We start from the raw sequence: 115,343 nt of genomic DNA on the forward strand, positions 1-115,343 counted from the left end.
ACTCGTAACGCAACGCTTCAATCGGATCCAGGTTCGCCGCGCGAATCGCAGGAATCATCCCGCTGACCAGCCCCGTGAGCACCAGGATGATCGTCGCGACGACGACCGATATGGGCGAGATGATGAGCTGGATATCGGCGTCCTGAGCGTGCAGCGCAATCTCGCTGTAGAAGGGAATGCGGCCCACCAGCACCGAGATCAGGTAAGCCAGCCCCACCCCGCAGAATCCCCCGACACCGGTGATTACCATCGCTTCCGATAGAAACTGCGTAAGAATGTGTTTGCGCTGGGCGCCCAGGGCCTTCTCGATGCCGATCTCCCGCGTGCGCTGCTGCACCGCCACCAGCATGATGTTCATCAACCCAATGCCCGCAATGCCCAGCGTGAGCGTCCCCACAAACGCCAGCAGAATCTGCAGCGCCATCGACAAAATGCTGAACTGATGCAGTTGCGTAAGCAGGTTGGCGACGTAGATGGCGTTGTGATCAGACGGGCGGAAGTGATGCGCCGAAGCAAGCGTGGCCCGCACATTCTGCTCGATGAGTTGATAGTTCCCCTGGTAGTTGAACCACAGCCCGCCCAGGTACTTGGTGTCCGTCAGATCGCTCATCGTGGAGAACGGAATATAGATCTGGCGGTTGCGGTCGCTGTCTTCGCCTTCCTGCATCTTGGGAGTGAGCACGCCGACGATGATGAAGTGAACCCCGTTCAGCCGGATGGTCTGGCCGATCGCCCATTGCCCCGAGAACAGCTTGGTCTTGGCCTCAGAGCCGATGACACATACATGGGCGCGCTGCTGCTCCTCAGTGGCGTTGAAGAAGCGGCCCGAATCCGTGTCGAGTTTCCAGATGTCCTGGAACACTGCGCGGGTGCCGTTCACCGTCCATGTGTAGGAGTGCAGGTCATTCTGGACCGTGACGTCTTTAAATGCCATGGGCGAAATGTGGTTGATCCCCGGAACCGCCGCAACAATGCGATCAATGTCTTCCTGCGTGAGTCGCACCTGCACACCGGCCTTGTCACCACCGGCCTGTTCGCTGGTGCGGCCCGGGAAGACTCCAATGATGTTCGTGCCCCACTGCGAGAAGATGGCCTCAATGGCGCGCGTAAAGCCGGCGCCATAAGCGAGCAGCAGCACGACGGTAGCAATGCCCCACGCCATGCCGACCATCGTGATCGTGGTACGGCGGCGGTTGTAGAGCATCGCCTCCCAAGCCTGGCCGAAGATGTCTTTGAGCATGGCAGCTAGCTCCTGGCTTACAGCTCTTCGTATCCGTTGTTTGGTGCTGACTTCGTCATCCGATGCCAAATCCGCTAAGCCTTCAATTCTCCCGCCGCAGCGCTTCCACCGGATCAAGCTGGGCCGCTTTGCTAGCCGGGTAAAGGCCTGCGGCCACTCCGCTAATCACAAGGGCAAGCATCGCGACGGCTGCCGACCACGGCACCAGCCGCGGCGGGTCCCAGCCGGGCATCTTGCCCATCAGCAGAGCCTGCAGCGCTCCCATGAAAAGCGCCGAGCCACCAATACCTATGGCTCCGCTGACGCCGGTCAGCAAAAGTCCTTCCCAGAAGAACTGTGTCAGGATACTGCGTTTCGTCGCGCCCAGCGCCTTCCGCAGGCCGATCTCCGAGGTGCGCTCAGTGACCGAGACCAGCATGATGTTGATAATTCCTACAGCGCCCAAGCCCAGCGTGACAATCCCCACGCCGCCCAGAAAGACGTCCATAGCTGTGAAGATGGCGCCCACCATCTTCATCTCCGTCACGGTATCCCACTCCTGGTACGCGTCTTTCATCGATGCATCGAAGCCATGGTTCTTCGCGACCACGCGATGGACCGCCGCCTTGGCGGGAATCACTTCGCCCTTCAGTGCCGGCTGATACTGGATCGAAGTCAGCGCGTCTTCAGGAACGTTGTCTCCCTTGAGCGGAAACAACTGCATCATCGTCGTAATGGGGATATAGATTTTGCGGTCGTCGTAGTCGAAATCACCGCGGGATATCTTGTCGACCGCACCTACAACCGTGAAAGCCGTGCCGTTAATCGTAATCGTCTCGCCCATCCTCGGGTGCCCGGGGAACAGGAGATTGGCGGTCTTGAATCCCAGAACGCACACCCGGCGGCGCTCGTTCACGTCGTTCTGGTCCAGAAAGCGGCCTTCCGTGACGGGTATATTGCGGACCACGGGATAAGTGGTGTCAGTTCCCATCACGTGGCTGGACGTATTCGCCCACTGGCTCACTTCGTAAAGGTCGGAGCGGCTGAGCTCCGGCGTCGCCGCGCGGACGTCGGCGAGCTGCCGCATGTCGGCGAGGTCGCGCATGGTGAGCTGGTAGGGACGCATCCCCGTGTGCTGGTTGGCGACGGCAGGGATGGTCCCGTTGAACATCAGCACCACATCGTTGCCGAAACGGGCCAGGTTGCGCTTCTGCCCGGAACGGAAGCCTTCACCGAGACCGACAAGGACCAGTAGAGAGCCAACGCCCCAGGCGATGCCGAACATGGTTAAAAAGCTGCGCAGCTTGTTGGCTGCGATGGCCTTGAACACCTGCCCGAGTGTGTCGGCAAAGCTCTGCATAACCGTTCGACTGGGCTCCCCTCGTTTAGGTCCGCGAAAGCGCGGAACCGGAGAGGTAAGCCGGTTACAACAAGATACGAACGGGACGGGGTGGCGGTTCCCTGGCCGCTTTACTAGCTATTTCTCATACGTATAGAACCCTTTTCCCGACTTCCTCCCCAGCCAGCCAGCATCGACCATCCGTACCAGCAACGGGCACGGATTGTATTTGGGGTTGCCGAGTCCGTCATAAAGCACCCGCATGATGTCCACGCAGACGTCCAGGCCGATGAAATCCGCCAGCGTAAGCGGACCCATGGGGTGCGCCATCCCCAACTTGAATACCTCGTCAACGGCCTGCGGCGTCGCGACGCCTTCCATCACCGCGTAGGCGGCTTCGTTGATGAGCGGCATCAGCACGCGGTTCGACACAAAGCCCGGGGCATCATTCACCTCGACCGGCGTCTTCCCCAGCTTGACGGAAAGATCGCGGACAGTGGAGAAGGTGGCGTCGCTGGTAGCCATCCCTCGGATGACTTCAACCAGCTGCATCACAGGAACAGGGTTGAAGAAATGCATCCCGATCACTTGCGCCGGACGCGTGGTCTGCGCCGCAAGCTTTGTAATCGAGATCGACGAAGTATTGGTGGCCAAAATTGCATCCGCCGGCAGAATTCGGTCCAGCGCGCGGAAAATATCCGTCTTAATATCGAAGCGCTCGGAAGCAGCCTCGACGGCAAAGCCGGCAGCGGAGAGCGACTCACGGTCTGTTGTGGTCGTGATCCGCGCGAGCGCCGCTTCGACGTCGGATTCCGCCAGCTTGCCCTTCGCGGCTTCGCGGCCCAGGTTGGTGCGAATCTTCGTCAGCGCGCTCTCCACAAGGCGCTGGTCAATGTCACAGAGCAGGACGTTGAACCCGCTGCGGGCGAAGACGTGGGCAATACCGGAACCCATGGTTCCGGCACCTAGAACAGCAACAGTCTTAATATCGGACATAGGAGCGCCTCAGTGACCATCCGGGAGTGTACCACCAGCCGCGCGCGCACGCCGTGACTACCCGCTATTTCGTCGCGTAGTCCCACTCCTGCTCACCGCGCTCCAGCACGGCGGGACGGTCCTCGGGCAGAATCCAGCGGTCCTTGATCAATTGATCCAGCGCGTTCGAATAGCGCCGCAGGTACGCATCCTTGCTCTTGTATCTCTCCTCAATCGACTTGCGCGGGTCGCCTGTCCGCTGCCGGTCCGCTGCTGTCTTGGGGAACGGAATCCACGAAGCCTCAAAAGAAACGCGCTGGTCAGGCGCGCCAATCGACGGATCGCGCAGGTTCCACGGGGCGTACGTGGCCAGAGGCGCAGCAAACTCAGGCAGGCGAACGCCGTCGCGCTCATTGCCGTCAGCATCCACTTGCGGAACGAGCACGGGGAATGGCTGGCCCAGCATCGGCGGCTGCCGCGTCAGGATGTGGATCTTCTGCCAGTCCGGCCCAAAATCAATGCGCCACGCCTCGTTCGCCTCCTGCGGTACCTGGACGCCCGGAATCTTCGGGAATGCATACTTGTCCAGCGGCGTCAGGTTCTGGTCCGCAACCAACGGATAGCTGCTGGGCGGCGGCTCCGTCCCATTGCGCACCCAGGCATCCATGTTCGCAATCATCGCCCGCCAGAGATACTTGATCGGCAGTGGCGACTGCGGCTGCTGGCCCAGAAGGTCGCCCTTCCCCTCCTCCGGCGGGAACGGCCCGGAGAAGTGCTGAAGCCCCGTGAAGTGATAGATGCGCACGCTCGGCGAGATTTCGGCATCCACCATGCCACCCGCGGACACGTGGCCGAATGCCGATCCTCGATCCGGATCGGGAACCGTGTGAATGAGCGCGGCAGCGCGTCCCCAGTACTCATAGGAAGTATTCGAGAAGAAGATCTTCGGCACATTCCGCTCGCCGATCACGCGATCGAGCAAACCGGCCTTCACCTTGCTCCTTGAAACCGCCGTGTCGGTCTCGGGCAGATCGGTGAACGGGAAGATATCCGTTGGAAAGAACACCGAAGACGTGGGCTGGGCATCGCGGGAGGGTTGCGCGAACCGATAATTGAAACTGCCGCGGCCCGCGCCGGCCACGTGGGCGAGCACGCCATCCAGCGCCATATGCCCTTCTTCGTCGCCATTGAAGGCCTGGTAAAGATAGTCGCGCAGGAAACGCCCATTCTGCGAAATGCCCTCGGCGTAGACGCGCTTCACTGGCGCAATGGCGTCCGGCGCAAGCTTCGACCAGGAAGCAAAGTCGCGAATCGCCGCAAACCCGGCGCCTGCAACGACGGGATCCTGCACCACGTAAACGTACTCATAGATCTTGCCCGGCTGAAATCCGCCATCGAGATGGATGAAGCGGTCGCTTGGCGTAAGCTTGCCATCCAGAGTATGCGCAAACTTCCACTGTGCCCGCGGAATCGTGGCGCGCACAGCATTCCGCGAGTCACGAACCGTAAGCGTATTCCGCGGGTCATCCGGATTAGCAACCGGATATTCCGACCCGCCGATGTTGCCCAGGATGAGGTGCCCGAGCGGAATCTCATCGACGCTCTTCGAGAGCATCAGGTCGCCGCGAAGAAGCCCGGTGATGGTCTTGCCGTGGTCCTTGGCGATCGGCGCAATCAACCGCAGCGCGCCATCGCCGGCAGCATCCCATTGCCAACCTAACGATGCGACGGTGAAGCCGTTGCGCAGCAACCAGCCGTCCCCGGCGCTGTGCGCTAAGTCCCAATCGCCGCCGTCCACCAGCGAGAGGATGCGGCTGTGCCCGCGATTCGGCACCTCCAGTAGCATGGAGCCATTTGCTTTGGCTATATCTTTAGGACGGACAACTATGAAGTCCGACGCAAACTCCACTTCGCTGTTCTTGAGGTTCACCGCGTTGGCCAGATCCACAATGGCGGTGTTGTGCCAGTTGTCTACCTTCAACGCGTAGTAGATTCGGCCGGTGATGCGCTCATACGGCCCAACGTCGCCGAACGACTGGCCGTTCAGAACGTCCGCACGCGACGTGATCTCAACGCGTGTGACACGCGCATGAAGTTGGAGCGCGCAGACCAAGATCAGCAGACAAGCAGCAACACGAAGCAGGGAGCGCATGAGCCGAAGGATAGCAGCATTGCATGCTGCAGAGACATCAACCGTTTGAGGCCGGTGAAGTCTCGCGGAAAATGTGCCAGAACTCGATGAATCCTTTCAGCCGGACGACATGGAAATAGTCGCTGGCCACAAAGTAGAACACCGACACAAACAGCCACTCAACGTGGAGAGTCCCCGCTCCAACCTGATCGGCAAAAGGTATCAGCACCGATGAGAACACCATCGCCAGCACCAAGAGCGCCAGCTTCACGATGCCCATCACCAGGTTTACTTCAACCAGCTTGCTTGTGAAAGGCTTGCCCAGCTTAAAACTGCGCGCGAGCGCCTCAGTGGTCGAGCAATCCTCAAGCAGGAGAATCATGGGCGCGATGGCAACCACCCAGTTGATCAGCGCCCAGAGTGTAAAGAATCCCAGCGTGAGGAAGATCGCCCACATGGTGTAGCCCACAAGATCAGGCTCAGCGCCGGTGCCGATGTGGCTATTCGCCGCCCATCCAATGGATGCCCACCATGCCCATCCCGTAATCGCGAACACCGCTACCCACGCAGCCTGCAGCACGATCATGGCGACGGGCCGGAACGTGATCCGCGGCTCCATGCGCCTGAGAACGATGTTGCGCCCGATGCCCGAGACGACGATCCACGCGATTGCGGCAGCCGGTACAAGCCAGCGCAGCACCATCACCAAATGCGGCCGATACATGTCCCATGCCACGGCAAGCTTGAGAGCCGAAACCCATGGGTTGGTGATGTCGAGCGCATTCAGTCCCGTGGTCTCTGGCGGCAACTCGGCAACAATCTTCTGCAATTGCACCCAGCAGACGAACAGGATCGGCGCACCGACGAGCCATCGCCACACAACTTCGATCACTGTGAGAGAAGGACGCGCGAACACCCAGCCCATCTGGCCAACAATGGACTGGGTGCCGCGAACGGGCGAGCGCGTCATGCTACTTAACGACAAGGTTAACCGTCTTGTTGGGAACGACAATGACTTTCGCAATGCTCTTGCCGGCGATGCGAGCCTGCACCTTCTCGTCAGCGAGCGCAACGGCCTGCACCACATCGTTCGTCGAACCGGCTGGCACGCGAATTACATTGACCATTTTCCCGTTCACTCCGATGGGAATCTCCAGCTCATCTTCCTTCGCCAGTTCGGGATTGCTCTCCGGCCAGGGCGCGCGAAGCACGGCGCCTTCGCCGCCAAGCTCCTCCCACAATTCCGCGGCGGTGTAAGGCGCGAACGGCGCAATCAGCAGCACCAGCGAGGTGAGCAGCTCCCGAATCACCGGCGAAGGAACTTCCCCCGACGCAAGCTGCGCATCAGCTGCCGTCAGCTCGTTCACCAGTTCCATGATCGCGGCAACACACGTATTAAAGTGCCAGCGGCCTTCGAAGTCCTGCGTGATCTTGGCAATCGTCTGATGCAGCTTGCGCAGCAGCTTCAGACTGGTGCCAGCAGGCTCCGTCGCTGCCGCGCCATTGGCGGACTTCGCAGCACCTGCGTGCTTCATCACCAGGCGATACACGCGCCCGAGGAAGCGGCTCACACCGGCCACACCGTCTTCCTGCCAGTCGAGGTCGCGATCGGGCGGCGCTGCGAACAGCGCATACATACGCGTCGCATCGGCGCCATAGCGCGCCACCATATCGTCGGGAGAGACAACATTGCCCTTCGACTTCGACATCTTCGCGCCATCCTTGATCACCATTCCCTGCGTGAACAGGCGCGTCGCCGGCTCGTCATTCTTGATCAGCCCCAGATCCCGCATAACCTTCGTCCAGAAGCGCGAGTAAATCAGGTGCAGGATCGCGTGCTCCACGCCGCCAATGTACTGGTCGATCGGAAACCAGTGTTGCGCGGTCTCCGGATCAAAGGGCCCTGTCGAGTTCTTCGCATCCGTGTAGCGATAGAAGTACCAGCTCGAGTCGACAAACGTATCCATCGTGTCGGTCTCGCGCCGCGCCGGCTGGCCGCACCTGGGGCAGGTCACGTTCACGAATTCCGGCACGCGGCCCAGTGGCGACCCGCCCTGCTGCGTGATGGCGATCTGCTCTGGCAGAATTACTGGTAACTGCTCGTCCGGCACAGGCACAATGCCATCCGTCTCGCAGTGGATCATCGGGATCGGCGTACCCCAGTAGCGTTGCCGGCTCACGCCCCAATCCTTCAGGCGGAACGTAACCGTCGGCTCGCCAATTCCCTTCTCTTTCGCAATCTGCCCCAGCCGCTCCTGCGCCTGCGCGCACGTCAGCCCGCTGAACTCGCCGGAATTCACCAGCACGCCGTCTTCGCTGCAGAACGGCAGTTCCGGCTCTTCAGCCGCGCCGCCCGCAGGCGCAATCACACGCCGAATTGGAATCGCATACTTCTGCGCAAATTCGAAGTCGCGCTCGTCGTGCCCCGGCACGCTCATGATCGCGCCCGTGCCGTAGTCCGACAAAATGTAGTTCGCCACCCAGATCGGCACACGCTCGCCGTTATACGGATTCACCGCGAAGTGTCCCGTCGGCACGCCGTGCTTTTCAATGGCGCCTACATCGCCGGCCTCGCGCGCCTTCTTCTGCTCATCCAGAAGCTGCGCGACCTGCTTGGCCAGGCCCGCGTCGTTCGCGGCCATGTCTTTCACCAGCGCGTGCTCCGGCGTAAGCTGAATGCTCGTCGCGCCAAAGATCGTGTCGATGCGCGTCGTGAAAACACGAATACGCCGCCCCGCCGGAATCGCCTTCAGCGAGCCATCTTCGTTCTGTGCATTCACTGCATCTTCAGCTAGAAAGAAGTCGACCTCGGTGCCTTCGCTGCGGCCGATCCAGTTGCGCTGCATGGTGCGCACCTTCTCGGGCCAGCCCTCCAACTTGTCCAGCCCGTCGAGCAGTTCCTGCGCATACGCAGTGATACGGAAGAACCACTGCTCCAGGTCGCGCTGCTCCACGATGGTGTCTTCGTGCCGCCAGCAGCGCCCGTCGATCACCTGCTCATTCGCCAGCACCGTGGCGCACTCAGGGCACCAGTTCACCTTGCTCTTCTTGCGGTACACAAGGCCGCGCTCGTACATGCGCAAAAAGAACCACTGGTTCCACTTGTAGTAGTCGGGCAGGCACGTCGTCACTTCCGTTGCCCAGTCGTATCCGAGCCCCAAGCGCTGCATTTGGCGCTTCATCGCGGCGATGTTCGACAGCGTCCACTCCCGCGGCGGAGTGTTGTTCTTCAGTGCCGCGTTCTCTGCCGGAAGCCCGAACGCATCCCACCCCATCGGATGAAGCACGTTGTAGCCGCGCATCCACATATGGCGCGCCAGCGCGTCGCCAATCGAGTAATTCCGCACGTGGCCCATGTGGAGCTGGCCGCTGGGATACGGCAACATCTCCAGCACGTAGTACTTAGGTTTGCCACCGTCGGTAGGGTGAGCCGCGTACAACGCGGGGTCCGCGGCCCAGCGCTCCTGCCATTTCGGCTCAATCGCCGCCGGGTCGTATCTCAGTTCTTTCTCATCCGCCATAACCTCCTATTTTAAATGGGGAGATTCTGGCGGCTTCGGACCTTCGAGATCCTTGCAGGAAACCTGCCGCATCATTTCCATGGTGACGGGATAGGTGGATGGTGGCTGAAACATGTAAGTTTCTGGCTCAGAGTCATTGATGCTGACCAGTTCGCGCGACCACCGCACCGTCCAGTTCGCCTTGCGCGGATACTCAACCTCCTGGCTCACCCACAGGTTTAGCGAAGGCACCACCCAGTGCTCCTCATTTAGATACGGCGGCTCGCCTTGGCCGTCACCGAACGCCCGCCAGGACGAGTAATAGCCCTTCGCCTCAAGCCCCTGAATTTGCGTCGTCCCCAACTCCTCCGTCACCACGCTCGGAGACTCGGGCTCACTCGCTACAACGGGATCCGAGTCGCCCGGATTCGGTCCGCCAACCGGATGCGATGAAGTCTCGAAGTTCAGCGTGAACACTCCGTCATCCGACTTCCAGCAACCAAGGCGTTCTGCTCGCGCCGGTAAGTGCAGCACAATTGTGCGCTTGTCCCACGAGCTCCACATCGTCTGGGTTGCCGCCTCCGGATCGCAAATGTGCCCCGAAACCAGCACCGGCAAACTCTGCGCTCGCGGCCCGCTCGGCGGGAAATCGCTCCCGTGGAAGAACCGTCCTCGCGAATCCAGCGCCTGAAACTCCTTCACCATATGCTTGGTCAAATCGCCGGTAGGAAGCAGTTGGACCGAGGTCAGCAGGAACTCCGCGCTGTACGGATGCCCTTGCGACGGCTCATGGAAGCATCGATCCGCGCGCGGCCAACGAGGCGAAGGCTGCGCCGGGACCGGCACAACAACAACCAGAAACGAAACCGCCAGAAAGAAGCAACGGAAGTTCATGAGCATGCTCTCCGTCATCCATTTGCTGAGCGGCTCCATTGTCACGCCACTTGAGCAACGGCGCAAGTGCCCGCCGCGGCAGGCACCGGCGCACGAGCTGGGATTGAGTCCATGCCACGGCTACTTCTTCGGCCGCGACTCAGGCGGCACCAGTCCCGCCACGCGATAGTAGACGACCAGCTGCCCATAGTGTTCGCCAGAATGCTCAATGAAGTCATAGGCAAAGTCGCTGAACCGCGCCTGGTTCTTCGAGAATGGATCGATCAACAGGTCGTTCATGCCGGAGTCGCCTTTGCTCTGAATCAGCGCCGTACCCTCGCCAAACGCCTTCTTCACAAACTCGACGATCTGAGCCTTCGTCTTCAATTCGCCCAGTTTCGATGCGTCCTTCGGCACTTCCATGCCCTTGGCCGGATTGATGAAGTAGTAATTGGCGCCGGCTGCGTGGATCAACTGCGCCGAAAAGGTACGCTCCGCCGGATTCGGCTTGAAGTCGTACTTGTCTTCGGGCATGTCCTCGGCCATCTCGATCAGCTTATTGCCGACGGCGTTCCAGCGATCGAGCAGCACCTTCGACGGGCTGTCCGGTGGCTTCGGCGCCGCAGGCTTGTCCATGTTGTCCATGCTCTGCGCGCCGGCAACACCAAGCAGCAAAGCTCCTGCCATGACCAAAGTTGAAAGTTTGAATAGACTCCGCATGAATGATCTCCTTTCAGGGAAAACCTCTCCATGAAAGTGGCACGCCGCCCTCGCCCTCATTCAGCAAATTGTTGCGGTGCGGATTGATTTCCCACTGAAGCGGGAGCGAAGGCACTCGGTTCACCGCAAGAGCGGCACCCGTCTATTTCGATTTGCGTACCAGGCGCTTCAGCGCCTGCACATTGCTGGCCTCATCGCCGTCTTCATCCACCGGCGTCTCCGCGATGAACGCCGAGTGCGCAAACCGCGGATCATTCAGCAGACGCCTGAAAGCCTCTTTGCCAATCGTCCCTCGCCCGATGTGCTGATGCCGGTCGAGCTTCGATCCGCGCGCAGCCTTGGCATCATTGCAGTGCCACACCCGAACCGCGTCGAACCCCACCGTCGCCTCGATCTGGATCATCGTCTCTTCGTAGCCCTCGGCGCTGACAATGTCATACCCGGCAACATGCGTATGACACGTATCCAGACACACAGCCACGGGCGCATGGTTCCGCAGTAGCATCACCAACTCCGCTACCTGGTCGAAGCTCCCGCCCAGCGAGCACTCCGAGCCGGCCGTGTTCTCAATCAAAACGCTGAACTGCGTTCCCTGCCACGGCAGCCCGTCAATGGCGCGCTCAATCGACTCGGCCGCAAGCTTCAGACCCTCGTGCCGCGTCATCCCCTTCCACGAACCCGGATGCAGGACAAGGTACTCAGCGCCCAGCGTCAGCGCCCGCTCCATCTCGCCGCGAAACGCCTCCACGCTCTTCCGCCGCACCTCTTCCGTCACAGAGCAGAGGTTCACCAGGTAGCTTGTGTGGATAACCAGCGGCCCCACGTCATACTGCCTCCGCAACTCGCGCAGTCGCTCGGCTTGTTCCGGATCGACAGCAGACGCACGCCACATACGCGGGCTCGACGAAAAAATCTGAAACGTGTTTGCGCCAATCTCCTTCGCGCGCAAAACCGTGTTGGACACGCCCCCCGATGTGCCCAAATGAACGCCGATACGCCTGGTCATTTAGACATTTTAGAAGAGCTCGTCACGAATATCCGGACCGACGGCGGCGAGGCCACAATGGCCCCGCCGCAGGTGGTCACACCAGCCTCATCGCATCCGGGTCCCAGTGCACAACCTGCCCCTTCTCAGCGCTCAGATTCGACAACAACGCAGCCCCGGCCGCGCGATATCCAAACACCGCATCCTCTACCGGCTGCTTGCGCGTCCGCACCGAGTCGAAGAAATTCCTGAAGTGGTCGTAACTGTCGGAGTATCCCTTCGGCGCAGCGTACTTCTCGCTGCCGCCCAGCGAGCTGTCATCGGAGTGCGGCGGATACTTCTTGTCGTACTCAGCAACGGTCGCTTTCCTGATGTCTTCCGGAAACGTCCCCACCGTATATCCCGGCGCCTTCGCACGTGGCACCCGCGTTACGGTAAGCCCGCTCCAGCCAATCTCGATCGTGCCTTCGTCGCCCGTGAACAGCAGCACCTCACTCTCCTCGCCGCCACTCACAAAGTTCACGCGCAGGCTCAGATTGAACCCTTCGCGATAATCGAACAGCCCCAGCATCACATCATCCACATCGCGGCCGTCCCTCCAGTAACGCAGGCCACCGGTCGCAATGGCGCGCACCGGCCCGTTCGAACCCGTGATGAAGTGCGTTCCGCTGAATAGATGCACAAACAAATCGCCCGCAACGCCGCTGCCGTATGCCTTCCATTTCCGCCACTGGAAGAAGTGCTCCGCGTTCCACGCAATCTTCGGCGCGGTACCCAGAAAGCGTGGCCAGTCGCACGTCTCCGGCGATGCATCCGAGGGAACCGTGTAGTCCCACGCACCCAGCGCAGAGTTGCGATCCCAGTACGCCGTCACCATGTTCAGCTTGCCAATCGCCCCGGCCTGCAGCAGTTCCTTCGCCTTCGCATAAATCACCGAGCTCACGCGCTGGCTGCCAATCTGCAGAATCCGTTTCGTCGACTTCGCCGTTTCGATCATCTCCGGCCCATCCGAATAGAGATGGATCATCGGCTTTTCGCAATACACATCCTTGCCGGCCTTCATCGCGTCCACCGACGCCTGCTTGTGCCAGTGGTCCGGCGTGCCGATGATCACGGCGTCAATGTCCTTGCGCGCAAGAATCTCGTTATAGTCGCGCGTGGTGAAGACGTCGTCGCCCCAGATCTCCTTCGATCGCGCCAGTCGGCCGTTGTAGCAATCCGCCACTGCAACCAGCTTCACGCCCGGCACCTGCACAGCCTCCTTCGTGTCGCCCATGCCCTGCCCGCCCGCGCCAATCAACGCGATCTGAATATGGTCGTTGGCGGCAACCGGCTTTGTGGATTCCGATTCCTGCGCGGCAAGTAGATGCATGCCGGGAATCATTGTCCCGGCGGAAACCGCGCTGGCAGCGCGCAGAAAGCTTCTGCGATTCCAAACCATCATGACGTTGCTCCGTGAGTGATTGCGACAACATACAACGATAACGCAGCAGCACGGTCCCCTGCGGCACGAGCACGCGCAAAGCCAGTTCCATAACTGCTGCTTATGCGCACCGAACAAAAACGAATTTGCTTTCTGAACCCGCGAGCCGCGAGACTGCAAATCAGGAGGGCAACTCTTGGCTCAGAATTGGGACCCGCAGGCATACGGACGTGAAGGCGCATTCGTTCACAAACTCGCCGGAGGCGTCGTCGAATGGCTCGACGCGAAACCGGGCGAGCGCATCCTCGACCTCGGCTGCGGAGACGGACAGCTAACCGCGCAGCTTGCCGCCATCGGCACAAACATCACCGGGGTCGATTCATCCGCTGCAATGGTCGAAGCAGCGAAGTCTCGCGGCATTGCCGCGGAACAAGGCAGCGCAGAGCAGCTCCCTTTCCCCGCGAACCAATTCGATGCAGTCTTCTCTAACGCCGCACTGCATTGGGTCCGCGGACAAGACGAGATGATGGCCGAGGTGCATCGCGTACTCAAGCGCGGCGGCCGCTTCGTTGTAGAGATGGGCGGCCACGGAAACATTGCGGCCATTCGAGTAGCACTGATGGCCGTACTCGCGCGTCACGGATACGCCTACCGCGAAGACGGCGTCAATTACTACCCGACTCCGGCCGGCTATCGTGCGCGCCTGGAGCGGCACGGCTTTTCAATCGAGCGCATCGAACTGATCCCGCGTCCCACTCCGCTCCCAGAGGGCGGCATGGCCGGATGGCTCAACACATTCCGCCGCGGAGTGCTCGACGGCTTGCCACAGGAACTTCGCCCTGCCATCGTGAATGAAACCTGCGCTCTGCTCGAACCCGCTCTGAAAGACGAAGACGGCGGCTGGGTCGCCGACTATGTTCGCCTCCGCTTCATCGCACATGCATGCAGCTGAAGGCATTTGCTGTGTCTCTCCTTCACTACTTCACTATTGCGCTGGCACTAACAATATTCCCAAACTATCTTCAACAACTAACTTGCTTTCTGCCATAACTTATGGCAGAGTAGTTTGAGCGTAGGAGAAACGCCCGATGAGAAATACAACGCAAATCTCGATGCGTAGGCTGGGACGGCTCGATAAGAGCTGCGTCGGCCGCCGGGCGTGGTTTCCATACTCCACATAGCCCACTGGCATTGCCCTCCTACGCAAAGCGCATGCACATTGGATTCGTTTAAACGGAGCATTCCGTAACGGCTGACGCCCTTGTCGTCTCCGCGGACTTGCGCCCGGGTGGCGAAGAAGTCAGGTTCATCGATTGAAACTCGATGCTCATTCGGAGCCCTGCCTTTGTCTGTTCCCTCGGGTACTAAGCTACCGCGAAGCGGCTAAGGCCGCCATGCTATTCCGTCGCGCAACTTACTAAGTTGCGGGGTCACAGAATACCTCCGTCTGCTAACAACTTAAGTAAGGCGCCGGTGGCGAAAGACAAGAGTTACTTCTCTCACTGAACAGAGCAGGTTGAGAATCCTGCCGGAGTTAGTCACTTCACGGGGCGGGGGCGTAGTCCCGAGGCACAAGGCACCGTGATAGCAGAGCCTCCGAACTCTCGTCGCTCATTCCCCGGCGTGAATTTGCAGTGCATGCAACAACAGATCAGTTTTGGCCGGTGGCGCAGGTTACGGATACTTCGCCTACAACGCGGCAGGTCGCGGGTTCGAATCCCGCCTGGAACGCAAGTTCCGGTAGCTCAGTGGCAGAGCAGCAATGCCGTAGCCGTCTTTTCCCCGGCCATAACTCGCTGCCAAACGCAGCCTAGCCTTCCGGCGCGGCCGGATTAGAAAGCAATGCCATGGGCAAGCTGAATGTGAAGAACGGAACGCCGATGGGCAACGACCACCTGTGCCGCCGCTGCGGCTGGGGCCAGTGCATGACCGGATACCGCGAATCGGACTTCGTCGTAATTTGCACAAACACGAATCCGAATTTCAAGGTGCCCTTCACCATGCTCGACTGCTCCGAGTTCAGCGACAGAAACCGTCCGGACTGGGAGCAGATGCAGAAGCTGGCAATCGAAGTCGCTCCCAGGCGCGTTGCGACGCGCACCCCCGGTTTCAGCACGATGACCACGGTCCAGCCGATCCGGCGCGTAGCCGACAACGAGGATGAGGGCGAAGTCGCCCGCATCCGCTAACAAGAACTGAATCAGAACTACCGGTGGCGCAGGGCACGGATACTTCAGTGGTAGAGCACGGCCATCAGGCCGAGGCGCAGGTTCGAATCCTGCCTTCGGGCTTCGGCCCGATGTAGCTAACCGCGTCCGCCTATTCCCCGGCAGTCTGTTCCCTGTTCCCTACTTTTAGAAAGGAGGCGATGTTATGCGCCTGAATGTATTGAAGCTCAGCCATCTTGTAACGCCGCGCACGCACGAGGGCGCGCCGGCCGCGGTCATCTCGGCCGAGCAGGCTCTGCGCCGCTCCGTCCTCTCCTGCATGCTGTGGGAGCGTGAGTTCTACGAGGATGGTGTCGAGATCGCAAACCGCATCCGCGAGCTTGTGCCGCGTGTCGAGCCTGAAAAGGTCGCGGCTCTCGCGGTCGAAGCGCGTGAGCAGATGAAGCTGCGTCACGCACCGCTGTTCCTGGTCCGCGAGATGGCTCGTCACGCAACGCATCGCGGCCTCGTGGCCGAAACGCTGCAGCGCGTGATCCAGCGTGCCGACGAGCTCGCCGAGTTCGTCGCCATCTACTGGGCGGGCGGAAAGCAGCCGCTCTCCGCGCAGGCCAAGAAGGGACTCGCAAGCGCCTTCGTCAAGTTCGACGAGTACGCGCTCGCGAAGTACGATCGTGCCGGCGTTGTCCGCCTGCGTGACGTGCTGTTCCTTTCGCACGCCAAGCCCCTGATCGCGGCGCAAGCCGAGCTCTGGAAGCGCCTCGCGCAGAACGAGCTCGCCACGCCCGATACGTGGGAGGTTGCGCTGTCTGCAACCGGCCGCGAGGCCAACGAGCAGGCTCCGTCCAAGCGCGAGACCTGGGAGCGGCTCCTGGTCGAGTGCAAGCTCGGCGCGCTGGCGCTTCTGCGTAACCTGCGCAACTTTCAGGGGGCTGGCGTGAGTGAAACTCTCGTGCTCACCGCGCTAGCAGCCATGAAGACGGATCGGGTACTTCCCTTCCGCTTTCTGGCCGCTGCACGTCACGCGCCCCAGTGGGAGGACTCGCTCGAGCAGGCAATGTTCCGCTCGCTTGAGGGCCGAGCATCTCGGCTGGCAGGCCACACCGTCGTGCTTGTCGACGTCTCCGGCTCCATGGAGTCGCCGCTGTCGCACAAGTCCGAGATGCGCCGTGCTGACGCCGCCTACGGATTGGCAATCCTGCTGCGCGAGATCGCAGAGAAGGTCACGGTTTACACCTTCTCTGAGCACGCGCGGCTGGTTCCCTCGCGCCGCGGTATGGCGCTGCGTGATGCCCTGGAGAAGAGCCAGGCCCACGCGGGAACGTACCTCGGAGCGGCCGTGCGCCACGTCGAAGAGAACCACCGTGACGGTTACGACCGCCTGGTGGTCATCACTGACGAGCAGTCGCACGACCACGTGCAGGCGCCCAGCGGCAAGGGCTACGTGATCAACGTAGCCTCCAACCGCAACGGCGTGGGCTATGGCGAGTGGACGCACATCGATGGCTGGAGCGAGGCTGTGGTCGATTACATCGCCGAGTTCGAGTCGCTCGGAGATGCACTCGCTTGATTACATCCACCCATGAACAAAGGGGGCCTCAGGCGCCAACGATCTGGCGGCCCCCTTTCACCTCGGTGGCTTCAGTCACTTCCAGAACCTTGCTGCGGAACAACCATCCCGCCACCAGAGCTCCTACGCATGGCACTACGAGGAATAGCCAGACCTGCGACAGCGCCGTGCCGCCCACCAGCAAGGCCGGCCCAAAACTCCGCGCAGGATTCACGCTGGTGCCCGTGATCCGGATTCCCAACAGATGAATCGCGACCAGCGCGATGCCGATCACCAGCCCTGCAAATCCAGCCGGCGCTGCTTTGTGCGTGGCGCCAAGAATCACGACAAGAAAGATTAATGTCGCCGTGAATTCGAAAACAATCGCGGCGCCCATTCCATACTCGCCTTGGTACCCCGGCCCCCAGCCGTTCTGTCCCAGGCCATGGCTCACACCGCCGGCCAGCACCAGCAGCACACTGGCACCAGCGAATCCTCCTACGAATTGCCCAACCCAGTAGCCCAACATATCCTTCAACGACATGCGACCCGCAGCCCACACACCCAGGCTCACGGCCGGATTGATGTGACATCCGGAGACAGGGCCAATCCCATAAGCTGCGGCGATCAGAGCGAATCCGAATGCGAATGCGATCCCGACGACTCCAACCTTGTCGCCGGCTATCACGGCAGTCCCGCAGCCAAACAGCACCAGGATGAACGTGCCAACCGCTTCTGCAATGTACTTCTTCATGAACTCCTCCTGATTCCAGTAGGTGCGCCATTCGACGCTTGGTTCAGAAACATCTTCGCCGCGCCCGGGACCAGTGGGAGAGTCCTGAAGGGGAAGGCTGCCTTTTCGACTGCCTTCTATGCGCGGCCGGATATGCGCTCCGGAGTTTCGCAGAGCCGGAAAGGCCCGTCAAGCGAATTTCCTGAGCGCGTTTCCCTGCATCTGAAACAAATTGGCGACAATTCACAGCCCCGCCCCTATCTGCGCCCGCCCGAGCTCATCTAACCCTGCAGGGGGAATCTCGTTTCCGCGATGCCTCTCGCAGAGATAGTCGAAATGCCGATAGCCAAACACCTTCATCTACCCAAGCTCGAACGCCGGCCGGAGCTCGATGCGCTCCGCGGCCTCTTCCTGGTGTGGATGACAATCACGCACCTGCCCACGCGATTCAGCGACTTCGTGAACCAGCCGCTGGGCTTCGTCTCGTCGGCGGAAGGCTTCGTCTTCATCTCGGCTCTGCTCATCGGCCGCCTCTACATCCGCGAGCTGGTGCAAAATCCGCGCAACGCCCGCGCCAAGCTCTGGAAGCGCTCGCTCAAGATCTATAGCTACCACCTCGTCATGCTGGCTTTGGCATTCACAGTGCTCGCCGAAATCGCCATCCACACCCACAAGGCTGCGCTCAATAACCTGCTCAACTTCTACTTCGCGCACCCCCTTGTAGCCATCGCCGGGTCGGTTTTGCTCATCTACTGTCCGCCGCTACTCGACATTCTTCCCATGTACGTCACCTTCCTCTTCTTCACACCCGTTGTTCTGAGCGCAGCAGTGCGCTGGGGCTGGAGGTGGATTCTCGCAGCCAGCGGGCTGGTCTGGCTGCTCGCGCAGTTCGGCCTCCGCGACATCATCCACAACGCCATCGTGCACGTCACCCATCTGCCCATTCCGCTGCAGGAGAGTGGCGCCTTCAATCTGTTCGCGTGGCAGATGATCTGGACCGTCGGCATGTGGCTCGGTGCAAAATCCGCCATGGAAGGTGTGCCGCTCAACAAGATTCCCGGCTGGCTGGCTGCCGTTTCCGCCGCGGTCTGCGTCTTCTTCATCGGCGTGCGCTTCGGTTGGTTCGGCCCGCACCTCACGCCGCAGAGCCTCGGAGTCAAGCTCGATAAGTGGCAGATCGGCCCGCTCCGCGTCATCAACCTCGCCGCGTTCATGGTCTGCGCCTACTGGTCCCGAAAATACGTACTCAAGCTCATTCACCGCGAACCGTTCATCACCCTCGGCATGGCTTCCCTGCGCGTCTTCTGCGCGCACATCGTCTTCGTGTTCGCTGGCCTGACCATGCTCTATGGCGACTTCAACTCCGACGGCCTCGACCAGCTCCACGGAATCCCCGCCATCGCGTTGCTGGCCTGCACCTTCGCGTCGCTCATCTGGCTCGCCTCGCTCGAAGTGCGCAACAAGCGCCGCCAGAAGCAACTTCGCGCCGCCGCAGTCACGCCGATCAGGGACTCTGAAACCAAGCCCGAACTCGCCAAAACCGGTACCTAAACTGACCTCGACCGCGAGCACCGCAACAACCCTGTAATTCTGAGCCGACGGCGAAGAACCCGCTTTTTCGCTCCAATCGAGCAACGCTGCTCCATGCGACATTTCCTCGCCACTACTGTTCCCCCAAAACCAAATCAGGGATACCCTGTAATAGTCCCTTAACAATCGCAACAGCCTTCGTATCGCGATCTGCAATCCACCCCTGGAAGGTAAGAGGATGTCAGGAATCTCCCCCGCGGCCCGATTCTTCTGCCGGGTCGTCTTATTTGCGCTTTGTTGCCTTGCGTCACTCACAGCGCACGCGCAGTCCACATTCGGCTCCATCCTCGGTACAGTGCGTGATTCCTCCGGCGCCGTGATCCCCGGAGCCGCCGTCACTCTCATCAACGCCGGCACCGCCGCGCTGCGCACTGCGCAGACTGACCAGGACGGTAACTACGCCTTCAACAACATCGATGCAGGCGTCTACGAACTCAAACTGAGCGCGGCCTCCTTTGCCCCTGTTGCAGTGCCACTGATTCAGCTCACTGCTCGCGAGGTCCGCCGCGTTGACGCTGTCCTGCAGCCCGCCTCCACCACCCAGACCATCGAAATCATCGATCCGCCCCTCGTCATCAACACTGAAACCTCCGGCATCACGCAGACCAAAATAGGCGAAGAACTCGTTCGGCTCCCCGTCGCTGTTTTTGCGCGCTCCACCGGTTCCACCAGCCCCATCTCCACGCTCACCACTGAAGCAGGCGTGCAGGTCGATGACACCGGCAACCTCGCCGTGATGGGAACCACTCCCGCCCTGCTCAGCCTCACCATCGACGGCATCTCCAGCGTGGGCGTCGAATACTCCGGCCCCGTGAACGAGATGTTCCCTTCGTTCAACTCCATCGAAGAAATCCAGATCAGCGCCTTGAACAACAACGCCGAGTTCTCCGGCGTCGCCGACATCACCACCGTCTCCAAGGCCGGCACAATCAAGTATCACGGCGGTGTCTTTGAGAATCACCAGAACACCGTCTTCAACGCCGGCAACCCCTTCGCGCTCTCCAAGCCGAAAATCATCATGAATGACTTCGGCGGCACCCTCGGCGGCCCGCTGCGCTTCAGGCGCGGCGGCGCCAGCCCCAGCACCTTCTTCTTCATCAGCTATGAAGGCCTGCGCCTGCCCCGCGAAACGCCAATCGTCCTCAGTGTTCCATCAATGGACATGCGCAACGGAAACCTGGTCAACTACATCGCCGGCCAGGGCGTCGATGCAATCTACCAGCCCGACGGCACGCCCATCGATCCCGCCAACGTCCCCGTCTCCTCCAACTCCGCGGCCATACTCGAGCATTTGTTCCCCACCCCGAACATCGGCGCCGCAGACTCCTACGCCAACAACTACCAGATCAACTTCCCTTCGCCCATCTCCACCAATCAGGGCGACATCCGCCTCGACCACAACTTCTCTGACAAGCAGCGGGTCTTCGCACGCTTCTCCTACAAGAACCGTCAGGTCATCACCGCGCCCTCAGCCGACTGCGTCTATACCTACTGCGCTGAAGCCGGCAGCCCTCTCCAGGGGGGATACAACACGCCCGAGATCGACGAAGGCCTGACCTTCGCGCATACCTACGTCTTCACCCCTGCGTTGCTCAACGAGTTCCGCGGCGGCTACAACGCGCAGCACACGTCGGAAACCCAGAGCTACTCCACCACCGAACTCCTCGACAAAGTCGGACTCACCGTTCCGCAGCCCAGCATGCAGTACTCTGAAGCTCCGCAGGTCCTCATCAACGGATTCATGTCCACCGGCGCAGGCAATCCCGGCGTGCAGCGCGGCCAGATCATCCAGCTTCTCGACAACGTCACCTGGATTCATCACACCCACACCTTCAAGTTCGGAGCCGACCTCAAGCGCATCAGCGACCACGACGACAACGTCTTCGGCAACTATCGCTCCGGTTGGTATGTCTTCGACGGCAGCTCTCCTGTCGGCACCAACATCGGCGATCCCTACGCCGCATTCCTGCTCGGCTATCCCGATTGGACCGAAGTCAGCACCACCAACCGCCCCACCATGGATGGCCTTGGCTACTCCTACGCCTTCTTCGCACAGGACGACTGGAAGGTAACGCCCTCCCTCACGCTAAACCTCGGCCTTCGCTACGAGCTGCATCCGCCCATCAAGGAGCAGCACGGAAACACCGCCTTTTTCCAGCCCGACTTCAACGGCGCCGGCACCGACGGCACCACCGTCCATGGCACAGTCGTCGTCCCCAGCGAGTCCGCCCTCCAATACACGTCCGCCGACTTCGCCGGCGCGATCGCTCCCACGCCCATCACGACCGCAAACCAGGCAGGAATTCCCACTGGCCTCCACTTCACCGATCACCAGGACTGGGGCCCGCGCATCGGCTTTGCCTGGCGTCCCTTCCACAACGAAAAGACTGTCCTGCGCGGCGGCTGGGGACGTTTCATCGAAACACCCCTCGGCTTCTCGCTCGTCGCCGGCTGGGCCGTACACTCCAGCTACGTCGGCACCTACAACCAGGCCTTCGCCGATGACGGCGTCACCCCGCTGCTGTCCTTCCAGGATCCCTTCAACTCGTCCGCCGGCAGCTACACCGGAACCGCGGGCTTCTACTACGCCTATCCGATCCACTATCAGGACCCATCCGTCCAGCAGTGGAACCTGACCTTCGAGCGCGACCTCGGCCGCGGCACCGGCATGCGCCTCTCCTACGCCGGCAGCCACGGACACAACCTCGACGCCATGGTCGACCTCAACCAAGTCCCCGCCAATCCTTACGGCTACTACAACACTGACCCCGCACCCGCCGCCACTGGCTCCTGCATCACCAACGCGGGATCAGATGGTACGCTCGTCGCCGACCACCGCCCATACCCCTGCTGGAGCGTCATCCAGAGCGTCGTCAACGCAGCCGAGAGCAACTACAACTCCGCCACTGCCGAAGTCTCGCGAAGAGCCGGCTCGGATCTCACCTTCGACGCCAGCTACACCTGGACCCGCGATCTCTCCAACGCCGGCGGTTCAGTCCCCAACGCCTTCGCCATTTCCGGTGGAACCTTCCTCACCGACCGCTTCCATCCCGGACGCGACTACGGCAACGTCATGTTCGATCGCCGCCATCGATTCCTCGCCACCTATCTGTATGAATTGCCCTTCGGCCGCGGAAAACAGTGGCTCAATTCGGGCGGAGCATTGAACCAGGTCATCGGCGGCTGGCAGCTTGGCGGAGTCACCATCTGGCAATCCGGTGCATTCCTGACTCCTTACCAGCAATCCATCGACCCGGCCAACACCAACATCCTCACCACCGTCGGCCAGGCGCGCACCGATCAACTCCCGCACGTGCCCCTCTACGCCCAGCACCGCACTACCGCGCAGTGGCTCAACCCTGACGCCTTCCCTTACCAGAACCTCGCCACTCCCGACGGCAATGGCATCGGCCGCTTCGGCAACGCTCCAGTCGGCGCAGTCGTCGGCCCCGGCACCGTCAACTTCTCGGTTTCAACCAGCAAGGGCTTCTCGCTCACCGAGGGCGCCCGCCTGCTGTTCACCGTCGAAGCCGCCAACCTCTTCAATCATCGCAATTACGAAACGCCCAACATGCAGGTCGACTCCAGCGGCTTCGGCGCCATCACCGGCCTATCAGACGAAGAAGGCGCCGGCCCCAGAAGCCTCGAACTAGCCGCCCGCATCACGTTTTGAACCAGCCTGTAGCCGGTAGCCTGTAGCTTTGAGCAGCCACCGGCTACTGGCTATCGGCTCCAGGCTGACCCCTGCCTTTTAACACAACGTTTGCAATTTATTTGCCTCGTTGCATTAATCTGAACTCGATTCCGTGCGGCCTCCGCAACTGAAACCCAAATACGGCCGCCGGCGAGGGCAGACCGGTTTTGAGCCAATCCGTATTTGTGCTGGAAGACGACGCCGATATCTCGCGGCTTGTGCAGCATCACCTTGAAGCGGCAGGATTTTCCGTCAAGCCGTACCTCACCCCCACCAATCTCATTCCCGACGCCGAACGGCAGCCGCCTGCGCTGTTCCTACTCGACATCATGGTTCCTGGAGGCGACGGCCTCGATGTCTGCCGCCGTCTGCGTTCCAATTCTTCGCTCTCCACCATTCCGATCATCTTTCTCACCGCCCGCGCCGGCGAAAACGACCGCGTGCTTGGCCTTGAGCTTGGCGCAGACGACTACATCACCAAGCCCTTTGCTCCGCGCGAGCTCATCGCCCGCGTCAAGGCTGTGCTCCGCCGTTTTGAGCGGCCCACGTCGCCTTCCGTCATCCGTTTCGAAGAGGTCGTCATCGACCAGGGGGCCATGCAGCTCAGCGTGCGCGGCGAGCTCACCACTACCACCGCAACCGAGTTCCGGCTGCTCGACTATCTCGCGCGCCATCCCGGCCGCGTCTACAGCCGCGATCACCTCCTCGACGCCGTGTGGGGCGATGCACGCTTCGTCACCCCTCGTTCCGTCGATGTCTACGTGCGCCGTATTCGCGAGAAGATCGAAATAGATCCCGAGAACCCGAGGTACTTGAAGACCGTGCGCGGGGCCGGTTACCGTTTCGAAATGCCAAAAGGCGAGTAGCCCCGCACCTGCCGGTACATCGATAATCCAATCATTGATTCCCCCGCCCTGATCGGAGTCGTGCGCCTTTGACACGCAAAGTATTTGTCAAACTGCTGGGCCTCTTCGTGCTGCTGCTCGCGTTTCACGCGGTCGTCATGGAGCTCGTGTTCCGTGCGCTGATGGAACGCCGCGTCGGAGAGGTCCTGACTCGTCTCGGTTGGGAAGCGCTCTGGTCGGGCCTCATCGCCCTTGTCGTCGCACTCCCGCTCGCGGCGTGGGTCGCAGGCCGCATCATGGACCGCCTGCAGCGCGTCGTCGATTTCGCACGTCGCATCGCCTCCGGGGATCTCGCCGCTCGCCTGCCTGCATCCGGCGGCGACGAGCTCTCCGAGATGGAAGCTGCGCTCAACCAGACCGCCGAGCGCCTCGGCCAGACCCTCAGCGAATCCGAGAGCCGCCGCCAGGAGCTCGCGGTCATGCTCGATTCCATGCAGGAAGCCGTGGTCGCCATCACCCCCGAAGGCCAGGTGCGCTGGTCCAACTCCGTCATGCAGCACATGGCCGGCACGCAGATCCGTGTCGGCCGCCCTCTCGCTCACTCCGTCCGCGATCCCGACCTGCTCGCCTGCGTCAAAAGCGCGCTCGAGCACAAGGATGTCTGCACCGGGCGCGCCAGCTCCCTCTCGCCCGGCCGCGTCTTTGAAATCAGCGCCGTCCCTCTTCCCTCGGGCGGAGCCCTCGCCGTGCTCCACGACGTCACCCGGATCGAAGCGGCCGAGCGCACCCGCCGCGACTTCATCGCCAACGTCAGCCACGAGCTCCGCACTCCCCTCACGTCCATTCAGGGCTACGTCGAAACCCTCATGGACGACCCCATGCCCGACCCCGAAACCACCCGCGAATTCCTGCACATCATCCAGCGCAGCGCCCGCCGCATGAACCGTCTCACCGAAGATCTGCTTACGCTCGCCGGAGTCGAGAGCCCCGACTACAAGCTCTTCCGCCAGTCCATCCCCGCCAGCGCCCTGGTCGATGACGCCGTGGCCTCCATGGGCGGCCTCGTCTCCGACGCCGGCCTCCGCCTCGACCTCGACGGCGCGCCCGACGACAAGGTCATGGCCGACCCGGACGCCATGAACCAGGTCTTCGGCAACCTGATCGAGAACGCGATGAAGTACGGCGGCTCCGGCGGCCGTCTCAGCATCGGCGCGCGCCTGCTCGAAAACGCCGTCGAATTCTGGGTGCGCGACTACGGCCCCGGAATCGCCTCCGAGCACCTCAACCGCATCTTCGAGCGCTTCTATCGCGTCGACAAAGCCCGCTCCCGCGAGTCCGGCGGAACCGGCCTCGGCCTCGCCATCGTGCGCCACATCGTCCAGGCCCACGGGGGGGACGCCCGCGCCGAAAGCGAACTAGGCTCCGGCGCCGCCTTCTATTTCACGCTGCCGCTGGCCGAACCTCCCACCGCGCTCTAGAGCTGGCTGGGCTCACGAGGCGGCCACACCTTGAGTTAACCAATATCTAACAATGGGAGTGAACCGCCTGCAACGACAAGGTTGCGGGAGGGCTGGGTTATTGAATTTGGACCGAGGAAGTCTGATTGTTATTTATCAATATCTTAGATATCGGGTGGGGGGAGGGGGTGGGGGTGCTATTTCGCCTGGAACTGGCTTTGACGGGGAGGGGGGTGGTTAACCCTCCAGTACACTTCGGCCGACGCCGGAACGGCATATTCCCTGAGTGGATAACAGACGGAGGGGCAGAGGCAAAGGCGAGGGGGGGAAGGGGGTGGGGGTGCCAGTGGCAGCGTGGCAAAGTGGCGGAGGAACCCCGGGGGGGGTGGGGGGCTGCAAAGCGACAGGGCGGCGGGGTTACAGGGTGGGAGACCTACCGAGTTACAGGCGGGGGTGGGAGCGCAGCGGGATGAGCTGTTTTTGGGCATAGACTCCCCCGGCCGTGGTAGAGCGGCAGATAGGCAGTATGCCGGGTTTTGCCGAGGGTTACTGTGACGGCGGTCACGGGAAAGGAGTGGTGAGTGGGAGGGGTGGGGGCCCTGTCCTGCCCTCCGCTGCGTATCGTTGAGCGAGGTTGATCGCTTCGCGTATCAGGTTAGAATGTATCCGCAAAAAACTTTGGAAGATCCAGATCACCGGGGTGGTTCTACGCGGGGGATGGAATGAAGATGCTAGGGTTGGTGCTCAGCGTGCTCCTTGTGGCCTGGGTGGCTCTTGCCGGCTTTGATCAATGGGTCCACGCCCGCTGGTGGCTCGTGGACGGGCCGGACAACCAGTCGAAATTCTTTCGAACCTACGACCCTCAACCGGTTTACGCAAAATATCAACACGACGGTGGATTGAGCGTTGGGCATGGGCAGGGATGCGGTCCGGGCTTCCGATCCATTCAACACTTTGCAGATTTCACTCCGGGGTTCACGATACGGGTGGACCGGAAGCAGGAGTTGCTGGACGCGTTGCGTAACGACATCCTGCTCCAGCTGCGCAACACGGGCACGAACGTAGCGGCTACCCACGACCAAGCGGACGGAGGTTCACGTACAAGTACGTTGCCGGCAACAGCATCGGCTCGATTTCAGTGGAGCCGCCAGTTCACGATGAGGGGATCAAGCGGAACACCCCTTTAGAAGTCTTGTTTGGACCCGGACTGGACGACATAAGGTTCAAGGTCGCTTTGGAAGAACGATGGACGCGACCGGCCGCTGAGACACCATGGTGGATGGCGATGGTTGATTGAATACCCGGCGCTCGCCGCGCTTGCAACAGTCCCTTCAATTCTCGGACTCAACTTCCAGGGATAAGTCGAGATCACCGATTCCGCGGACAGCGATGCGATTTGTGGGAGTGAGGCGGGTTGGTCGCTCCGTCCTGCCCCCGCTGTCGACCGCCGAGCGAAGCTGATCGCAAAGGGATCAGACGCAGTCGAAGAACCCGCATTGGAATCCTTACGGTTTGCCTTCGTGAGGAAATGGGAGTCGCTGACTTATTGCCCACTTCTTTCCATCCAGAAGAACAGCTGTCGTGGGCTTCAGCTTCGAGACGAAAGCCTTATATCGATTGAACTCAGAAAACGGGAGAAACAGGTCAAGCCCACGCGTCGATTGCCTCGTGTTTTTGTCGTGGGTTCCGGGAAAATCTGCTGGCCAAGGCAGGCTTGATTTGGCGTAGGAGAACGGCCACATCATCACCTCGAGATAAGGAGGATTCCAATTGTGGGCATTCGGATCAGTGAATGCTAGCAAAACACGGAACGTTTGCTGAAGGCTTGTTGGCATTCGATCAGGTGGGATGTTCTCCATGTGGCGAATAACGCCATAAACCTCTATCGTCTTGTAACCAGCTGCGGTCTTAACCACAAGCACGTTCGTTGGCGCGTCCGTGTAGTCCGCTATAGCGTAGCAATTTGTGAATCGTCCGACGTCCTCCAAATGCGCCGATTTAATCACCTGTGCCATTTCAGTTGGCGCGAGGCTCGCGGTGACGTATTTGCCGGAGCGTCCTTCACCGGCCCAGTAGATGACCGTTCCGTCCGTATAGAGAGCAAAAGTGGGCGAGTCGGAACCAATCACCATAGCCCATGGGTTGTACTCGGTAAGCAGAACCAAAGGCTGGCTCCCGGTCCACTTGAGTGCGGGGTGACCGGATGCTTGATCGGTGCAACTCTGGGCGGGGAGCAAGGGTGAACAGATAAAGATGCAGATTGCCAGCAGAACTCGTCTAGACATGGTCGTCAGCGATCATTGGAACACACGATAGTAGACACCGCTCAGGACTGTTTTGTTCCTAACAGACGAGTGACTCTCTACCCGGAAGTTTCGTTTCGAAGCGCTGCACTCCAAGGCTAGGGCGCAGTGGTAAGGGGACTTTGCGGGAACAACGTCGGAATTGGAGTGATCTCACGTTGCGAGGAAGGCCCTCACCGGGCCGGCCCTCAGATCGTATGCTTGTGAGGAACAATCGCAGTCCTCATTCGATGCAGGCGTAAATCGACAAGTGATTCGGTGCGCCTGGGTCAGGAATCTTTGTCCAAGGTGAAGAACATGCCAGCACGATATTGGAAGATGGGAATTTGGTTTCCGGCAGCCCTCCTGGTTTCAGCCGCGATTGCCGCTGCGCAGGGGACACCGGCAACGCCTGCCGCTGCTCAGCCGCAGGCGGGCAATCGCCCTGCCTTTACTTTTCCTCCGCCGGCCAACACTGCCCTGGGCCAGAAGGCGGCCTTAATGGGTTCCCTTAAGTGGGATAAGGTTCCCGATCTCGAAGGCTCAGGCCCATTTCCTGCCAGCTATGCGGCTGCTCCGAACGGCGCGGAGTACGTGATCTATCAGCCTAAAGATCTTGCTGGAGCGGAGGCCAAGGGCAAGCTGGGCGTCTACGTCTGGGGCAGCGGTGCTTGTTCTCCCGATGCGGCAGGCTCGCGGTTCCACCTTACGGAGATTGCGAGCCATGGCTACGTCGTCATCGTTCCCGGCAAGATTCTGAGCGGTCCGAAGGCACCGCCGCGCTCCGAAGGGGCCGACGGAGGCCCGAGCCAGCAAGATCCTGCTGCCCGCTCCACCGCGGAGAAGATGGTAGCCGGCATTGACTGGATACTCGCCGAAAATCAGCGGCAGGGCAGCCCGTATTTCGGCGCCATCGACCCGGCACGCATTGCTGTGGCTGGATTCAGTTGCGGCGGAATCCTTGCCCTGAAGGCCGGCTTCGATCCGCGGGTGTCCGCGGTCCTCATCGAAAGCAGCGGGATCCTTAAAAATCCTCCTCCTGGCGGTTTCGCTGGCCTGCCGCAGATGACCTCGCTGAAGAAAGAAGATCTGGACAAGCTGCACACGCCCGTCCTTTACCTGCTCGGCGGTCCTGAAGACATTGCCGAATCGAATGGCCTTGATGATTTCGAGCATGTCCACAAAGTGCCGATCTTCCTTGGCGATCAGCCCGGCGCGGGCCACGGGGGTCTGATGTCTGTTCCGAACGCTGAAGGGACCAAGATCGAACTCGACTGGCTGAGCTGGCAGTTGAATCATGACGAGATCGCCGCGCAAACCTTCACCGGTGCTCACTGCGAACTTTGCCGCGACTTCCGGTGGCAGGTCCATCGCAAAGGGATCCAGTAGGGAAAGACGATCGGGTCCTGGGTGCCTCCTCCGTGGGCGGACTGGTTTCCGAGGCCGGGCTCCGCCTCGACTTCGACGGTACGCCCGTGGTAAGTAGCGTGGGTTGGTGGCGGCCCTCGTCCTGATTTCCGCTGCAGACCGTTGAGCGAGGTTGATCGCGGGCGATCAAACGCGGTTGAAGGACCTGCTTCTGGCTTCATTACTTCCCGATTGGCGACAAGTCGGGAACTTCGCTCAGTTGATGACGTAAAGTGTTGGACATGCATGTACGCAAGATGCTGGTCCTCAGCACGTTGCTGACTCTCGTTCCCTCACTGGCTGTTCACGGTCAACCTCACGCTGCGAGTTCTCCCTCAATATGTGTACGGATAGATGGGGTCGGAGACGCGCCCGGGTTTTGGAGCGGAATTCTAGCTGCGACTCAGTCGCTTTCAGCCACGGTCATTTCAACTTCCACGCCTGAATATAAGGTCGGCGAGCGCCTGACATTCAGCATTCCGGTGGTGAAGGGTGACAAATTGGCAGACGCAACAGTGCCGCGCTTGAACCCTCGCATAGTTCACAAGGGAGCGGTTCTCTCGGTCCAGACTTCCGATCGATGCAGAGAAGCAGGGCATACAGAGTGGATATTTAGTTGCGTTGTGTCGGGATACCGCAAGCACTGAAGCGGTGTGCGCTGTTTTCGATTGGCTGGTGGAGAATCATTCAGGATCACGGTCCGGGCGGTATCGAGAGCGCGGACAGCGTAGTCCTTGAGCTTAGGTAGACCGTCCTTCCCATGGCCTCTCATCCTCCCGTCCTCTAAAATGATCTCCGCCAGCTTTGCAAACGTTTCCATCATTGATTGAGGTCCCGTGAGAGCCATCTTCAAAACTCTGCAATCCTTTTCGATGCTCTGCATCCTTGCCGTCTCATCTTTAGCCGCCCATGCTCAGACCCAGCGTCCCCCCGCCGTCCCCCTCATCGCCTACGACCCGTACTTCAGCGTCTGGTCGGCGGCCGATCACCTGACGGACCGCAACACCACGCACTGGACCGGCAAACGCCAGCCCCTCTACGGACTCGTCCGCATTGACGGCAAGCCTTACCGCTTCATGGGTGCAGACCCCCGCGAAGTCCCCGCCATGCAGCAGACCGCCCTCCGCGTCACGCCGCTGCACACCATATATGAGTTCACCGCCGCCGGCGTGAAGCTCACCGCCGAGTTCTTCACCCCGTCTCTGCCGCACGATCTCGATATCCTCTCGCGCCCCGTCACCTATCTGACCCTCACGGTCACCGGCGGCACCGGTCACGAAGTTTCCTTGCTCGTCGACGTCGATCCCGTGATCGCCGTTAACACCGATGACCAGGAGGTGACCTGGGGACGCTCGCAGGCGGCTGGCGCAATGAACGTTCTAAGCGTGGGCTCCCGCGACCAGCGCGTCCTCAACCGGGCCGGCGACGATCTCCGCATCGACTGGGGCTACTTCCATCTCGCCGTGCCCGACTCCGCGCATGCGCAGCTCGTGACCTCGCATGACGCCATGCAGTCGTTCGTCGAAAGCGGCACGATTCCCACGGCCGACCAGATGGACATGCCGCGCTCTCCGCGCAACGATGCGGCGCATCTCGCTGTCGCGCTGCCGCTCGGACAGGTCACCGCTCCCGTCAGCCGGCACCTGCTGCTCGCCTACACCGAAGACTTCGCCATCGAATACCTCAACCGCCGCCTTCGTCCCTACTGGCAGCGCAATGGCCAGACCGTTGAGGATATGCTCGCCGCAGCCGAGCGCGACTACCAAAGCCTGGAAGAGCGCGGCAACCGGTTCGACCAGGAGCTGACCGCCGATCTCGAAAAAGCCGGCGGCCCCGTCTACGCGCAGCTCGGCGCCCTGGCCTATCGCCAGACCCTCGCCGCGCACGGCTTGGCCGCCGATTTCGACGGCACCCCCATGCTCTTCCCCAAGGAGAACTTCTCCAACGGCTGCATCTCCACCGTGGATGTTCTCTATCCCTCGGGGCCCTTCTTCCTTTTCTTTAATCCCCGGCTCCTCGAAGCACAGCTCAAGCCGGTGATGGAGTACGCCGCGCTTCCGCGCTGGAAGTGGCCCTTTGCCCCGCATGACCTGGGCACCTACCCCCTTGCCAATGGACAGGTCTACGGCGGCGGCGAGCGCACGGAAGAGGACCAGATGCCTGTCGAAGAAAGCGGCAACATGCTCATCCTGGTGGCCGCCATGGAAACCGAGCTCGGCAACTGGGACTTCGCCCGCCAGTACTGGCCGCAGTTCCAAAAGTGGGCCGACTACCTGGGCGAGAAGGGGCTGGATCCGCCGAACCAGCTCTCGACGGACGATTTTGCGGGCCACCTCGCCCACAACGCGAATCTCTCCATCAAGGCCATCGAGGGCCTGGCAGCCTTCGCGCAGATGGCCAAGGGCCTGGGCAAATCCGACGTCGCCGGCAAGTACGACAAGATGGCTCACGAGATGGCCGCCAAATGGCAGACCATGGCCATCGATGGTGACCACTACAAGCTGGCTTTCGACAAGCCCGGTACCTGGAGCCAGAAGTACAACCTCGCCTGGGACCAGATCCTTGGCTTCAACCTCTTCCCGGCCAAGGTCCGTCAGACCGAGATCGCCTTCTACCTCAAGGACCTCAACCGCTTCGGTCTCCCGCTCGACAGCCGCAAGACGTACACCAAGCTCGACTGGGAGATCTGGACCGCCGCCCTCGCGGACAACCAGGCTGACTGGAACGCCTTCCTCGACCCCATCGGCCACTGGATCAATGAAGGCCCCACCCGCGTGCCTCTCACAGACTGGTACGACACCAAATCCGGAGCACAGGAGGCTTTCCAGGCCCGCTCCGTCGTCGGCGGCGTCTACATTAAAGCGCTGTCCAACAAGAGCCTGGCGGAGAAATGGCGCGAGAGCGAGAAGTCAAAATAGACCGTTACGAGCCACTTCTAAGCGCCGTTGTAACAATCTGTTAACACATCTTTCGTAACAATTCGTTGAAGTTACGGGCGTTTTTCAAACGCCCGTAACAAAGCCGTCAGAGAATCGACTACGGCAGTTAATCCTGCAAGGGAGCGATTCGTGAAGAAAACTTTAGTTGCCGCTGCGTTGTTGATGTTGGCGATGGGCGCTGCGCAGGCGCAGCACCTCACGGGAGCGGGAGCCACCTTCCCCTACCCTATCTACTCCAAGTGGTTCAATGAGTACAGCTCGGCGCATCCGGGCGTAGAAATCAACTACCAGTCCATCGGTTCAGGCGGCGGCATCACCCAGGTCACCAAGGGTACCGTCGACTTCGGCGCGTCGGACATGCCCATGACCGACAAGGCTCTGGCCGAGTCGCCGGTCAAGCTGGTCCACATTCCCACCGTTCTCGGTGCCGTCGTGCCCATCTTCAACGTGGCCGGCGTGAGCGACCTCAAGCTCGGGCCTGACGTTCTCGCCGAGATCTACATGAATAAGATCACGAGCTGGAACGATCCCAAGATCGCCAAGGACAATCCGGGCGTCAACCTGCCCAGCGATCGCATCATCGTCGTTCACCGTTCTGACGGCAGCGGCACCACCTTCATCTGGACCGACTATCTCAGCAAGGTCAACAAGGACTGGGCCGACGGCCCGGGCAAGGGCACCTCGGTGAACTGGCCCACCGGCATCGGCGGCAAGGGCAACGAGAACGTCGCCAGCCTCGTCCGCCAGAACCCCGGCGCCATCGGCTACGTCGAACTGATCTACGCTCTCCAGAACAAGATCAACTTCGGCGAAGTGAAGAACGCCAACGGCAAGTGGCTCAAGGCCTCCATTGACGGTGTCACTGCCGCCGCGGCCACCGCCAAGATTCCTGCCGACTACCGCGTCTCCATCACCAACGCCCCCGGAGACACGGCCTATCCCATCTCCAGCTTCACCTACCTGCTGATCCCGATGAAGTCCACGGATCCCACCAAGGCCAAGGTGTTGCACGACATGCTCAGCTGGATCATCAAGTCCGGCGAAGGCGAAGTGACTAGCCTGTCCTATGCGCCTCTGCCCTCCAACCTGGCAGAGAAGGTGCTCCAGACCGTCTACTCGCTTCAGTAAGCGATCACCCTCCATGCCAAAAAGCCCGGCTCTCGGTCCGGGCTTTTTGGCTTTGATTGCAGGTTCGCCGCAGCTCACTTCGCAGGCTTCTGTGCCAGGTAAACACTCCGGCAGCCTGGTCCCACCGGCGACTTCGCGCCAAAAAACGGCGTCGCATCCCATTCCCGGATTGACTCAAATCCCGCCGCCGTCAGCGCCTCCTCGATCTCGCTTGAAGTCCAGCAAACTTCGCGCACCTGTTCCTGGCGCCGCACCCAGGCGCGGCCGCTGCGGATGAAGTATTCAATATCGGAGAATGCGCGCAGCCCGTCGGGGCTGTGCCGGTTACGCATCACCATCACTACACCGGGCCTTTCAACCCACACAAGGCCCTTCCAGTAGCGCTGAAAGCCCAGGCTGTTATTCACGTCGAAATAAAAGCATCCGCCTGGCCGCAGCGCCCGGAACACCGCCTGCGCAACAGGCCGCAGGTCCTGCTTGCGCGACACATGATTGAGCGCATCTCCTTCGCACATCACCAGGTCCACGCTCTCCGGCAGACGGAAGCTGCGCATATCTGCTCGAATCACGTCGACCGCCGCGTTCGCCGCGCGCGCCTTTCGCCGCGTCACCCGGCACATCCCAGCCGACAGGTCCACCGCATACACGCGGATGCCTCTGCGCGCCAGCGCCAACGCCGCCGTGCCTGTCCCGCACGCTAAATCGCACGCCGTATCAACGTGCTTGAGAATGCCACCCAGGATCTTGACGCGAGCCTTGTTCATCGGCTGCGCAAAGGGCGCGAAGAATGCATCGTAGAACTCCGCCAGCCAGCGATAACCGGACTCGCGCGCCTGGAAACGTTCTTCGTGATTTGCGCTCTGCGCCATAACTACCTGCCTGATCAGCGAATATATGCCCGTTTCCTACCGAATAATGCTCCAAACCGCGCTATCTCACACTCGCTTGTATCCGCCATCACAACGCCGGAACCGCACAAGCTTCATCCTCCGTATGCATTCACCAGAGGCTTGCCATGCGAACCCTGCGTCAGGATCTCGTCTATGCGCTGCGGCAGATGCGCTTGTCGCCCGTCTTTACGCTCACTGCCCTGCTTACGCTGGCCCTCGGCATCGGCGCCACCACCGCTATCTTCTCGCTCATCCATTCAGTCATGCTCAAGTCGCTGCCGGTGTCCGATCCCGACACGCTCTACCGCATCGGCGAAGGCAGCGACTGCTGCGTGAACACCGGCCCTGAAGACAGTTGGGGACTCTACCCCGTCATCGTCTATGAGCGCTTCAAGCAGGCCGCGCCCGAGTTCGAACAGATGGCCGCCTTCCAGGCCGGCAGCAATCTTTTCAGCGTGCGCCGCGGACAAACCGGCGAGCAGTCCAAACCTCTCAACAGCGAATACATCTCCGGAAATTACTTCGCTACCTTCGGCCTAGGCGCATACGCGGGCCGCACCCTCACGCCCGCCGACGACCAGCGCGCCGCCCCGCCCGCGGCCATGTTGAGCTACCGCGCATGGCAACAGAAGTACGGATCGGACCCGAGCATCGTCGGCTCCACCTTCATGATCGACGGCCATCCATTCACGATCGTCGGTATCACCCCGCGCGGCTTCCACGGCGAAACCCTACAGAGCGATCCACCGGAGCTCTTCATCCCCATTCAGCAGGAACCGGTTCTCTCCGGCGCAAATTCTCTCCTCAACCAGCCCCTCTCCTGGCTTCGCATCATCGGCCGCATCAAGCCGGGAGTGAATCCCGCATCCCTCGCGCCGCGCTTCACCACCATCGTGCGCAGCTGGCTCATCAACGACTTCGCACCGCAGTTTCCGCAATTCGTGCAGCAGCTCAAGCAGATCCTGCCCACCCAGCACGTCAATATCATTCCCGGCGGCGCTGGAGTGGCCATCATGAAAGCCGATTACGAAGCCAGCCTCCGCATCCTCCTCGCTGTCTGCGGGCTTGTCCTTCTCATTGCCTGCGCCAACGTAGCCAATCTGCTTATGGCGCGCGGCTCGGCACGCGCGACGCACACCGCGGTGCGCTTAGCTCTTGGCGCATCAAGAAAACGCCTCATCGGGCAATGGCTCACCGAGAGCCTCGTGCTCGCGCTGGCCGGCGGTCTCCTGGGAATCGTCGTAGCCTTCCTCGGAGTCAAGGTCATCATCGCCATGGCGTTTCATCACGCCCTCTACGTACCCATCGATGCCCTGCCTTCACTGCCTGTACTGGGATTCGCGTTCGCAGTCTCGCTCCTCACCGGAGTTCTCTTCGGCACCGTCCCCGCATGGATCGCCTCACGCGCCAACCCCGCAACCGCCCTGCATGGCGCCACCCGCACCACGCGCGACCGCAGTTCTCTCTGGCAGAAATCGCTCGTCGTACTTCAGGCCGCCCTCTCCGTCGTTCTGCTCACTGGCGCAGGACTGCTGACGCGCAGCATGCAGAAGCTCGAGGCGCAGGACTTCGGCTTCCAGACCGATGGACGCGTCAACGTCTCGCTCTATGCGCCCTTCGCGAGCTACTCCCCTGAGAAGCTCAATGTCACCTATCGCGCCCTGCAGGATCGCTTGAAGCAGATTCCCGGCGTGCAGAACGCCGCCCTCGCTCTCTATACGCCACTAACCAACAACTGGGGCATGCCGGTCTTCCGTGCCGGATCACAAACGCCACCGGACCTCTCGCATATGGAGAACTTCCTCGCTTCCTGGGACCGCGTCAGCCCCGGCTATCTCGAAGCCATCGGCCAAACCCTCGTTCGCGGACGCACCATTGGCGAGCAGGACACCGCCGCCACGCGCAACATCGCCGTCGTAGACGAGGCCTTCGTAAAGAAGTATTTCAAGCCCGATGAAGACCCTATCGGCCAGACCTTCGGCGGCGGCGACCCCACGAACGACAAGATGTACGAGATCGTCGGCGTCGTCCGCACCGCCAATTACACCGATCCCACCGGCCACTGGCTCCCGCCCCACTTCTTCGTGCCGCTCACCCAGCACGCCACTTACCACGACAAGATGATGCAGATGATCGATGAACGCAGCCACATCATCGAGTCCGCCGTACTTGTCCTCAGCGGCAGCATGGAAGGCCTCGAGCCGCAGGTGCGCCGCGCGTTCTCTGAGGTCGATCCCAACCTCACGCTGATCCGCGTCCGCTCGATGGAGCAGCAAGTGGCCGACCGCCTCGACCAGTCGCGCACCGTCGCTCAACTCACCGGACTCTTCGGCTTCCTCGCCCTCATCCTCGCCGCCGTCGGCCTCTACGGAGTCACGGCGTACTCCGTCGAACGCCGCACCAGCGAGATCGGCGTGCGCATTGCCCTCGGTGCGGATCGCCTCACTGTCGTGCGAATCGTGCTCAGGGGCGCATTCCTGCAGATCGTCATCGGCCTACTGATCGGAGTACCCGCATCCATCGCCTGCGCCCGCCTTATCGCCGCGCAACTCTACCAGGTAAAGAGCTGGGATCCGCTAGTCCTCTCGGGCTCCGTCCTCGCCCTGGGTGTCTGCGCGCTCATCGCCAGCCTGGTCCCCGCCCGTCGCGCCGCCGCCGTCAATCCCGTAACCGCCCTCCGCGTGGAGTAGCCAGCAAAGAACAGGGCCGGACAAGCTGCCATCACAGCGTGTCCGGCCCTTTCCTAATGCCAAATCTTTTGTCCCTGTCTTTCTAATCCCTAATCCCTACTCCCTGCCGTTATCCTTCTTGCCTCTCCTGAATCAGCCGATCCACCAGCGGAACCAGCTTCTCTCCGCTCCGCGGCAGCACAAATGCTGACGCAGCAGCGTCCCAATCGAGCTTGAAACTCGTCGACAGCGCCGAAATCCATATCTGTCGCACCGGCGTATTCGGCGTGATCACGAACTTCCCTGGTGGCTCGTCAAACAGAACATTTAGCACGCCATGCTGCTCCTCGACCTCAAACCCAGCGTCGTCTTCCTCTTCGCGCTCAATAAGATGGCGTTTAAGCCTGTCCAGTGCAGCCTCTGCGGCCCGGCGAAATTCCTGCTCGTCGATCATGGCCTCAGTTTAGCAAGCACCCCCGCTTGTCACTTTTCTGTCCCCGAATCAACCGCCCGGGCAGAACTGCGCATCTACCCCTTCAGTCCGTTTGCCGGGCGCGAACAAAGGGGAACGGATCGGGTAGTCATGCCAAATCTGTCAGTCTCACAACCCGATGCCACTTCCGGTATCTTCCCTGGTTCCTCCCCGTTTTCTTCCGTTGTTCAACGCGCCCTCGCAAGCCCTTCACATCGCAGGCCCGATACTGTAGCCGATCCCCGATCCTTCCCGTTGGAGGACACCCGGATGCGCGCAGTGTGGATTCTCGCAGGCATTCTGACCGCGGCATCTACGTGCTGCGCACAAAACCCAGCTCAGAACTCAGTCCAGCCCGCCGCGACGGAAGACCCCGGCCGCCTGGTGCGCGAAACGGTCTACAACGAGCTGCAGGATCACGGCAAACACGCCTACTGGCGCTATTGGATCAAGCAGCAGGGCGACAACGGCTCCCACATCACCGAGCAGGTCGAAACCGCCGACGGAGCCGTGAGCCGCCTCCTTCTTCAGAACGGGCAGCCGCTCGATGAAGAGCACGAAGAAGTCGAGCGCGCCAAACTGCTCAGTTTGCGCAATTCGGCCTCTGAGCAGGCCAGCCGCCGCCAGGCCTATCGCGAAGACGAGCAGCGCGTCGGCCGCATCCTCGCCCTCTTGCCCGACGCCTTCCTCTACCAGGATGCGGGCATCGAAAACGGCGCGCGCCACCTGCGCTACACGCCCAACCCGAAGTACTCCGCGCACAGCATCGAAGCCCGCGTCTTTCATCAACTCACTGGTGATCTCTGGATCGATGTGCGCATGAAACGTCTGCGCCGGCTCGAAGGCCGCCTCAACGACGACGTCACCTTCGGCTTCGGCATGCTCGGCAAGGTCAACAAGGGAAGCTGGTTTCGACTGTCCCGCACTGCGGTCTCCGACAGCGAATGGAAGACCGACCGCTGCGAAATCCACATGAGCGGACGCGCGCTGCTCCTCAAAACCATCGCCCACGAAACCAGCGAAACACGCGGCGGATTCGAACTCGTTCCTCCCGCCATGAGCTTTGAGCAGGGGCTCAAGGTCCTCGAGCAAACCGTAGCCGCGCACCAGGCCGCCATGGCCGAAGGACGTGTCTCACCCGCCGCCCTAGTCACCGCGAATCCCCGCGCCTCCACCCGCTAGCGCTGCCCGTTGTCCCTGCCTCTATTCGCGTTTCCCAGTCTTTCTGTTCCCTGTTGCCTGTTCCCTGCCTTTACACCCAGGTTCTGACCCCAATCACTCCCCACCAAGCCAGGTACACCAGCGCAATCAACAGCGCCACTGCCACAATCCCCGAATACCACCGCACGCCGCGGCGCACTCCCTCACCACTCGCCGTAACCACTGCCCACGTGCTCATCAGCACCATCACGGCAAAAAGAATTGTAATGAGGAACAGCGTCACTGACCACCCGGTCACGTTCCCCAGCCGCTTCAGTACGTCGCTTGACGCCCCCATGAACACGGCGCAGAACGCCACCAGGCTCAGCACGGCCAGCAGCGGATACAACCGCATCCCGCGCTCCGCCGGCCGCCGCCTCGCCGGCATAAACCCGCCGATGATCCAGAACAGCGCATACAGCGGAAGCGAAATCACTGCCAGCAGAACAAATCCGGTCAGCACGATCTCGCCCAGCGCCATCAGCGTCGGAACTCGCTTTAACGTCTGACCCGCAAAGATGAAAACACCATCGCCATTCGGCGTAATCAGCGCCGCAGAAGCCGCTGGCTCGGGCGGCCCATCCTTGGGCAGATAGCGGAAGAACCTTCCTTCCACCGGCGCAAAATTCGACGCCGGCCCATTCATGCCCTTCAGCGTCATCTTCCCGTCGGCAAACGAGACACGCGTCAGCCCAATGATCCGGCTTACAAAATGCGTCATCTCCTGCCGCGGCGAGTTCGGCTCGTACCAGCCCGCATAATCCGCCGCAAACGACGGCAGCGCCGCCGCAGCCGGAACCGCCGGCCTCTGCAGCTTCAGCGTGATGTACTTCTTGATCGCCTTCCCAATCTTGTCGAACGCGTCGCCATTCCCGCTATTGATCGAATAGAAATAGCCCACGCCATAATCCGGCATGTAGCTCATGTCGGTCAGCCCGCCCTCAACGCCGCCGTTGTGCCCGTGATACACAAACCCGTCGTTGAACGTCCAGTAATTGCTAAGCCCGTATCCGGCCTTGAGCCCGTCCTTCGCCTCCCACGTGCTCACCGGGCTCTCCATGCGATCAATATCCGCCGCCGGAATCACCGCAGTTCCATTCACCGTGCCTCGATTCAAATAGAACTGCACATACGCTGCCATGTCATTCGCCGACGCATTGATCGCTCCTGCCGGCCTCAGACTGATGTGCCAATATGAATACGGCGTCTTCCCGTCATTGTGATACAGCGTCACTGCATTCGCCTGCGGCAGAAAGTACGTCGCTGTCTTCATCCCAAGCGGATTAAAGAAATTCTGCTGCACGTAATCCTCAAATCTCTGCCCCGTTACCTTCTCCACGATGTAGGCGGCGACCGCCGGACCCGAGTTGCAATAAGACATCCGTGTCCCCGGACGCCACCGCGACACCCGCGACGATGCGCCGAACTCCAGGCCCGACTTCAGGTCCATCCCGTTCGCATTCAACGCATACTCGCGCAGGTGGAGATCGTCCCAGCCCGTCGTATGCTCCAGCAGATTCACCACGCGCACCGGATCGGTCGTTTCCCACTTGTTCTCAAACTGCACATCGGGCGCGAGTTTGCGCACCGGATCGTTCAGCGAAAGCTTGCCCTCGTCTGCCAGCTTCAGAATCGACAGCGAGGCGAAGGCCTTCGATGTGGACCCGATGCGGAACAGCGTATCGACGGTCGCCGGCTGATTGGCCGCTACATTCGCGAGCCCGAGCGCCCCCACCCACTCCGGCCCGTCCTTGTGCACAATCGCAATGGACACCCCAGGCGTGTGGGTATCCTTGAGAATCTTTTCAATCTGCTGCTTGAGTTCCGGAATTGACTGAGCCGCCTTCGGCTCCTCTTGTTTCTTATCCGCCGCAGCCATCGCGGCCGGCAATGTCGCAAGCATAGTTAGCGGCAAAGCCGCGTGCATGAGAGCAGCAACAAAATGAATGCGCATGAGTGCACCGCCCCAGATGAGATTTAGAAATGACTTGCTGAGTCGGCCCCATCCTACACCCGCCCCACGCCACCCACCAGATAAAGGATCGGCGGCTGCGTTTTTGGGCATCGCAAGCAGTGTTACTTCCGGCTTGCCGGCGACAGGAGAAAGCCCCGCCACCGCACGTCTTTTTGGTGCATGATGACGGCATGATTTCCTTCAAGTCGGCGACCCTGACTCTATTGCTCCTCTGCGTCTGCGTCAATGGAGTATCTGCCGTGTCGCAGCAATCAGCGACATATGTGAGCGACGGCCGGAAAGTGACTTACGAAATCTTCGGCCCGAGCGAGACGGGTCCTATGCTCATCCTGCTTCACGGAGCCAGCGGCCCCGGCGTCCTGCTCTACCGCCAACAGGCGGAGTACTTTGTCGCCCGCGGCTACACCGTGCTTCTGCTGCACTACTTTGACGCTTCCGGCTCAAACACTCCGTCGGACAAGAACTACGAGATGTGGCAACGAGCTGTAGCCAATCTCATTGAGGAGACACGCGCAAAACCTGGCTGGTCGGAGCGCAAGATATGCCTCTTAGGCTTTTCACTTGGCGCGTCAGTGGCTCTCGCGGCCGGGTCGCAGAATGTGCCGGCGGCGGCGGTCGCCGAGTGGTACGGCAGCCTGCCAGATGTGTTCTTCGAACGACGGAAGGGCATGCCGCCGCTACTCATATTGCATGGGCAGCAAGACCGCGTTATCCCGATCGTCAATGCGGAGCAGGTCGCCCGCTTATGTGAAATGGAGCATTACGCGTGCGAGAGCCACTTCTATCCGGGCGAGGGACATGGGTTTGCCGGGTCCACCCTGACTGATGCCAGCCAACGCACGCTCGACTTCTTTACGCGCAATCTGAAATAACCGGGCACATCGAATGCCGCCTCGCCTACGAAGACCTCTCCGTCGGAAAACTCTCCGTCCGCAACGATCCGTCGCGCTGCTTGATCAGCAACTGCACCTTGCCCTCGGCCGCGTCCAGCTCCTGCTTACAGACGGCGGACAGCCCCACGCCCTCCTCAAACAGCTTGAGCGACTCCTCCAGCGGCAGATCGCCCTTCTCCAGCTGATCGACGATGACTTCCAGCTTTTTCAACGACTCTTCAAACGTGGCCATTCCGGGCGGCTCCAGTTGTGACGTCTCCTTATTCTAATGACTCCCCGCTCCCCTCCGCATTTTCCGCATCCAAGTCGAAAGCCGTCCCAGTCTCTACTCGGATCACCGCGCGCTAAGCATCGCGCCAACTAGAATGGAAGTCCTGTGAAAGTCTTCCGGGCCATAATCCGTGCGTTCCTCGCTGCCCCTCTCGCCGCCTGGCTCGTTTGTCTCTGCACCGCCGCGGCCGCGCAGACACCGGCCCCCGCACAGCGCATCTCCATCACCATCGTCGACGAGAACGGAGCGGTAGTCCCTGACGCTCAGATCACCATCCAGGAATCCGACAAACCCGCGCTTCGCCTCTCAGCCGACTTCAGCGGTCACGCCGCTTACTCCATCGCCGCCCCTTCCCCCTATTCGATCCGCGTCACCAAGCCTGGCTTTTACGAATCCGTCACGCAAGAGGCCGACCCGCTCGCACGCGATATCCGCATCGTCCTCACCCACGAGCAGATGCTCGTGCAGCAAGTCGACGTCTCCGCCTCGTCGGCTGAAATCGACACCCAGGAAGTCTCCGACAAGCTCACCCTCGCGCTCCCCGAAATCATCAACATCCCCTACGCAACCTCGCGCGACATCCGCAACCTGCTGCCGTACTTCCCCGGCGTCGTGCAGGATCAGTACGGCCAGATCCACATTGCCGGCTCAGAAACCTGGGCCACGCTCGACCTGCTCGACAACTTCGACATCCGCTCGCCGATCAGCGGCCAGCTCGCCATGCGTTTCAGCGCCGACGCGGTCCGCTCCATCGATCAGGAAACCACGCGTTATCCCGTGCAATACGGCCGCAGCACCGGCGGCGTCCTCGCCTTCTTCACCGGCATGGGCGACAACAAGTTCCGCTTCAACGCAACCGATTTCCTGCCCTCGTTTCACGACGCCAACGGCATTCGCTTTGACAAGGTGGTGCCCCGCGTCACCTTCACTGGCCCGGTCGTGCGCGACCGCGCCTGGTTCTTCGATGGCATGGAGTTCGAGTACGACAACATCTACATCCGCGAACTCCCCGAAGGCGAAAACACCAACCAGCTCGCGCGCGGCAGCAATCTGTTCCGCGTGCAGTTCAACGCCACGCCGCGCAACATCATCAACACCGGCCTCCTGTTCAACGACTACCACTCGCCCTACGACGGCATCGGCTCACTCACGCCGCGCTCCAGCACCACGCACACCGACATACTCGCGTGGCTGCCCTACATCCGCGACCAGCACACCTTCCACAACGGAGCACTGCTCGATCTCGGCTTGGGCATCACGCGCTTCCGTACCGGCTACGAGCCGCACACCGGCCCGCCTTACGCGCTCACGCCTGAGCTCTCACAGGGCAGCTACTTCGAAACCCTCACCAGCAGTTCGCAGCGCGTCGAAGCCAACGCTCTCTTCTACTTCCCACCGCTGCACTGGCTCGGCCGTCACGACCTCCAGGCCGGACTCGATCTCGACCGCATCGGCTACGACGAGGCCTATCAGCGCGACCCGGTCAATTACCTTCGCGAAGACCGCACCCTGCTTCGTCAGAGCACATTCCCGGCCTACGAGCCATTCACGCGCCACAACGTCGAGTCAGGCCTCTACGTACAGGATCGCTGGACCCCACGCACCGGCCTCCTGTTCGAGCCCGGCCTTCGCGTTGACTTCGACGAGATCATCTCCAGCCCCGTCGTCTCTCCGCGCCTGGCCGTCGTCTACTCGCCCAAGCGCGCCGTCAACACCACCAAGATCTCCGCCGGCGTCGGCATCTACTACGAGCACACGCAGCTTGAATACCTCGCCCGCGCACTCGCCGGCACGCGCTATGACACCTACTACGCCGCGGACGGCATCACTCCCACAACGCCACCGCTCCCCACCACCTTTACCTACAACGACGAGTCGCTCAAAGAAGCTCACGCCCTCAACTGGAGCATCGGCATCGAGCACCGACTGCCTCATGCCATTTACGTCAAGGCCAACTACATTCAGAAAGAAGTGAGCCACGAATTTACGTATGTGAACCAGCAGAGCCCGGCACTCTCAGGCAACTACGTGCTCACCAATCGCCGCGAAGACGACGATAGCCTCGTCTCCATCGAAGCGCGCCATAGCTTCTCCGGCAACTACACGCTCTTCGGCGCATACACGCACTCGCTCGCGCACACCAACGCGGCCATCGACTACTTCCCTTCCATTTCGTATCTCGGCCCGCAGCAGAGCGGCCCCCTCTCATGGGACACGCCCAACCGCGTCCTCTCCTGGGGATGGCTTCCCTTTTATGTGCCGTGGTTCAAAAAGAACTGGGACTTCGTCTACACCTTCGACTGGCACACCGGCTTCCCGTTCACATCCATCAATGCGAATCGTGAAGTTGTCGGCGCAGCCAACGGCCAGCGCTTCCCGAATTACAAATCATTTAGCCCTGGCCTCGAGTGGCGATTCCACTTCCGCGGCATGTACCTCGGGCTCCGCGGCATCCTGGAGAACATCAACAACAGCGGCAACTACGCGACGGTCAACAACGTTCTCGACTCGCCGCAGTACGGCCAGTTCACTGAACCCTCCGGCCGCGCCCTGACCGCCCGCATCCGATTGATCCAATCGAAGAAGTAGGCTCGGCAACCCTGTCGGGTCGCGCCGAATGCCCGAAACTACGCCGACACCACTGCCGCCAGCACCTCAGCCGCCGCCGCATACTGATTCCGTGGCAGGCTCAACTGCACGCCCTGTACAGATGGCCGCACCGCCTCCACCATCTCCTGCGCGATGCGTGTGCCTTCCTTAAGAGCGCCGTCGCCTGTGCTCGCCTGCGCCATGCGCAACATGATCCACTCCGGCACTGAGACCCGCAGATCGTTCTTCATGAACTCCGCGTTCCGCAGGCTCGTCAGCGGCCAGATCCCCGCAATCACCGGGATCCGATACACCTCGATCCTTCGGATGAACTGCTCCAGCAGTGTCAGATCGAACACCGGCTGCGTAATCACATACTCGGCCCCCGCCTCCACCTTGAAGCGAAGCCTATGCAACTCATTCTCAATATCCGGAGCCCCTGGATTGGCCGTCACGCCGATCGTGAAATTCGTGCTGGCGCCAAACGGATTCGCCCCGATATCGAGCCCGTGATTCAGAAGCCGCAACACATTCACCAGGCCAATCGAATCCACATCGAACACCGCCGTAGCATCGGGATAATTTCCCTGTTTCGGCGGAGCGCCTGTCATGCACAACACGTTTCGCAAGCCCAGCGAAGCCGCGCCTAGCAGATCCGACTGGATGCTCAGCAGATTGCGGTCGCGGCACGTGTAGTGCACCACCGTCTCAACGCCTGTGTGCTCCTTGATCTGGATGCACAGGCTCTGCGCGCTGATCCGCGCCGTCGCCCGCAGCGAATCCATCACGCTGATCGCATGCACGCCGCGGCTCGCCAGCATCCGCGCGCCCTCAAGCTCATGGGAGCAGTCAATTCCGCGCGGCGGCATCATCTCCACCAGCGTGATAAACGTACCCTTGTCGAGCAATGCCCCGAACCGCGACCGCTCTCCAATCTTCAACGGAGGCGTCTCGCTGCTGATCTCAATCACCGAGCCGGGATCCGTGATGTGCATTTCGCCCTCGAACGCGCGCACCGCCGCGCGCATCGCGCGAATATGGTGCGGAGTCGTCCCGCAGCATCCGCCAATGATCTGCGCCCCCGCCGCCAGCGCCTTGCGCGCAAAGCTCGCCATATACTCCGGCGAACAGAAATACATATTGCGCCCATCCACCGCCCGCGGAAGCCCCGCATTCGGCATCGCCGCAATTGGCAGCGAAGTCGCGGCGCGCATCCCTTCAATCGCAGTCAGCACCGTGGCCGGGCCAGACGAGCAATTGATCCCCACCGCATCTGCGCCGGCCTCTGTCAGGGCCGCGGCTGCATGCGCAGGCGACGCCCCATCCAGGCAGTTGCTGTCGTCATCCACCGTCATCATTACCAGCACGGGATGATCCGGAGCCGCCGTTCGCGCCGCCAGCACGGCCTCGCGCGCCTGGTTCAGCGCCATCATCGTTTCGATGATGATCATGTCCACGCCCGCCGCAACCAGCGCTCGTACCTGTTCTTCGTAAGCGGCCCGTGCCTCGTCCAGGCCTGTCTTGCCCAGCGGCTCCAGCGGAACCCCCAGCGGACCCAGCGTTCCCGCCACCCAGACATCGCCGCCGTTCTTCTGCTTCAGCCCGTCCGCAGCCTGCCTGGCTATTCGTACAGCAGCCGCATTGAACTCAGCCACTTTATCGGCCAGCCCATGCCGCGCCAGTTGGAAGCGATTCGCGCCGAATGTGTTGGTCTCCAGAATTTCCGCGCCCGCCTGCAGATACTCCTCATGAATCGACAGGATCAGCGCCGGGTCTGACACGTTCAGCTCTGCATAGCACCGGCTGATAGGCACGCCGCGGCTGTTGATCATCGTGCCCATGGCGCCGTCAGCCAGCACCGGGCGATCGCCGATTAGCTCAGAGAAGGCAGGCATCGTGCATTCATGCTACCTCATTCCCATCCACCCGGACGCAACCTCCCCTTCACGCGGCCACCATGGTTGCTTTGTTATACTTGGCGAGTCAAACGCAATGTCGGGGACAGCTTTTTGACCGTTGACCTTCGCGTACTCTTCATCTGCGGGTACGGCGGACCTTCGGGTTCAAGGCGCCTCACTACGTCCAGTTCTACCGCGGCTGACCCAAGGCCAGCGGATGCTGCAACCCATTCCGTCGAGGTAAGGGATTTTGAAGAAGAGCAGTCTTTGGTTGAGCGCCGCCACGGCACTCGTCGTCTCCGTCGTGCTGGCGGGATGTGGGGAAACTACTTACTTTGCGGGCCGGCAACTGCCGCCCAGCCAGTTGACCAACCGCGTCATGGTGGCCATCCAGAACCCCGGCTCCGTCACCCGCGGCGCGTTGGAAATCCTCGACGGCTTCTACGACGTCCGCTTCAAATACAACAACAACACCTCCACCTTCTCCGTCTCCGGCTACTCCGGCGCCCTCCCTGTCACCATTCAGAACATGCCCGAAGAGCAACTCGGCGCAGTCTACGGATCGGGTGACGGCAGCCTCGGCCTCGTCGACTATCAGAAGGAGACCGCCACCGGAAACCAGAGCGGCCTCAACGGCATTTCGTCTTCCGTCTTCATCACCCGCAATAAGGCATTCGTCTTCGCTGCCAACCAGCAGGCTACCGTCCTCACCGTCGTCGACAAGTCCTCGAACGGCACCTACGCGCTGAGCCTCCCCGGCGTCTACCGCGTGAGCGTGAACCCCGGCGGCACCGTGGCCATGGCGTTTGTGCAGAACTCCAACTACGCGTACTATCCCATCAAGCTCAACGCGTCACAGACCCTGGCCTACTCGGGCGGCCCTTCCACCTGGCCTAAGGCCGCAGTCGATTGTGAGCCGCAGAACGCCCCCGGCTGGTGCCTCTTCCAGGCCCAGAGCCCCGACAGCGTCGACGGTACTGGCACCGCCTACGGCAAGCCCCTCGTCTTCGACCGCCCCGTCAAGGCCCTCTTCTCGAATGATGGCGGCACCGCCTACGTCCTGAGCTGCGGCCGCGAGTGCGGCGGAGCCAGCGCCGGCTACACGCCGATCCCCACCGGAGCGATGATCTTCGCCCCCAACCAGCAGTCTGGCAAGCTGCCCACCACCGCCACGCTCAAGACCTACTCCATCCCCGGCGGCGCAAGCAATGCGCTCATCGACAGCTCCACAATGTACGTCGTCGGTCAGCAGCTTCAGCCTGATGGCCTCTTCGCCGGCCGGCTCACCGTCGTCGATCTGACCAACAACACTGCCGGCTCGCCCATCTCCATCAGCGACGGCGCTCCCGGCGCTCTCAGCCGCATGATCGAGTCTGACGACAACACTCTTTGGATCGGCATGATCAACTGCTCCAATGGCGAGCGCTTCAAGACCGGCCAGGACTACGGCTGCCTCACCATGTTCGACACCGCGTCCAAGACCGTGAAGCTCATCGAGCCATTCCACGGCGACGCCACCGGCATCGCCTCCGTCACCGGCCTGCACAAGATCTACACGGCTGAAGGCGGACAGGTGTACATCTACTCCACCACCGACGGCATCGCCAAGAACAACCAGTACGTCACCGTCACCGGGACCGCCTACGACGTCGCCTACATGGACGGCCTGAGCGACGCCAACAACACCGTCTACTAAGCTCGAGTTCACAGTTCGTAGTTCACAGTTTTCGCGGGGTTCTTGATCAGCGGGAACTGTGAATTATGAACTACGAACTGATTCCCGAATCATGCAATCCCCCTTCACCGCCGACATCCTCGCCATCGCCGCCCACCGTGACGACGTCGAACAGACCTGTGGCGGAACCCTTCTCCGCTCCGCCGCCCGCGGCCTCCGCACCGCCATCCTCGACCTCACCCAGGGCGAAGCCGGCACCCGCGGCACCGCCGATGACCGTGCCCGCGAAGCCAACGAAGCCGCCCGCATCCTCGGCGTCGGCTGGCGTCAAGCCCTGGACCTGGCCGACGGCGCCATCGCCAACACTCTCGAGAACCGTATCAAGATCGTCCGCGTCCTCCGCGAACTCCGCCCCCGCGTCGTCATTCTTCCGTACTGGCAGGCCCGACACCCCGATCACGCCATCGTTGCCTCGCTCGGCTATGAAGCCTGTTTCCTCTCAGGCCTCGCCAAAATCGACACCGGCACCGCGCCCCATCGCCCCTTCAAAATCGTCTACGCCAGCCTCTACGCCGACGTGCGCCCCACCTTCATCGTCGACATTACTCCGTTCATCGAACAACGCCACGCCTCGCTCATGGCCTACCAGTCCCAGTACGCCAACCAGCCCTCCGGCAGCACCCTCTTTGTGCCCGAAGAAGAGATCCGCGAGCGCACCTTCGCTGAAGCCCGCCACTACGGCCTCCTCGCCGGCGTCCTCCACGGCGAACCCTTCGTGCAGAAGGAAGTCGGTCTGGTCGACGACCTGACCCTCGTCCCCGTGCAATCCCTCTAAAGCGCGCGGTCGACGAAGCCAATCGAGCGCTCTTCATCCTTCTCCAGCGTTCGGGCACAACTGGCTGGCGGCCGCAACTTACTCAGTCAGCACATCTTCTGTAACACCTGCTCCGTTAATGGAGGAATAAATGTCCTCGCCGCCGGTGTTTGTAGCTGTTCAGGGGGTACACTGGAATAGATCGAAGAATCCGATCTGGATTTCTTGCTTGTTCCGCTTCCCTGCCTTACTCGCAATCAAATTCCACATTGAGTTCGGCGGTACACACTTTTCAAAGGAACAAGCGCAATGGAACAAGGAACAGTGAAGTGGTTTAACGACGCCAAGGGGTTCGGTTTTCTTACCCGTCCCAACGGCGAGGACGTCTTCGTGCATTTCTCGGCAATTCAGACCCAGGGCTTCAAGAGCCTGCAGGAAGGCCAGGCCGTGACCTTCAACGTAGTCAAAGGCCCCAAGGGCCTTCAAGCCGAAAACGTACAGATCGCCTGAGCGTCAACCAACTTAAAGAAAAGGGCAGACCTCAAGGCTGCCCTTTTTCGTTTCGGAAGGATATTCATGAAAAGGTCCGCTGCCCTGACAAAACCCGTCCCACGCGAGAAGCCTGCTTCTCGCAACGATAAGTATTTCCTGCGAGATCTTCACCAGGAGATCGATTTCTACGACCGCAAGCTTGCCTATCTCGATCAATTCGGAGAATTCGCCACCGCTGCAGAACGCGAACTGGCAGAAAAGGGTTTGCGGGCAAAGAGAGCCCCCCTTGAGAAAGCTGCTCTCGAACTCAGAGCCTCGGGCGTTGAATTCGAAGAGAAGGACCTCCCGCGATCTTTCCGCAGCATGAATCAGGAGCCTGACAGCGCGCCCAGGACCCTTTCCCTGGTTAAGAAATCCAAGCGGCCCGCGGCGGCGACCCAACCTGCTGCTGATCGTTAGTCCCCTCGACTTTCCGGGCAGTCACCAACAAGAGTCTCGCCCATGACATCCAGACAGCAATTCTCTCCATTATGCGATTTGCATCACGTCTCCATGAGGCGCGTGATGCTGGAAGAAGACTCGGAAGAAGTCCGGTCCTACCATGCGTGCGTGCGGCGCGATTGCACACGGATTTTCCGCGATGTTGACGGCTATACCGATCTGATGCAAGGTGGATTTGACGACTCGAGAGCTTCCGTTCACACATGCCCACAATGTGGCGCTGTCCTGTATCTCGCCGAAGTCGATCACTCCCAGAAGATTGAGATTTGGGAATGTCCGCGCGCGGAGTGCAATTTTTCGGAAGAAAGCGCATCTCCCTCGGGGCGGTGAAGCAAGCCGAGCGGCGATGCCGCGACCACCCACATCGTGATCCTCAGCGGCGCAGCAATGGCTGTCGCAAATCCCTCTCTACCTCTGCAAAGCCGTCTCTGAGTCCGCGGCAGGCGCGATCCCCAGGAACGCATGCCGCGCGGGCCTGCCTGACGACTTCCACCGCCGCACCAGTTCATACACAATCACGGTGGCATATGTAACCGTGATCCATACCAGCACTTCCTCGATCGGCAGTTCGCTCCACGCAGTGATATAAATGCCCAGCATCTGGGTGTGTCGGAATCCCCACCACCCGTACGGCAGCCCCAGCGTCGCCTCCCACAGCAGGCTCATCAGCAAAATGAAAAAGAGCGTGAGGCTCAGCGCGCGCCAGTTGATCACCGGCAGCGCTGAAGGCAGAAACAGTGCCGACGGCCCGAGCGCCGCTACGACCAGGAAAATGAAGTAGCCGGGAAATCCCGCTTCCGCCACGAACACTCTGCGAAAAACTATCGCACCCGCAATCAGTGCAATGCCTGCGATCAGAGAAGGCGGGTGGAATTGCAGCAGGCGTTTGAAATTCGTGCGCTCACCCGACGCGACCGGAATGCTGTACTCCGCAAGCCAATACTCGTCCAGCCAGATATACAAGAGCAGCACTGCAAGAAAGCCGGTGAAATAGAACAGATACTCTTCAATCGGCACACCGCCCCCAAGAGCCGGCGCCAGAATCCGCAGGGTTGCACGCGGATTGGGAAACGTCAGGAACCGGTGCGCGAAAAAGAAGTCCAGTCCGGCTCCAATCGGAAAGAGCAGCGCGATGGTTCGCACCACAGACGACTTCGAGATCTTCAGATGCTCGCTGGGGATCAGCCACCACAGAATCGTCACGATGGGAACAACGAACAGGAGAAGGCTGATCGTGTATCCATAGGGTGAGTTGTCCGTCACCGACGCAGGTATCTGCGGTGCGATCCGCACCGTGTGCAGCGCCAGCCCCGCGGGCACGCTGATCATCAGAAGCATGGCAAAAACCAGCAGGTAGCTGGCGCGCTGAGAACCACCCTGAGTACCGCGCGGAGAACCCGGACCAGCAGTCATAATCGACCTCTAAGGAAGCCACGCCGCGTGCGCTTATGAATCCGCAATATAGCACCGCCCCGCGCCACCTGTCGCCGGGTGCCCCATCCAAGCTCTGCTTGGTGGGAAACACACTGCAAGTTCCCCCATAAACCTGTCATCCCGAGCACAGCGAGGGATCTGCGGTTGCCGTCTTCCTTTCTGTGAATCGATCTCTTGAGCTATGCGCTAACCTCAAACACATGGGACTCGATGGGGTAGAAATCATCCTTCGTTCTGAAGAACTATTCGGCATCGACATTGACGATAAGGAAGCCGCTACGGTTGAAACCGTGGGAGATTTTTACGAATTGATTTGTTCCAAGCTGCTTCTATCTCCCTTGCAGCCCCCTGTAACTTCTGAAGAGCTCCCGGTCATCTCGGAAGAAGAAAAACGATTCTGGTTTCTAAGCCGTCAAACTCCGTCGCCTGCTCCCCCAGATATCCTTCCGTGGTCACCTCAAAGCGTGTGGGATTGCATCGTCGCCATCTTCGTCGATCAGCAAGGATTGCGCCTTGAAGAGATCGCCTACAACGCGAGGATCGCAACCGATCTAGGCGTCGACTAACGCTCAAGCATTTCTACTCCCTATTCCCTACTCCCTGTCTCAACATCGGCAACCTTCCCCACTCCCCTGCCCTCTTAGACACTGAGCATGCCCCGGGTATGCCCAACATCAGCGGGAGAAGCCTCGTGGCACTCTTTACAATCCTTCGCGCGGCATTCGGATACCTCTTTCTCGTCTTCATCGTCCGTATCGTCGGACGCCGCCCCGGCAAGCAACTCACGCCCTTCGAGTTCGTCCTCGTCTTCTACCTCGGCGGACTCACCCTCACCGGCCTTGTCGGCACAGAAATGTCGCTAACCAACGCCTTCTGCCAGATCGTCACCATCGCCCTCAGCCACTACGTACTCACGCTGTTCCGCATGCGTTCTGACACATTCACACGCGTGCTCTGCGGCACTCCTCTCGTCCTCCTCGACCGCGGCAAGTGGCGCTCCCGCACCCTCAGCAATCAGCGCCTCCAGGACGACGACGTCATGGACATGGCCCGCGAGCAAGGCATCCGCGACCTCGCCGGAATCAAGATCGCCGTCCTCGAAACCTTCGGGCAAATCAACATCCTTCCCGCCGAGCAGAAGAAAGAAGAAACCACCGGCGAATCACCCAACGCGGAGTAACCCGTGTCCAACATCCCTTTCGAAACCGAAATCGGCGACAGCGTTCCCAAAGTCGAGCATGACGTCGCCGTCGGTGAAGACCTCGAGTTTCAGCGCAAATGGTGGCGCTTCGAGCGCATCGTCTGGCCCATCCTCCTCGCCATCGTCGTGATCGACATCCTCGGCGGATTCGGCCGCGGCTGGATCGCCAACGCGAAGAAAACCACACCGGACAAAGCCATGACCCTCGACTACGAGCGAATCGAGCGCGCCAGCACACCCTCCGTCATGACCTTCCAGTTCTCTGACGCTGCCGTCCACAACGGCCGCATTATCCTCTACATGAGCGACTCCGTCGTAAAACCGCTCGGCGCCACGCGCATCGCTCCGCAGCCCATCATGTCCAGCATCGGCAACGGCGGCATCACTTACGTCTTCCCTGCCGGCCCCGCGCCCGCAATGGTCCAGATACAGCTCGAGCCATCTTTCCCCGGCCCGCATAAATTCACCGTGCGCGCTGAAGGCGAACCGCCCATGGATGCCACTGTCTTCGTCATGCCCTGAGACCCACCATGTCCACCATCCTTCACGCCATCATCGGATACTTCATCCTTCTCTTCGCCGTGCGCATTCTCCGACGCCGCGCTGGCGCGCAGATGACGATGTACGAATACGTCCTTATCTTCCTGCTCGGCGGAGTCATCATTCTCTCTACCGTCGGCAACGACCGCTCCGTCACCAACTGCACCTGCGCCGTCATCGTCGTCGCCTTCATCCATCGCACCCTCGCCTTTGCGAAAAGCAAAAGCCCCCGCATCGGAGCCATCCTCGACGGCACACCCGTCGTCATCATCCGCAAAGGTGAGTGGCAGCAAAACGTCATCCACAACACCGGCCTCCGCTCCCAGGACATCGAAGCCGCCGCACGCGGCATGGGCCTCACCCGCATCGAAGACATCGACTACGCCATCCTTGAGCGCAACGGCTCCATCAGCGTAATCAAAAAGTGAGCCCCACCCATGCCCCGGAATCCGCAGAACCATGCCCTAAAAAATCAGAACCAGCAGAGCCAAAACTCGAAGAGCAGCACCGTGGAAACCGACATCCCCCAGCGCCTCGATCGACTCCCGTGGTCCCGTTGGCATGCCCGTATCATCTTCGCCCTCGGCACTTCCTGGCTCCTCGACGGCCTCGAGGTCACGATGGTCGGCTCCCTCTCCGGCATCCTCGAAAGCAAATCCGGCCTCCGCCTCACCGACCCGCAGGTCACCGGAGCCGCCACCACCTACCTCGCCGGAGCCGTCACCGGCGCCCTCCTCTTCGGATACCTCACCGACCGCCTCGGCCGCCGCAAGCTCTTTCTCGTCACCCTCGCGACTTACTCGCTGGCCACCATCGCCAGCGCCTTCTCCTGGGGAATCTTCTCCTTCTCGCTTTTCCGCTTCTTCACCGGCATCGGCATCGGCGGCGAATACGCCGCCATCAACTCCGCCGTCGACGAGCTCATCCCCGGAAAGGTCCGCGGCACCGTCGACCTGGTCGTCAACGGAACCTTCTGGGTCGGCGCCACGATCGGTTCGCTTGCCGCCATGTTCCTGATCTCCGGCCATCTCCCCCAGAACACCGGCTGGCGCTACGCCTTCGGGGTCGGCGGATCGCTCGGCATCCTCGTGCTCATCCTCCGCCTCTTCGTGCCTGAGAGTCCCCGCTGGCTCATGCTCCGCGGCCGCGAAGAAGAAGCCGGCAACATCGTCTCCGAAATCGAAAACCGCGCCAGCCACGGCGACGCCACCTCGCTCCCTGAACCCGAAGGCGAAAAACTCAAGATCAAGGTCCGCGACCACACCCCCCTCGGCGAAATCTTCCGCAACATGGCCGGCGAAAACCGCAAGCGCTCCATCCTTGCCCTTGTACTCATGGCATCGCAATCATTCTTCTTCAACGCCGTCTTCTTCTCCTATGCGCTGGTCATCAAGAGGTTCTTCCACATCGGCGACCGCGATCTGCCCATGCACCTGCTGCCCTTCGCCGTCGCCAGCTTCCTCGGCCCGATCCTCCTCGCCAAGCTTTACGACACCATCGGACGCAAGCCCATGATCACCGCCAGCTACGGCATCGCAGGTCTGCTCCTTGCCGCGTCACTCTACCCTTTCGCGCACGGAATGCTCGGCCCCCGCGGCATGGGCATCTGGTTCAGTTGCATCTTCTTCATCGCCTCCTCAGCCGCCTCCGCCGCCTACCTCACCGTCAGCGAAATCTTCCCCCTCGAAATCCGCGCCTTCGCCATCGCCATCTTCTACGCCATCGGCACCCTCATCGGCGGAGTCGGCGCACCCTACCTCTTCGGAGTCCTCATCGCTACCGGCTCCCGCCCCTGGGTCGCCTTCGGCTACGGACTAGGTGCGCTCTTCATGCTCACCGGCGCCCTCTTCGAGCACTTCATAGGAGTAGAAGCCGCCGGCAAGAGCCTGGAGTCCATCTCCAAGCCTCTCCAGAGCACCGACGAAGCTGCCTGACCACAAAGACAAAACAGGCGGTCCATCCTCCCACAAGGAACGGACCGCCTGCTTTGATTCCGGCAACTCGTACTCGTCCGGAAACCCTAATCCCTAAGCCCTAACCCCTGCCCTCAAAGAGTGCGTTTAAACAACGGGGTCGCCAGCAGCAGCGTCCCCAGCCCGAACGCAAACAGAAACAGCAGGTCGCCCTTGATCGCCACGAACCCGCCGTCCTTCAGCAGAATCGCCTTCAACCCATGCACCGCATACGTGAACGGATCGAAGATCGCGATCGTCCGCAGCCACTTCGGAAACGCGGCCACCGGCGAAATCGCGCCCGACGGGAAGAACAGCAGGGTGTTCAGTACGCCGAACATCGCTCTCGGCACCAGCGGATCGTCCACCCGCACCATCATCAGGAACATCATTCCGTTGAACGCGATTGACGTCCCCACAATCAGCAGGAACAAATTCAGAACCGCCCACACGTTGAAGATCGTTCCCAGCCCCGCCATCAGCGACCCGATCACCGTCAGCGAAATCCCCGACATCACCGCCTTGATCGCGCCCGCCGCATTCAATCCCATCACCAGTTCGAGCTTGCTGATCGGCGTCACCAGGTAGCCTTCATGCACCCCGCGCGCCTTGTCGTCGATGTACAGCATGCCGCCGCCGATCATCACCGAGATGTACATCGCCAGCGCAATCGACCCCGCCAGCAGATACTTCATGTACTGCACATACGGATAGATCTCCACCACGCGCAGCGCGATCTGCTTCACCACGCGATCCTCGATCACCGGCTGGTTCAGCGCATCCACAAGAGACTGCATCTCGCCCACAATCGCGTTGCTCAGCACCTGGTCGCTGTTGTCGATCACCATTCCGATCCGCGGCGCATCCTTTGAATACACGCGCCTTGAGAACTGCGGCGGAATGATCACCGCGGCGTCCACCTTGCCCGTGCGCACCGCCTCGCGTGCCGTGAATTCATCGTTGTAAGGAACCGCCGTGAACGTGGCAATATTCACCGCAACCGCGTCGAACGCCTCCTTCACCTTCACCGCCTGCGGCCCGTGATCCTCGTCCACCAGCGCCACGCGCGCGCCCTGCACGTGGCCGCCCATCGCGTGACCCAGAATCACGAGTTGCACAATCGGCAGCATCATGCTCATGATCATCAGCACCGGCGACCGGAAAAACTTGCGCATCTCGCGCTCGACTATGGCAAGAAACCGATTCATCAGTGACCTCCCGGCCGCGGCGGCATCTGGAACACCGCCTTCACCTGCTCGTCGCGCAACTGCCGTCCCGTGTAGTGCACAAACACGTCATCCAGCGACGTATTCACCACGCTCAACGATGTCAGCGTCTCACCCAGTCCGTTCGCCATCTCCACAAGCTGCGTGGTGGTTCGCGACCCGTTCGACGTCAGCACGCGATACACGCCGGCCGACTGCGACTGCACCTCCGTCACGTCCTCGAGCTTTTCGAGCCGCGTCTTCCACTCATCGCTCTCGCGCGCAAACTGTACTTCCACCACATTCGATCCAGGCACGCTCTGCTTCAGTTCCACGGGAGTGCCCAGCGCCACCAGCGTTCCGTGATCCACAATCGCAATGCGGTCGCACAGCCTGTCCGCCTCTTCCATGTAGTGCGTGGTCAGCAGCATCGTGAGATTGCGCGTCTTCTTCAGGTTATTCAGCATCTCCCACACCGCAATGCGCGATACAGGATCGAGACCCGTCGTCGGCTCATCCAGAAAGAAGATCCGCGGATCGTGCACCAGCCCGCGCGCAATCTCCAATCGCCGCCGCATGCCGCCTGACAGCGTCTTCGTCTGCGCATCGCGCCACTTCGTCAGGTCCACTGCTTCCAAGACCTCGGCAATGTTCTTCTCGCGCTTCTCCTTCGACACGCCGTAGAGCTTCGCGTAAATCACCAAGTTTTCGTACACCGTCAGATCCTGGTCGCTCGTCAGCGCCTGCGGAATCACGCCAATCATGTGGCGCACCGCGTTCGGCTCTTTCACCACATCGTGGCCGCCCACCAGCGCACGCCCCTCCGTCACGGGAATGAGTGTCGTCATCATGCGGATCAGCGTGCTCTTCCCTGCTCCGTTCGGTCCCAGCAGTCCGAAGATCTCGCCGTCCTTCACCTCAAACGTGATTCCCTTCACCGCTTCGAAGGTCCCGTAGCGCTTCACGATCTTCTCGACCGCGATAGCCGCTGCCGCCGGTAAATCCATCACCGCCTCTCCGTGTTTGCGCGAGGCGCTCATTGCTTCACCAGCTTCGCCTTGGGCACATACACATTCGCCGTCATGCCCGGCACAAACTTCTCGCCCGCATTGGGAATCACCAGCTTCAACCGCACGGTCTTGATGTCGCGCTTGCGTCCGCCGTTCATATCGCGCTGCGTGGCGAAGTCCGCTTCCGTCGCCTTCGTAATCACCTTGCCGTCGACATTCGCGCCGCTCGGGAGCGCCACGCGCAGCGAATCGCCCACTTGCACCGCATCGGCCTGCGTCTCCGGCAAGGGCGCATACACCCACGTCTGCCCCAGATCCATGATCGTGACAATCGCCTGACCCGCACTAACAACTTCGCCCTGCCGCGCGGCCCACATATCCACCCTGCCGCTCACCGGCGCGTAGACATTCGAGTAGCCAACCTCCACCGCAGCCTCCTGCGCCAGAGCCTTCGCGTTCTCCACAGCCTCGCGCGTTGAAGCCACCGTCCGCGCCGCCACAGCAGCCTGCATCTCGTGCGCCCTGGCCTGCTTCAGAGCCGCATCGGCTGCCGCCACATTCGCCTTCGCGGTTTGCACTGCGGCCTCGTCGGCCTGAAGCATGGCAGTAGCCTCGTCACTCGATTGCGCGCTCATGATGCCCTGCTTTGCCAGCGCAACAATTCGCTTGGAATCGGCCTGCTGCTTCGACAAATTCGCCTCAGCCTGCGCCAGCGCTGCCTGCGCCGCCGTCAACTGGGCCTGCGCATTGATCGTCGCGCTGCTCGTCTCGCCCCTGGTCTGGCGTTCCGTCTCTTCGGTCTCGCTCAGCTTGTGCTGCTGGCTCGCCACGGTCGCCTGAGCCGCCGCATGCGCCGCCGCCAGGTCGTTGCTCTCGATCACCGCGATCAGTTGTCCCGCCTGGACCTGGTCGCCCTCCTGCACCAGCAGCTTTTCGATCCGCCCCGGAATCTTCGCGCTCACCAGCACTTCATTCGCGTCCACCGTACCCACCAGCTCCAGGTCCGGCGACGGCCGCGCCGTCACCAGATACCAGATCAGTGACCCCAGCGTCAGCATGCCCAGAATCATGAAAACCCTATTACGTGGATTCACTCGTTCCTCCAAAGTGATTGCTGCCATCCGACCGAAACCTCCGGCATCGGCGAGTCGGCGAGCACACGCTCAGCCACCTCCGCCCCGTGTTTTCGGTCCACAAAAATCGTTTGCCCGATATACCGGGCCACCTCTTCCCGGCGCTTCTTCAATGCCTCAGGCTCCAACGGGTCGATCCCCAGAACCTTGGCCCAGACCGGAGCGGTCATGAAATAGAAAACGTTCGCCCCCAGCGTCGCGAAGTGAACCTGCATCCAATCCACGTCGATCAGCTCACCCGAGGCGATCCCCTCCCTCACCAACGCCTGGTACATGGTCATCAGGGGCGTAAACACCCGCTTGATGATCACGTCGATGCCCCCCGACTCCCCCTTGTGAAGCCGGACCATCTCGTGCTGCATCAGCCGCTGGAACTCCCGTTGGCTCACCACCCTGTCGAAATGGTTCAGCGCGGTCCGAACCAGCCGTTCTCCCGGGGTGCTCTCGCGCAGAAACACCGCCATCGAGGCATCACGAATCCGCCCCGCACTCAGCTCCAGCGCCGCGGTGTAGAGTTTCTCTTTGCTCTCGAAGTAGTAGTAAAGAAGGGCCTTATTGACCCCGGCCGCGGCAGCGATACGTTCTGTACGCGCCCCTGCGAGGCCCTGTTCGGCAAACTCGCTCAACGCGGCTTCAAGGATTTTGGTCCGTGCTTCCGCCTGTTTCTCGCTTTGTGGATTACTGCTCTCGTCCGTCATTTTCAATTAACCGGTTAGTTAAACTAACTGGTTAGTAAAATAACGCGTCTACCGCGCTGGCGCAAGATGACTCTCGTCAAGAAACTGTGGATTTCCTGCGGACGTCAGCTTTTGAGCAGCTCCGCCACATAGGCCGGTTTGAGCGGAAGCCGCCGCAGCACCTTCCCCGTCGCGTCATGCAGCGCGGCCGCAATGGCCGGCGCAGCGAGGGCATTTGCCGCCTCCGAACCTCCGCCGTAAGCACCCACCTTGGGATTGTTGATCAGCACGACCTTCATCTCCGGAATATCAGCCATATTCAGGATCGGATAGCTGTTCCAGTCGTCGCAGGTGACCCCGCTCTCGTCCGTCATCGCCTCTTCCAGCAGCGCAATGCTGATTCCCATCATCGCGCCGCCTTCCACCTGGCGCTTGAGATGCGCCGGATTGATGACGACCCCAGGATCGACGGCGAAGGTGCATTTCTCGACTTTGATCGCGCCGGTCTGAGGAATAACGGCGATGTGGCAGACACAGGCCCAGTAGGTCCCGTCGCGAAGCATGAGCGAGACACCTCGACCGCGCACAGCTTCCTTCCCTGTCGCTGTAGCTTTAGGCGACGGCGATGGGCGCAAATCCCAGCCCGAAGCATCGCGTACCGTCTTGAGCGCGGCAATGGCACGCTCTTCCTTGAGATTGTCGATCCGGAACTGAATCGCATCCACGCCCGCCAGCGCTGCTGCTTCGTTGATAGCCAGTTCCCGCGGATAGTTCTGCTGGAACTGCCCCGGCGTACGCATACTGTGGTCGCGCAAACCAACAACAAGAGGCGAGGTCTTCTGGCCCACCTGGAACGTGCCATGACCGTACTCGGCTACATTCTGAGTCTGGGAATAGAGCCAGGGGTCTGAGATACCGTTCGAAGTCCCGAAGTCGTCGTGGGTGTCGGGAGGGACCTGAGTGGGCAAGCCCGCCAGCACCGCGCCCACCAGCCGATCATCCTGCATGGCCGGCATGTAATGGTCGATCTGGTAAGCCGCCAGCTTCCCCTGATCAACCGCCAGTTGCACATCTGAGAAAGCGGCCGCCGACTGCGTCGACCACTGCATATCATCCGCACGCATCCACTGAACGCGCACCGGCTTGCCGACAGCTTGCGATAAGAGCACCGCCTCGTCTTCAGCGCCGGCATTGCCGCCGTTCGATCTGCCATAGTGCCCGGGCCCGGCATAGTTGTGCACGATCACCTTGTCGATCGTGACGCCAAGCATCTTGGCAATTTCGGCTCGCAGTTGCTGCGGGTTCTGATTGTGCGTGTGGATGTGCACCATGCCGTCGGCGTGTACATCGCCCACCGCCATCGTGGGACCGATCGGCGCGTGCTTCATATACGCCACCTGGTAGCTCGCGGAGAGCTTCTTGCTCGCCGAGCCCAGCGCTGCGCCTGCATCCCCTTTGTCGGCGCGGCCCTTCGTCACCGGCGTCGACTTCCAGTCGGCCTCGTTCCTCAGATGGTCGTAGAGCTTCGCGCTGCCCGGCAGGCCCTTCCAGTCCGTCCACTTCGTGTCGGCCGCAACCTGCATCGCCGCCTGAATCGCTTCCCACTCAGTGGGTGCAACCACTCCGACAAGGTTCCCTTTTACGATCACCTGCGAATTCGGATACTTCGTCTTATCGACCTTGCCCGCAGATTCCAGCGTCGAGCCGAGTGTCTTCGGATGCACGACTCGTCCATGCAGCATCCCCGGCAGGCGCACGTCGGTGGCCCAGTTCGCCTTGGCTGTCACCTTCGCCTGGATAGCCGAACTCGGAAACGACTTGCCGATCACCGTGTATTCGCTAACCGGCTTTAGTGGCGGGTTCCCGTCCACCGACAGGCCGACGATGCTCGTGAGATCCCCGCTCACCGGAATCGTGAGCTTCAACTGCTGGCCTTTCACCAGGTCGCCGTACGAAATGCTCTTGCCGCCGCCGGAGACTACGCCGTCCTTGACAGTGAGCCCTGATTTCGGAACGCCCAGTTTGGTCGCCGCCAGATCAAGCAGTGCCTGGTATGTGTAAGCCGCCACCTTGCGGAGGTTGGGCGTGCCGTCATTCAGGAACCCGAACGAGCCGCCACCGTCGGGAGTCTCGTGCGTCGATCCGGTAACGACCGTAGTAATAGCCTCGAACGGCATCGACAGCTCTTCCGCCACAATCTGTCGGTAAGACGTATACACCGACCCCTGGCCGAAATCGCTCTTGCCAGTGCGGATCGTAACGGTGTTGTCCTCGTGAATCTCCAGCCAAGAAGTGGCGAGGTATGGATCGAGCGAGTTCTCCGCAACGGGCACCCTCGGCGTAGCACCGCGGAGAGTAGCCGAGCCGGCAAAGCTGATACCCACCGCAAGTACGCCGCTTGTCTTCACGAATTGACGGCGGGAGAGCGTGGCTCCGAAAACGTCAATGGACTTGCTGCTGTTGATCTTCATCGCTCACCCCTTCGCCATGATGTCGGCCGCATGCTGCACGGCTTCAATGATCGCCTTATAGGTTCCGCAGCGGCACAGGAACGGCGATACACCCGACGTGCTGAACGAGTCCTTGATCTGCGCCACGGTCGGGTGCGGATTGCTTTCGAGCAGTTCCGTTGCCTTGATCATCATGCCGTTCTGGCAGAACCCGCACTGAGGTGTCTGCTCGGCGACCCAGGCCTGCTGCACCGGATGGAGCGTGCGCTCCGCTTCCGCCGCTGGCAGGTTCTTTTGCTTTGCCCATCGCGCCGGCAAACCTTCCAGCGTGGTGATCTCATGGCCTGCCGCATCTGAGAGCGCCGTGATGCAGGAGCGGGTTTCCTTGCCGTCAACGAGGACCGCGCACGCTCCGCATTGCGCTAAGCCACAGCCAAACTGCGGCCCGGTTAGTTCCAGATCGTTGCGCAGCACATAAAGCAGTGGAGTATCGTTTGGCGCATCGACCTCGCGCCGCGCTCCATTCACATTCAGCGTGACCATAGAGACCTCCTCCAAGGCACGTTCACAGATGGATGAACTCAGGGACGGGACCCGCCAGTTTCGTGGGACAGCTCGGAACAAAAAACGTAGCGCTATGGGGAACACCGAGCGTATGCGTACAGCATAACTCCGCCGCGTCGTCTTACCAGAATTTTTGCTGCGAAATGAATGGGGCTCCGCGATCTGCCGCGGAACCCCTGGAACGACATCGGTGATCTGCTAGCGCTTCAGGCTGCCAGTTGCGCCCGCATTTCGGCTGCGTACTGATCGGCGTTCAGGCCGGCGAGCAGGTGGTACGTTTGATCGTCGATCATGACCACAGCAGCAATCCCCTCAGCCTTCAGGGGCGCCTCGTCGATCCGCGTCCCGTCCCGCACCACCAAACGGAGTCGAGTCTCCGCGCAGGCATCCACGCGAACCACGTTCTCCTTGCCGCCAACGGCAACCAGGAATGCGTTCGCTTTTCGTGCTGCATCCGGATCGCGCAAGCCGGGTTGAATTCCCGCGTGCGGCGGAGCCTTCACCGGCGACGGCGCTTCCGCTTGGTCAGCCTCCGGCCCCGCCGTCTTAAGGTACTCCTCCATATCTGTCTTAAGGTTGCCGCTCTGTGTGCCGAAGATGGCCTGCACGCCGTCGCCCACGACAACAACCCCGGCAGCGCCCAGCGCCTTCAGTTTCTCCGCGTTCGCCTTTGTTACGTCATTGAGCTTCACGCGCAGCCGAGTGATGCATGCATCCAGGCTGGCGATATTGCTACGTCCGCCAAATGCCCGCACCAGTTGCAGCGAGAAGTTGTCGCCGCTCACGGTGTGCACCGCCTTCACCTCATCGTCTGCTTCGCGTCCCGGCGTCATCAAATTGAAACGCTTGATGGCGAATGTGAACACGCCGTAATAAATAAGTCCCCACACCGGCCCGATCACCCACAGCCAAAGCGCGTTCGTCGATTTCGGGAACAGCACGATGTAGTCGATCAACCCATGCGAGAACGTGAATCCGTGCCGAATATTCAGCGCAATGCACACGAAGTACGCAGCGCCCGCAAGGATGGCATGAACCACGTAGAGAACAGGCGCTACAAACAGGAATGCGAACTCGATAGGCTCAGTGATGCCCGTGAGGAACGCCGTAATGGCAGCCGACAGCATGATGCCGCCAACAATCTTGCGCTTGTCAGGCCGCGCGCAGCGCCACATGGCCAACGCCGCCGCGGGCAGTCCAAACATCTTGAACAGATAACCGCCGGTCATCCGGCCGGCAGTCGGATCGCCGTGAATGAAGCGCGCAATTTCGCCGTGCACCACGTTCCCGGTTGCGGGATCTGTGTAGGTGCCGGCCTGGAAGAAGAACGGCACATTCCACACGTGGTGAAGACCGAACGGAATCAGCGCGCGCTCCACTACCCCGTAAATGGTGAACGCAATGTCAGGCCGCTCGTTCACCGCCCAGTTTGAGAACGCATTGATGACCTTGTCGATGGGCGGCCAGATGAAGCTAAGAATCGCACCGACCACGATTGCCCCGAACGCCGTAATGATCGGCACCGAACGCTTGCCTGCGAAGAACCCGAGATAGGGCGGCAGTTTGATTCGGTAGAAACGGTTGAAGACGCTAGCCGCAACCAGTCCGATAATGATGCCGCCGAACACACCCGTTTCGATCGACGGAATGCCCATCACTTGCACGGTCTCATCGCCCTGCAGCTTTGCGCATGTGCCCAAGGTGGCGAGGAACACGACGTAACCCACAGTGCCGGCCATCGCCGCGACGCCATCGTTTTCAGTTAGTCCGATGGCAACGCCGATGGCGAACAGCAAAGCGAGGTTCCCGAACACCGCGCTGCCCGATGCTGCCATGATTTGCGAAAGCCATGCAGGCAGCCAAGAGAAGTTGGCGCTGCCAATGCCCAGCAGAATGCCCGCCACCGGCAGCACCGACACGGGCAGCATCATGCACTTGCCTATCTTCTGCAACAACGAGAATGCGCCATCAAACGAGATCTTCACGTTATGCCTCCGCGCCCGTCATGGAAGGTTCTCTCTCCGCGTTCCTCACCAGAGCGCGCACATCGTCTGCGGATTCCGCGGCCAATGCTGCTTCGGCCAGCTTGCGGCATGCATCCATGCTCAACGTGCGAATCTGCGCCTTTACTGCCGGAATCGCCGGCAGGCTGACGCTGAGTTCGTCCACGCCCAGGCCGATTAGGAGCGGCACCGCGGACGCATCGGTCGCAATGCCTCCGCACACGCCCACACGCTTGCCCGCCGATCGCGCACCGTTCACCGTATGCCCAATGAGCTTCAAAATCGCGGGATTGAGGCCGTCCACCTTGGGAGCAAGCTTCGGATGCCCGCGGTCCATGGCCAGCGCGTACTGCGTCAGATCGTTGGTGCCGATCGAGAAGAAATCTGCCTCGCGCGCAAACTGTGCTGCCATCACTGCGGTCGCCGGCACTTCCACCATGATGCCCGCAGGCACCGGCGGCAGATTCAGGTTCGCAGCTTCTTCCACGAGAATCGCCTTTGCGTCGCGCAGTTCCTCGAGGGTTGTAATCATTGGAAACATCACGCTGATATCGCCGAAGGCCGCGGCCCTCAGAATCGCGCGCAATTGCGTGCGCAGAATCTCCGGCCGGTCGAGACACACGCGAATTCCGCGCTCGCCGAGGAAGGGATTGTCCTCCTTCGGAATCGGCAAGTACGGCAGAGGCTTGTCGCCTCCCACATCGAGCGTGCGGATAATGATGGGGTGCCCTGGGCCAATCGCCTCCGCGACGGCCTTATACATCGCAAACTGCTCTTCTTCGCTGGGCGCATCCGATCGCTCCATGAAGAGGAACTCGGAACGCAACAGCCCAACACCTTCGCCGCCCAGCTTTGCAATCTGCGCAGCATCCCTCACTCCGCCGATGTTGCCGAGGATCTCCATTCGCATGCCGTCAGTGGTTACCGCCGGCTCCAGTGCGTGCTCCTGGTTAGCTTTGCGGCGTTCTTCCGCGGCCTGCTGCGCTGTGCGAACGCGTGAGATCTGCTCGGCCGATGCACGCAGGCGCAACGTGCCGATGCTCGCATCGAGAATCGCGGGCGTGCCGTTCGGCACGTCCAGTGCGGCCGGCTCCACTCCAGCCAGCGCAGGAATACCCAGCGAGCGCGCAAGGATTGCCACATGCGACGTGGCGCCTCCTCGGGTCGTACAGAAGCCGACCACACGCGAGCGGTCCAGCGTTGCCGTATCCGACGGTGTCAGATCTTCCGCGATCAGAATAGCGTTAGCGGGATACTGCGGCTCACGAACCTCTGTGCCCGTAATCAATGCGAGGACGCGCAGGCCCACGTCGCGCAGATCGTTGGCGCGTTGGGCCAGCAGTTCGTTGCGCAGCGCAGCCAGCCTGTCAGCATGCGTCGTGACAGCCTTCTTCCATCCGAATGCCGCGCTCTTCCCTTTCGCAATGGCTGATTCGGCAATCTCCAGCAGATCGGGATCGCTGAGGAGTTCCTCATGCGCGGCGAAGATGGCAGCCTTGGCAGGATCAGCCTTCGCATGCAGGCTGGCCCGAAGCGCCGAGAGCTGCGCTTGCGCAGTGGCAATCGCGTTCTCGAGCCGATGCCGTTCGATATCCACTCCGGCGCCGGCCTCCTGTACTTCAATCTCCATGCGGCGCACCTGGAAGACCTCGCCAACCGCAAGACCCGGAGAAGCGGAGACACCAACCAGCAGATCGGGATCAGTGGACTTGCGGCGTGCGGGCGGCGCAGCCGCCGCCGACACTGTGGTCGTGGCAGGAGCGGGAGCAGGCGTGCAGCCCTCGTCTCCGCAGCCCTGCGCGAGCACCTCGGCCAGCTTCTCCACGGCCGTTGCTGCATCAGCGCCCGTTGCGATCACCTGCACCTTTGCTCCGTGCGAAACTTCGAGCGCCATGATGGCCGTTACGCTGCGCGCATTCGCGCTCCTGTCGCCAAGTTGCAGCTTGATCGCCGATTGAAAACTCTTCGCCAGATTCGCCAGCACGGCCGCCGGCCGCGCGTGCAATCCCGTGCGGTTAGGAATGAGGATCGCCTCCGATGTCACCGTCTTCGCGCCGTTCGTCGCAGCCGTGGTTTCCTCAGCTGCAAACGTTACGGTGAACAGCGTGTCCTTGCCTGCAGTGACGATTCCGCTTGCGCGTTCCCAGGCAGTCACGCGATCGCTGTTAGCAACAACAATCTGCGTCAAAAGACTCTTGGCATGCGTGGCCAGATAATCCAGATCGAACTCGATCAGCGGTGCGCCCGTGCTTACCCTATCGCCGGCTTTGACGCGCGGCATGAAGCCTTCGCCCTTGAGCGTCACTGTGTCAATGCCCACGTGCATGATGAGTTCGAGGCCTTCCGGCGTGCGCAGCGTAACTGCGTGGCCCGCGGCATGAACCGAAAGGATCTCGCCATCGCACGCGGCAAGCAGCACGTTATTGACAGGATCTATAGACAGGCCATCGCCAACCATCTTCTGCGCGAAAACCGGATCTGGAACGCGTTCCAGCGGCCAAGCCTGGCCGGAAAGTGGAGAGATGATTCTGATCTGTGCCATCAAAAGCCACGCTTTCCTGGAAATAGAGTGAACATCTTCTGCCGTGTACAACCGATGACCAATACACGTCCGCATCGCGCTGCGATGAGAGCGTGATCCTGCGTCTTCTGGGCCCTGAGTTTGCGGTCGAAGTCTATTGCGGTTCACAAATCGGGGTCATCTGGCAAAAGTACGAGAAGGAATCTCGAGAGCATCACGAACTCTCCGCGAGGCCAACGTGACATCTCTGGTACGCGCGAAGGGCTAACTTACATTTTTGACAGTTATCGGATGTGTTACTGAGGACTAGCATGCTGCGGAAGTTCCGACATCATCCAGTGCCGTCGCGTGCATACGGACAATCGGTCGCGTTCGGCAGGAGGGATTGCATGCACGTCAGCCGATTCTTCGGTCTTGTTCTGATCCTTATAAGCAGCGGCATCGCAGCAAGTGCGCAGACAGCGCCGAACGCCGACCTGGGCCAGGTCAGGCATGAGATGGAACAGCTCAAGCAGGAATACCAAAAGATGAGCGCCGCCTACGAGGCGCGACTGAAGCAACTCGATGCCCGCCTGCAACAATTGGAAAGCACGAGCCCGCAACCCGCTCTAGTCTCCGCTGCAGTAGTAACAACGAGGCCAACCCCCGTTGTCGCTACCACTGCTGCGAGCACGCCGACGGCAGCCAATCCTGCAAATCAGAACGCGCAAACCCAGGAGCAGGGAGGAGAGTCACCAAGGCCGATTCAGGAAACAACCGACTCGATCCAGCAGTCCCTCTCGCAACAGCGAGAGAACGCCGTCCGCGAACGGCTGGAGACAGTGCTACACAACTTCGTCGATGTCACTGGATACTTCAGAGCCGGTTACGGACGCGATGATGAAGGAGGCCCGCAGGTCACATTCCAGGCTCCAGGCGCCATGGCCAAGGCGGGCAGGTTGGGCAACGAAGCTGAGAACTACGGAGAACTCGCAATCAGCAAGAGCTTCTATCTTCCCGGCGCATTCTCGTTGAAGAAGAATTCCGCTGGTGGCCCAGCCACTTCGCCCACGGCACAATTCCTCGTTCGCATCTCGATGTTCAACCCGTATCAGAACTACAACGCGTCGTCGAACACCACCTTCGGCATCGCAGAAGCATGGGGCGCCGTCGGGCATCTGAGCGACAGTCAGCCAGCCCTGAACGTCTGGGCCGGCAATCGCTATTACCGCCGCCACGATGTCCACATCGATGACTTCTTCCTTTACAACATGAGCGGCGGCGGCGGCGGCGTGGAAGATATCAAGCTGCCCTTCGGCAAGATGGCGCTTGCCTGGATCGGCCTCGGCTCTCAGAGCGGCTTCAGCGATATTCCGGAGCCGAATACCACAAACAAAGCAGGCTTCAGCAAGGGCAATTTCGATTTCCGCCTCTACGACATGCCAATGCTGGGCGGCAGGGGCGAGTTCGGATTCGATGTTTCGAAGACCTCATCCGGCAAGGATCAGAGTGGCGCGGAGGCTCCCGGTGCGACGGGCGTTGGCTTCACGTTCATCCACACGGCAGACAAGTGGCTGGGCGAAAGCAACATGAACAAGTTCTACATCCAGTACGGACGCGGGCCGGCCAAGACATTCACTTCCGGCTTCGAGACCTACACCACTCCTGCCGGCTCCTTCATCCGCCCCGACGCTTCCGACTCCTACCGATTCCGCGTCGCGGATAACGTCATCTTCGAGCCCGGCAACCACTTCACCGTCAGCCCAGTGGTCATCTACCAACTGACGGACTACAAGCAGTTCGGAGGCTCGCAGCACTGGTTCTCCGCAGGCGTGAGGCCCCAGGCGCACTTCAACGACTTCGTCAGCCTGGCCTTCGAGCCTTTCGTCGACTGGACCGACAACAAAGAAACCCACGTCAGCGACCACCTGTTCAAATTCACGTTCGCTCCGCAGGTCTCGCTGGGACGTCACTTCATGAGCCGCCCAGCCATCCGCGGATTCGTAACGTATGCGCAGTGGGGCAACGGATTCAAGGGCCAGATCGGCGGCCCCGACTACCTCAACAGCACGCAGGGCGTTACCTGGGGTGCCCAGATGGAAAGCTGGTGGTAGTCTCCGCGCTCGGCTGCGCGACGGGAAAAGCCAAGGGTAGAGCCAAAACGGTGCTACCCTTGGCCGCGCAGTTGAAGTCTTATGTATAACAGGGCTCTGCCATGAAAACTTATGTGATTGCTCTTGCGCTCTGCGGAGCAGGATTGGCTCACGCTCAGTCGCCTTCCACTCCGCCGGCTGCTCCCCAGAATCCTGACCAGCTTTTCAAATCGCCTCTGCTGCAGCCGCCCGGCAAGCCGCAATTCAAATTGCAGGTTCCCGATTCATCCCACCGGTTCTTCACGCTGCCTCAACTGAAGGCGCACAACCCTGCCGAAAGCAAATCGAAGGTCGATCCCGGAATCCTTCGCAAGCCGCAGGGATTCGCGCAACGTCCCTCGCGTCCGGCGCCGCGCAGCGACATCTACCCCGGCCTGAAGATTCAACCGACACAGATTGCGCTGCTGGAAACCCCACCAGGCGACCTTCAGCCCAAGTCTCTCCCCATTCCGACTCTCTTTCCAAACGCCCGGTTCGAACCTATCCCGATCAACTGGCATGGATTCAAAATGATTCCGGTCGAAACTGGATCATCGGCCACTCCATAGGCGCCAACCCGCTGCTGCCGCACTGACTATACTCAGAGTTGATGGAGCGCATCTGCACCCAATGCCACGCCGTTCTCGCTGCTGACAACCAGGCCGACTGGTGCCCAGCCTGCGGCGGTGCCCTGACGGACCGAACGGTAGACCCGGCGTTCCAACGCGCACCAGCACCCAAGCCTGAGATTGATCACCGCGGCATCGTGCTCCCGCGCCGGCACGCCCTCGGCGGCATCATCACGCCTCAGTAACACGGCTGCATCTTTTGCGCGCCTCGTCCATACGCACCCACGCGTAAACTGAGAGCATGCATCTCCCGGTTCGCCTGGTGGCGATTGACATGGATGGAACCCTTCTTCCCACCTTCGGGCAGAAGATTGGCGACCGGACGGCCCGCGCTCTGCGCGCCGCGCAGGCGGCAGGAATTACCGTCGCCATTGCCACCGGCCGCCGCCACGCCTATTCCGCTCCATTATTGGCAGACCACGGCCTGCGAAACGATACGCCGCTGATCACATCGAACGGCGCGGTCACCCGCACCCTGGCCAACGAACCCATGGATCACTGCCATCTTGAAGCTCGCGTCGCTCGCGGTCTTTGCGGTCTGCTCCGGCCCTTCGGCGTCCTTGTCTTCACCTTCGACCGCTCCGGCCCCGGTGAACTGGTTCTCGAGGACCTGGAGACGGCGAAAGAACGGATCCAGCTTTGGATCAACGCCAACCGCCCCGCCATTGAAATCGTCAAGCCGTTGGAGCGCGCGCTCGATGGCCCCGAAGATCCCATTCAGGGCATGGTCACCGGCACCATGGATCAAATGAAGGCCGCCGAAAGGGCTTTGCGCGCCAGCGAGTTGCACAAGTATTGTGAGTGCGTCCGAACCGAGTATCCCGTCCGCGATCTCTCGATCCTCGACCTCATGCCGCCGGGAGTCACCAAGGGCTGGGCGCTCGAGCGGCTCGCACGCCGCCTCGGCATCGACCGTAAAGAGGTCATGGCCATTGGCGATAACTGGAACGACCTGGATATGCTGGAGTGGGCCGCCCAGGGCATCGTAATGGGTAACGCCGCGCAGGAACTGCGCACGATGGCGAAGGTTCGCGGCTGGAAGCAGGCGCTCACGAACGATCAGGAGGGCGTGGCCGTCATTCTAGAGCAGGTGGTTGCGCGGCAGACGGCCTCCGCCGGCGCGTAAACTCAGAAACACCAGGGGATTCGGTTGACCCATATCCGGGGAAAACTCGTTCTGACAGCAACCGCTTTGGCGGCGCTGGCGCTGCCCTGCCGTGCCGCGGAACGGGTTTCGCTAACCAACGGGTTTGCCTTGACGTGCGCGCATCACGAGACGGTGGAGGGACGCGTACGCCTTTACTCCAGCGCCAACGCCAGCAGCTACATCGAGTTCCCGCCCGCTGACATCGCTAGCATCGAGACCGTTCCTGATCCGCCTCCGAGCGCCGAACCGGAGACCGCCGAATCGACCCCGGCTGCCCGTCCAACGACGCCTGCCAAGCTGACACCGGCCGACCTGCACGAGATGCTGGCGACCGCCGGCCAGGCACACCACCTTGATGTCGACCTGCTGGCCAGTGTGGTCAAGGCTGAGAGCGGCGGCAATCCGCGGGCAAAGAGCCGGGCTGGCGCCAAAGGCCTGATGCAGCTCATGGACGGCACCGCCTCCGACCTCGGCGTGCATGACAGCTACAAGCCCGAGGATAACGTGCGCGGTGGCTCCGCGTATCTCGACGGTCTGCTCACTCGCTACCACGACAATCTCGCCCTGGCGCTGGCGGCCTACAACGCCGGCCCCGCCGCAGTGGACAAATATCGCGGCATCCCTCCCTATCGTGAAACGCGGCTCTACGTCGCTCGCGTTATCCACGAATTCAATCGCCGCGTGATCGCCCGTCAGCGCCTCGCTCAGCAAGAGGCCAACAGCTCGTCGCAGGCCTCCGCCGGACGCTGAACCCAGATATTCACCTTCCTGCATCGAAGGACTCGGATGCGCAGCCCGCATCAGACCGGTAGACTGGACAAAACATCTGCGTATCGAAAGCCGTGGTTGAAACGGGAGCAGTTTTGAAGAAGAAGCAATGGTTTGTTGGGCTTGTCGTGCTGGTTGCACTGGCTGCGCTCGTGATTTGGGGGCGCAACCGCATTCACTTTGATTTTGCCGAGTTCCGCTCGCAGCTCGCAGGAGCCGACTGGACCAAGATCGCCATCGGGCTCGCCTGCATTTACCTGGGCTATGTGATCCGCTCGGCACGCTGGGCGCTGCTGCTGCGCCACAACCGGCGCGTGCCGGCGCTGTCGCTGGTGGGCACGCAGGTCATGGGATTCACGGCAGTAGCCCTGATCGGGCGCGTGGCTGACCTGGTGCGTCCTTATCTGGTTGCGAAAAAGACCAACCTTGACCTCAGCTCGCAGGTCGCTGTCTATATTGTGGAACGGCTCTGCGATATGGGCGCCATCGCCGTACTGTTCTCGCTCGCAATTCTGCAGTTGCCGCAAGACGCGATTGTAAAAGCCATAAACCATTGGCCACGCCTCGCAGCTATGAGCCATAACGCTCCTTGGATCGCCGCGCTACTCCTTCGCTTTGGCGGTCTTATCCTCACTGCTTTCGGCGCGCTGTTCCTCATTGCCATCAGGCTCAGCGGCGACACGCTCGCCGGAATGGCGGAGCGTGCGTTCGGCATCATGTCAAAGAACCTTGGCCACGCCGTCGGCGAGAAGATCCGCACGTTCCGGACTGGGCTGGATACGATCCGGTCCTTCTCAGATTTTGCGTTGCTGGTACTGTCCTCAGTGGGCATGTGGGCGATGATCGCGTTCGCCTATGTCGAGACAATGCATGCATTTAGGGCTAGCGAAGTGCTGGCAAACATCAGCATCTCCAAGTGCATTCTTCTCATGGTGGTGAGCGGCGGCGCCAGCCTGCTGCAACTGCCGGTGATCGGATGGTTCTCGCAGATCGGCCTGGTGGCAGCGGCAATCACCGGGTTCTTTGCAGCCGGCCCTGAGGCTTCGACCGCCTGCGCGGCGATGCTTCTCGTGGTCACCTTCCTGGGCATCGTACCGGTTGGCCTGATCTGGGCGCAGTTCGAGAACGTGAATCTGCGCAAGATCAGCGCGGAGAGTGAGCACGCGGGAGAAGGAATCGCCGACAATGCCGGCGCCGAAGGGTGATTCTCAGGCCCGACGCACGAGCCGTCACGTCCCATCTTGCCCCGGCTTTTGTGACGGTGGACACATCAAATCCGGTCCGACTTGCGGCACAATGGCGTTCTGGTAAATATGCTTATCTGTCTTTCAGCATCGGGTCCGAAATCACCAAACCATTCACTTGTTAACCAGAAAAATAACAGCTAAATTCGCTTTTTCGACCAGAATGACTCCAAATTAAATCATAAGCCATTCAAATACATCACATTACGATATACAACTAAAGTAACCAGTTTCGCCCGTAACGCGAAGGAAAGACGAATATCAGGCGAACACCGGATCATCCCTTGATTCACCTATGTTTACAACCCAATCAACAGCCCCTCAGCCCTCCTGCTGTCCGCCCTTCGCCACCGCCTCCGGACTCTCCACCGCAATGCTGACCGGGATCGCCCGTCCCAGCCTGTCCACCACGGCGGCCGGCGGCGCCGAGTAGTGGATCACCTCGGGGCAGACAGCTCCGCCAGTCAGCAGCATGCTCATCGCCTGCTCCATGGTCAGGTCGGTCTCGGTGATAGACGACATGGGCACGAACTGCAGATAGGACGACGACGGGTTGATGGCCTGCGGCACCAGCACCGCCGCGATGGGCGCGCCCGTGGTTGCGTCAGCGAGCATGTGGGTGAGAAAGCCAATGGATTTCTGGCCGGGGCTCGGAAAATCGATCAGCACCACGCGCTGGCCGGAATTCTTCTTGTTCATCAGGGTGTCGACCGCCTGGCGAACTGAGGTGTAGATCTTGTTCACCACCGGCAGGTTCTCGAGGGCGGCCTCGAACAGCTCAAACATCTGCCGCCCCACCACCTCGGACGTGACCTTGCCGACCAGGTAGAACAGCACCACCGTGATGATCACCGCCAGCGTGTACTGGAAGCCCTTCGACTCCGAGATGCTTCCCGGAAACACCACGGCGAGCAGGGCGACGATGGGCAGCCCCACCTTGGCCAGCACGCCGATCACGAATGAAAACACCAGCCACGTGATGAACAACGGTCCGGCGGTGATGATTCCCGCCAGGATGTTGTGCTTGAAATCGTGCAGAGCGCGATGAGCGACAGGTTTCAAAAAGACTTCTCCTTACAACAGCTTACCTGGGGGCTCCACGGCTGGAGGGGCCAGCATCAGCCGGGCCCCTCTCCGCCTCAGGGACAAACACCTGTTCGAGAGGTCCAAGCTTAAAAGTCGGATGCCTGGCCGTCTAGCTACGGCTGTTTAGCGTCTTTCTATGGGCTGTCCGCCTGGATTCCGGGAGGTCTGCTGCCATGGCAAAGCGCTTGCTAAACTAGCATTCGCTGCTTATATAGTTATTGGAAAGGACAATAGGATGAATAGATCCGAGGAGTTTCGGGAGGAGGTATATCTTCCCGAGGGCCATCGAGCCGACGCGTTGCGAACCGATTCAAGCGTAAATGTGACGCCGCCCCGGACGCCTAGCGATCCTGATCCGACCCTGAGGGACGCCTTTCACGATGCCCGCGAAGCCGCCGCAAGGGAGACACTTTTCCGCGAGCACGTAAGGGAGACAATGCCCCGTGAGCCGGGCCGTGACTTTGGCCAGCCGTTGGGAGAAAGCCAGGGCAGGCAGCCTTTGCAGCGCGATCAGCTCGGCCGGGTGCAGGGATCTCCTTTGCCGGGCTCACCGCTGCCGACGGGAGCGGGGCCAAGCGCCTTCCAGGACATGCATAAGACGGTAACGCCGCCTGGCCGTTCTCTTTCTACCTCGCCGTATGCCCCGGCAGTTTCTGCGCAATCAGCGGAGGACGCCAACGCTATGCAACGCGCCATGGGACTCCTGAAGCAAGCCGCGCCTTTTGTCGCGAAGCTGCTCCCGCTGATCGAAGGAAATATTTCGAATGCGGTCAGCAACCTCCTCGCGGCACGTCCCCAGCCGCCAGCCGCGCCGGTTGATCTGACGCCGCTCCACAACCAGCTCACCGAAATCCAGCTCCAGCACAATGACCTGCGCAGCACGGTTCAGGAGCAGACAACCGGCCTGAAGCGGGTGGAAGACCAGTTGGAACTGGTTCGGGAAGCCACGGACCGGAACACGCTTGAGCAGCAGGAATTCATCGAGGACTTGAGGGCGGTAAGCCACAAGGTGAGTCTGATCGCGGTCGGACTTTCCATCCTGCTAGTGCTGTCTGTGGTGGTGAACCTGGTTCTCTATATGTATATAAAGCGGGTACTTCCTTAAATCAGGGCTGCACCATGAGCGTATGATGTTGTGAACGTTCAAGCGATATTTCCGTCGCGAGCGGTTTGTTCCGGATGGGGCCGGGCACTCCCGCACGAGAGTTGCGAAAGATACCGCCGCAGAACGGTTAGCGCTTGTCCCTTGCGAGTCAGCACGAGGCAGTCACAAAAAGCAGTGCCGCGCAATGAACGCGGTGCGCATGTTTGTTGCGACCTTCAAGGAGAGGCATGCGGGACGTAAACATCGGCGACAATGGCGCCCTCCCCCCTCGAGGGGGGAACACCAAGGTGCCATCTCCTTCCGTCAGCAGAGCGCTATCTATTACTGCGCTGGCGCTGGTTGTTCTGTCTGCGTTGGGGCATCTGATTCTGGAGTCCTACAGCCTGCTGTTCCCGATCCTTCTCGATGTGGCGGCTATCGTCTTTATCGGGATCTGGGCAGTGCTGGCGTGGAGAGAGCTTTATCCCCGGGCGCAGGATCCTGCGCTCAAGGACATCTTCGAATCAGCCGGGCCGATGGTGATTGCGATCGGCCTGGACGGCTCAATCAGCCATATGAATCCGGCTTCCGAGCGGATGCTCGGCTACTACGCCTCAGAGCTTGTCGGCACGCCCAGGACAGGCGAGATTCTGGCGGAGGGCGAAGGCCCGCGACTGATTGGGGAGTTACAGCGGCTGAGCGGCGTTGAACCGAATCCTGAGCTTTCCGGACCGCAGCGCTTGAGCGTGCTGATGGATACGGTGCGGAACCTGCCGCCCAGCCAGGTGCCGAGCTTCGAAGCCAACTTCCGGCGCAAGGACGGCACGCTGCTGCCGGTTACCGTGCACCTGTCGGCGCTGCGCGACGAACAAGGCACAACGAAGGGGCTGGTTGTAGTGGCGCTCGACATTGCGGCGACGCTGCGCCAGGAACAGGCAGCGCGCGAATCGCAGGAGCGCTATCGCGATCTATTCGAAAACTCGACGGAGATGATCGCCACACTGGACCCGAAGGGCAAGTTCCTCTACGCGAACCCGGCGTGGCGGCGGTGCTTCGGCCTTACGCATTCGGCGCTCATGGCGCTTGACTCGTTCGTGGAGTTGTTCGGACCGGACAGCCGCGATGAAGTCGCAAGCCTCTTCCACCGATCGGTCGAAGGCGACGTGATCGACCGGGCGCAGTTGCGCAACCACACCGTTGACGGGCGCGTTCTCGATTTCGAACTGAGTCTGAGCCAGCGGCAGAAGGCCGGGCATCCGCTCGCCGTACGGTGCCTGCTGCGCGACGTAACGCAGCAGAAGCAGCGGGAACACCGCCTGGCGTTGCAACTTGTAGTGAGCCAGATTGTGGGAGAGAACGCGTCGCCTGAGATCGCCTCGATGCGCATCCTGGAAGCTGTCTGCGTCTCGCAGGGCTGGGATGTCGCGGTGAAATGGCAGGTGAGTTCCGACCAGAGCTGGCTGGATTTTTCTACTGCCTGGGGAACGCCGGGATCCAATGCAGAGGCGATCATTCAGAAGAGCGCGGGGCATAAGATGAAATCCGGCGAGGACTTGCCGGGACGTGCATGGAAAGAAGGCCGGCCGGTCTGGATCGTGGACCTTGCCAACAGGCGTTCCGGTGTACGCACCAACCTTGTGGTGGATCACGAGATGGTGTCCGGCTGGGCCGTTCCGGTGCGGGTGGGCAGCAAGACATTGGCGGTGCTCGAGTTCTACTCCCATCGGCGCCTGCGCGAAGATCCGGAGGCACTGGCCGCGGTGGAAACGGTCGCTTCATCACTCGGTCAAATGCTGGCGCGTTCGCAGGAGCGCGGCCGCGCTGAGGAACTCTCGCGGCAGCAGGAGATCCTGCTGGACTCGGTGGCAGACGGCATCTGCGGCATGGACCGCTATGGGAACGTGAGCTTCGCAAATCCTGCGGCGGCGCGCTTGCTCTCGGCGCCGGCTTCGCACTTGACGGGGCAGTCGATCCACGACCTTCTGCACGGGTCCGCACCCGAGCTCAGGAAATGCAGCGATGACTGCGCCCTGAAACGCGCGACGGAACGCCAGGTGGCCTGCGCAGGCGACGACACGCTCTTCCGTGCGAATGGCACGTCGTTCCCCGCTGAGTACTTCTTCACGCCCATCCATGAGCAGGGGCGATATTCGGGATCGGTGCTGAGCTTCCGCGACATTAGCCAGCGCTACGCTCTGGACCGGCTGAAGGATGAATTTATCTCCACGGTAAGCCACGAGTTGCGGACGCCACTCACGTCCATCCGCGGGGCGCTGGGGCTGCTGTCGTCGGGGATTCTGGGGAATATCAGCGACAAAGCTGCAAACCTGCTGCGCATCGCGGTGACCAACTCCGACCGGCTGGTGCGCCTGATCAACGACATCCTCGACCTTGAACGCATCCAGAGCGGCAAGGAGCCGATCACTTTCCGGCCCCTGCAACTCAGCGACGTGGTGCGGCAGGCCATCGACGGCATGCAGCCTGTGGCGGACGCCGCCGGCGTGCAACTACTGCACGATACCACGCAGGCTGAGATTTCCGGGGATCCTGACCGGCTGCTGCAGGTGCTGACCAATCTGCTTTCGAATGCCGTGAAGTTCTCCACAAACGGCTCGACGGTTTCAGTGATGATGCGGCCTGGCGCCGCCGGCGTTACGCTCTCCGTGATCGACCAGGGACGTGGGATCCCGGCCGACAAGCTGGAGGCTGTCTTCGGGCGATTCCAGCAGGTGGACGCGTCGGACTCACGGCAGAAAGGCGGCAGCGGGCTAGGCCTGGCGATCTGCCGCACGATCGTTCAGCAGCACGCCGGCCGCATATGGGCGGAGCGCAACCCGGTGCGCGGCTCCACCTTCCGGGTCTTCCTGCCATATCGGCCAGAAACGCTGGCCGCTGCGCAGGTCGCCGCGCCGTTAGACCAGGGAACCGTGCTGGTAGCGGACTCAAACCGGCTGACTCGGCCAATGATTGCAGAGCAACTCGCCCGGCACGGATATCGCGTGGTCGAGACGACGACCGTGGAGCAGACCGTCGCTGCCGCCCGGGAGGGTGTCGAGGCTATCCTGGTCGACACCTCGCTCGACGGAATCAACGGTTGGGAAATCCTGCCCTTGCTGCGGCACGGCGATCCGAAGCGGCGCACCCCTATTGTTCTGCTGAGCCTCGCGAACCAGAGCCGGGCAGAACTGCCGGCCGAAGCCGAAGGCGTGCTGACCAAGCCGGTAGAGGAAGATACCCTTCTGGCTGAACTTGCGCGCGTGTTGTGCGGTCCCGCCGAGAGAGTCCGCATGCTGATTGTGGAAGACGACGCGGACCTGTCGCGGGTGATTGCAGCCGTGTTTGCCCGGGAGATGATCGAAGTACGCGTTGCTTACACGCGACAAGCTGCGCTGGATGAGTGTTTCCGATACCAGCCTCACATCATGGTTCTGGATATCGGCCTGCCCGACGGCGATGGCTTCAACGTGGTGGATGCGCTGCGGCAGCGCGAGGAACTGGCACACATGCCCCTGGTGGTCTACTCCGGCCGCGATTTGGCGGCAGAGGAACGGCGGCAGCTCACTCTGGGACCCACCCAGTTTCTTACCAAAGCGAGGGTCCAGCCGCAACAACTTGAGGCTCTGGTCTTGACGTTGCTGCATAATTCGCGTCAGATGGATGCAGACTCCCCGATTGTTTCCGCCGACCGGACTTTTTAGCCGGGTGGCCGTGTTGCCGATTCCCTCCTCCCGCGCGTATACCACGCCGGAGCGGAAACCCGATGCGACTGCGGAATGGCGAGCAACGGTGAGTGGGAGAGTTCATGGCGCATCGCATTCTGATCATTGACGATGAAGACGATATACGCGAAGTAGCGGCACTGAGCCTGGAAACCGTTGCCGGCTGGGATGTTGCAGTTGCCAGTTCGGGCGCCCAAGGTCTGGTTCGCGCAGCCGAATACAATCCTGACGCCATCCTTCTCGATGTCATGATGCCGGGCATGGACGGCCCGTCGACCTTCCGCGAATTGCGAAAAAACCCGATCACGGCGAATATTCCGGTTCTGCTGTTGACCGCCAAGGTCCAAAGCACGGACCAGCGCCGATTCGCGGACCTGGGAGTGAACGCCGTCCTCTTCAAGCCCTTTGATCCGCTCACTCTTCCTTCGCAGATCGCAGGCGTCCTGGGCTGGAACTGACGCGGACATGGGAACCGGGCCACAACCGCAGATCGCCGAAGCTCTCAAGCTGCTGTGGCTGAAGTTTCTGCCGCAGATGCAGGAACGCGTGGCCGTTCTGGAAGGAGCGAGCAGCGCGCTGCAGGCCGGGGCTCTATCCGATGGGCAGCGATCGGCCGCGGGAGCGGCGGCGCACAAACTGGCGGGAGTGCTAGGGACGTTCGGACTGACTGAGGGCACGAGCCTGGCGCGTGAAGCCGAACAGATGTTCACGGCTGATGACCTTCTCGACTCTGCTGCGGCGGTGCGCATCGCGGCGATTACAAATCAGCTCGCAGATCTGATCCGGACCCATCGATAGCTCAAGTTGTAGCGCCGGTGTCCACACTGGCACCAGCTGCCCGAACCTTTACACTTTGAGAGGATGAACCGGCCGGCGCAGCTCGACTTCACCTTTGAGGCCCAGGTACCGGTGCGCCGCATCTGGCCGGTGCATGAACTTGTCGGGCAGATCCGCGAGTTCGTCGAACAGCGGTACACAGACGTCTGGGTCGAAGGCGAGATATCCAATTTCCGTCCCGCACCTTCGGGGCACATCTACTTCACCCTGAAGGATGCGGACGCGCAGCTTCCCGTGGTCCTCTTCCGGCGGCAGGCGCTGTTGTTGCGGTTTCGTCCGGAAGACGGCCTGCACGTGCTCGTCCGCGGGAAGGTAAGCATCTACGATCAGCGCGGGCAGATGCAGCTTGTCGCGGAGACCATGGAGCCGGTAGGCGCCGGATCGCTGCAGCTTGCGTTTGAGCAGTTGAAGGAGCGGCTGAAGACCGAGGGCCTCTTCGACTCGGCGCGCAAGCGTCCACTGCCGCCATTTCCGCGCACCGTGGGCATCGTCACATCCCCAACGGGCGCCGTAATTCGGGACTTCCTCAATATCGTGAGTCGCCGTCATTCAGGCCTCAATGTGCTGCTGTGTGCAGCGTCTGTGCAGGGCGAATCGGCAAGCGCGGAAATTGTGAGCGCCATTGAGTGCCTGAACTCATCCGCGATGGTGGATGTCATCGTCGTTGCGCGCGGCGGAGGATCGCTCGAAGATCTCGCCGCGTTCAACAGCGAGCGTGTGGCGCGGGCTATCGCGGCATCGAAACTGCCCGTAGTATCTGCTGTTGGTCACGAGACCGACTTCACCATTGCGGATTTTGTTGCCGACCTGCGCGCACCTACGCCCTCGGCTGCCGCTGAACTCATCACAGAGGCGCAGCATCGTATTGCCGAGCACATGGCAGGACTGAACTCGCGTCTCGATCGCGCAGCGCGATTCCAGCTCCTCCAAGCCCGGCAAAGGCTCACGCGCGTGCCCGCAGCGCGCACAGAGTCGCGCATCATGACTACGCTCCACAGGCTTGAGCAACGCCTCGATGACACCAACCTGCGCATGCAAGCCAACGTGAACTGGCAAATCCGCGAACGCCAGCGCCATGTTGCCGAGCTCAGCGCGAGCGTGCTTCGGCACGATCCGCGCCAGCAACTGGCGCATGCGCGGCAGCACTTCACCGCAGGCGCCACGCGCATGGAAAATGCAATGCGCCGCACACTTCACGAGCAGCACGCGCGCTTGAACTCGCTTCACGCCCGGCTGCGGTCGCTCTCGCCGCTCGCTGTTCTCGAACGTGGCTACGCGCTTGTGCTTGACCGCAAGGGCGCGCTGATTCGTTCGATGAAGCAGGTGCAGCCGGGCAATATATTCACCACGCGCCTGAGCGACGGCGCATTCACCAGCCGCGTGGAAGACGCGGCACCTAGACAGGAAACCGAGAAGGCATGAGTACAACTGCACGCAAGCTGTTTGGTACGGATGGAATTCGCGGTATCGCGGGAGAAGCGCCGCTGGACGCAAAGACAATCTTCGCCACAGGGCTGGCGCTGGGCCATTCGGTCTCAAGCATCGCCGCGGAACGGCGCGTCATCCTGGGCCGCGATACGCGCGAGTCAAGCCCGTGGATTGCGGCTACGCTTGCTGCCGGCCTGCGCGAAGCGGGCGTCGCAGTGGAGAGTGCGGGAGTCATCACCACGCCCGCTGTCGCCTTCCTCGCGCGCACACACGGATACGCTGCCGGGGTCGTCATTTCGGCATCACACAATCCCTGGCGCGATAACGGCATCAAGCTCTTCGGCGCCAACGGATACAAACTGCCTGACTCCGTCGAACTCATGATGGAAGATGAGATTCTGCGGCACGCGAACCTGGCCACTGCGCCCGATCCCGCAACGCTTCCAACGATTGCAGACAACGAGAACCTGCAGCAGGACTACATAGAGTTTCTTATCCAGTGCGTGCCGGGGCTAAACCTCGACGGCCTGAAGATTGTTGCTGACTGCGCGAATGGCGCGGCCGCTGCTGTTGCTCCAGAACTGTTCCACCGCCTCGGCGGCGAAGTTACGCTGCTGAACATTTCTCCCGACGGCCGCAATATCAATGCGGGCTGCGGCGCGCTTCATCCTGAATGGGTTGCAGCGGAAGTGCAGAAGCGAGGCGCCGACGTTGGCGTGACCTTCGACGGCGATGCTGATCGCTGCATGCTTGCAGGGCCGCGCGGAAACGTGATCAACGGCGACGCCATTCTGCTGATGGCTGCCCGCGATTTGAAAGCCAGGGGCATGCTGACGGGTGACGTTGCGGTGGCAACGACGATGTCGAACATGGGACTTGAGGCGGCGCTCAAGCGCTCCGGCATCGGCATGATGCGCGCTCCAGTGGGCGATCGCTACGTGCTCGAAATGATGCAGCAGCACGACGCTGCGCTTGGCGGCGAGCAGTCCGGCCACATCCTCTTCCCTCACCTGGCAACCACCGGCGACGGCCTGCTCACCGCACTAGTGGTGCTCGACTTGGTTGCACGCTCCGGCAAAAGTGTCGACGAACTCACCGCGGATCTTAAGGTCTTTCCGCAGGTGATCGTCAATGTAAAGGTCCGAGAGAAGAAGCCGCTTGAATCGATCCCTGTTGTGGCCGCGCGCATCAAAGCCGCCGAGCAGGAGCTGAAGGATTCAGGCCGCGTGGTGATTCGCTACTCGGGCACAGAAGCGCTGGCACGCGTGATGATCGAAGCCGAAGATGAAGGCGCGATGCGCCGGCATGCGGATGCGATCGCTGACGCGATTCGGGAAGAGCTGGGAATCTAACCCCGCAGGCTCTTCGCGTCGTGTGCAACAGAGGCTAACTCGTCATATACATTCTGTGGCAGTTGAAGACTCGCTGCCGCGATGTTCTCCTCAACGTGCGCGATCTTCGAAGTGCCGGGAATCGGCAGCATGTTCTTCGCGCGCTTCAACAGCCAGGCGAGGCCCACCTGCATCGGCGTTGCATTCAAGGCCCGTGCCGCCTTGTCCAGTGCGTCGTTTGCAAACCGCACTTGCCCAAGCGGCGCCCAAGGCATGAAGCCTATGTTGTGCTGTTCGCAATAATCGACAACAAAGTCCCACTCGCGATCGGCAAAGCTGTAGCGGTTCTGCACGCTGGCGATGGGTACGATGCGCCGCGCACGCTCGATGTATTCGAGCGCAACGTTCGAGAGCGCGACGTGCCGGATCTTTCCCTCTTCGCGCAACCGGGCGAGAGTCTCCATCGATGCATCGAACGACACGGCCGGATCGGGAATATGAAGCTGATACACATCGATGCGCTCGAGTCGCAGGCACTTGAGGCTTCCTTCAAGAGCCTTCTGCAGATGCGCAGGACTGGCGTTGTGTCCCCATTGCCCCGGCCCAAAACGCTCCCATCCTGCCTTCGTCGCAATCACGATCCCGGCAGGATACGGGTGCAGCGCTTCAGCGATCAACTCCTCTGAGACGTACGGGCCGTATGAGTCGGCCGTATCAATGAGGTTGACGCCTAGCTCGACAGCCCGGCGCAGCGTGGCAAGCACCGCGGCCTTGTCTTCCGGCGGACCCCAGACACCTTTGCCAACGATGCGCATGGCGCCATAGCCAAGGCGATTGACGACCAGATCGCCGCCCAGCTGAAACGTTCCGGCAGCTGCAGCATTGGTTTGCAGAACACTCATGCGGATCTCCATGAATCGAACGAAATGATCGGCCTGAACTCGGGCCCGGAATCAGATGCAGAAATCAAAGGTCGCGCCAGTTGGGACCGAAACCGAGATCCGCAACCAGCGGCACGTTGAGTTTCACCACGCCTTCCATCTCCGCGCGGACAAGCTCTTCGACTTCTTCCTTCTCGTCGGCAGGAACTTCGAAGAGAAGTTCGTCGTGCACCTGCAGCACCATGCGCGTCTTCAGCTTGCGGTCGGTGATCTTCGCATCAAGCGCGATCATGGCCAGTTTGATCAGGTCCGCGGCGGTGCCCTGGAGCGGCGTGTTGACCGCGGTGCGTTCTGCAAAGCCGCGCTGATTGGGATTGCGACTCTCGATGTCAGGAATGGGACGCACACGCCCGAAGAGCGTGCGCACGCTGCCTGTGCGGCGAGTCTCCGCAAGCGTCTTTTCAATAAAGGCCTGTACGCCCTGGTAGCGCGCAAAATAGCGTTCGATGTAAGCGCGCGCCTCGGCTTGAGCAATGCCGAGTTGGGCAGCCAGTCCAAACGGGGAGATGCCGTAGACAATGCCGAAATTCACAGCCTTGGCACGGGCGCGTGTCTCCTTGTCCATCGATTCAACCGGAACGCCAAAGACTTCGCTCGCCGTGAGAGTGTGAATGTCTTCCCCAGTCTGGTAGGCACGCACCAGCAGCGGATCGTTGCTGAAGTGTGCCAGCAGGCGCAGTTCTATCTGCGAATAGTCCGCCGAGAGAAGCTCCGAGCCTGGCGCCGCGGTAAATGCCGCACGGATCTCGCGACCCAGCTCCGTACGAATAGGAATGTTCTGCAGGTTCGGATTGATGGACGACAACCGGCCGGTGGATGTTGCCGCGGCTTGGAACGTGGTGTGCACGCGCGAGTCAGCATCGGCCATCAGCGGCAACTGGTCGATGTAGGTCGACTTGAGCTTTGATACGTGGCGATACTCGAGCACGAGGCGCGGTACTTCGTGCTTCTCCGCCAGTTGCTCCAGCACATCCTGCGCGGTCGAAATCGTCTTGCCCTTGCCGTACTTCACCGGCGCGGGCAGGCCCATGTGCGTAAAGAGCACCACGCCAAGTTGCTTGGGCGAATTGATATTGAATCGCTGCCCAGCAAGTTCGTAGATGCGCTCACCAAGGCGCTCGATCTCGGCGCCGAAGCGCGTGGATAGCGTGCTGAGCACCCGTTTGTCGATGCGCACTCCGGCCTCTTCCATGCGATACAACACCGGCGCGAGCGGCAGATCGATCGTGTCGTAAACCTTGGCCACATCAGACTCTTCGGCATGCGTACGCAACGCGGGGGCAAGCGCATTCACGATTGCCGCCGCCGACGTGAGCGATGCCGGTGGGGCGTGTCCATTGCGAGCCGCGACATCTGCAAGCGATTGCGTTGTGTGCGTGGGGTTCAACGCATAGGAGAGCAGCATTACATCGTCTATCGCGCCGTGAAGCTTAGCACCCTGCGGACGCAGTGCGTGCATCGCGGCTTTCATATCATGCACACGCTTCGGAACCTGCGAGTCTCCAAGAAGGCTGCGAAGTTCGTCGTTAAGTTGAAGCGCGAGCGCCACGCCGGGCTCGGCGCAGACGCCGATACTGCAATCAGCCTGCTTCTCCGCCGCTTCAGCGACATCAAGCAACGACATCGTTGTGGGCTGGGCCGGCTCTTCGTCCGACTCGGCAGCAGGCGCGGGCTGTGCTGCATCCATCGCGAAAGCGAACCCGCTCGCACGCGCCGTGCTGAAGAATGCGGCCCGCTGCTCTGCGGTGGGACTCTCGATAAGCTCGAACTTGACGGCGCTTTCAGCTGGAGCAAGTTCCTTGAGCCATGACGTAAACTCGAGCTCCGTAAACAGCTCGCGGCAGCCTTCGAGATCGGGCTCCTGCGTCACCATCGCAGTAAGATCCAGCTGCAGCGGAACATTGCAGTCGATGGTCACGAGTTCCTTCGAAAGCAGAACGGCGTCGCGATTGTGCTGTAACGATTCGCGATAGGTCTTGCGCTTGACCTCCTCGGCACGATCGAGAACGGCTTCGAGGCTGCCAAATTCCTTAATGAGATCGACGCTGCCCTTGTCGCCGATGCCGGGCGCGCCGGGGATGTTGTCGATGGTGTCGCCGCGTAGAGCCATCACGTCGATCACCTTGGAGGGCGGCACGCCGAGGACTTCCTCCACCTTCGCGGCATCGAGAACGAGATTGTCCTTTTGGGGATTGAGGACCTTCACGCGCTCGTTGACGAGCTGCATCATATCCTTGTCGCCGGAGACGATGTAGACATCGTGTCCCTGCTCGGCGGCCCGGCACGAAAGCGTGCCGATCACGTCATCGGCCTCAAATCCCTCAGCTTCAAGGATCGGAATGCGGAACACCTCAAGCGAGCGGCGAATGAATGGTATCTGCCGGACGAGGTCTTCGGGCATCGCTTCGCGCTTGGCCTTGTAGCCCTCGTAGCCAACCTCTTCGAAGCATTGCGTCTTCGAGTTCCACTTGCGCAGCGAGCCAATCTCTTTGGCGCGATCGTCGCGAAACACTTTTCCGCTTACATCGAAGACCGCTGCAAAGTAGTGCGGGGAAAAATCCTGGCGGAGCTTCCTGATCATGTTCACGAACACGTAGGTCGCGGCGGTGGGCAGCCCGGAGCGCGTGGACATGGGCCGCGAGCGCTGCATGGCGTGATACGCGCGGAAGATGAAATTCATTGTGTCGAGGAGGAAGACGGGAGGCTTAGCTTGATCAGGCACGGATTGAGTTTAGCAGTGGACCCCGCTGCCGATCAGGCAATGAACATGCAGTCGCCGTAGCTGAAGAAGCGATAGCGATTCTCGACAGCATGCTTATACGCGGCCAGCACGCGTTCGCGGCCGGCGAAGGCGCTCACTAGCATGAGCAGGCTCGATTGCGGCAAATGGAAATTCGTGAGCAGTCCCTGCACCAGGAGAAACTGGTAGCCGGGCGAAATGAAGATTTCGGTTGTGCCGGAGTGGGGTTGGAGAGGCGCCCCGGCGGCCTCGCGCGCACAGTGTTCCAAGGTGCGCACCACCGTGGTGCCCACGGCGACTATGCGGCGTCCTTCCAAAACGGCGCGATTCACTGCATCGGCTGCAGCCGCGCTGAGCGTGTACCGCTCCTGATGCAGGTGGACTTCATCTACGCGATCCACACGCAAGGGTGCAAACGTGCCCAAGCCCACATGCAGCGTAACGCGTGCAATCTCGACGCCGCTCGCCTTCAGCGCATCCAGAATCTGCGGAGTGAAATGCAAACCGGCCGTCGGCGCCGCCACAGAGCCTCGCTCCTGCGAGTAGACCGTCTGGTAGCGCTCGCGATCGGCAACTGCATCGTCGCGATGGATGTAAGGCGGCAGCGGAATGTGACCGATGCGCTCAAGCGCGGCATAGAAGTCATCCACAGGCTCGAACTGAAGAAGGCGATCGCCGAACTCGCCGCGCTCCAGAACCTCAGCCTTCAGTTCAATCTCACCCGCTGCGTTGGGAAACACGAGAATTTCCCCAATGGCGACTTTGCGGCCGGGCCGGACCAGCGCGTGCCAGCGGTTGTCGCCGGCAGCCTCGGTGAGCATGACCTCAATGCGGCCAGTAGGCTGTTCCTTTTCGCGGCGAAGCGTGCGCAGCGCATAAAGCCGCGCCGGAATAACGCGGCTATCATTCAGCACCAGCAGATCGCCTGCGCGCAACTGCGACGGCAAGTCCGCGAACGTCGAACCGCGCACCGAGCCCGTGGCGCGATCCATCACAAGCATCCTGCTCGCCCCGCGCTCCGCCGGAGGCTGCTGTGCAATCAAGTCCTCAGGCAGATGAAAATCGAAATCGCTTACGAGCAGATCGCGGTTCTGTTCGCTCATGACGACACCTGGCCAAGGTGCTGGAGCGCCAGCACGCGAGCGCGCTCAATTGCGGCGGTGAGTTCCTGCCGTTTCGGCTCCAGTTGATCGGCTGCGATGTCCGCAGGAACCGTAACGCCCTTCGCCCAGCTGACGATGATGCGCGTAAACGGGCGCGGCACCAAAAAGCGGTCCCACGAATTCATGGCCCACGCGCGCTCGGGCTGCAGGTGAAACACATCGATCGGAACGCCGGTCAGTTGCGCGAGCTTGATCGGCCCCATCTTGGTTTCGTAGATGGGTCCGCGCGGGCCGTCGGCGGTGAAGATTGCGGTGCGGCCGTTTTCAATAATGCGCTTGAGGCCCATCAGTCCTTCGCGCCCTGCACGCGAGCTCGAACCGCGCACGGCATCGAATCCAAACAGGCGCAGGATCCGCGTTATCAGCTCGCCATCGAAGCTGCGGCTTATGAGGATGATGGCGCGGCTCCAGCGGAAGTAGAAGGTGCAGGGCAAGACGCACTGGTGCCAGAAACAGTAAATCTGCGGCGGCACCTTTTGACCCGGCGGGATCGGCGCAGCGCCATCTTCCGCGATGAGCTCGAAGCGCCATGTTAGTCCAACGATCCACAGCAGCGCCCACATAATGCGCGGCACCACGGCCAGCACAATGCGCTGCGTGAAGGTGAACCTTGGACTCTCTTGCTCGGGCACTCTTCGATTTTAGCTGTCGAGCCGCGGTCAGCTATAGCGCAGCCACCGCACAAGCTCCGGAAGCGTTGCCCGCTTACCATACATCAGAATGCCAACGCGATAGAGCCGCGCTGATACCCATAGCACCAGCCATACGCTGAGAGCCATAAGCCCGATGGAGACGCCGAACTGCCATGCTGGTGGCATTTCCGAGCCCATGCGCAACATCATAATGATGGGGGCGGTAGCCGGGAACAGCGAAGCCAGAACAGACCAGATGGAATTGGGATCGTTGATCACCAGCCAGATGAGTGAGAAGCTCAGCCACATTGGCAATGCGGCTAACGGTGTATACATTTGCAGTTCCTGCTCGGTCTCGCAGGAGGAGGCCAGTCCTGCGAACAGCGAGGCATAGAGCAGGTACCCCAACAGGAAGTAGACAATAAACAGGGTGGCCTCAGTCACCGACAAGTGAACCGTGAGTTGGCCTGAAACCATCGCACGAGCAGTCACAACCGATAGGATGGCCGCTCCTGCCACGACCCAGATGGCAATCTGCGTCAGTCCAACGGCACCCACGCCAATGAGCTTGCCGGCAAGGAGATCGCTGGGCCTGGCGGTCGCAAGCATCACCTCAAAGATGCGCGAGGTCTTCTCCTGGATTATCGATCTGGCCACATTCATTCCGTAGATCATGGTGGTCATGGAGAGCAGAAGAGCCATGATGTAGCCCTTCAGGTAGGCAATCATCCCGCTGCTCTTCACTTCCCTGCCTTGCTTATCGACCTGAAGAGTCTCCACGGAGACATCTTTCAGTAACACGTCAATCTCAGACCGGTTCATGCCGCGAGCTGCCAGACGCTGAAGCGCGAGAGCATGATTCAGCGCAGCCGACAGGCGGCTGGTGATCACGATGTCCCCAGAGGACTGAGAGGTATACGTGGCCTTGGTGGATCCATCGGCGGTCCCTATCCACAGCATGCCGTCCAGTTCTTTCGACTGAATCTTCTGCAGGAGCTGAGCGCGATCGGCAGGCGCGGCCGGCGCAACCACATCCGCAACGGTTTTGGCATCCTTGTCTTTCAACATCTCGTCGCGTACCGCATTGGCCAAATTCGCCGAAGGAGCAGCAATGACGATATGCTTTCCGATGCCTGAGTTCATGCCGGAAAGAATGGCGATCACAAAGATTGCGGCGAAGAGAACCGGCACCAGGATCGTCGTAATGCGGAAGGCACGGCCACGGATCTGCTCGAGGTATTCGCGCCTAGCGACGAGCATTAGATTACGCATCGACTTTGCCTCCCACCGTCTGGATGAATATCTCTTCGAGAGACGGTTCCACGAGTTCAAAACGATAGATTGTGGCCATCGATGCCGCCTCGAGCAGCAGTTTCTGCGCCTTGCCGTGAGGGTGCAGGCGGATCTCCGCATGACCGGAGAAGTTCTTGTAACCGGCGATCTCCGCGCTTTTCAGGAACGACGCATCTCCTTCGAACTCGACGATGACTCGGTTGCGCTCATAACGTGATTTGATTTCGCGCATCTTGCCCGAGAGAACGACCTGTCCCTGGTTGATGAGGCAGATTGTGTCGCAGAGCTTCTCCACCTGGTCCATGCGATGCGTGGAGAAGATGACCGCTTTGCCCTGATCCTTCAGCTCAATCAGGGTGCGTTCCAGCAGCGTGGCGTTCACCGGGTCGAGCCCGGAGAAAGGTTCATCCATCACGATCAGCCCGGGATCATGCATCAGCGATGAGATGAACTGGATCTTCTGCTGCATGCCCTTGGACAGCTCTTCGGTCTTCTTCTGCAGTGACTCGGCGATCTCGAGCCGGTGCGCCCAATCCGTGGCTCTCTTGCGCGCCTCGTGTGCAGTGAGCCCGTGCAGTTCGCCAAAGAAGACGAGCTGATCAAGTACCTTCATCTTCTTGTAGAGACCGCGTTCTTCTGGCAGGTATCCCACGCGCTCAAGGCTCTTGCGCTCAAAGGGCTTGCCAAAGAGACTCACGGCGCCCGAGTCCGGCATCGTAATGCCCATCATCATGCGGATCGAGCTGGTTTTACCCGCGCCATTGGGGCCGAGCAGCCCGAACATCTGCCCGGCTTCAATGGAAAGGCTAAGGTTGTTGACTGCGATCTTGCTTTGATAGGCCTTGGTGACACCGGTAAGTTCTACGACCGACATGAATTCTCCGGCACTGTTTAGCGCGAATATATGGGGGAAGCGCCTGCACAGTGTAGCAGAGGGTCAAAACCGCTGTGACCTCATGCTATCGGTACGCAAGTAATTCGCTTCGCGTTCCCAAAGATAGAACCGGATTTCACGTACGGACCCAGTAACTGTCGCTTAGTCGTCGTCATCCGTCCTGGACGCGCTCTTCGTCCGGACCTTCAGAATCGCGGGAACCGGCTTGTCTCCCATTGCATCGCGCCAGAGAATGACGTTCAGCTTCTGCGTGTCGGCATGATCAGCGTGCCTGAAGTCCATCTTCATGCTGTCCTGCGCGCCGGGGGCGGTCTTCTTGTTGGCGGTATAGATGAGGCCGTTGTCGCGATTCGATGTGTCGGCCGTGTATGCCGGCTGGTCGCCTGGCCCGGTAAATAGCGATGAAATCATCGAGCTGAGCGCGTCGTTGTTGTTCATCGGCGGCAGCCCCAGCACGGTTTCCATGGTGCGGATCATGCTTACCGTCGAATAGAAGCGGCTGTCGACAAACGCCGCGCCTTCTGTCCCGTGCGGCGCATACTTGCTCACTACCAGCCCGATGCTGCGATGCGCATCTACGTGATCAGCGCCATTCTGCGCGTCGTCTTCGAGGATGAAGAATGCGGTGTCATCCCAGAACGGCGAATGCGAGATCGCTTCGACCGCCCGCCCGACCGCGAGGTCGTTATCCGCAACGGACGCCTTCGGGGTGGGACCACCGGGCCGTGTGCCTGCTGTGTGATCGTTGCCGAGGCGCATCAGTACGAAGTTGGGCATCGTGTCGCGGCCCTGCTGCTTGTCGGCAATCCACTGCTTGAGATGACGCTCGAAGATGTCTACACGAATCTGGTCAGGCACGAACAATTCGAAGTCCGGAGCCTCCTTGGCAAAGTGTCCCACCAGCTCAGGCTTCGTCGCGGTGTTCGACGCAATCAGCGGAATGGCCCAAGGCCACTTGTTCACTCCCCCGCCCCACTCTTCTGGAATCGCCTCACCCGGCGCTATCGATTTCTTCGCGCACGGCTGGCTCGCCATCATCGGCCCCTGTTGCGGATTTGCAGGCGGATGCGCAACCACAGCGTCCGTGCAAAAGATCGTCGAGATGTATTCGCCAAAGTGGTAGTAGCTCTTGTGATGCGCGGCTAGATTCGTCCACAGATATCCGCTGGCAGGCTCGTTGACGTCGGCGATCTTCTGCATCAGCGGATACCCGTTTGCAACTGCGCCTTCAAAGTCGTAGGTGCGCTCGCTGCCGCGATAGGCCTGTTGCCACGTCTTTTCCAGGTAGTCTGTGCCGATGGCCGCGTTCGACCACACGTGTCCGTCACCCGACACTTCGCCCGAGTCGAAGAAGTTATCCAGCACCCCGAACTGCAGCGCCAGCCTGTGCATGTTCGGCGTGGTCGACGTTCCGTACATCGTCAGGCTCGCGTCGCCGTTGCCTATGCGTTGGCCGTTCTGCTCCAGATCGCCGAGAATCTGATCGTAGGTGCGGTTCTCCTTGATGATGTAGATGACATGCTTGATGGGATTCGGCTTGCCGCTAGCAAATGCAATCTTCTCCTCGGCCGCTTTCATGCGATTCGCTTCGAGAACCGTGGCCGTATATTGCGGCAGGTTCGTTTCGATGTCCGCGGGATCGAGCACGGCCAACGAGCCATAGAGCAATGTAGCAATGTAGGTGCTCGGCGACTGGCGGCCTTGTCCGTCGGCCGTTTGGCGTTGTGGCATGTTATTCGCTGTCGTTCCCTTCCCCTTGTCCGTTGCGACGTAGAGCTTGCCGCGCGTGAATGCCATCGAAAACGGCATCCACTCCGTCGGCACAAATCCAACGGGTTCCGCCATGCCGCGTTTCGACGACTTCGCCGTCAGCTTTGCCGTATCGATTACCGCCACCGCATCGCTAGCCATGTTCGCAACGTAGAGCCGCCGGCCGCTCGCATCCAGAGCAAGCGCCAGAGGCTCCGCGCCAAAGTAACTCTGCCCGGGCAAACGCGCGTCGAAGAACCCCTTCAGCCTAAGGGCGCGGCCCGCGACGTTCAGCGCGGCCACTGCATCGCGATTCGCCAGCGCCACATAAAGCGTCTTTCCATCTTTTGAGAACTGGAACGCGCACGGGTGCGATCCGGGCCGGACAGGATCATCGGGCTTCAGCAACGTGAGTTTCTTCTGGATCGCGAGCTTCGTCAGATCAAGTTGAACAATCTCCGACGCATTCCACAACGCGACATACGCTCGCTTGCCATCCGGCGCAACAGCGAGGGCGATTGGATAGGTTCCAGGTACCGCATCACTCTCTGAGAGATCGAAGCGCTTCTCGACGTTGCCGCTCGCCGCATCCACAACCAGCACATCGTCTGACAGGTTCCCTGCCACAAGGAGCTTCTCCCCCGACCCGGAAGCAGCCCCAAACACCGCAATGGCGGCCGGAAACGGAATGGCCTGGTCGCCATCCTTTTCACCGATGAGCCGCGTGGTTCGCCCCACAGCCAGCTTTTCCAGCTTCAGAGGGATGAACCGCTCTGGCATAACCTCGCCGTTCGCAAACGAATACACCACCACACCATTGCCCGTGTCACCCTTGCGCTCTCCGTTGGGATCGGAGAGGGACCCCATGCTCGCATAGAGATGTTTGCCGTCACCGCTGAACGCGAGCCCCGAGTAGAGCGTCTGCTTGCCCCCGTGAAGTGCAGTGCGATCTTCCGGGAAATCCGCCAGTTTGCCGCTCTCCGTGTCGAACACCGCCAAAGACTGCGAGTAGTTCGACTCGAACGTACCGTAGCCGTCGTTCACCGTAACGACGTAGCGGCCGTCCGGCGAAACAGTCATCGAAACTGGCTCCGCATTCAACCGCTGCGGGTTGCCGGGTGTCGGCGATAGCTGCTTGCTGGTGGGCAGATCGGTCATCTGCGCGGCGACCACTGCAGCGCTCAAGAGCGCTGACGAAGCTACGAGGGCGAGAGGGAGTATCCGGGCCATGCCCTCCAACGTAACAAACCTCGCTGCCACTCGGCGTTACATATCTGTTACCCGCGAGACGAGCGTCCCAAACCGCCCGCCCAATCCTGCAATAATCTCCTCATGCAAACGGTATTCACGGCGGAACGACTCTGGGACGGCCAGCGCCTCCTTGAGAAGCCTTTGATTGCAGTCGAAGACGGACGCATCGCTTCCATCAGCACGCGCAAGGACAACGCAGCGCCTGCGGCCTCGGATGTGCGCGACCTCGGAGATGCCCTCATCGGCCCGTCCTTCTTCGATGTACACATCCACGGCTCGGCCGGCCACGATGTGATGGAAGGAACTGAAGACGCGCTCGCGGCCATCGGCAAATTTCTCGCTTCACGCGGAACCGCCCAGTATCTCGCCACCACCGTCACGGCGCCGCTCGACAAGACACTCCGCTCGCTCGAACTCCTAGCAAAGCTCATCGCCGCAGGTCCCAAGCCCGGCCAGGCTCATCCCATCGGAATTCATCTAGAAGGCCCATTCCTGTCGCACGCGCGGCGCGGCGTTCATCCGCCCGACCTGCTGCTTGCGCCAGACATCCCCACCTTCGACCGGATGTACGAAGCCGCCGAGGGCCATGTCCGATTGCTGACGCTGGCGCCTGAACTTCCCGGCGCAATCGAGTTTGCCAGGCACGCAACGTCGAAGGGCGTGCGCGTCTCCATCGGCCACTCTGACGCGACCTCTGAGCAGACCCGCGCGGCCATCGATGCCGGAGCCGCTAGCGCAACGCACACTTATAACGCCATGCGGCCGCTCGACCACCGCGAGCCGGGCATTCTCGGCATCGTGCTCACTACCGACACGCTCTTTGCCGAACTAATCTGCGACGGAATCCACAACACGCCGGAGATGGTGAAGCTGTGGTGGCGCGCCAAGGGGCCGGAGCGCGGCATTCTCATCACCGACGCGATGTCCGCTGCGGGCATGCCTGACGGCACATATCAGCTTGGCGGCTTCGACGTGCAGGTAGCCTATGGCCGCGCCACCGCCCACGGCGCCCTTGCGGGCAGTGTGCTCACCCTCGATCGCGCGCTGGCCAACTTCGTTCGCTTCACAGGAGCAACGGTCGACCAGGGCCTCCGCCTCTTGTCTTCGAATCCCGCCGCGATGACGGGCTTCAGCGATCGCGCAGGTTCGGTGCACGTCGGCGCCCCCGCAAGCTTCGTCGCCGTCAATCCCAGCGGGAGCCTCGTCGCTTCCGTCGTCGACGGCATCTTGCTACACTGAACGCAGCGCGGGTTGCCTGAGTCCGGCAATTTCGGCGCATCTGTTCCCCGACCCCGTCTCTCATTGCAGGAAATCTGAATCTACGTTCATTTTTGGCGGCATCTCTCGCCAACCGCTGGATTTCTGCATCCATTGAAGTAAGGGCCAAACTCCGAAGACAAACGGGCCTTCAGTTCCAAATACATAGAAAGTCGATAGCCATAAACTATGGATTCGCTCATCGAACTCCCCGCCGAACCGCTCACTGCACCTGTACCGGTTGACGAGATCCCCGACCTCTCCCACGCCGAGTTCCTGGTGCCCGGCAAGTCAGTCACCCGCCGCCGCGTACTCAAAACGATGTTCTTCGGCACCGCGGGTATGGCTCTCTACGCCGGTGAAATCGAGCGCCACTGGATCGACGTCGTGCATCGCGACATACACATTGCCGGTCTTCCCCATGCCTTCGAGGGCATGACCATCGCGCAGCTTAGCGATATCCATCTTGACGAGTACACCGAGCCATTCCTGCTGCGCGAAGCCATCGACCACATCAATCGCATGAAGCCGGACATGGTCCTGCTCACGGGCGACTACGTCAGCGCCGAAGTGCTCTCGAAGAAGATGACCATGGGCGCTGCCTGGCAATGCGCCAAGCTTCTCACCGCCATCGAGTGCAAGGAGAAGTACGCCATCCTCGGCAATCACGACATCCTGGCGGGCGCCAACGAAGTCACCGAGGCCATCGCCTCCAATGGAATCCCCGTGCTGCGCAATGGCTTCCTGCCTATCGAGCGCCACGGCAGCCGCATCTGGCTCGCCGGCATCGACGACCCCGTGCTCGGCAAGCCCGACGCCGACCTCGCCATGCCTGTAGCCATCCGCAACCAGACGCACGAGCCCATCATCCTGATGTGCCACGCGCCTGATTTTGTCGACGCTCTCTCGCAGCATCCGGTCAGCCGTTCGATCGCGCTCGTGCTCAGCGGTCACACCCACGGGGGCCAGGTACGCATCCCGTTCATGGGGGCCATGCATCTGCCGCCGGGCGGCCGCAAATACGTTGAAGGACTGTTCCAGATGGGCGGCATGCAGCTTTACGTCAATCGCGGCATCGGCGCTGTCGGCGTGCCGTTCCGGTTTAACTGCCGCCCCGAGATCACGCGCTTCCGCCTGCGCGCCGCGAAACCTCAGGTCCCCTACATGCAATCCTGAGCGCCGCGACAATCCCGAGAGAGAGCGCTTGCTTTCCCCCAACCTAATCCGGCAGTCTTAACTCTGTTGTCTAACCAGCCCAGAAGGAGCTCGCGCTGCATGAGTCTGCGTGCCGAAGGAAGCTTCGACGTTAAGAACACACCGCTCGCTGCAGATGAAACCACGGCCGGCACAGGCATTGGCCGCTTCGCCCTCGACAAGCAGTATCACGGCGATCTGGAAGCCACCGCGAAGGGTCTGATGCTCGGCTGCGGAAACCCTGCTGACGGCACGGCGGGTTATGTGGCTCTTGAACAGGTGGAAGGCACGCTGGCAGGCCTCGCGGGATCGTTCGCCGTGCAGCACAGCGGAACTATGGGCCACGGCACGCTCGATCTGAAACTGCTCATTGTTCCCGGCTCAGGAACGGGTGAACTGGCGGGCATCTCCGGTAGCATGAGCTTCGCCAACGACAGCGGCAAGCATTCCTACGTGCTCGACTACACGCTGCCGCAACCGTAATCGTCAGGGGAGCTGACTGCGACCAAGCCGCAGTCAGTTGTCAATCGCCTACTTCTTCGCCGTGATCGACGAACCCCAGCTTCCATCCATAGTTCCGAAGTCGAAGTTGATCGTTCCCGCCTGGACCTTGCCCTTATAAGCCAGCGTGTAGGTCTGTCCCTGGTAGTCCACGTCGATGTTGAACGAGACCGTATCGCCATCCACTTTGCCGTCCTTAATCGTGACCGGCGCCGGCCCCATGCCTTCCACGGTGCCGGTCAGCGTGGCTCCGCTGCTCTGCAGTTTGAACGTCACCGGCATCGACGTGCCGTTGAAATCGAAGTTGCCCGACCAGTTTCCGCTCACATCTGTCGGGCCCGCTACAGGCGCGCCGGCGGCAGTACCCTGGCGCTTCGCCGTCATCACCGTGCCCCAGCTTCCGTCCTCGGTGCCGAAGTCGAAGTCGATACTGTCCCCGTTGACCTTCCCTTTGTAAACCAGCTTGTACGTCTGGCCTTCGTAGTCGCTGTTGACCCAGAACGTGATCGCGTTGCCGTCGATCTTGCCGTCGTGAATTTCGGTGGGTGACGTGGGCAGGCCCTCGATGTTGCCGGTCAGCGTGGTGTCGGCAGCCTTCAGGTTGATGGTGACGGGAATGCTAGTTCCCTGGAAATCGAACGACCCCGTCCATGCACCTGACAGGTCTGCGGCATGCAGCGCCGGCATCAAGCAGAGGAAGAGAGCGAGCCCCAATAGACGGCCAACGAACCTCATGGAAAATCTCCTTCAAAGTGGATCAGTTGCCGGGAGTGTAGCACCTTCGAGGTGACGCAGGCGAGTACGGCGCACACCCCTCCGTTCATCCGATACGATGGATTCCATGCCCCAGTTCCCTGTCGGCCAGACGCTGCTCATCGACGCAGATGACACACTCTGGGAGAACAACGTCTACTTCGAGCGCGCCATCGCCTCGTTCATCGGCTACCTGAACCACCAGAGCTACACGCGCGAGCAGGTGCGCAACACGCTCAATGGCGTGGAGCGCGAGAGCATCCTCTTGCTCGGCTACGGCCTGCACAGCTTCACGCACTCGCTCATCACCTGCTTTGAGCGGCTCAGCCCAGGGCCCGTGAGCGATGAGGATCGCGAGCGCGTCCGCTCTTTTGCCGCCACCATTCGCGACCAGGAGATCGAGTTGCTGCCTGGCGTCTCCGCCACCCTTGCCGAGCTATCACTGCGGCATCGCCTCATTCTTATGACCAAGGGCAATCGCGCCGAGCAAGCCGACAAGCTCGCCCGCTCCAATCTCGCGCCGTTTTTCTCCGCCGTCGAGATCGTCGCGGAAAAGGACCCGCCCACCTACCGCGAAGTGGTCGCCCGCCACGAGCTCACGCCGCACTCCACCTGGATGATCGGCAACAGCCCCAAGAGCGACATCAACCCTGCGCTGGCCGCCGGTCTCCACGCCGTGCATCTCTTCCACAAAGACACCTGGGTCCTCGAGCACGCGGAGCTGGCCGCACCCGGCGAGAGCCAGCGCCTCATCGAACTCGATGGATTTGCGAAATTGCGTGATATGTTTTAGGCGCCGTCATTTCACCCGATCGGGTTCTCACATCATTCCCCACGGACCGCGGAGGCCAACTTGCCCACCGTCTCACGCCGCCTGTTTCTAGCGTTTCTGCTCGCATGTGTCGCGCTCGCGTGCCACGCGGAAGAACCAGCCACATCCGGCGCCTTCGTTCTGCACAAGATGGCGAACGCCATTGGCCGCGAGACGTATTCCATCCAGACCAGCGGCGACACCTACACGCTCACATCGCATTTTCTGTTCACGGATCGCGGCACCAAGGTTCCTCTCGAGACCACGTTCACCGCACATACGAAATCCATGTCGCCTGTATCCTACGCAGCCAAAGGTCAGGCCTCTCGCCTCTCCGCCATGGACGACAAGGTGAACGTCGGCGGCCCGTCTGTGACCATCATCCGTTCCGGCAAGACGGAAACCGTCTCCCCCACCCGCCCCTGGTTCATCACCGACGGCTACTCCCCGGTCGCCATGCAGGAGCAGATGATGCGCTGGTGGCTTTCCCACGGCAAGCCCGCCCAGTTCACTGTTTATCCCGCCAAGGCCTCCGTCCACATCGCGCCCGCTGAAAATGTCACCGTCGACGGCGCAACCCTCCACGGCTACACGGTGAACGGACTCATCTGGGGACAGGAGTGTCTGTGGCTCGATGCCGCGCAGAACCTCATTGCACTGGTCAGCACTGACGCGGAATTCGATCACTTCGAAGCAGTACGTGAGCCCTACCAGTCGAATCTAGCCGGCTTCATCGGCGCTGGGGTGCGCGCCGACTTGGCCGCTCTCGCCCAGCTCAGCGCCTCCGCCCGCACCAGCCCCGCACACCGTCTCGCTATCACCGGAGCCACGCTTGAAGACTCCACCGGCGCTCCTGCGGTCAAAGACAGCGTCATCCTGATCGAAGACGGCATCATTACCGCTGCGGGCCCGCGCAGCCAGCTCCGCATTCCCTCTGACGCCACACTCCTCGACGCCTCAGGCAAGTACGCCATTCCCGGGCTCTGGGACATGCACGCCCACTACGAGCAGGTGGAGTGGGGGCCCATCTATCTCGCCGCCGGCGTCACCACGGTGCGCGACGTCGGCAATGAGTTCGACTTCATTCGCACTCTCCATGACGAGCTCGATCGCAAGCAGAATCCCGCGATCGGCCCGCATCTCGAGTTCGCCGGCGTCATCGACGGCCGCGGCGCCATCTCCATGGGTGCGACCCTCGCCGACACTCCTGAAGAAGCTGTCCAGTGGGTCGAGAAATACAAAGCCGCCGGAGCGCGCCAGATCAAGATTTACAGCTCCGTCAAACCTGAGGTGGTCAAAGCCATCTGTGCGGCGGCCCACGCTCGCGGCATGACAGTAACAGGCCACATACCAGAGGGCATGACCGCCATCGAAGGCGTAAACGACGGCATGGACCAGATCAACCACTTGCCCTATGCGATGTCATATTTCACCCGCGCTGTCCTCGGCCCCGACGGCAAGCCCGACCGCACCAAACCTGCAATTGAGGAACTCGACGGCCCGCGCGCGCACGATCTCATTTCTACTCTCCAGTTGCATCACACGGTCCTGGATCCCACCGTTGCGCTCTTCGAGACCTTCCTCAACACTAAGCCCCTCAATCAAATTGAGCCCGGAGTCGATCACCTGCCCGCGCAGCTCCATGAGGCCCTCGACAGCCCGCCGGCCACAGGCGATCACGCCGCCCTTGCCGATGCGCGCTGGAAAGCAACGCTCGACACGCTCCGCAATCTTCACGCCGCGGGCATCCCATTCGTTGCAGGCACTGACCAGGCGATCCCTGGCTACTCGCTGCACCGCGAACTGGAGGTCTACGTAGAAGCGGGTTTAACGCCTCTTGAAGCCCTCCAGGCCGCCACAATCATTGCGGCTCGCGCTGCTGGCGCAGAAAAGGAATCGGGCACGCTCGAGCCTGGAAAGCGCGGCGATGTTCTGCTCCTGAATGCTGATCCTCTGGCCGACATCCACAACACGCGCAAAGTGTGGCGCACCGTGGCCGCCGGCGCAGTCTATGAACCGGCGCCCCTTTGGAAGAGCGTGGGTTTCCTGCCATAACTCTCGCTTGACCAATGGCCTCAGCCTCTGGTCTACTTGCAACAAGTCATGCATCTCACCTTGGCCAACTCGATCCGCATCGCCATTCCCGCCATTCGAATTAGCGGCCACAACGTGCGCGCGGGAAAGAGAGCCTGACCAGAGATTCCAAGCAATAAGAAGGATTCCAGGCCACCACCCGCACAGCGGCTGGTGGCCTTCAACGTTGCAGCAGCTTTGTCTAATTCAGATCGGGACCGCATGTACACGCCAAAGTTCAATCAGATTGCCGACCGCGCCACGCTCCTTGAAACGATGCGCTCCTATCCGTTCGCCATTCTGTTCGGCGCTGAAACGGCTACGCACCTCCCGCTTCTCGTCAAAGACGGAGGCGAACACGGCATGCTCGAAGGCCACTTTGCCCACGCCAACCATCACTGGCAAGCCCTCGCCGGCCGCGAAACCCTTGTCGTCTTCCCCGGCCCGCACACGTACGTCTCGCCCTCGCTCTACGTCGAAGAGCTCTCCGTTCCAACGTGGAACTACATCGCCATCCACGCCTACGGCACACTCGAACTCATCGAAGATCACGACGGCAAGCAGCACCTCGTCGAAGAGCTCATCGCCGCCAATGAGCCCCGATACCTCCCTCGCTGGCAGGCCTTCGCCGACGGCTACAAGCGCACCATGCTCACCGGTATCATGGGCTTCCGTATTCCCATCGCACGCATTGAAGGCAAGTTCAAGATAAGCCAGAACCGACCCGAGCAGGACCGCGTCAACGTCCGCAACGCGCAGGCCGCCGGGTCAGACGATCAGCGTGAACTCGCCCGCTGGATGGACCGCTTCGGCCTTACTCAGAACGGCAACCGCGGCAACGCCACACCCGAAAGCAGGAACCAATGACCTCGCCCCGACAAGTGGAATTGTTCGACACCAGCCTCCGCGACGGCATGCAGCAGCCCAACCTGGAGATCTCCGTGCCCGCTGCAGTCAGCCTTCTCGAGCGCATGAGCGCTTTCGGCGTGCGCTACGCGGAGATCGGCTTTGCCGGCGCCAACCACTTCGTCACCGAGCTTTGCCACGCCCTCGAACACAATCCCCATCGCATCGCGAATGGCGGCATGAAACTCGCCCTATTCGGGCGCACGCGCGGTCGCGGCATGCGCGTGGAAGACTGGTCCGACGTGCAGTTCATCCTCGCGCATCGCCACCGTGTCCCCGCCGCTGCTGTCGTGGTCAAGTCGCGCCTGCTCGACGTCGAGCGCTCACTCGAGACCACGCCAGAAGAAAACCTGCGCATGGCCTACGAGACCATCGCGCACCTGCAGGACCACGGCCTCGAAGTGCTCGTCGATCTCGAGCACGCGATGGACGCATCGCAGGCCCGCCGCGAAATGGGCCACCCCTGCGATCCAGACTTCGCCGCCCGCACCCGCGATTACTTCCAGCAGATCGTCGCGCAGTGCGCAGCCCAGCAGGTCAGCCGCATCGTCATCTGCGACACCACCGGAGGCGCAAGCCCCGAAGAAGTCACCAGCCTCTTCACTCAGCTCACCCGCGACTTCCCCACCGCGCAATTCGGCTTTCACGGACACACCGATCGCGGCCTCGGGGTCGCCAACTCGCGCGCTGCAGTGCTCGCCGGAGCTGTGCAGGTGCAGGGTACGCTTCTCGGAACAGGCGAACGCTGCGGCAACGTCAACCTCACCACCGTCGTCGGTGGCATGCAGCTTCGCGGCGAAGCCGAATTCGTCCCGCCCGCCTCGCTCCCCGGGCTCACCAGCCTTGCGCACTCCGCCTTCGGCGCATTCGGCCTCGACATCCCTCATGGCGCGCCCATTGTCGGCCCCGGCGCATTCGGCACCTGGGCAGGCATGCACGGCTCCTCTGAGAAGAAAAACCCCGGCGCCTATCTCTGGTGCGACCCCGCGCTCGTGGGCGCAACCCCCGTCATCGGAGTCAACGCCCACTCCGGCCGGGCCAACGTCGTCATGCTCTCCGAGCAACTCGGCGTTCCCCTCACAAGCCATCAGGCGCAGCAGCTCATCGACAAGAACCAGGCCATGATTGAAGGCGGCGGCTTCACCGCCAGCGAGCTCTCCTTCCGCCTCGCCTGCATGCGTGTCCTGGGCACGCTGCCTGAGTTCTTCAACGTCCGCACGTGGCGCGTGCACGACGAGTACGACGAAGCCGGCACGCACTTCGTCCAGGCTTTCATGTCGCTCTCCCACGCTGATGGAACCATCGTGACCGCGCGCGCTGAAGGCACCGGCCCCGTCGACGCCATGACCCGCGCCATGCGCCGCGAGCTTGAAAAGTGGTATCCCGCGCTCAAGCGCATGCACCTCGGACGCTTCAGCGTCACAGCGCTCGACGTCTCCGCCCACGACTCCGCCGCCCACGTCCGCGTCGCCGTCAGCTTCCAGGCCGAAGGACGCGAACCCTGGATCACCGCCGGCATTTCCAGCGACATGAACCAGGCCGCCCTGTTAGCCATTCTCGACGGCTTCCAGTACTGGCTGCTGCAACAGGCCGCCGCCGAATCTGAACAACCCGCACACGCCGAACCCGCCCGCGCCTGAAAGCCTTAACTTCAAGCGGCCCGGATGAAAACGCGACCAGGCCGTTTCGCAACTTCCATCCTGATTGCCGCGTGTTCAAGGAAAGATAGAACGCATACCTTGAACAATGAAGTCGTACACTGGCATCCGCACCGGATGTTCTTCGTTTCATGAGAAGCTCGGGAGGGATGGTCCGATGAAGAACAAGAGATCCATAATCGCGGTTTTCCTGCTGTTCTCTGCCGCGTGCTTTGCGCAGGACAAATCCATCGACGCCGAAGCGCGCAGGCAAATTGACGCAGGGAACCAAGCATGGATTGACGGCATGAAGCAGGGCAATGTCGAACTCATCGCTGCTACATATGCGTCGGGCGCAGTGGACTGCAGCCCCGATGGCAAGTGCATCAGCGGCCGGGCCGCGATTCAGGATCACATGAAGGCCGAGATGGCAAAACTGGGCAAGGCTGAATCGGCTTCTGTCACCAGCGTCGGCTCTGTTCAGCAGGATCACTTCGTCTACGAATGGGGTCAGGCTGAAGCACATTTCTCCGGTGGTAGGAAGATTTTCGACCGCTATCTAACCGCCTGGCAGCAGCAACCCGATGGCACATGGAAGATCTTCCGCAACCTGGTAATACCAAGCCGTTGATCCGGACCTGTCCGGCAAGAGCGCTGAAGGTGGAGTCAATTAAGATTTCTCCGTTCCGCATTATGCCCGGAAGGGAAACCCTCATGCGCCGCCTCTCGCTCCTAACCTCTCTGCTCATCACCCTGATCCTCCCCTGTCTGGCCCAAGACAACTGGCGCGCCGCCGTCGACCAGAAGCTCCCCCTCCTCGGCCACCGTAACTGGATCGTCATCGCCGACTCCGCCTACCCGCAATCCTCCTCGCCCGGCATCGACGTCATCGAGACCAACGCCGACCAGCTCGAGGTCGTGCAGTACGTCCTGGCTGCCGTCAATAAATCCATCCACGTCCGCCCTGAGGTCCTACTCGACGCCGAGCTCCCCTACGTCGCCGAGTCCGATGCCCCCGGCGTGACCGGCTACCGCCAGCAGCTCGAAAAGATCCTTGCCGGCAGCTCGGCCCAGCACGAACTACACACCAGCCTGATCCAGCAGCTCGACGACGCCAGCAAGATGTATCGCGTCGTGGTACTCAAAACCCGCATGGCCATCCCTTACACGACGGTTTTCCTGCGCCTGAATGCCAAATACTGGTCCGATGACGCGGAAAAACGCATGCGCGCCAAGATGGCCGCCGGAGCCCCACCGGGCCGGTAACTTCCACAGTCCCCACGGTCTACAGATGAGCCGCCCTTCTGATATACTCAGAGAGTTCACCCCGCGGAGGTGGCGAAATTGGCAGACGCACTAGCTTGAGGTGCTAGCGGGTAACTCCATAGGGGTTCAAGTCCCCTCCTCCGCACCAAAGATTTTTCCGCCGGAAAGCAGCCTTTAGAATGAACATCCTCTTCTACTTCGTCATCACTGTGCACGTGATCGTGTGCCTGTTTCTCATTGGTGTGGTTCTCGTGCAGCAGGGACGCTCGGCCGACCTGGCCGGCGCATTCGGCGGGCAGGGCTCCCAGACGGCTTTCGGCCCACGCGCCGCAGCCAACGTGCTCACCCGGCTCACCACCTGGTCGGCGATCATCTTCATGGTCACCTCCCTGACCCTGACGGTTCTCTACCAGCGCGGAACTCACTCCAAGTCAGTGCTCTCCGGCACGCCCACGGCTCCGGCCTCGGCTCCCGCAAAGCCCGGCAAGTAAGCTTCGTCAGAGCGCATCCTCGAAAGCGGCAGGCCAAAAGGCCCGCCGCTTTTTCGTTTCTACTCCCTATTCCCGGTCTTCCCGTCCTGCCCTCCCCCAAAACTGGCACTAGTGCCAGTGGCCTCCCCCTCCCAATCGAGTTCTCATGAGTCTGCTCCCTCCGGGCGGCCGTATGTCGATCCGTACCCGCGAGTTAGCGCGACAACGAAGGGGCTCGCGACAAGGGCCCTCATGCCATTCCCAACTCCTCCAGGAGGGGATATGAACCGTACCCGTAATGGACTTCTATTTCTGGCCCTGTTTGCCATTATCGCCGTCGGCCTGCGCGCCCAAGACGCCGCATCGACCGCAGCCGCCGGCAAAGCCGCTGTAAAGGACGTCGACCCACTCGCCATGCGCGTCCTCAAGGCCGTAGCCGATCCTGTTCAGCAGGCCCAGTCGTTCTCCTTCAAGGCCCTGGTCAGCGAAGAAGACCTCGCCTCCAACGGCCAGCTCATCACCACCTTCCACGCGGTTGAAGTCACTGTCCAGCGGCCCGACAAGATCCACGTCGTCTTTCGCGGCAGCGGCCAGCGTGTCGACTACTACGGGGCCCCGGGAGGCGCGTACCTTTATGCGCCCGATCCCAAGCTCTACGTCTCGCTCCCCGGCCGTGAAAGCATCGACGCGGCACTCGACGCCCTCAAGGCCAAAGACATCGACGTTCCCATCGGCCCGTTCCTGCGCAGCAACTTCTACGCGCTCGCCGAGAAGCTGGTGAACACTGCCTACGTCATCGGACGCGTCAAGATCGGCGACCAGGATGTCCACCAGCTCGCCTTCACGTCTGACGATGCCGACTGGCAGCTCTGGGTCGTCGGCGGCGACGCTCCCCGCTTCGTGCGCGCTGAGATCATTAACAAAAACATCGAAGGCACTCCGCGCACCACAATTCAGTTCCTCGACTGGAATCTGAATCCGACCCTCTCAGCCGACGACATCACCTTCAACAAGCCCGCCGATGCGAGCCAGATCGAATTCATCGCCATCTCGGGAGGCAATTGAGATGAGACGCATTTTTGCTTTGTCCCTTTGCGGATTTGTTCTCACTGCAATGTCCTTCGCCCAGGTTGGGAGAGGTGGACGCGGCGGGGGAAGCAGCAGCGGCAGCGGCCGTCAGCAGGTTCAGAACCGCTCGACCGGCGAAAACGCTAATCGCGGCGGCAATCGCGACAGCGGCAACAGCGCCCGCGCCAACACCGCGACAACCAACAACAACGTGCGCGGCGCCAACGCGAACACCAACGCCAACACCGCGAACGCCCGCAGCGCGAATGTGAACAACACCAGCGCCAACCGGAATGTGAACAATACCAACGTCAACAACGCCAATGTCAACAACACAAACGTGAACCGGAACGTCAACAACACGAATGTCAACAACACCAACGTCAACCGGAACGTGAATGTGAACCAGAACGTCAACGTGAATGTGAACGGCAATGGCGGCTGCTACAACTGCTATCACAACGATGACGACTGGAACTGGGGTGCATTCGCTGCGGGCGCAGCAGTCGTCGGCACCACGGCCGCCATCGCCTCCGCCGCCAGCCATCCAGCGCCTGCGCCCGCGCCCACCACGGTCGTAGTCCAGGCGCCCCCAAGCGGAACCATCGTCACCTCCCTGCCCGGCGGGTGCAGCACCGTCCAAAGCGGCAACACCACCGTTTACGACTGCAACAACACCATCTATCGCCCCTACTATCAGGGCACCACCCTCGTCTATGAGGTAGTCCCGCAATAACCACGAGCCGCAAGCACAAGAAGCATAAAGGCCCAGGGCAATGACCCTGGGCCTAACCATTTCTGCACTTACCTTCTCATCCACAAAGCCCGATAGTTAGTCGAATCCACCTGAAGAACCTCGTCAGAACCAATGTCCTAAAACGCCGTATTTCTGTCATGGCAACGGATCGTCAGCGCTCCTACACTCGAGCTTGAAAGGAGACGACAATGACAACTTCTTCCTCCACTCTCTCGATCCCCGATACGCGGCTTGCCAAGGAGGCCACTGAGCTTTTGCGCGAGCATTCCACTGACTTGCTCTTTAACCACTCCATGCGCGTTTACTTCTTTGCGGCTGAACACGGCCACCAGCAAAAGCGTCCCTTCGATCGCGAACTCCTATACGTCGCAGCTGTCTTTCACGACTTCGGCCTGATCAAAAAGTATTCCAGCGCAGACGAGCGATTCGAAGTGGATGGCGCGAACCTTGCCCGCCAGTTCCTCACCGCGCACAACGTGGCTGAAGAAAAGATCCGGCGCGTGTGGCAGGCGATCGCGCTGCACACCACGCCCGGCATTACGCAGCACATGGATTCTGAGGTAGCCTTACTCTATTCGGGCGTTGGCCTCGATGTGCTTGGAAGGGGCTTTGATCTGTTCCCCTCCGAATTGCGTGAGGAGATCCTCGCCGCCTACCCCAGGAGGAGCTTCAAGACGAACTTCATCCACGAGTACTTCGCCGGATTCGCGCACAAGCCCGCCACGACCATTGGCACTGTCAACTCTAGCTTTTGCGAACGTCTGATCCCCGGTTACAAGGCTCCCAACGGCATCGATCTCATCGCCGCGTCCCCCTTTGCCGAGTAACCCAAACTCAAGGAGCTCAACCCATGCCAGTCATGAGAGCGATCGAAATTACGGACACCCTGGCTCCGCGCTCAGCAACGCGCCCGGTGCCTGAGCCGCAGCCGGGCGAAATATTGATCCAGGTGTCCGCCGCTGCAGTTACTCCAACCGAACTGCAGTGGTACCCCACCACCCACAATCCAGACGGTTCAGCCCGCCACAACGCGATCCCCGGGCACGAATTCGCAGGCACGGTCGCGAAGCTCGGCCAAGGTGTCACTGGCTACAAAACCGGAGACTCCGTCTTCGGTTTCAACGACTGGTTCGCAGAGGGAGCGACCGCAGAGTTCTGCATTGCGAAATCATCGCAAATTGCACCCAAGCCATCTTCCCTTTCCGAAGCTCAGGCAGCCTCCGCCCCCATCAGCGTGCTCACCGCATGGCAGGGCCTCCACCTCCGCTCGAAATTGCAGAATGGCGAACGCATCCTGATCCATGGCGCATCTGGAGCCGTGGGGCTCTATGCCGTGCAGCTTGCGAAATCCCTCGGCGCGTACGTGATCGCCACCTCCTCAAAGGCGAACATCGAATTCGTAAAGCAGCTTGGAGCGGACGAAGCCATCGACTATCGCGCCAGCCGATTCGAAGACGCGGGGCCGGTCGACGTGGTCTTCGATAGCGTCGGTGGAGAAACCCTGGACAGGTCCTGGAACATCCTCAAGCCCGGCGGCCGCCTGGTCACCATTGCCGCGCAGTCTGAATCCACCACCGATCCGCGCGTCAAAGACGCCTTCTTCATCGTCGAGCAGGACCGAGCACAACTCGCTGAACTGGCCAAGCGTTTCGATGACGGAGGACTGCGCGCCTTCGTGAAAGCTGAAATTCCCCTGGAAGAAGCAGACCGCGCCTACCGTGGCACAATTGACGGCCCTCCCGGCAAGATCGTGATCCGGCCTTGATTGAGCCAGTGGTGGCGCCTAAGCGTGCAGGCCATCACACCGCCCGTTTGAACCGCTCCACGTAATCCGCCGCGGTAATGCCCAGCACGCGTTGGAAGCCCCGCCGCATCGCGTCCACGGATCCAAATCCGCACGCGTCGGCGACTTCCTTCAATCCCTTCGACGAGCTATCAATCATCTGCTGTGCGGCCTCGACGCGCAGCTGCGTGACAAGTTGTCCCGGATTCATCTTCATTTCTCGCAGGCACACGCGAGAAAAGTGCCTGGGGCTCATGCCCATTCTTGCGGCCAGGGCTTCGACAGAGAGATCCCCTCGCAGGTTCTCGAGCATGTAGACCTGCAGTTCCCTCAGGGGCTCAAACGTAGTTGCCTGCCGCGAGAGCATATGGCTGTACTGCGCCTGGCCACCCGGGCGAACAAGGAACATGACAAGCTGCCGCGCTACGGCCAGCGCTGCATCGTGGCCGTGATCCTCTTCCACCAGTGCCAGCGACAGGTCAATGCCCGCCGTGATTCCCGCTGATGTGTACATATTTCCGTCGCGCAAGAAGATGGGATCGCGCTCCACCTTCACGCGCGGAAAGTCTCTCGCGAGCTTCTCGCAGAATCTCCAATGCGTTACGGCTCTCCTGCCATCCAGCAGTCCGGCAGCGGCCAACAGAAACGCCCCGGTGCAAATCGAAGCAATGCGGCGCGAGCGCGATGCCGCATCTGCGATCCAGTCGACGTATTCCCGGCTGTATTTGCCTGACTCCGCGCCCGGCCCACCGGCAATAACCAGCGTGTCGATCGGACCCGACACTGCATCGGGAGAGACCGCACCAGCGATCCTCACCCCCCGATTTGTATCCAGTTCACCGGAGCCGTCGTGCGCCACCACTGAAATCTGGTACTCCGGCACACTCGAGAACACCTCCAGCGGTCCCGTCACATCGAGAATCTGCACCGGCGGCGGTCCGCTGATCACCACATTCCGCATAACGCAATTCTAGGAGAGCAAGGAAGGGCAGACGCCCACGATCCGATAAGAGGCGGCGCAGCTATTTCCAATTTTCATAACTAGCTTAGAATCCCCGTGGACATCGGCCCGAAAGGGAATGTGTGTTTCGGGGGATGCTTGATACCATGACACTCCGCGGTGAACGAAAAGCGCGCCTCAGTCCTCGCGCAAAAGCACAAGCGGATCAGCCGACAGCGCATGTTGCGCCGGAATCCAGATCGCGAGCAGGCCCAGCAAAGCCATCGCAACAATCACACCGCCAAGGACGATCGGGTCTCGCGGCGTGGCTTGATACACGATGGAAGCAAGCACCCGGCTTGCCAGCACGCCGAAGATCAACCCGGCCATCGATCCTATTGCCAGTAATCGCAACGCACGTCCCAACGCCGCGCCCAGCACTTCTCTCCGCTTCGCGCCCAGCGCAATGCGAATTCCCAGCTCCTTCAGCCGCTTGTTGACGGAGTAAGCTGCCATTCCGAAGATGCCTGTGATCGACAAGATGCCGCCCATAACGCCCAGCGCGCCCAGCGCCATCGTGGCCACGCGCGCTGGAAACAAGACGACGTTCAGCAGCGAGTTCCACGTTTCGATATTCACCGGCAGCCCGGCATCCAGTTCGCGCAGCTTCACGCGCATAGCGGCCGCCAGTGCCACCGGGTCAGACCTCGACCGCACAATGACGTGCACCAGGTTTGCAGGTGACTGCATGAAAGGCCGAAACACCGCGGGCTGCTGATCCTCGGTGAGGCTCAAATATTTCCCGTCTTCCGCTACCCCCACAATCTCGATGCGGTTTCCGTGGAGGTCGCGGTAGTACCTTCCCATCGCGTTCGCGACTGTCCCGAACATCTTCACAGCAAACTCCCTGTTCGCAATCGCGACAGGCTGCGCATTCTTGTCGTCGTGCCAGGTGAAGCTGCGGCCAGCCAGCAGACTCGTCGCCGCCGCTTCAAAGTATCCAGGCGAAACATCGTAGGCATACGGCCTGACCGCGACATTCGACTGGCTCAAGTCCCGCGTATCATCCTTGAACGCATTCACGCGAAAAGCCGCGGTGTACACCAGCGGCGGATAGTTATTCACGAGTCCTGCATGCTCCACTCCAGGAATCGCCTGCATCGCATCCACCAGCCGCCTCTGCATCAACAGCATGTTGTCGCCGCTGTATCCGCCCATTGATAGGTCGACGCCCAGAACCTGCGTGTCCCGCGGCTCAAAGCCGAAATTGCTGTGCAGTGATTTCAGCAGTCCCCGGATGGCCACCATCGATGCCGTTACGAGCACCGCGCAAATCGCAATCTGCAGCACGAGCAAAGCATCGCGAACAGGGATCCGTCTCGACAACGGATTCCATCCAGCCTTCACAACTTCGTAAGGATGTGCCCGCATCACCTGGCGCACAGGCACGACCCCAAATAGCAATCCGCTCACCAGCGCAAGAACGACCGCCACAACAAAGATGCGCGCATCGATAGTGATAGGAATGTGAATCGGCGCGCCCTGAAACGGCTGCCACGCAGCAAGGCTTCTCAACAGTACGATGCTTGCACCCAACCCAACTGCTCCACCAGCGCACGAGATCAGCAGCGCTTCGGTGAACAACTGGCGCAACACTCTGCTTCGAGTGGAGCCCAGTGCCAGCCGTAATGCCATTTCCCTCGAACGGTCCGCAGCATGCGCCGCGAACAGCCCACCAAGGTTGGCGCACGCAGCCAGCAGAATCAACAGCGCTAGCAACGCCAACCCGGCCACAAACGCACGTATCGCGTCCCCAAACGCGGTCAGTCCGACCTGCCCGAGGCTCCCCTTCTGGTGACGGACATCCTTGGGATACTCCCTCTGCAATTCATCGCCAATCGCGTTCACGTCCGCTTCGGCATCGCGCACGCTCACACCGCGACGCAGGTGCCCAAACACCTCGAACACCCCCTGCATGTTGGCGCGCTCACTGAAGGCATTCCCTCCGCCTACCTGCTGCTGGTTCACAATCGGCACATAAAAATCAGGCGCGACGAAGAACAATGTCCCTCGAAATTCATCCGGAGCAACACCGATCACCGTAAAGGGGTGCTTGTCTACCTGTACGACCCGACCGATGACGGAACGATCGTCATGGAACCTGCTGTGCCAGAAAGCGCGGCTCAAAACAATATAAGCGGCGCTGTTCTGGCCATGTTCATCCGAGGCATGAAAGAAGCGCCCCAGATAGGGTTGCACCTTCAGCACATCGAAGTAGTTGCCACTGACAGCGAAGCTCGTAGAGTTCGATGGATTGTTTCCCTCATCGAAACCCACAAACGCAAAGTTGAAACACGCCAGGTCTTCGAAGGTGCGGTTGCGATCCCGCAAATCGACATAATTTGGATACGACTGGAAGCCCGATCCATCACCATAGTGCGTTCCGTAAAGACTCTTTACCTCCGGCACCGCGAGGGGCCGCAACAAGGCGTCCCCAATCCCGAAAACCACCGCGTTCGCGCCAATCGCGAGCGCCATCGTCAGAACCGCCGCAAACGCGAATGCCTTCGATTTGGAGAGGACGCGCAGTGCCAGCCGCATGTCCCTCAGCAGGATCTCGAATGAATGGGCACCGAGCGCGGCATAGCTCTCCTCTTTGAACCGTTCGCGTGCTCCAAACGCGACGCGCGCTTGCCGCTCAGCCGCAGCGCGGGTCATTCCCAACCGTTCAAGATCATCCGCGTAATGCGCAATGTGCGAGGCGAGTTCTTCCTCGAGATCATCCACAACTTCGTTAGGCCGCAGAAACTTCCCGGCGATCGATCGAAGATACGCGAACACTTTCATATCTCCTCCGGCCTCGCCTTGAGGGCAGTCGCGATCGCTGTTGCCAGCCTATTCCAATCGTCGGTCTCCTCGCCCAGCCGCTTGCGTCCCGCCGCGGTCAGCTCGTAGAACTTGGCCCGCCGGTTGTTTTCAGACGTACCCCAGCTTGCCTTCAGCAATCCCTGCCGCAACAGCCGGAACAGCGCAGGATAGAGTGCGCCCTGTTCAATCGTCAGTGCCTGACCCGAAATCTGCGCAATGCGCAGCAGCACGCCGTAACCGTGCAAAGGACCGAGCGAGACCGCCTTCAGAATCAGCAGGTCGAGCGTGCCCGGGAGGATTTGAGCCTGGTCTGCCATGTCTCTCCTCGGGTGGTTAGGAGAGTAGCTCTGTTCTCCTAAGCTGTCAAGGCGAATATGATCGCGGCCGTATCATTCACTTCGCAGCGTCTCCAGGGGATCCGCAAAGGCCGCGCGGCGCGCTGGAATCAGCGTGGCCACCAATCCCGCCAGCGCAAGCACAACTCCAGCGCCCACAATGGCGAGGGAGTTCGCAGAAACCGATCCGTAGAGAAGATGGCCGACATACCGCTCAGCTAGGATGGAAAGAACAGCCCCCGGTACGATGCCCGCGGCGAGAATGCGCGCGGTCTGACCCACGATAAGCGCCTGAATGTGCCCCCGCGTCGCACCAAGCGCCAGGCGAATGCCGAACTCGCTTCTGCGCCGCGCCGTGCGCGCTGACATCACGCCATAGAATCCAATCGCGACCAGCAGCAGCGTCAGGCTCCCATAGATAACCGCCAGTCGCGCAAGCAGCTTTTCTGTGCCAAGATCACCATTCAGCTCCGTCGCCAGCGGCACAATCTCGCTGACCTGCAGCGTGGGATCAACCTCATAGAGCGCGCGACGCACACTGTCGGACAACCGCCGTGGATCACCCATAGCCCTCACCCGAATGCTGACCGGTGCCGGATTCTGGTTGATATCCATGTAAACCATCGGCGGTGCTTCGCGCTGCGCGCCATTCATGCGCGCATCGGCCACTTCGCCCACAATCAGGAATTTGTGATCGTTCGGCGCCGGCTCATACCCAACCCATTGCCCAATCGGATCTGCGTCTCCAAACAACTGCCGCGCATAGGCGCGGCTGATGATTGCTACATGCTGCGTCTTCTCCGTGTCACTCGCAGAGAAGTCGCGTCCGTGCAGCATCGGAATTCCAAGCGTGCTAAAGAAGCCGAGCCCGACATGATCCTCCTGCCCATGCACCTGCGCATCCGTCAGATTGCTGCGGCCATGCACATAGAGAGCGGTAATCCACCCGCAGTGAATGCCGCCGCACATCTCTACTGCCGCGCTGCGCACGCCGGGGACCGCATTCAGACGTTCCTGTATTCGGCCATAAAGCCCGGGCAGCAGTTCGGGATGCTCGGTGTACCTTGGCTCATGCAACTCCGGGCGCACCACCAGCACATGCTCACGGTCCATGCCCACATCCACAGTCTCCCAATGCACCAGCGTCGCTGCGAAGCATCCTGACATAGCGGAAAGCAGAACGGAAAGGCTGACCTGCGTGCCCAGCAGCACATTCGAACGCAGGCGCTGCCGTGCAGTTTGTGCAATGCCCGCAACCTTGGCGCGCGATCCCGCCGCCTGCACAACGCCGTTGCGAATAAAGAGGATCGCCGGAAGAATGCTGAAGCATAAAAGCGACAGCAGCATGAGCCCCACGCCAAGCACCGCAACAGGCAGGTTCGGATGCAGATCCAGGGTGAGAAGTGAATTACGGCTCGAAGCCCACCGAACCAGAACTCCGCTGGCCGCGCGGCCCAGCGCAAACGCGCACACAGCGCCGCCCGCAACCAGAAGCGCATCTTCCAGAACAATCTGCCGAACGAGCCTGCCGCTGCGCGCTCCAAGTGCAATGCGCACGCCCATATCCTGCCCGCGTGCATGCAGCCGCGCAAGCTGAAGGTTGGCGAGATTCAAGCAGCCCACCAGAAAAATGGAGATCGATAACGCCATCAGCAGCGTCAGAGGAACCGTAAACCGCTTCCTCATGCCGTTGTCCGCCATCGGCGCAACTGTGGTCTTCACGCGCAGCAGCGCATCCTTCACGGCCGGATCGGCTGTCGCCTCCGTCATCACCTCGCGATCGTTCCGAAAAACCTGGTCCCAATGCGCAAGCACCGCTGCACGCCGCTCCTGCTGAATACGCGCCGTGAGCACTAGCCAAAAGATCGTGGGCTGGTTATACCAGGGCTTGCCGAGCGATACATCATGGCCTGGCCCAAGCGAGTCCCACGAGAAAGCAAATGCGCCCGCGCTCTGCAGCGCAAGAGGCATCCAGATATCTGGAGCGCGTCCCGTCACATCGCCCAGAAACCTCCGGTGCGCCACGCCGATCACAACAAAAGGGCGTGCATTGAGAAGAATGTGCTGGCCCACCGCCTGCGGTGCAGAGCCGAATGTGTTGCGCGCGAAATCGTACCGAAGCACAGCGGGCCACTCGCTCTGCCCCAGGTGCTCATCGGCCTGCATGAACAATCGCCCCGCAGCCGGAGCAACCCCGAGCCCGCTGAAATAGTTGTCGGAAACAGGCGCTAACCCAGCCTGTACCGACGCATGATTGGGAAGCTCAAGTGTGGCATCCTGAGCATAAGCGGTCGCCATCAAGGGAACGTCCGGCGTAGCTTCGCGCAGGCGCTGGTACGCGGGATAGGAGATCGTCCAGCTCTGATCGAAGGGGCTCCTCGCAGCATGGATTCTGACCAGCTCTTCCGGATGAGGAACAGGCAATCCGGCCAGAATCACCGCATAGACAAGCTGGAACACGGCAAAGTTCGCGCCGATGCCAAACGCGAGGGTAAGCAGTGCCGTTGTCGTAAACGCGGTAGCGCGGCGAAGCTGCCGCAGAGCGTACCGGGCATCGTGGAGAAGGTTATCCAGGTCCATCACCGCCAGCTCACGGCCAAATGCCACCGCAGCTCCCGTTGCGCCGTCTTCCGCAGCACCCTCTCGTACTCCCTGAGTTCCGAAAGTACCTGCGCCGTCTCGGACCCCAGCGCCGCTGGCGTCTCGTCCAGAAAATCGATCAGCGCGCGCACCGTCACCAGCCCGCTCGCCGGGTCGAACCACTGCGGATCGGGCAGGTGATGCACCCACTCGGGATTGCCGCCGCCCTGGTCCAGCAGCAGCGCCATCGAGTTCTCGTCGGCCGAAAAGAACTCCAGCAGCGGATCGACGCCAAGCCGCCCGGCCATCCGCTCCAGCGCGTCTTCATTCCGCGCGAGCGCATGCCCATTGACGAAAATATCGAATCCCGGGTCGTCGCCCTCAACAACTATGTAAAGACTCGCCGCCATCGTCCTCAACCGCATTAGCGGTGCCCCATCCCTTACGGCGTATCTTGCCGAACGGGTGGGAGACCACCTCTCTGCCATTGCTTCGTCCCTAGTGTAGCCATCTCTGATCGCACGCAAACCACAATTCACCTCTCGCGCATCTGCTCGTATAACGGGCAGACCGCCCCACGAGGTGATTACCAACGAGTTACCCACGTACCCACGAAAGTCCAAGTACCTTAGAGATAGAATCCTCCTATAATCGTGTCTTCAATCCCCCAAAGGTGACCCTTTAAGTGGACTGGAGTAAGCTGCCGGACCTCATCGCTGTCGGACTGCTCGCGTGGGCCTTCGCCTCGGTCGCGCGCAACAGCCCTACGCGCGTCTCCGCCCACTGGCTCACCGCCTGGCTCCTCATCGTTCTACACTTCTTCACCTTCATGCTCGTCCCCCTGCGCGCCCCCTATGGCGATGTCGCCGACTACGCCGGCGTTCTCGCGCTCATCTGGGCCGGAATCCTCTTCATGAGGGCGTCCGTTCCCTACCGCCACGAGAACTCCAGCCTACTTATGCTGATGGTGGTTCTCAGCACCTACACCCTCTATACCGGCGCTCTGATGTCGAGCGCCCCCAAGCTAATCACGGGTATCGCTGCCGTTCTGCTCGGCCTGGCTCCCGTGGCGGTCGCGTTGATATTCATCCGCGAATTCACCCATCCCCTTCGATGGCTCGCGGTGGGCCTCCAGGCCGTTCTCGCTGCGCTCCTGTTGTTTCTGCAAAACCGTCCCAACGGAGCGGACCTGTCGCTGAACGCGGTACTCTTCACGGTCTATCTCGGCGCGGCCAGCCACTTCTGGTACATGTACCGTCGCGCCTCCACCGGAGCCATCATCACCATCGTCGGCTTCTTCCTCTGGGCCAGTGTTTTCCTGGTCTCTCCGTTGATCATTCATTTCAAACCGCAATTGCCCCTCGATGGCGAAGTTTGGAACCTGCCCAAATACGTCGCGGCCGTCGGCATGATCCTCGTGCTGCTTGAAGACCAGATCGCCCATAGCAAGCATCTCGCGCTGCACGACCCGCTCACTGGCCTGCCGAATCGCCGCCTGTTCCATGACCGGCTCTCGAGCGCCCTCGAGCGCGCCCGCCGCAGCGAGGAACAGGTTGCGCTCCTCATAATCGACCTCGACCGCTTCAAGCAGGTGAATGACACGCTCGGCCATCATGTCGGCGACCTCCTGCTCCAGGAAGTCGCACGCATGTTCAGCGGACGCGTTCGCCGCTCCGACACCGTAGCCCGCACCGGCGGCGACGAATTCGCCATCATCCTCGAAGGCCCCACAAACCGCAGCGAAGCCAAGCTCGTCGGTCGAACCCTCGTGAAGCTGCTGGAGCAGCCCATCCGCCTGGAGAGCCGCATGGTCACCGTCGACGCCAGCATGGGGCTCGCTATCTTCCCTGACGACGCCGTAGACGAGGAGTCGCTCTGCATCCGAGCCGATCTGCGCATGTACGATTTCAAACGGACCTCGGCCGCCGAAACGCGCTTCTCTCCGAAGCCGGAAACTCCTCCATCCCATCCCGCCCAACTCGATAACGAAACCGCCATTCTCTGATCGTCTCCGCCAATCTCAAGGTTCCCTTCCCGTTGTCCCCTGACGTATCCTTCCCCCATGAAGACCATCCTGCGAACGCTGCTTTATCTCGCACTCATTGTGTGGCTC

At 61.0% G+C, this 115,343-nt stretch carries 92 protein-coding genes and 1 tRNA gene (2 of these 93 only partly in view); 52 read left to right on the forward strand and 41 right to left on the reverse strand.

The window, feature by feature from the left end; genetic code table 11:
• The 10 genes from MOP44_RS22145 to MOP44_RS22190 all read right to left on the reverse strand — a co-directional run.
• On the reverse strand, positions 1–1,240 hold the 5' portion of the coding sequence (locus MOP44_RS22145; RefSeq protein WP_260792582.1) for an ABC transporter permease. Its footprint begins 2 nt before the window's first position; the window shows 1,240 of its 1,242 coding nt (coding positions 1–1,240); its start codon is at positions 1,238–1,240; the stop codon is cut by the window's left edge — 1 of its three bases falls inside, at position 1.
• Positions 1,241–1,322: 82 nt separating this feature from the next.
• A complete protein-coding gene (locus tag MOP44_RS22150) occupies positions 1,323–2,579 on the reverse strand; it encodes an ABC transporter permease (protein WP_260792583.1) in 1,257 nt (418 codons plus the stop codon).
• Positions 2,580–2,696: 117 nt separating this feature from the next.
• A complete protein-coding gene (locus MOP44_RS22155; protein ID WP_260792584.1) occupies positions 2,697–3,554 on the reverse strand; it encodes a 3-hydroxybutyryl-CoA dehydrogenase in 858 nt (285 codons plus the stop codon).
• A 64-nt stretch (positions 3,555–3,618) separates the two neighbouring features.
• Positions 3,619–5,685 carry an alpha/beta hydrolase domain-containing protein gene (locus MOP44_RS22160; protein WP_260792585.1) on the reverse strand — a complete coding sequence of 689 codons (2,067 nt, stop codon included), beginning with the start codon at positions 5,683–5,685 and terminating at the stop codon, positions 3,619–3,621.
• Positions 5,686–5,722: 37 nt separating this feature from the next.
• Positions 5,723–6,634, reverse strand: coding sequence for a hypothetical protein (locus tag MOP44_RS22165; protein WP_260792586.1), 912 nt, complete (start codon positions 6,632–6,634; stop codon positions 5,723–5,725).
• A 1-nt stretch (position 6,635) separates the two neighbouring features.
• The gene (leuS, locus tag MOP44_RS22170) at positions 6,636–9,185 is read right to left on the reverse strand and encodes a leucine--tRNA ligase (RefSeq protein WP_260792587.1); all 2,550 of its coding nucleotides are present in this window, start codon (positions 9,183–9,185) and stop codon (positions 6,636–6,638) included.
• Between the two features lie 6 nt (positions 9,186–9,191).
• Positions 9,192–10,058 carry a hypothetical protein gene (locus MOP44_RS22175; RefSeq protein WP_260792588.1) on the reverse strand — a complete coding sequence of 289 codons (867 nt, stop codon included), beginning with the start codon at positions 10,056–10,058 and terminating at the stop codon, positions 9,192–9,194.
• Between the two features lie 120 nt (positions 10,059–10,178).
• Positions 10,179–10,724 (reverse strand): DinB family protein, encoded by a 546-nt coding sequence (locus MOP44_RS22180; protein WP_260792589.1) that lies wholly within the window; start codon positions 10,722–10,724, stop codon positions 10,179–10,181.
• 175 nt (positions 10,725–10,899) lie between these two features.
• Positions 10,900–11,763, reverse strand: coding sequence for a deoxyribonuclease IV (locus tag MOP44_RS22185; RefSeq protein WP_260792590.1), 864 nt, complete (start codon positions 11,761–11,763; stop codon positions 10,900–10,902).
• 76 nt (positions 11,764–11,839) lie between these two features.
• Complete coding sequence (locus MOP44_RS22190) at positions 11,840–13,186, reverse strand: Gfo/Idh/MocA family protein (protein ID WP_260792591.1); 1,347 nt, start codon at positions 13,184–13,186, stop codon at positions 11,840–11,842.
• Positions 13,187–13,361: 175 nt separating this feature from the next.
• On the opposite strand from MOP44_RS22190, the gene MOP44_RS22195 reads away from it, so the two are divergent.
• From MOP44_RS22195 to MOP44_RS22205, 3 genes are all read left to right on the forward strand, one after another.
• Positions 13,362–14,117: a class I SAM-dependent methyltransferase gene (locus MOP44_RS22195; RefSeq protein WP_260792592.1), complete on the forward strand. Its 756-nt coding sequence runs from the start codon at positions 13,362–13,364 to the stop codon at positions 14,115–14,117.
• 895 nt (positions 14,118–15,012) lie between these two features.
• Entirely contained in the window at positions 15,013–15,354 is a 342-nt protein-coding gene (locus tag MOP44_RS22200) for a hypothetical protein (protein WP_260792593.1), read from the forward strand.
• A gap of 184 nt (positions 15,355–15,538) precedes the next feature.
• Complete coding sequence (locus MOP44_RS22205; protein WP_260792594.1) at positions 15,539–16,900, forward strand: TROVE domain-containing protein; 1,362 nt, start codon at positions 15,539–15,541, stop codon at positions 16,898–16,900.
• Positions 16,901–16,928: 28 nt separating this feature from the next.
• Here MOP44_RS22205 and MOP44_RS22210 read toward each other — a convergent pair whose 3' ends face one another.
• The gene (locus MOP44_RS22210; RefSeq protein ID WP_313901078.1) at positions 16,929–17,786 is read right to left on the reverse strand and encodes an aquaporin; all 858 of its coding nucleotides are present in this window, start codon (positions 17,784–17,786) and stop codon (positions 16,929–16,931) included.
• A gap of 162 nt (positions 17,787–17,948) precedes the next feature.
• Between MOP44_RS22210 and opgC the strand changes: the two genes are divergently transcribed.
• The 5 genes from opgC to MOP44_RS22235 all read left to right on the forward strand — a co-directional run bounded on the left by opgC (position 17,949) and on the right by MOP44_RS22235 (position 26,385).
• Positions 17,949–19,163 (forward strand): OpgC domain-containing protein, encoded by a 1,215-nt coding sequence (opgC, locus tag MOP44_RS22215; protein WP_260792595.1) that lies wholly within the window; start codon positions 17,949–17,951, stop codon positions 19,161–19,163.
• Between the two features lie 217 nt (positions 19,164–19,380).
• Entirely contained in the window at positions 19,381–22,875 is a 3,495-nt protein-coding gene (locus tag MOP44_RS22220; protein WP_260792596.1) for a TonB-dependent receptor, read from the forward strand.
• A gap of 188 nt (positions 22,876–23,063) precedes the next feature.
• Positions 23,064–23,762: a winged helix-turn-helix domain-containing protein gene (locus MOP44_RS22225; RefSeq protein WP_260792597.1), complete on the forward strand. Its 699-nt coding sequence runs from the start codon at positions 23,064–23,066 to the stop codon at positions 23,760–23,762.
• Positions 23,763–23,830: 68 nt separating this feature from the next.
• A complete protein-coding gene (locus MOP44_RS22230; protein WP_260792598.1) occupies positions 23,831–25,219 on the forward strand; it encodes an ATP-binding protein in 1,389 nt (462 codons plus the stop codon).
• 701 nt (positions 25,220–25,920) lie between these two features.
• Positions 25,921–26,385 carry a hypothetical protein gene (locus MOP44_RS22235; protein WP_260792599.1) on the forward strand — a complete coding sequence of 155 codons (465 nt, stop codon included), beginning with the start codon at positions 25,921–25,923 and terminating at the stop codon, positions 26,383–26,385.
• Between the two features lie 318 nt (positions 26,386–26,703).
• On the opposite strand, the gene MOP44_RS22240 is transcribed toward MOP44_RS22235, so the two are convergent.
• Positions 26,704–27,363 carry a hypothetical protein gene (locus MOP44_RS22240; RefSeq protein WP_260792600.1) on the reverse strand — a complete coding sequence of 220 codons (660 nt, stop codon included), beginning with the start codon at positions 27,361–27,363 and terminating at the stop codon, positions 26,704–26,706.
• A 435-nt stretch (positions 27,364–27,798) separates the two neighbouring features.
• On the opposite strand from MOP44_RS22240, the gene MOP44_RS22245 reads away from it, so the two are divergent.
• The 3 genes from MOP44_RS22245 to pstS all read left to right on the forward strand — a co-directional run bounded on the left by MOP44_RS22245 (position 27,799) and on the right by pstS (position 32,954).
• Positions 27,799–28,869: an alpha/beta hydrolase gene (locus MOP44_RS22245; RefSeq protein WP_260792601.1), complete on the forward strand. Its 1,071-nt coding sequence runs from the start codon at positions 27,799–27,801 to the stop codon at positions 28,867–28,869.
• Between the two features lie 890 nt (positions 28,870–29,759).
• Positions 29,760–31,805: a glutaminase family protein gene (locus MOP44_RS22250; protein WP_260792602.1), complete on the forward strand. Its 2,046-nt coding sequence runs from the start codon at positions 29,760–29,762 to the stop codon at positions 31,803–31,805.
• 150 nt (positions 31,806–31,955) lie between these two features.
• Positions 31,956–32,954: a phosphate ABC transporter substrate-binding protein PstS gene (pstS, locus tag MOP44_RS22255; protein WP_260792603.1), complete on the forward strand. Its 999-nt coding sequence runs from the start codon at positions 31,956–31,958 to the stop codon at positions 32,952–32,954.
• 74 nt (positions 32,955–33,028) lie between these two features.
• Here pstS and MOP44_RS22260 read toward each other — a convergent pair whose 3' ends face one another.
• Positions 33,029–33,823 carry a class I SAM-dependent DNA methyltransferase gene (locus MOP44_RS22260; protein WP_260792604.1) on the reverse strand — a complete coding sequence of 265 codons (795 nt, stop codon included), beginning with the start codon at positions 33,821–33,823 and terminating at the stop codon, positions 33,029–33,031.
• 146 nt (positions 33,824–33,969) lie between these two features.
• On the opposite strand from MOP44_RS22260, the gene MOP44_RS22265 reads away from it, so the two are divergent.
• Entirely contained in the window at positions 33,970–36,534 is a 2,565-nt protein-coding gene (locus MOP44_RS22265) for an ABC transporter permease (protein ID WP_260792605.1), read from the forward strand.
• A 109-nt stretch (positions 36,535–36,643) separates the two neighbouring features.
• On the opposite strand, the gene cyaY is transcribed toward MOP44_RS22265, so the two are convergent.
• Positions 36,644–36,967, reverse strand: coding sequence for an iron donor protein CyaY (gene cyaY / locus MOP44_RS22270; protein WP_260792606.1), 324 nt, complete (start codon positions 36,965–36,967; stop codon positions 36,644–36,646).
• A gap of 288 nt (positions 36,968–37,255) precedes the next feature.
• Here cyaY and MOP44_RS22275 point away from each other — a divergent pair, with 288 nt between their 5' ends.
• A complete protein-coding gene (locus MOP44_RS22275; protein WP_260792607.1) occupies positions 37,256–38,167 on the forward strand; it encodes a hypothetical protein in 912 nt (303 codons plus the stop codon).
• Between the two features lie 70 nt (positions 38,168–38,237).
• On the opposite strand, the gene MOP44_RS22280 is transcribed toward MOP44_RS22275, so the two are convergent.
• Positions 38,238–40,139, reverse strand: coding sequence for a serine hydrolase domain-containing protein (locus MOP44_RS22280; protein ID WP_260792608.1), 1,902 nt, complete (start codon positions 40,137–40,139; stop codon positions 38,238–38,240).
• Positions 40,140–40,399: 260 nt separating this feature from the next.
• Between MOP44_RS22280 and MOP44_RS22285 the strand changes: the two genes are divergently transcribed.
• Positions 40,400–41,032: an alpha/beta hydrolase family protein gene (locus MOP44_RS22285; protein WP_260792609.1), complete on the forward strand. Its 633-nt coding sequence runs from the start codon at positions 40,400–40,402 to the stop codon at positions 41,030–41,032.
• 25 nt (positions 41,033–41,057) lie between these two features.
• Here the strand turns inward: MOP44_RS22285 and xseB are convergent, their stop codons facing one another.
• Positions 41,058–41,285 (reverse strand): exodeoxyribonuclease VII small subunit, encoded by a 228-nt coding sequence (gene xseB, locus MOP44_RS22290; protein ID WP_260792610.1) that lies wholly within the window; start codon positions 41,283–41,285, stop codon positions 41,058–41,060.
• 144 nt (positions 41,286–41,429) lie between these two features.
• On the opposite strand from xseB, the gene MOP44_RS22295 reads away from it, so the two are divergent.
• Positions 41,430–43,913, forward strand: a complete 2,484-nt coding sequence (locus MOP44_RS22295; protein WP_260792611.1) for a TonB-dependent receptor — start codon at positions 41,430–41,432, stop codon at positions 43,911–43,913.
• 38 nt (positions 43,914–43,951) lie between these two features.
• On the opposite strand, the gene MOP44_RS22300 is transcribed toward MOP44_RS22295, so the two are convergent.
• On the reverse strand, positions 43,952–45,808 hold the full coding sequence (locus MOP44_RS22300) for a bifunctional homocysteine S-methyltransferase/methylenetetrahydrofolate reductase (RefSeq protein WP_260792612.1): 1,857 nt from the start codon (positions 45,806–45,808) through the stop codon (positions 43,952–43,954).
• A 253-nt stretch (positions 45,809–46,061) separates the two neighbouring features.
• Between MOP44_RS22300 and MOP44_RS22305 the strand changes: the two genes are divergently transcribed.
• The 4 genes from MOP44_RS22305 (at position 46,062) to MOP44_RS22320 (ending at position 49,251) form a co-directional block, all read left to right on the forward strand.
• The gene (locus tag MOP44_RS22305) at positions 46,062–47,507 is read left to right on the forward strand and encodes a hypothetical protein (RefSeq protein WP_260792613.1); all 1,446 of its coding nucleotides are present in this window, start codon (positions 46,062–46,064) and stop codon (positions 47,505–47,507) included.
• Between the two features lie 91 nt (positions 47,508–47,598).
• Positions 47,599–48,321 carry a bacillithiol biosynthesis deacetylase BshB1 gene (gene bshB1, locus MOP44_RS22310; RefSeq protein ID WP_260792614.1) on the forward strand — a complete coding sequence of 241 codons (723 nt, stop codon included), beginning with the start codon at positions 47,599–47,601 and terminating at the stop codon, positions 48,319–48,321.
• Between the two features lie 288 nt (positions 48,322–48,609).
• Entirely contained in the window at positions 48,610–48,810 is a 201-nt protein-coding gene (locus MOP44_RS22315; RefSeq protein WP_260792615.1) for a cold-shock protein, read from the forward strand.
• A 66-nt stretch (positions 48,811–48,876) separates the two neighbouring features.
• Positions 48,877–49,251 (forward strand): hypothetical protein, encoded by a 375-nt coding sequence (locus MOP44_RS22320; protein ID WP_260792616.1) that lies wholly within the window; start codon positions 48,877–48,879, stop codon positions 49,249–49,251.
• A 450-nt stretch (positions 49,252–49,701) separates the two neighbouring features.
• Here the strand turns inward: MOP44_RS22320 and MOP44_RS22325 are convergent, their stop codons facing one another.
• Positions 49,702–50,706, reverse strand: a complete 1,005-nt coding sequence (locus MOP44_RS22325) for a hypothetical protein (RefSeq protein ID WP_260792617.1) — start codon at positions 50,704–50,706, stop codon at positions 49,702–49,704.
• A 221-nt stretch (positions 50,707–50,927) separates the two neighbouring features.
• Between MOP44_RS22325 and MOP44_RS22330 the strand changes: the two genes are divergently transcribed.
• The 5 genes from MOP44_RS22330 (at position 50,928) to MOP44_RS22350 (ending at position 54,402) form a co-directional block, all read left to right on the forward strand.
• Entirely contained in the window at positions 50,928–51,293 is a 366-nt protein-coding gene (locus MOP44_RS22330) for an acyl carrier protein (RefSeq protein WP_260792618.1), read from the forward strand.
• 125 nt (positions 51,294–51,418) lie between these two features.
• Positions 51,419–51,907 (forward strand): DUF421 domain-containing protein, encoded by a 489-nt coding sequence (locus MOP44_RS22335; RefSeq protein WP_260792619.1) that lies wholly within the window; start codon positions 51,419–51,421, stop codon positions 51,905–51,907.
• Between the two features lie 3 nt (positions 51,908–51,910).
• Complete coding sequence (locus MOP44_RS22340) at positions 51,911–52,450, forward strand: hypothetical protein (RefSeq protein WP_260792620.1); 540 nt, start codon at positions 51,911–51,913, stop codon at positions 52,448–52,450.
• 8 nt (positions 52,451–52,458) lie between these two features.
• Complete coding sequence (locus MOP44_RS22345; RefSeq protein WP_260792621.1) at positions 52,459–52,896, forward strand: DUF421 domain-containing protein; 438 nt, start codon at positions 52,459–52,461, stop codon at positions 52,894–52,896.
• Positions 52,897–52,977: 81 nt separating this feature from the next.
• The gene (locus MOP44_RS22350) at positions 52,978–54,402 is read left to right on the forward strand and encodes an MFS transporter (protein ID WP_260792622.1); all 1,425 of its coding nucleotides are present in this window, start codon (positions 52,978–52,980) and stop codon (positions 54,400–54,402) included.
• 113 nt (positions 54,403–54,515) lie between these two features.
• Here MOP44_RS22350 and MOP44_RS22355 read toward each other — a convergent pair whose 3' ends face one another.
• The 8 genes from MOP44_RS22355 to ptsP all read right to left on the reverse strand — a co-directional run bounded on the left by MOP44_RS22355 (position 54,516) and on the right by ptsP (position 66,004).
• Positions 54,516–55,628: an ABC transporter permease gene (locus MOP44_RS22355; RefSeq protein WP_260792623.1), complete on the reverse strand. Its 1,113-nt coding sequence runs from the start codon at positions 55,626–55,628 to the stop codon at positions 54,516–54,518.
• Positions 55,628–56,665 (reverse strand): ABC transporter ATP-binding protein, encoded by a 1,038-nt coding sequence (locus tag MOP44_RS22360; protein WP_260792624.1) that lies wholly within the window; start codon positions 56,663–56,665, stop codon positions 55,628–55,630. The genes MOP44_RS22355 and MOP44_RS22360 overlap by 1 nt, the downstream gene beginning before the upstream one ends.
• Positions 56,662–57,729, reverse strand: coding sequence for an HlyD family secretion protein (locus MOP44_RS22365; protein WP_260792625.1), 1,068 nt, complete (start codon positions 57,727–57,729; stop codon positions 56,662–56,664). The genes MOP44_RS22360 and MOP44_RS22365 overlap by 4 nt, the downstream gene beginning before the upstream one ends.
• Positions 57,726–58,466, reverse strand: coding sequence for a TetR/AcrR family transcriptional regulator (locus MOP44_RS22370; RefSeq protein WP_260792626.1), 741 nt, complete (start codon positions 58,464–58,466; stop codon positions 57,726–57,728). Before MOP44_RS22370 ends, MOP44_RS22365 begins: the two co-directional genes overlap by 4 nt.
• Positions 58,467–58,570: 104 nt before the next feature.
• Positions 58,571–60,916 (reverse strand): xanthine dehydrogenase family protein molybdopterin-binding subunit, encoded by a 2,346-nt coding sequence (locus MOP44_RS22375; protein WP_260792627.1) that lies wholly within the window; start codon positions 60,914–60,916, stop codon positions 58,571–58,573.
• A gap of 3 nt (positions 60,917–60,919) precedes the next feature.
• Positions 60,920–61,438, reverse strand: a complete 519-nt coding sequence (locus tag MOP44_RS22380; protein WP_260792628.1) for a (2Fe-2S)-binding protein — start codon at positions 61,436–61,438, stop codon at positions 60,920–60,922.
• Between the two features lie 227 nt (positions 61,439–61,665).
• The gene (gene ptsG / locus MOP44_RS22385; protein WP_260792629.1) at positions 61,666–63,444 is read right to left on the reverse strand and encodes a PTS glucose transporter subunit IIBC; all 1,779 of its coding nucleotides are present in this window, start codon (positions 63,442–63,444) and stop codon (positions 61,666–61,668) included.
• Position 63,445: 1 nt separating this feature from the next.
• Complete coding sequence (ptsP, locus tag MOP44_RS22390; RefSeq protein ID WP_260792630.1) at positions 63,446–66,004, reverse strand: phosphoenolpyruvate--protein phosphotransferase; 2,559 nt, start codon at positions 66,002–66,004, stop codon at positions 63,446–63,448.
• A 368-nt stretch (positions 66,005–66,372) separates the two neighbouring features.
• Here ptsP and MOP44_RS22395 point away from each other — a divergent pair, with 368 nt between their 5' ends.
• Both MOP44_RS22395 and MOP44_RS22400 read left to right on the forward strand, forming a co-directional pair.
• The gene (locus MOP44_RS22395) at positions 66,373–68,076 is read left to right on the forward strand and encodes a carbohydrate porin (protein ID WP_260792631.1); all 1,704 of its coding nucleotides are present in this window, start codon (positions 66,373–66,375) and stop codon (positions 68,074–68,076) included.
• A 101-nt stretch (positions 68,077–68,177) separates the two neighbouring features.
• On the forward strand, positions 68,178–68,663 hold the full coding sequence (locus MOP44_RS22400; protein WP_260792632.1) for a hypothetical protein: 486 nt from the start codon (positions 68,178–68,180) through the stop codon (positions 68,661–68,663).
• A 32-nt stretch (positions 68,664–68,695) separates the two neighbouring features.
• On the opposite strand, the gene MOP44_RS22405 is transcribed toward MOP44_RS22400, so the two are convergent.
• Positions 68,696–68,911, reverse strand: coding sequence for a hypothetical protein (locus MOP44_RS22405; RefSeq protein WP_260792633.1), 216 nt, complete (start codon positions 68,909–68,911; stop codon positions 68,696–68,698).
• A 53-nt stretch (positions 68,912–68,964) separates the two neighbouring features.
• Between MOP44_RS22405 and MOP44_RS22410 the strand changes: the two genes are divergently transcribed.
• The 3 genes from MOP44_RS22410 to MOP44_RS22420 all read left to right on the forward strand — a co-directional run bounded on the left by MOP44_RS22410 (position 68,965) and on the right by MOP44_RS22420 (position 71,843).
• Complete coding sequence (locus tag MOP44_RS22410; protein ID WP_260792634.1) at positions 68,965–69,849, forward strand: Cof-type HAD-IIB family hydrolase; 885 nt, start codon at positions 68,965–68,967, stop codon at positions 69,847–69,849.
• 24 nt (positions 69,850–69,873) lie between these two features.
• Positions 69,874–70,620, forward strand: a complete 747-nt coding sequence (locus MOP44_RS22415) for a lytic transglycosylase domain-containing protein (RefSeq protein WP_313901025.1) — start codon at positions 69,874–69,876, stop codon at positions 70,618–70,620.
• 113 nt (positions 70,621–70,733) lie between these two features.
• A complete protein-coding gene (locus MOP44_RS22420) occupies positions 70,734–71,843 on the forward strand; it encodes a lysylphosphatidylglycerol synthase transmembrane domain-containing protein (protein WP_260792635.1) in 1,110 nt (369 codons plus the stop codon).
• Between the two features lie 360 nt (positions 71,844–72,203).
• On the opposite strand, the gene MOP44_RS22425 is transcribed toward MOP44_RS22420, so the two are convergent.
• Positions 72,204–72,944: a DUF502 domain-containing protein gene (locus tag MOP44_RS22425; protein WP_260792636.1), complete on the reverse strand. Its 741-nt coding sequence runs from the start codon at positions 72,942–72,944 to the stop codon at positions 72,204–72,206.
• A 460-nt stretch (positions 72,945–73,404) separates the two neighbouring features.
• Here MOP44_RS22425 and MOP44_RS22430 point away from each other — a divergent pair, with 460 nt between their 5' ends.
• The 6 genes from MOP44_RS22430 (at position 73,405) to glmM (ending at position 81,388) form a co-directional block, all read left to right on the forward strand.
• Complete coding sequence (locus MOP44_RS22430; protein ID WP_260792637.1) at positions 73,405–74,073, forward strand: hypothetical protein; 669 nt, start codon at positions 73,405–73,407, stop codon at positions 74,071–74,073.
• Between the two features lie 227 nt (positions 74,074–74,300).
• Positions 74,301–77,750: a PAS domain S-box protein gene (locus MOP44_RS22435; RefSeq protein ID WP_260792638.1), complete on the forward strand. Its 3,450-nt coding sequence runs from the start codon at positions 74,301–74,303 to the stop codon at positions 77,748–77,750.
• 104 nt (positions 77,751–77,854) lie between these two features.
• Entirely contained in the window at positions 77,855–78,229 is a 375-nt protein-coding gene (locus MOP44_RS22440; RefSeq protein WP_260792639.1) for a response regulator, read from the forward strand.
• 7 nt (positions 78,230–78,236) lie between these two features.
• Positions 78,237–78,569, forward strand: a complete 333-nt coding sequence (locus MOP44_RS22445; RefSeq protein ID WP_260792640.1) for an Hpt domain-containing protein — start codon at positions 78,237–78,239, stop codon at positions 78,567–78,569.
• A 63-nt stretch (positions 78,570–78,632) separates the two neighbouring features.
• A complete protein-coding gene (gene xseA, locus MOP44_RS22450) occupies positions 78,633–80,030 on the forward strand; it encodes an exodeoxyribonuclease VII large subunit (protein ID WP_260792641.1) in 1,398 nt (465 codons plus the stop codon).
• The gene (gene glmM, locus MOP44_RS22455) at positions 80,027–81,388 is read left to right on the forward strand and encodes a phosphoglucosamine mutase (RefSeq protein ID WP_260792642.1); all 1,362 of its coding nucleotides are present in this window, start codon (positions 80,027–80,029) and stop codon (positions 81,386–81,388) included. Before xseA ends, glmM begins: the two co-directional genes overlap by 4 nt.
• On the opposite strand, the gene MOP44_RS22460 is transcribed toward glmM, so the two are convergent.
• The 7 genes from MOP44_RS22460 to MOP44_RS22490 all read right to left on the reverse strand — a co-directional run bounded on the left by MOP44_RS22460 (position 81,385) and on the right by MOP44_RS22490 (position 92,010).
• Complete coding sequence (locus tag MOP44_RS22460; protein ID WP_260792643.1) at positions 81,385–82,269, reverse strand: aldo/keto reductase; 885 nt, start codon at positions 82,267–82,269, stop codon at positions 81,385–81,387. The two genes, glmM and MOP44_RS22460, sit on opposite strands and share 4 nt — an antisense overlap.
• A 64-nt stretch (positions 82,270–82,333) precedes the next feature.
• Positions 82,334–85,030 (reverse strand): DNA polymerase I, encoded by a 2,697-nt coding sequence (gene polA, locus MOP44_RS22465; protein WP_260792644.1) that lies wholly within the window; start codon positions 85,028–85,030, stop codon positions 82,334–82,336.
• A gap of 32 nt (positions 85,031–85,062) precedes the next feature.
• A complete protein-coding gene (queA, locus tag MOP44_RS22470; protein ID WP_260796692.1) occupies positions 85,063–86,130 on the reverse strand; it encodes a tRNA preQ1(34) S-adenosylmethionine ribosyltransferase-isomerase QueA in 1,068 nt (355 codons plus the stop codon).
• A 17-nt stretch (positions 86,131–86,147) separates the two neighbouring features.
• Complete coding sequence (locus tag MOP44_RS22475) at positions 86,148–86,843, reverse strand: lysophospholipid acyltransferase family protein (protein ID WP_260792645.1); 696 nt, start codon at positions 86,841–86,843, stop codon at positions 86,148–86,150.
• Positions 86,844–86,870: 27 nt separating this feature from the next.
• The gene (locus tag MOP44_RS22480; protein ID WP_260792646.1) at positions 86,871–88,115 is read right to left on the reverse strand and encodes an ABC transporter permease; all 1,245 of its coding nucleotides are present in this window, start codon (positions 88,113–88,115) and stop codon (positions 86,871–86,873) included.
• Positions 88,108–89,010 carry an ABC transporter ATP-binding protein gene (locus MOP44_RS22485; protein ID WP_260792647.1) on the reverse strand — a complete coding sequence of 301 codons (903 nt, stop codon included), beginning with the start codon at positions 89,008–89,010 and terminating at the stop codon, positions 88,108–88,110. Before MOP44_RS22485 ends, MOP44_RS22480 begins: the two co-directional genes overlap by 8 nt.
• A 162-nt stretch (positions 89,011–89,172) precedes the next feature.
• Entirely contained in the window at positions 89,173–92,010 is a 2,838-nt protein-coding gene (locus tag MOP44_RS22490; protein WP_260792648.1) for a bifunctional YncE family protein/alkaline phosphatase family protein, read from the reverse strand.
• Between the two features lie 102 nt (positions 92,011–92,112).
• Here MOP44_RS22490 and nagA point away from each other — a divergent pair, with 102 nt between their 5' ends.
• The 3 genes from nagA to MOP44_RS22505 all read left to right on the forward strand — a co-directional run bounded on the left by nagA (position 92,113) and on the right by MOP44_RS22505 (position 94,965).
• A complete protein-coding gene (gene nagA, locus MOP44_RS22495) occupies positions 92,113–93,270 on the forward strand; it encodes an N-acetylglucosamine-6-phosphate deacetylase (protein ID WP_260792649.1) in 1,158 nt (385 codons plus the stop codon).
• 207 nt (positions 93,271–93,477) lie between these two features.
• Positions 93,478–94,464: a metallophosphoesterase gene (locus MOP44_RS22500; protein WP_260792650.1), complete on the forward strand. Its 987-nt coding sequence runs from the start codon at positions 93,478–93,480 to the stop codon at positions 94,462–94,464.
• A gap of 99 nt (positions 94,465–94,563) precedes the next feature.
• Positions 94,564–94,965, forward strand: coding sequence for a DUF3224 domain-containing protein (locus MOP44_RS22505; protein ID WP_260792651.1), 402 nt, complete (start codon positions 94,564–94,566; stop codon positions 94,963–94,965).
• Positions 94,966–95,013: 48 nt separating this feature from the next.
• Here MOP44_RS22505 and MOP44_RS22510 read toward each other — a convergent pair whose 3' ends face one another.
• Positions 95,014–95,718 carry a hypothetical protein gene (locus MOP44_RS22510; protein WP_260792652.1) on the reverse strand — a complete coding sequence of 235 codons (705 nt, stop codon included), beginning with the start codon at positions 95,716–95,718 and terminating at the stop codon, positions 95,014–95,016.
• A 106-nt stretch (positions 95,719–95,824) separates the two neighbouring features.
• Between MOP44_RS22510 and MOP44_RS22515 the strand changes: the two genes are divergently transcribed.
• The 12 genes from MOP44_RS22515 to MOP44_RS22570 all read left to right on the forward strand — a co-directional run bounded on the left by MOP44_RS22515 (position 95,825) and on the right by MOP44_RS22570 (position 106,489).
• The gene (locus MOP44_RS22515) at positions 95,825–96,529 is read left to right on the forward strand and encodes an HAD family hydrolase (RefSeq protein ID WP_260792653.1); all 705 of its coding nucleotides are present in this window, start codon (positions 95,825–95,827) and stop codon (positions 96,527–96,529) included.
• 60 nt (positions 96,530–96,589) lie between these two features.
• A complete protein-coding gene (locus tag MOP44_RS22520; RefSeq protein WP_260792654.1) occupies positions 96,590–98,602 on the forward strand; it encodes an amidohydrolase family protein in 2,013 nt (670 codons plus the stop codon).
• 240 nt (positions 98,603–98,842) lie between these two features.
• Entirely contained in the window at positions 98,843–99,487 is a 645-nt protein-coding gene (locus MOP44_RS22525; protein ID WP_260792655.1) for an FMN-binding negative transcriptional regulator, read from the forward strand.
• On the forward strand, positions 99,484–101,166 hold the full coding sequence (locus MOP44_RS22530) for an alpha-isopropylmalate synthase regulatory domain-containing protein (RefSeq protein ID WP_260792656.1): 1,683 nt from the start codon (positions 99,484–99,486) through the stop codon (positions 101,164–101,166). The genes MOP44_RS22525 and MOP44_RS22530 overlap by 4 nt, the downstream gene beginning before the upstream one ends.
• Before the next feature lie 175 nt (positions 101,167–101,341).
• Positions 101,342–101,794, forward strand: a complete 453-nt coding sequence (locus MOP44_RS22535; RefSeq protein ID WP_260792657.1) for a YybH family protein — start codon at positions 101,342–101,344, stop codon at positions 101,792–101,794.
• Positions 101,795–101,877: 83 nt separating this feature from the next.
• Positions 101,878–102,429, forward strand: a complete 552-nt coding sequence (locus MOP44_RS22540; protein ID WP_260792658.1) for an RbsD/FucU domain-containing protein — start codon at positions 101,878–101,880, stop codon at positions 102,427–102,429.
• A 63-nt stretch (positions 102,430–102,492) separates the two neighbouring features.
• Positions 102,493–102,577 (forward strand) — tRNA-Leu (locus MOP44_RS22545).
• A gap of 31 nt (positions 102,578–102,608) precedes the next feature.
• On the forward strand, positions 102,609–102,920 hold the full coding sequence (gene secG / locus MOP44_RS22550) for a preprotein translocase subunit SecG (RefSeq protein WP_260792659.1): 312 nt from the start codon (positions 102,609–102,611) through the stop codon (positions 102,918–102,920).
• Positions 102,921–103,181: 261 nt separating this feature from the next.
• Complete coding sequence (locus tag MOP44_RS22555) at positions 103,182–103,964, forward strand: DUF2092 domain-containing protein (protein WP_260792660.1); 783 nt, start codon at positions 103,182–103,184, stop codon at positions 103,962–103,964.
• Position 103,965: 1 nt separating this feature from the next.
• Positions 103,966–104,703 (forward strand): DUF6515 family protein, encoded by a 738-nt coding sequence (locus MOP44_RS22560; protein ID WP_260792661.1) that lies wholly within the window; start codon positions 103,966–103,968, stop codon positions 104,701–104,703.
• A 209-nt stretch (positions 104,704–104,912) separates the two neighbouring features.
• Positions 104,913–105,551 carry an HD domain-containing protein gene (locus tag MOP44_RS22565; protein ID WP_260792662.1) on the forward strand — a complete coding sequence of 213 codons (639 nt, stop codon included), beginning with the start codon at positions 104,913–104,915 and terminating at the stop codon, positions 105,549–105,551.
• Between the two features lie 23 nt (positions 105,552–105,574).
• Positions 105,575–106,489: an NADP-dependent oxidoreductase gene (locus MOP44_RS22570; protein ID WP_260792663.1), complete on the forward strand. Its 915-nt coding sequence runs from the start codon at positions 105,575–105,577 to the stop codon at positions 106,487–106,489.
• Between the two features lie 34 nt (positions 106,490–106,523).
• Here MOP44_RS22570 and MOP44_RS22575 read toward each other — a convergent pair whose 3' ends face one another.
• The 5 genes from MOP44_RS22575 to MOP44_RS22595 all read right to left on the reverse strand — a co-directional run bounded on the left by MOP44_RS22575 (position 106,524) and on the right by MOP44_RS22595 (position 113,640).
• A complete protein-coding gene (locus MOP44_RS22575; protein ID WP_260792664.1) occupies positions 106,524–107,468 on the reverse strand; it encodes a GlxA family transcriptional regulator in 945 nt (314 codons plus the stop codon).
• Positions 107,469–107,645: 177 nt separating this feature from the next.
• The gene (locus tag MOP44_RS22580; RefSeq protein WP_260792665.1) at positions 107,646–110,294 is read right to left on the reverse strand and encodes an ADOP family duplicated permease; all 2,649 of its coding nucleotides are present in this window, start codon (positions 110,292–110,294) and stop codon (positions 107,646–107,648) included.
• Entirely contained in the window at positions 110,291–110,632 is a 342-nt protein-coding gene (locus MOP44_RS22585) for a PadR family transcriptional regulator (protein WP_260792666.1), read from the reverse strand. Before MOP44_RS22585 ends, MOP44_RS22580 begins: the two co-directional genes overlap by 4 nt.
• Positions 110,633–110,704: 72 nt before the next feature.
• Positions 110,705–113,257: an ADOP family duplicated permease gene (locus MOP44_RS22590; RefSeq protein WP_260792667.1), complete on the reverse strand. Its 2,553-nt coding sequence runs from the start codon at positions 113,255–113,257 to the stop codon at positions 110,705–110,707.
• Positions 113,230–113,640, reverse strand: a complete 411-nt coding sequence (locus MOP44_RS22595) for a hypothetical protein (RefSeq protein ID WP_260792668.1) — start codon at positions 113,638–113,640, stop codon at positions 113,230–113,232. The genes MOP44_RS22590 and MOP44_RS22595 overlap by 28 nt, the downstream gene beginning before the upstream one ends.
• Positions 113,641–113,915: 275 nt before the next feature.
• On the opposite strand from MOP44_RS22595, the gene MOP44_RS22600 reads away from it, so the two are divergent.
• A complete protein-coding gene (locus tag MOP44_RS22600) occupies positions 113,916–115,235 on the forward strand; it encodes a GGDEF domain-containing protein (protein ID WP_260792669.1) in 1,320 nt (439 codons plus the stop codon).
• Positions 115,236–115,292: 57 nt separating this feature from the next.
• Positions 115,293–115,343, forward strand: the 5' end (the start) of a protein-coding gene (locus MOP44_RS22605) for a DUF4149 domain-containing protein (RefSeq protein WP_260792670.1). 468 nt of this gene lie beyond the right edge of the window; the window shows 51 of its 519 coding nt (coding positions 1–51); it begins with the start codon at positions 115,293–115,295; the stop codon falls past the right edge of the window.

This window comes from Occallatibacter riparius, assembly GCF_025264625.1.
Taxonomy (GTDB): Bacteria; Acidobacteriota; Terriglobia; order Terriglobales; family Acidobacteriaceae; genus Telmatobacter; species Telmatobacter riparius.

Coding starts and splice junctions, on each gene's coding strand:
- leuS (WP_260792587.1), bottom strand. CDS start 9,185: ATGGCGGATGAGAAAGAACTGAGATACGACCCGGCGGCGATTGAGCCG.
- MOP44_RS22570 (WP_260792663.1), top strand. CDS start 105,575: ATGCCAGTCATGAGAGCGATCGAAATTACGGACACCCTGGCTCCGCGC.
- MOP44_RS22165 (WP_260792586.1), bottom strand. CDS start 6,634: ATGACGCGCTCGCCCGTTCGCGGCACCCAGTCCATTGTTGGCCAGATG.
- MOP44_RS22345 (WP_260792621.1), top strand. CDS start 52,459: ATGTCCACCATCCTTCACGCCATCATCGGATACTTCATCCTTCTCTTC.
- xseB (WP_260792610.1), bottom strand. CDS start 41,285: ATGGCCACGTTTGAAGAGTCGTTGAAAAAGCTGGAAGTCATCGTCGAT.
- MOP44_RS22575 (WP_260792664.1), bottom strand. CDS start 107,468: ATGCGGAATGTGGTGATCAGCGGACCGCCGCCGGTGCAGATTCTCGAT.
- glmM (WP_260792642.1), top strand. CDS start 80,027: ATGAGTACAACTGCACGCAAGCTGTTTGGTACGGATGGAATTCGCGGT.
- xseA (WP_260792641.1), top strand. CDS start 78,633: ATGAACCGGCCGGCGCAGCTCGACTTCACCTTTGAGGCCCAGGTACCG.
- MOP44_RS22580 (WP_260792665.1), bottom strand. CDS start 110,294: ATGAAAGTGTTCGCGTATCTTCGATCGATCGCCGGGAAGTTTCTGCGG.
- MOP44_RS22595 (WP_260792668.1), bottom strand. CDS start 113,640: ATGGCGGCGAGTCTTTACATAGTTGTTGAGGGCGACGACCCGGGATTC.
- MOP44_RS22510 (WP_260792652.1), bottom strand. CDS start 95,718: ATGAGGTTCGTTGGCCGTCTATTGGGGCTCGCTCTCTTCCTCTGCTTG.
- MOP44_RS22525 (WP_260792655.1), top strand. CDS start 98,843: ATGTACACGCCAAAGTTCAATCAGATTGCCGACCGCGCCACGCTCCTT.
- ptsP (WP_260792630.1), bottom strand. CDS start 66,004: ATGGCACAGATCAGAATCATCTCTCCACTTTCCGGCCAGGCTTGGCCG.
- MOP44_RS22430 (WP_260792637.1), top strand. CDS start 73,405: ATGCCCCGTGAGCCGGGCCGTGACTTTGGCCAGCCGTTGGGAGAAAGC.
- MOP44_RS22505 (WP_260792651.1), top strand. CDS start 94,564: ATGAGTCTGCGTGCCGAAGGAAGCTTCGACGTTAAGAACACACCGCTC.
- MOP44_RS22155 (WP_260792584.1), bottom strand. CDS start 3,554: ATGTCCGATATTAAGACTGTTGCTGTTCTAGGTGCCGGAACCATGGGT.
- cyaY (WP_260792606.1), bottom strand. CDS start 36,967: ATGATCGACGAGCAGGAATTTCGCCGGGCCGCAGAGGCTGCACTGGAC.
- MOP44_RS22440 (WP_260792639.1), top strand. CDS start 77,855: ATGGCGCATCGCATTCTGATCATTGACGATGAAGACGATATACGCGAA.
- MOP44_RS22560 (WP_260792661.1), top strand. CDS start 103,966: ATGAGACGCATTTTTGCTTTGTCCCTTTGCGGATTTGTTCTCACTGCA.
- MOP44_RS22480 (WP_260792646.1), bottom strand. CDS start 88,115: ATGCGTAATCTAATGCTCGTCGCTAGGCGCGAATACCTCGAGCAGATC.
- MOP44_RS22190 (WP_260792591.1), bottom strand. CDS start 13,186: ATGATGGTTTGGAATCGCAGAAGCTTTCTGCGCGCTGCCAGCGCGGTT.
- MOP44_RS22445 (WP_260792640.1), top strand. CDS start 78,237: ATGGGAACCGGGCCACAACCGCAGATCGCCGAAGCTCTCAAGCTGCTG.
- MOP44_RS22160 (WP_260792585.1), bottom strand. CDS start 5,685: ATGCGCTCCCTGCTTCGTGTTGCTGCTTGTCTGCTGATCTTGGTCTGC.
- MOP44_RS22205 (WP_260792594.1), top strand. CDS start 15,539: ATGCGCCTGAATGTATTGAAGCTCAGCCATCTTGTAACGCCGCGCACG.
- MOP44_RS22460 (WP_260792643.1), bottom strand. CDS start 82,269: ATGAGTGTTCTGCAAACCAATGCTGCAGCTGCCGGAACGTTTCAGCTG.
- MOP44_RS22435 (WP_260792638.1), top strand. CDS start 74,301: ATGCGGGACGTAAACATCGGCGACAATGGCGCCCTCCCCCCTCGAGGG.
- MOP44_RS22500 (WP_260792650.1), top strand. CDS start 93,478: ATGGATTCGCTCATCGAACTCCCCGCCGAACCGCTCACTGCACCTGTA.
- MOP44_RS22400 (WP_260792632.1), top strand. CDS start 68,178: ATGAAAACTTATGTGATTGCTCTTGCGCTCTGCGGAGCAGGATTGGCT.
- MOP44_RS22380 (WP_260792628.1), bottom strand. CDS start 61,438: ATGGTCACGCTGAATGTGAATGGAGCGCGGCGCGAGGTCGATGCGCCA.
- MOP44_RS22200 (WP_260792593.1), top strand. CDS start 15,013: ATGGGCAAGCTGAATGTGAAGAACGGAACGCCGATGGGCAACGACCAC.
- MOP44_RS22410 (WP_260792634.1), top strand. CDS start 68,965: ATGCATCTCCCGGTTCGCCTGGTGGCGATTGACATGGATGGAACCCTT.
- MOP44_RS22555 (WP_260792660.1), top strand. CDS start 103,182: ATGAACCGTACCCGTAATGGACTTCTATTTCTGGCCCTGTTTGCCATT.
- MOP44_RS22180 (WP_260792589.1), bottom strand. CDS start 10,724: ATGGCAGGAGCTTTGCTGCTTGGTGTTGCCGGCGCGCAGAGCATGGAC.
- MOP44_RS22150 (WP_260792583.1), bottom strand. CDS start 2,579: ATGCAGAGCTTTGCCGACACACTCGGGCAGGTGTTCAAGGCCATCGCA.
- MOP44_RS22275 (WP_260792607.1), top strand. CDS start 37,256: ATGCGCGCAGTGTGGATTCTCGCAGGCATTCTGACCGCGGCATCTACG.
- MOP44_RS22320 (WP_260792616.1), top strand. CDS start 48,877: ATGAAAAGGTCCGCTGCCCTGACAAAACCCGTCCCACGCGAGAAGCCT.
- MOP44_RS22300 (WP_260792612.1), bottom strand. CDS start 45,808: ATGCCTGCCTTCTCTGAGCTAATCGGCGATCGCCCGGTGCTGGCTGAC.
- MOP44_RS22185 (WP_260792590.1), bottom strand. CDS start 11,763: ATGACCAGGCGTATCGGCGTTCATTTGGGCACATCGGGGGGCGTGTCC.
- MOP44_RS22245 (WP_260792601.1), top strand. CDS start 27,799: ATGCCAGCACGATATTGGAAGATGGGAATTTGGTTTCCGGCAGCCCTC.
- MOP44_RS22220 (WP_260792596.1), top strand. CDS start 19,381: ATGTCAGGAATCTCCCCCGCGGCCCGATTCTTCTGCCGGGTCGTCTTA.
- MOP44_RS22370 (WP_260792626.1), bottom strand. CDS start 58,466: ATGACGGACGAGAGCAGTAATCCACAAAGCGAGAAACAGGCGGAAGCA.
- bshB1 (WP_260792614.1), top strand. CDS start 47,599: ATGCAATCCCCCTTCACCGCCGACATCCTCGCCATCGCCGCCCACCGT.
- MOP44_RS22360 (WP_260792624.1), bottom strand. CDS start 56,665: ATGAGCGCCTCGCGCAAACACGGAGAGGCGGTGATGGATTTACCGGCG.
- MOP44_RS22330 (WP_260792618.1), top strand. CDS start 50,928: ATGGGACTCGATGGGGTAGAAATCATCCTTCGTTCTGAAGAACTATTC.
- MOP44_RS22375 (WP_260792627.1), bottom strand. CDS start 60,916: ATGAAGATCAACAGCAGCAAGTCCATTGACGTTTTCGGAGCCACGCTC.
- MOP44_RS22265 (WP_260792605.1), top strand. CDS start 33,970: ATGCGAACCCTGCGTCAGGATCTCGTCTATGCGCTGCGGCAGATGCGC.
- MOP44_RS22260 (WP_260792604.1), bottom strand. CDS start 33,823: ATGGCGCAGAGCGCAAATCACGAAGAACGTTTCCAGGCGCGCGAGTCC.
- MOP44_RS22535 (WP_260792657.1), top strand. CDS start 101,342: ATGAAGAACAAGAGATCCATAATCGCGGTTTTCCTGCTGTTCTCTGCC.
- MOP44_RS22515 (WP_260792653.1), top strand. CDS start 95,825: ATGCCCCAGTTCCCTGTCGGCCAGACGCTGCTCATCGACGCAGATGAC.
- MOP44_RS22395 (WP_260792631.1), top strand. CDS start 66,373: ATGCACGTCAGCCGATTCTTCGGTCTTGTTCTGATCCTTATAAGCAGC.
- MOP44_RS22315 (WP_260792615.1), top strand. CDS start 48,610: ATGGAACAAGGAACAGTGAAGTGGTTTAACGACGCCAAGGGGTTCGGT.
- MOP44_RS22585 (WP_260792666.1), bottom strand. CDS start 110,632: ATGGCAGACCAGGCTCAAATCCTCCCGGGCACGCTCGACCTGCTGATT.
- MOP44_RS22540 (WP_260792658.1), top strand. CDS start 101,878: ATGCGCCGCCTCTCGCTCCTAACCTCTCTGCTCATCACCCTGATCCTC.
- MOP44_RS22175 (WP_260792588.1), bottom strand. CDS start 10,058: ATGAACTTCCGTTGCTTCTTTCTGGCGGTTTCGTTTCTGGTTGTTGTT.
- nagA (WP_260792649.1), top strand. CDS start 92,113: ATGCAAACGGTATTCACGGCGGAACGACTCTGGGACGGCCAGCGCCTC.
- MOP44_RS22490 (WP_260792648.1), bottom strand. CDS start 92,010: ATGGCCCGGATACTCCCTCTCGCCCTCGTAGCTTCGTCAGCGCTCTTG.
- MOP44_RS22565 (WP_260792662.1), top strand. CDS start 104,913: ATGACAACTTCTTCCTCCACTCTCTCGATCCCCGATACGCGGCTTGCC.
- opgC (WP_260792595.1), top strand. CDS start 17,949: ATGCCGATAGCCAAACACCTTCATCTACCCAAGCTCGAACGCCGGCCG.
- MOP44_RS22355 (WP_260792623.1), bottom strand. CDS start 55,628: ATGAATCGGTTTCTTGCCATAGTCGAGCGCGAGATGCGCAAGTTTTTC.
- MOP44_RS22250 (WP_260792602.1), top strand. CDS start 29,760: ATGCTCTGCATCCTTGCCGTCTCATCTTTAGCCGCCCATGCTCAGACC.
- MOP44_RS22485 (WP_260792647.1), bottom strand. CDS start 89,010: ATGTCGGTCGTAGAACTTACCGGTGTCACCAAGGCCTATCAAAGCAAG.
- MOP44_RS22235 (WP_260792599.1), top strand. CDS start 25,921: ATGAAGATGCTAGGGTTGGTGCTCAGCGTGCTCCTTGTGGCCTGGGTG.
- MOP44_RS22325 (WP_260792617.1), bottom strand. CDS start 50,706: ATGACTGCTGGTCCGGGTTCTCCGCGCGGTACTCAGGGTGGTTCTCAG.
- MOP44_RS22280 (WP_260792608.1), bottom strand. CDS start 40,139: ATGCGCATTCATTTTGTTGCTGCTCTCATGCACGCGGCTTTGCCGCTA.
- secG (WP_260792659.1), top strand. CDS start 102,609: ATGAACATCCTCTTCTACTTCGTCATCACTGTGCACGTGATCGTGTGC.
- MOP44_RS22530 (WP_260792656.1), top strand. CDS start 99,484: ATGACCTCGCCCCGACAAGTGGAATTGTTCGACACCAGCCTCCGCGAC.